109 protein-coding genes (2 of these 109 only partly in view) are annotated in these 113,198 nt (G+C 50.3%); 53 read left to right on the forward strand and 56 right to left on the reverse strand.

The annotated features are described in order from the left end of the window. The 5 genes from ACTJJJ_RS03840 to ACTJJJ_RS03860 all read left to right on the forward strand — a co-directional run. On the forward strand, window positions 1–396 hold the 3' portion of the coding sequence (locus ACTJJJ_RS03840) for a SusC/RagA family TonB-linked outer membrane protein (protein ID WP_440701491.1). 2,883 nt of this gene lie to the left of the window's left edge; the window shows 396 of its 3,279 coding nt (coding positions 2,884–3,279); the start codon falls outside the window, past its left edge; it ends in the stop codon at window positions 394–396. A 12-nt stretch (window positions 397–408) separates the two neighbouring features. Further along, entirely contained in the window at window positions 409–1,887 is a 1,479-nt protein-coding gene (locus ACTJJJ_RS03845) for a SusD/RagB family nutrient-binding outer membrane lipoprotein (RefSeq protein WP_440701492.1), read from the forward strand. A gap of 66 nt (window positions 1,888–1,953) precedes the next feature. Then, window positions 1,954–3,039 (forward strand): alkaline phosphatase family protein, encoded by a 1,086-nt coding sequence (locus ACTJJJ_RS03850; RefSeq protein WP_426294719.1) that lies wholly within the window; start codon window positions 1,954–1,956, stop codon window positions 3,037–3,039. Then, entirely contained in the window at window positions 3,039–4,022 is a 984-nt protein-coding gene (locus tag ACTJJJ_RS03855) for a metallophosphoesterase family protein (protein ID WP_440701493.1), read from the forward strand. The genes ACTJJJ_RS03850 and ACTJJJ_RS03855 overlap by 1 nt, the downstream gene beginning before the upstream one ends. A 133-nt stretch (window positions 4,023–4,155) precedes the next feature. Beyond that, window positions 4,156–5,346, forward strand: a complete 1,191-nt coding sequence (locus ACTJJJ_RS03860; protein ID WP_440701494.1) for a metallophosphoesterase family protein — start codon at window positions 4,156–4,158, stop codon at window positions 5,344–5,346. A gap of 2 nt (window positions 5,347–5,348) precedes the next feature. On the opposite strand, the gene ACTJJJ_RS03865 is transcribed toward ACTJJJ_RS03860, so the two are convergent. The 3 genes from ACTJJJ_RS03865 to ACTJJJ_RS03875 form a co-directional block, all read right to left on the reverse strand. Then, complete coding sequence (locus ACTJJJ_RS03865; protein ID WP_426294716.1) at window positions 5,349–6,134, reverse strand: LytR/AlgR family response regulator transcription factor; 786 nt, start codon at window positions 6,132–6,134, stop codon at window positions 5,349–5,351. Between the two features lie 4 nt (window positions 6,135–6,138). After that, on the reverse strand, window positions 6,139–7,248 hold the full coding sequence (locus ACTJJJ_RS03870; RefSeq protein WP_440701495.1) for a sensor histidine kinase: 1,110 nt from the start codon (window positions 7,246–7,248) through the stop codon (window positions 6,139–6,141). A 121-nt stretch (window positions 7,249–7,369) separates the two neighbouring features. Next, complete coding sequence (locus ACTJJJ_RS03875) at window positions 7,370–8,413, reverse strand: sensor histidine kinase (RefSeq protein ID WP_440701496.1); 1,044 nt, start codon at window positions 8,411–8,413, stop codon at window positions 7,370–7,372. Window positions 8,414–8,531: 118 nt separating this feature from the next. Here ACTJJJ_RS03875 and ACTJJJ_RS03880 point away from each other — a divergent pair, with 118 nt between their 5' ends. Both ACTJJJ_RS03880 and ACTJJJ_RS03885 read left to right on the forward strand, forming a co-directional pair. After that, window positions 8,532–9,008: an NUDIX domain-containing protein gene (locus ACTJJJ_RS03880; RefSeq protein ID WP_440701497.1), complete on the forward strand. Its 477-nt coding sequence runs from the start codon at window positions 8,532–8,534 to the stop codon at window positions 9,006–9,008. 80 nt (window positions 9,009–9,088) lie between these two features. Further along, on the forward strand, window positions 9,089–10,357 hold the full coding sequence (locus ACTJJJ_RS03885) for a PepSY-associated TM helix domain-containing protein (protein ID WP_440701498.1): 1,269 nt from the start codon (window positions 9,089–9,091) through the stop codon (window positions 10,355–10,357). On the opposite strand, the gene ACTJJJ_RS03890 is transcribed toward ACTJJJ_RS03885, so the two are convergent. From ACTJJJ_RS03890 to ACTJJJ_RS03900, 3 genes are all read right to left on the reverse strand, one after another. Then, window positions 10,328–11,056 carry a hypothetical protein gene (locus tag ACTJJJ_RS03890; RefSeq protein ID WP_229221602.1) on the reverse strand — a complete coding sequence of 243 codons (729 nt, stop codon included), beginning with the start codon at window positions 11,054–11,056 and terminating at the stop codon, window positions 10,328–10,330. The two genes, ACTJJJ_RS03885 and ACTJJJ_RS03890, sit on opposite strands and share 30 nt — an antisense overlap. Window positions 11,057–11,158: 102 nt before the next feature. After that, window positions 11,159–12,115, reverse strand: coding sequence for a hypothetical protein (locus ACTJJJ_RS03895; RefSeq protein WP_440701499.1), 957 nt, complete (start codon window positions 12,113–12,115; stop codon window positions 11,159–11,161). A 120-nt stretch (window positions 12,116–12,235) separates the two neighbouring features. Next, window positions 12,236–14,206 carry a glycoside hydrolase family 97 protein gene (locus ACTJJJ_RS03900; protein ID WP_440701500.1) on the reverse strand — a complete coding sequence of 657 codons (1,971 nt, stop codon included), beginning with the start codon at window positions 14,204–14,206 and terminating at the stop codon, window positions 12,236–12,238. An 802-nt stretch (window positions 14,207–15,008) separates the two neighbouring features. On the opposite strand from ACTJJJ_RS03900, the gene ACTJJJ_RS03905 reads away from it, so the two are divergent. After that, complete coding sequence (locus ACTJJJ_RS03905) at window positions 15,009–15,476, forward strand: hypothetical protein (protein WP_188930434.1); 468 nt, start codon at window positions 15,009–15,011, stop codon at window positions 15,474–15,476. A 67-nt stretch (window positions 15,477–15,543) separates the two neighbouring features. Here ACTJJJ_RS03905 and ACTJJJ_RS03910 read toward each other — a convergent pair whose 3' ends face one another. The 5 genes from ACTJJJ_RS03910 to ACTJJJ_RS03930 form a co-directional block, all read right to left on the reverse strand. Next, window positions 15,544–15,831: a transcriptional repressor gene (locus ACTJJJ_RS03910; protein ID WP_188930432.1), complete on the reverse strand. Its 288-nt coding sequence runs from the start codon at window positions 15,829–15,831 to the stop codon at window positions 15,544–15,546. A gap of 24 nt (window positions 15,832–15,855) precedes the next feature. Further along, window positions 15,856–16,572, reverse strand: a complete 717-nt coding sequence (locus ACTJJJ_RS03915) for a DUF4198 domain-containing protein (protein WP_440701501.1) — start codon at window positions 16,570–16,572, stop codon at window positions 15,856–15,858. A 170-nt stretch (window positions 16,573–16,742) separates the two neighbouring features. Further along, window positions 16,743–19,082 carry a GAF domain-containing protein gene (locus tag ACTJJJ_RS03920; RefSeq protein ID WP_440701502.1) on the reverse strand — a complete coding sequence of 780 codons (2,340 nt, stop codon included), beginning with the start codon at window positions 19,080–19,082 and terminating at the stop codon, window positions 16,743–16,745. A gap of 109 nt (window positions 19,083–19,191) precedes the next feature. Continuing rightward, window positions 19,192–19,530 carry a hypothetical protein gene (locus ACTJJJ_RS03925; protein WP_440701503.1) on the reverse strand — a complete coding sequence of 113 codons (339 nt, stop codon included), beginning with the start codon at window positions 19,528–19,530 and terminating at the stop codon, window positions 19,192–19,194. A gap of 93 nt (window positions 19,531–19,623) precedes the next feature. Further along, entirely contained in the window at window positions 19,624–20,397 is a 774-nt protein-coding gene (locus tag ACTJJJ_RS03930) for a helix-turn-helix domain-containing protein (protein ID WP_440701504.1), read from the reverse strand. Window positions 20,398–20,592: 195 nt separating this feature from the next. Here ACTJJJ_RS03930 and ACTJJJ_RS03935 point away from each other — a divergent pair, with 195 nt between their 5' ends. Together ACTJJJ_RS03935 and ACTJJJ_RS03940 are read left to right on the forward strand one after the other, a co-directional pair. Then, complete coding sequence (locus ACTJJJ_RS03935; protein WP_188930423.1) at window positions 20,593–21,426, forward strand: SDR family oxidoreductase; 834 nt, start codon at window positions 20,593–20,595, stop codon at window positions 21,424–21,426. A 150-nt stretch (window positions 21,427–21,576) separates the two neighbouring features. After that, window positions 21,577–22,494 (forward strand): helix-turn-helix domain-containing protein, encoded by a 918-nt coding sequence (locus ACTJJJ_RS03940; protein ID WP_440701505.1) that lies wholly within the window; start codon window positions 21,577–21,579, stop codon window positions 22,492–22,494. On the opposite strand, the gene ACTJJJ_RS03945 is transcribed toward ACTJJJ_RS03940, so the two are convergent. Beyond that, window positions 22,495–23,592 carry a toxin-antitoxin system YwqK family antitoxin gene (locus ACTJJJ_RS03945; RefSeq protein WP_440701506.1) on the reverse strand — a complete coding sequence of 366 codons (1,098 nt, stop codon included), beginning with the start codon at window positions 23,590–23,592 and terminating at the stop codon, window positions 22,495–22,497. Between the two features lie 191 nt (window positions 23,593–23,783). Here ACTJJJ_RS03945 and ACTJJJ_RS03950 point away from each other — a divergent pair, with 191 nt between their 5' ends. Beyond that, window positions 23,784–26,087, forward strand: coding sequence for a penicillin-binding protein 1A (locus ACTJJJ_RS03950; RefSeq protein WP_440701507.1), 2,304 nt, complete (start codon window positions 23,784–23,786; stop codon window positions 26,085–26,087). Window positions 26,088–26,168: 81 nt separating this feature from the next. On the opposite strand, the gene ACTJJJ_RS03955 is transcribed toward ACTJJJ_RS03950, so the two are convergent. Continuing rightward, complete coding sequence (locus ACTJJJ_RS03955) at window positions 26,169–27,539, reverse strand: FAD-binding oxidoreductase (protein WP_188930410.1); 1,371 nt, start codon at window positions 27,537–27,539, stop codon at window positions 26,169–26,171. Between the two features lie 223 nt (window positions 27,540–27,762). Here ACTJJJ_RS03955 and ACTJJJ_RS03960 point away from each other — a divergent pair, with 223 nt between their 5' ends. Both ACTJJJ_RS03960 and ACTJJJ_RS03965 read left to right on the forward strand, forming a co-directional pair. Continuing rightward, complete coding sequence (locus ACTJJJ_RS03960) at window positions 27,763–28,797, forward strand: sensor histidine kinase (protein ID WP_440701508.1); 1,035 nt, start codon at window positions 27,763–27,765, stop codon at window positions 28,795–28,797. Next, window positions 28,794–29,837 (forward strand): sensor histidine kinase, encoded by a 1,044-nt coding sequence (locus ACTJJJ_RS03965; RefSeq protein ID WP_440701509.1) that lies wholly within the window; start codon window positions 28,794–28,796, stop codon window positions 29,835–29,837. The genes ACTJJJ_RS03960 and ACTJJJ_RS03965 overlap by 4 nt, the downstream gene beginning before the upstream one ends. A gap of 3 nt (window positions 29,838–29,840) precedes the next feature. Here ACTJJJ_RS03965 and ACTJJJ_RS03970 read toward each other — a convergent pair whose 3' ends face one another. Further along, window positions 29,841–30,203, reverse strand: a complete 363-nt coding sequence (locus ACTJJJ_RS03970) for a hypothetical protein (protein ID WP_440701510.1) — start codon at window positions 30,201–30,203, stop codon at window positions 29,841–29,843. 302 nt (window positions 30,204–30,505) lie between these two features. Here ACTJJJ_RS03970 and ACTJJJ_RS03975 point away from each other — a divergent pair, with 302 nt between their 5' ends. The 5 genes from ACTJJJ_RS03975 to ACTJJJ_RS03995 all read left to right on the forward strand — a co-directional run bounded on the left by ACTJJJ_RS03975 (window position 30,506) and on the right by ACTJJJ_RS03995 (window position 34,744). Continuing rightward, entirely contained in the window at window positions 30,506–31,300 is a 795-nt protein-coding gene (locus ACTJJJ_RS03975) for a LytR/AlgR family response regulator transcription factor (RefSeq protein WP_426294695.1), read from the forward strand. A gap of 129 nt (window positions 31,301–31,429) precedes the next feature. After that, window positions 31,430–32,290 (forward strand): c-type cytochrome, encoded by an 861-nt coding sequence (locus ACTJJJ_RS03980; RefSeq protein WP_440701511.1) that lies wholly within the window; start codon window positions 31,430–31,432, stop codon window positions 32,288–32,290. A 137-nt stretch (window positions 32,291–32,427) separates the two neighbouring features. Further along, a complete protein-coding gene (locus tag ACTJJJ_RS03985) occupies window positions 32,428–33,171 on the forward strand; it encodes a LytR/AlgR family response regulator transcription factor (protein WP_188930401.1) in 744 nt (247 codons plus the stop codon). 78 nt (window positions 33,172–33,249) lie between these two features. Beyond that, a complete protein-coding gene (locus ACTJJJ_RS03990) occupies window positions 33,250–33,585 on the forward strand; it encodes a YegP family protein (protein ID WP_188930399.1) in 336 nt (111 codons plus the stop codon). A 118-nt stretch (window positions 33,586–33,703) separates the two neighbouring features. Further along, on the forward strand, window positions 33,704–34,744 hold the full coding sequence (locus ACTJJJ_RS03995) for an AI-2E family transporter (protein ID WP_188930397.1): 1,041 nt from the start codon (window positions 33,704–33,706) through the stop codon (window positions 34,742–34,744). Between the two features lie 6 nt (window positions 34,745–34,750). Here ACTJJJ_RS03995 and ACTJJJ_RS04000 read toward each other — a convergent pair whose 3' ends face one another. Further along, complete coding sequence (locus tag ACTJJJ_RS04000; RefSeq protein ID WP_440701512.1) at window positions 34,751–35,398, reverse strand: hypothetical protein; 648 nt, start codon at window positions 35,396–35,398, stop codon at window positions 34,751–34,753. Window positions 35,399–35,512: 114 nt separating this feature from the next. Between ACTJJJ_RS04000 and ACTJJJ_RS04005 the strand changes: the two genes are divergently transcribed. The 5 genes from ACTJJJ_RS04005 to ACTJJJ_RS04025 all read left to right on the forward strand — a co-directional run bounded on the left by ACTJJJ_RS04005 (window position 35,513) and on the right by ACTJJJ_RS04025 (window position 40,101). Beyond that, a complete protein-coding gene (locus tag ACTJJJ_RS04005) occupies window positions 35,513–36,301 on the forward strand; it encodes a mechanosensitive ion channel family protein (protein WP_440701513.1) in 789 nt (262 codons plus the stop codon). A gap of 103 nt (window positions 36,302–36,404) precedes the next feature. Then, window positions 36,405–37,142, forward strand: coding sequence for a hypothetical protein (locus ACTJJJ_RS04010; protein WP_440701514.1), 738 nt, complete (start codon window positions 36,405–36,407; stop codon window positions 37,140–37,142). Window positions 37,143–37,182: 40 nt separating this feature from the next. Further along, the gene (locus ACTJJJ_RS04015; protein ID WP_426294690.1) at window positions 37,183–38,118 is read left to right on the forward strand and encodes a hypothetical protein; all 936 of its coding nucleotides are present in this window, start codon (window positions 37,183–37,185) and stop codon (window positions 38,116–38,118) included. 44 nt (window positions 38,119–38,162) lie between these two features. Continuing rightward, window positions 38,163–38,747, forward strand: coding sequence for an RNA polymerase sigma factor (locus ACTJJJ_RS04020; protein WP_426294689.1), 585 nt, complete (start codon window positions 38,163–38,165; stop codon window positions 38,745–38,747). Beyond that, on the forward strand, window positions 38,734–40,101 hold the full coding sequence (locus ACTJJJ_RS04025) for a hypothetical protein (RefSeq protein ID WP_440701515.1): 1,368 nt from the start codon (window positions 38,734–38,736) through the stop codon (window positions 40,099–40,101). Before ACTJJJ_RS04020 ends, ACTJJJ_RS04025 begins: the two co-directional genes overlap by 14 nt. A gap of 39 nt (window positions 40,102–40,140) precedes the next feature. Here the strand turns inward: ACTJJJ_RS04025 and ACTJJJ_RS04030 are convergent, their stop codons facing one another. From ACTJJJ_RS04030 to ACTJJJ_RS04040, 3 genes are all read right to left on the reverse strand, one after another. Continuing rightward, window positions 40,141–42,963, reverse strand: coding sequence for a T9SS type A sorting domain-containing protein (locus tag ACTJJJ_RS04030; RefSeq protein ID WP_440701516.1), 2,823 nt, complete (start codon window positions 42,961–42,963; stop codon window positions 40,141–40,143). A gap of 147 nt (window positions 42,964–43,110) precedes the next feature. Further along, entirely contained in the window at window positions 43,111–44,775 is a 1,665-nt protein-coding gene (locus ACTJJJ_RS04035) for an ArnT family glycosyltransferase (protein ID WP_440701517.1), read from the reverse strand. A 108-nt stretch (window positions 44,776–44,883) separates the two neighbouring features. Further along, window positions 44,884–45,273 (reverse strand): winged helix-turn-helix transcriptional regulator, encoded by a 390-nt coding sequence (locus ACTJJJ_RS04040; protein WP_188930381.1) that lies wholly within the window; start codon window positions 45,271–45,273, stop codon window positions 44,884–44,886. Window positions 45,274–45,370: 97 nt separating this feature from the next. On the opposite strand from ACTJJJ_RS04040, the gene ACTJJJ_RS04045 reads away from it, so the two are divergent. The 3 genes from ACTJJJ_RS04045 to ACTJJJ_RS04055 all read left to right on the forward strand — a co-directional run bounded on the left by ACTJJJ_RS04045 (window position 45,371) and on the right by ACTJJJ_RS04055 (window position 48,008). Continuing rightward, window positions 45,371–46,111, forward strand: coding sequence for an SDR family NAD(P)-dependent oxidoreductase (locus tag ACTJJJ_RS04045; RefSeq protein WP_440701518.1), 741 nt, complete (start codon window positions 45,371–45,373; stop codon window positions 46,109–46,111). Between the two features lie 75 nt (window positions 46,112–46,186). Then, on the forward strand, window positions 46,187–46,804 hold the full coding sequence (locus ACTJJJ_RS04050) for a Crp/Fnr family transcriptional regulator (protein WP_229221581.1): 618 nt from the start codon (window positions 46,187–46,189) through the stop codon (window positions 46,802–46,804). Window positions 46,805–46,880: 76 nt separating this feature from the next. Continuing rightward, entirely contained in the window at window positions 46,881–48,008 is a 1,128-nt protein-coding gene (locus tag ACTJJJ_RS04055) for an oxidoreductase (RefSeq protein WP_440701519.1), read from the forward strand. A 13-nt stretch (window positions 48,009–48,021) separates the two neighbouring features. Here the strand turns inward: ACTJJJ_RS04055 and ACTJJJ_RS04060 are convergent, their stop codons facing one another. The 3 genes from ACTJJJ_RS04060 to ACTJJJ_RS04070 form a co-directional block, all read right to left on the reverse strand. Further along, a complete protein-coding gene (locus ACTJJJ_RS04060) occupies window positions 48,022–49,965 on the reverse strand; it encodes a M56 family metallopeptidase (protein ID WP_440701520.1) in 1,944 nt (647 codons plus the stop codon). Window positions 49,966–49,986: 21 nt separating this feature from the next. Further along, complete coding sequence (locus ACTJJJ_RS04065; RefSeq protein ID WP_188930373.1) at window positions 49,987–50,346, reverse strand: BlaI/MecI/CopY family transcriptional regulator; 360 nt, start codon at window positions 50,344–50,346, stop codon at window positions 49,987–49,989. 86 nt (window positions 50,347–50,432) lie between these two features. Beyond that, window positions 50,433–51,080 (reverse strand): response regulator, encoded by a 648-nt coding sequence (locus tag ACTJJJ_RS04070; RefSeq protein WP_188930371.1) that lies wholly within the window; start codon window positions 51,078–51,080, stop codon window positions 50,433–50,435. A 474-nt stretch (window positions 51,081–51,554) separates the two neighbouring features. On the opposite strand from ACTJJJ_RS04070, the gene ACTJJJ_RS04075 reads away from it, so the two are divergent. Together ACTJJJ_RS04075 and ACTJJJ_RS04080 are read left to right on the forward strand one after the other, a co-directional pair. After that, on the forward strand, window positions 51,555–52,184 hold the full coding sequence (locus tag ACTJJJ_RS04075) for a response regulator transcription factor (RefSeq protein WP_188930369.1): 630 nt from the start codon (window positions 51,555–51,557) through the stop codon (window positions 52,182–52,184). A gap of 121 nt (window positions 52,185–52,305) precedes the next feature. Continuing rightward, complete coding sequence (locus ACTJJJ_RS04080; RefSeq protein ID WP_440701521.1) at window positions 52,306–52,938, forward strand: response regulator; 633 nt, start codon at window positions 52,306–52,308, stop codon at window positions 52,936–52,938. A gap of 51 nt (window positions 52,939–52,989) precedes the next feature. Here ACTJJJ_RS04080 and ACTJJJ_RS04085 read toward each other — a convergent pair whose 3' ends face one another. Together ACTJJJ_RS04085 and ACTJJJ_RS04090 are read right to left on the reverse strand one after the other, a co-directional pair. Continuing rightward, window positions 52,990–53,706, reverse strand: coding sequence for an outer membrane lipoprotein-sorting protein (locus tag ACTJJJ_RS04085; RefSeq protein ID WP_188930365.1), 717 nt, complete (start codon window positions 53,704–53,706; stop codon window positions 52,990–52,992). Between the two features lie 70 nt (window positions 53,707–53,776). Then, a complete protein-coding gene (locus ACTJJJ_RS04090; protein WP_440701522.1) occupies window positions 53,777–56,338 on the reverse strand; it encodes a TonB-dependent receptor domain-containing protein in 2,562 nt (853 codons plus the stop codon). A 252-nt stretch (window positions 56,339–56,590) separates the two neighbouring features. On the opposite strand from ACTJJJ_RS04090, the gene ACTJJJ_RS04095 reads away from it, so the two are divergent. From ACTJJJ_RS04095 to ACTJJJ_RS04110, 4 genes are all read left to right on the forward strand, one after another. Further along, on the forward strand, window positions 56,591–59,596 hold the full coding sequence (locus ACTJJJ_RS04095; protein WP_440701523.1) for a histidine kinase: 3,006 nt from the start codon (window positions 56,591–56,593) through the stop codon (window positions 59,594–59,596). A 34-nt stretch (window positions 59,597–59,630) separates the two neighbouring features. Beyond that, entirely contained in the window at window positions 59,631–60,377 is a 747-nt protein-coding gene (locus ACTJJJ_RS04100; RefSeq protein WP_440701524.1) for a LytR/AlgR family response regulator transcription factor, read from the forward strand. Window positions 60,378–60,633: 256 nt separating this feature from the next. Beyond that, window positions 60,634–61,014, forward strand: a complete 381-nt coding sequence (locus tag ACTJJJ_RS04105; protein ID WP_426294677.1) for a hypothetical protein — start codon at window positions 60,634–60,636, stop codon at window positions 61,012–61,014. A 263-nt stretch (window positions 61,015–61,277) separates the two neighbouring features. Beyond that, window positions 61,278–62,168: a sensor histidine kinase gene (locus ACTJJJ_RS04110; RefSeq protein ID WP_440701525.1), complete on the forward strand. Its 891-nt coding sequence runs from the start codon at window positions 61,278–61,280 to the stop codon at window positions 62,166–62,168. On the opposite strand, the gene ACTJJJ_RS04115 is transcribed toward ACTJJJ_RS04110, so the two are convergent. The 4 genes from ACTJJJ_RS04115 to ACTJJJ_RS04130 all read right to left on the reverse strand — a co-directional run bounded on the left by ACTJJJ_RS04115 (window position 62,133) and on the right by ACTJJJ_RS04130 (window position 65,287). Then, window positions 62,133–62,762 carry a response regulator gene (locus ACTJJJ_RS04115; protein ID WP_188930347.1) on the reverse strand — a complete coding sequence of 210 codons (630 nt, stop codon included), beginning with the start codon at window positions 62,760–62,762 and terminating at the stop codon, window positions 62,133–62,135. The two genes, ACTJJJ_RS04110 and ACTJJJ_RS04115, sit on opposite strands and share 36 nt — an antisense overlap. 159 nt (window positions 62,763–62,921) lie before the next feature. Continuing rightward, complete coding sequence (locus ACTJJJ_RS04120) at window positions 62,922–63,923, reverse strand: bestrophin family protein (RefSeq protein WP_440701526.1); 1,002 nt, start codon at window positions 63,921–63,923, stop codon at window positions 62,922–62,924. Window positions 63,924–64,003: 80 nt separating this feature from the next. Beyond that, window positions 64,004–64,408, reverse strand: a complete 405-nt coding sequence (locus ACTJJJ_RS04125) for a VOC family protein (RefSeq protein ID WP_440701527.1) — start codon at window positions 64,406–64,408, stop codon at window positions 64,004–64,006. Between the two features lie 30 nt (window positions 64,409–64,438). Beyond that, window positions 64,439–65,287: a TraB/GumN family protein gene (locus tag ACTJJJ_RS04130; RefSeq protein ID WP_440701528.1), complete on the reverse strand. Its 849-nt coding sequence runs from the start codon at window positions 65,285–65,287 to the stop codon at window positions 64,439–64,441. A gap of 73 nt (window positions 65,288–65,360) precedes the next feature. Here ACTJJJ_RS04130 and ACTJJJ_RS04135 point away from each other — a divergent pair, with 73 nt between their 5' ends. From ACTJJJ_RS04135 to ACTJJJ_RS04160, 6 genes are all read left to right on the forward strand, one after another. Further along, window positions 65,361–65,849 carry a GtrA family protein gene (locus tag ACTJJJ_RS04135; protein WP_440701529.1) on the forward strand — a complete coding sequence of 163 codons (489 nt, stop codon included), beginning with the start codon at window positions 65,361–65,363 and terminating at the stop codon, window positions 65,847–65,849. Window positions 65,850–66,015: 166 nt separating this feature from the next. Then, window positions 66,016–67,074 (forward strand): LacI family DNA-binding transcriptional regulator, encoded by a 1,059-nt coding sequence (locus ACTJJJ_RS04140; protein WP_188930338.1) that lies wholly within the window; start codon window positions 66,016–66,018, stop codon window positions 67,072–67,074. Window positions 67,075–67,176: 102 nt separating this feature from the next. Beyond that, window positions 67,177–68,409 (forward strand): Nramp family divalent metal transporter, encoded by a 1,233-nt coding sequence (locus ACTJJJ_RS04145; RefSeq protein WP_440701530.1) that lies wholly within the window; start codon window positions 67,177–67,179, stop codon window positions 68,407–68,409. 1 nt (window position 68,410) lies between these two features. Then, window positions 68,411–69,427 carry an NAD-dependent epimerase/dehydratase family protein gene (locus ACTJJJ_RS04150; RefSeq protein WP_440701531.1) on the forward strand — a complete coding sequence of 339 codons (1,017 nt, stop codon included), beginning with the start codon at window positions 68,411–68,413 and terminating at the stop codon, window positions 69,425–69,427. A 76-nt stretch (window positions 69,428–69,503) separates the two neighbouring features. Beyond that, on the forward strand, window positions 69,504–70,565 hold the full coding sequence (locus tag ACTJJJ_RS04155; protein WP_440701532.1) for a dihydrodipicolinate synthase family protein: 1,062 nt from the start codon (window positions 69,504–69,506) through the stop codon (window positions 70,563–70,565). A 111-nt stretch (window positions 70,566–70,676) separates the two neighbouring features. Then, entirely contained in the window at window positions 70,677–72,083 is a 1,407-nt protein-coding gene (locus tag ACTJJJ_RS04160) for an enolase C-terminal domain-like protein (protein WP_440701533.1), read from the forward strand. A 25-nt stretch (window positions 72,084–72,108) separates the two neighbouring features. Here ACTJJJ_RS04160 and ACTJJJ_RS04165 read toward each other — a convergent pair whose 3' ends face one another. The 4 genes from ACTJJJ_RS04165 to ACTJJJ_RS04180 all read right to left on the reverse strand — a co-directional run bounded on the left by ACTJJJ_RS04165 (window position 72,109) and on the right by ACTJJJ_RS04180 (window position 74,054). Further along, window positions 72,109–72,594, reverse strand: coding sequence for a TlpA family protein disulfide reductase (locus tag ACTJJJ_RS04165; RefSeq protein ID WP_440701534.1), 486 nt, complete (start codon window positions 72,592–72,594; stop codon window positions 72,109–72,111). 44 nt (window positions 72,595–72,638) lie between these two features. Further along, window positions 72,639–73,208 (reverse strand): DinB family protein, encoded by a 570-nt coding sequence (locus ACTJJJ_RS04170; protein ID WP_440701535.1) that lies wholly within the window; start codon window positions 73,206–73,208, stop codon window positions 72,639–72,641. 67 nt (window positions 73,209–73,275) lie between these two features. Further along, window positions 73,276–73,656, reverse strand: a complete 381-nt coding sequence (locus ACTJJJ_RS04175; protein ID WP_188930325.1) for a DoxX family protein — start codon at window positions 73,654–73,656, stop codon at window positions 73,276–73,278. A gap of 131 nt (window positions 73,657–73,787) precedes the next feature. Continuing rightward, window positions 73,788–74,054: a hypothetical protein gene (locus ACTJJJ_RS04180; RefSeq protein ID WP_188930323.1), complete on the reverse strand. Its 267-nt coding sequence runs from the start codon at window positions 74,052–74,054 to the stop codon at window positions 73,788–73,790. Between the two features lie 299 nt (window positions 74,055–74,353). Here ACTJJJ_RS04180 and ACTJJJ_RS04185 point away from each other — a divergent pair, with 299 nt between their 5' ends. The 3 genes from ACTJJJ_RS04185 to ACTJJJ_RS04195 are packed head-to-tail and all read left to right on the forward strand — an operon-like array spanning window position 74,354 to window position 77,310. After that, entirely contained in the window at window positions 74,354–75,208 is an 855-nt protein-coding gene (locus ACTJJJ_RS04185; protein ID WP_440701536.1) for a hypothetical protein, read from the forward strand. Window positions 75,209–75,212: 4 nt separating this feature from the next. Continuing rightward, on the forward strand, window positions 75,213–76,142 hold the full coding sequence (locus ACTJJJ_RS04190) for a hypothetical protein (protein WP_426294665.1): 930 nt from the start codon (window positions 75,213–75,215) through the stop codon (window positions 76,140–76,142). 4 nt (window positions 76,143–76,146) lie between these two features. Next, window positions 76,147–77,310, forward strand: coding sequence for an adenylosuccinate synthetase (locus ACTJJJ_RS04195; RefSeq protein ID WP_440701537.1), 1,164 nt, complete (start codon window positions 76,147–76,149; stop codon window positions 77,308–77,310). Window positions 77,311–77,368: 58 nt separating this feature from the next. On the opposite strand, the gene ACTJJJ_RS04200 is transcribed toward ACTJJJ_RS04195, so the two are convergent. Both ACTJJJ_RS04200 and ACTJJJ_RS04205 read right to left on the reverse strand, forming a co-directional pair. Further along, complete coding sequence (locus tag ACTJJJ_RS04200) at window positions 77,369–77,566, reverse strand: hypothetical protein (protein WP_440701538.1); 198 nt, start codon at window positions 77,564–77,566, stop codon at window positions 77,369–77,371. A 34-nt stretch (window positions 77,567–77,600) separates the two neighbouring features. Beyond that, window positions 77,601–77,828 carry a hypothetical protein gene (locus ACTJJJ_RS04205; RefSeq protein WP_440701539.1) on the reverse strand — a complete coding sequence of 76 codons (228 nt, stop codon included), beginning with the start codon at window positions 77,826–77,828 and terminating at the stop codon, window positions 77,601–77,603. 174 nt (window positions 77,829–78,002) lie between these two features. Between ACTJJJ_RS04205 and ACTJJJ_RS04210 the strand changes: the two genes are divergently transcribed. Beyond that, complete coding sequence (locus ACTJJJ_RS04210; protein WP_440701540.1) at window positions 78,003–78,716, forward strand: LytR/AlgR family response regulator transcription factor; 714 nt, start codon at window positions 78,003–78,005, stop codon at window positions 78,714–78,716. A 4-nt stretch (window positions 78,717–78,720) separates the two neighbouring features. Continuing rightward, on the forward strand, window positions 78,721–80,748 hold the full coding sequence (locus tag ACTJJJ_RS04215; protein ID WP_440701541.1) for a tetratricopeptide repeat protein: 2,028 nt from the start codon (window positions 78,721–78,723) through the stop codon (window positions 80,746–80,748). Here the strand turns inward: ACTJJJ_RS04215 and ACTJJJ_RS04220 are convergent. The 4 genes from ACTJJJ_RS04220 to ACTJJJ_RS04235 are packed head-to-tail and all read right to left on the reverse strand — an operon-like array spanning window position 80,745 to window position 83,501. Continuing rightward, the gene (locus ACTJJJ_RS04220) at window positions 80,745–81,167 is read right to left on the reverse strand and encodes a secondary thiamine-phosphate synthase enzyme YjbQ (protein ID WP_188930307.1); all 423 of its coding nucleotides are present in this window, start codon (window positions 81,165–81,167) and stop codon (window positions 80,745–80,747) included. The two genes, ACTJJJ_RS04215 and ACTJJJ_RS04220, sit on opposite strands and share 4 nt — an antisense overlap. A gap of 50 nt (window positions 81,168–81,217) precedes the next feature. Continuing rightward, a complete protein-coding gene (locus ACTJJJ_RS04225) occupies window positions 81,218–81,712 on the reverse strand; it encodes a DinB family protein (RefSeq protein ID WP_440701542.1) in 495 nt (164 codons plus the stop codon). 20 nt (window positions 81,713–81,732) lie between these two features. Continuing rightward, window positions 81,733–82,122, reverse strand: a complete 390-nt coding sequence (locus tag ACTJJJ_RS04230) for a VOC family protein (RefSeq protein ID WP_188930303.1) — start codon at window positions 82,120–82,122, stop codon at window positions 81,733–81,735. 38 nt (window positions 82,123–82,160) lie between these two features. Beyond that, on the reverse strand, window positions 82,161–83,501 hold the full coding sequence (locus ACTJJJ_RS04235) for an MFS transporter (RefSeq protein ID WP_440701543.1): 1,341 nt from the start codon (window positions 83,499–83,501) through the stop codon (window positions 82,161–82,163). 1,228 nt (window positions 83,502–84,729) lie between these two features. On the opposite strand from ACTJJJ_RS04235, the gene ACTJJJ_RS04240 reads away from it, so the two are divergent. Next, window positions 84,730–85,119 (forward strand): hypothetical protein, encoded by a 390-nt coding sequence (locus tag ACTJJJ_RS04240; protein WP_188930299.1) that lies wholly within the window; start codon window positions 84,730–84,732, stop codon window positions 85,117–85,119. 246 nt (window positions 85,120–85,365) lie between these two features. On the opposite strand, the gene ACTJJJ_RS04245 is transcribed toward ACTJJJ_RS04240, so the two are convergent. From ACTJJJ_RS04245 to ACTJJJ_RS04260, 4 genes are all read right to left on the reverse strand, one after another. Next, window positions 85,366–86,451, reverse strand: a complete 1,086-nt coding sequence (locus tag ACTJJJ_RS04245; protein WP_188930297.1) for a T9SS type A sorting domain-containing protein — start codon at window positions 86,449–86,451, stop codon at window positions 85,366–85,368. Between the two features lie 573 nt (window positions 86,452–87,024). Beyond that, complete coding sequence (locus ACTJJJ_RS04250) at window positions 87,025–87,600, reverse strand: hypothetical protein (protein ID WP_440701544.1); 576 nt, start codon at window positions 87,598–87,600, stop codon at window positions 87,025–87,027. Between the two features lie 146 nt (window positions 87,601–87,746). Continuing rightward, a complete protein-coding gene (locus ACTJJJ_RS04255; protein ID WP_188930293.1) occupies window positions 87,747–88,265 on the reverse strand; it encodes a DinB family protein in 519 nt (172 codons plus the stop codon). Window positions 88,266–88,370: 105 nt separating this feature from the next. Continuing rightward, window positions 88,371–90,674, reverse strand: coding sequence for a glycoside hydrolase family 95 protein (locus tag ACTJJJ_RS04260; protein WP_440701545.1), 2,304 nt, complete (start codon window positions 90,672–90,674; stop codon window positions 88,371–88,373). A gap of 197 nt (window positions 90,675–90,871) precedes the next feature. Here ACTJJJ_RS04260 and ACTJJJ_RS04265 point away from each other — a divergent pair, with 197 nt between their 5' ends. Together ACTJJJ_RS04265 and ACTJJJ_RS04270 are read left to right on the forward strand one after the other, a co-directional pair. Next, a complete protein-coding gene (locus ACTJJJ_RS04265; protein ID WP_440701546.1) occupies window positions 90,872–91,618 on the forward strand; it encodes a GNAT family N-acetyltransferase in 747 nt (248 codons plus the stop codon). A 92-nt stretch (window positions 91,619–91,710) separates the two neighbouring features. Then, window positions 91,711–92,223 (forward strand): hypothetical protein, encoded by a 513-nt coding sequence (locus ACTJJJ_RS04270; protein WP_440701547.1) that lies wholly within the window; start codon window positions 91,711–91,713, stop codon window positions 92,221–92,223. 52 nt (window positions 92,224–92,275) lie between these two features. Here the strand turns inward: ACTJJJ_RS04270 and ACTJJJ_RS04275 are convergent, their stop codons facing one another. From ACTJJJ_RS04275 to ACTJJJ_RS04335, 13 genes are all read right to left on the reverse strand, one after another. Beyond that, window positions 92,276–93,220 (reverse strand): L-histidine N(alpha)-methyltransferase, encoded by a 945-nt coding sequence (locus ACTJJJ_RS04275; RefSeq protein ID WP_440701548.1) that lies wholly within the window; start codon window positions 93,218–93,220, stop codon window positions 92,276–92,278. A gap of 10 nt (window positions 93,221–93,230) precedes the next feature. Further along, window positions 93,231–94,388: an ergothioneine biosynthesis protein EgtB gene (gene egtB / locus ACTJJJ_RS04280; protein ID WP_440701715.1), complete on the reverse strand. Its 1,158-nt coding sequence runs from the start codon at window positions 94,386–94,388 to the stop codon at window positions 93,231–93,233. Further along, the gene (locus tag ACTJJJ_RS04285) at window positions 94,369–95,946 is read right to left on the reverse strand and encodes an ABC transporter permease/substrate-binding protein (protein ID WP_440701549.1); all 1,578 of its coding nucleotides are present in this window, start codon (window positions 95,944–95,946) and stop codon (window positions 94,369–94,371) included. Before ACTJJJ_RS04285 ends, egtB begins: the two co-directional genes overlap by 20 nt. After that, entirely contained in the window at window positions 95,946–96,707 is a 762-nt protein-coding gene (locus tag ACTJJJ_RS04290) for an ATP-binding cassette domain-containing protein (protein ID WP_440701550.1), read from the reverse strand. Before ACTJJJ_RS04290 ends, ACTJJJ_RS04285 begins: the two co-directional genes overlap by 1 nt. A gap of 111 nt (window positions 96,708–96,818) precedes the next feature. Then, a complete protein-coding gene (locus tag ACTJJJ_RS04295) occupies window positions 96,819–98,201 on the reverse strand; it encodes a mercuric reductase (protein ID WP_440701551.1) in 1,383 nt (460 codons plus the stop codon). Window positions 98,202–98,344: 143 nt separating this feature from the next. Next, window positions 98,345–99,271, reverse strand: a complete 927-nt coding sequence (locus ACTJJJ_RS04300; protein WP_426294643.1) for a bifunctional riboflavin kinase/FAD synthetase — start codon at window positions 99,269–99,271, stop codon at window positions 98,345–98,347. After that, complete coding sequence (truB, locus tag ACTJJJ_RS04305) at window positions 99,268–99,999, reverse strand: tRNA pseudouridine(55) synthase TruB (RefSeq protein ID WP_426294642.1); 732 nt, start codon at window positions 99,997–99,999, stop codon at window positions 99,268–99,270. Before truB ends, ACTJJJ_RS04300 begins: the two co-directional genes overlap by 4 nt. Next, window positions 99,989–100,765 carry an undecaprenyl-diphosphate phosphatase gene (locus tag ACTJJJ_RS04310; RefSeq protein ID WP_440701552.1) on the reverse strand — a complete coding sequence of 259 codons (777 nt, stop codon included), beginning with the start codon at window positions 100,763–100,765 and terminating at the stop codon, window positions 99,989–99,991. Before ACTJJJ_RS04310 ends, truB begins: the two co-directional genes overlap by 11 nt. Further along, window positions 100,762–100,977: a DUF3098 domain-containing protein gene (locus tag ACTJJJ_RS04315; RefSeq protein WP_188930275.1), complete on the reverse strand. Its 216-nt coding sequence runs from the start codon at window positions 100,975–100,977 to the stop codon at window positions 100,762–100,764. Before ACTJJJ_RS04315 ends, ACTJJJ_RS04310 begins: the two co-directional genes overlap by 4 nt. A gap of 23 nt (window positions 100,978–101,000) precedes the next feature. After that, on the reverse strand, window positions 101,001–101,879 hold the full coding sequence (locus ACTJJJ_RS04320; RefSeq protein ID WP_188930273.1) for a cell division protein FtsX: 879 nt from the start codon (window positions 101,877–101,879) through the stop codon (window positions 101,001–101,003). A gap of 129 nt (window positions 101,880–102,008) precedes the next feature. After that, window positions 102,009–102,602 (reverse strand): bifunctional nuclease family protein, encoded by a 594-nt coding sequence (locus ACTJJJ_RS04325; protein ID WP_188930271.1) that lies wholly within the window; start codon window positions 102,600–102,602, stop codon window positions 102,009–102,011. A 293-nt stretch (window positions 102,603–102,895) separates the two neighbouring features. Then, on the reverse strand, window positions 102,896–103,870 hold the full coding sequence (locus ACTJJJ_RS04330; protein ID WP_440701553.1) for an electron transfer flavoprotein subunit alpha/FixB family protein: 975 nt from the start codon (window positions 103,868–103,870) through the stop codon (window positions 102,896–102,898). A 37-nt stretch (window positions 103,871–103,907) separates the two neighbouring features. Next, complete coding sequence (locus tag ACTJJJ_RS04335) at window positions 103,908–104,645, reverse strand: electron transfer flavoprotein subunit beta/FixA family protein (RefSeq protein ID WP_440701554.1); 738 nt, start codon at window positions 104,643–104,645, stop codon at window positions 103,908–103,910. 94 nt (window positions 104,646–104,739) lie between these two features. Between ACTJJJ_RS04335 and ACTJJJ_RS04340 the strand changes: the two genes are divergently transcribed. Both ACTJJJ_RS04340 and ACTJJJ_RS04345 read left to right on the forward strand, forming a co-directional pair. Further along, window positions 104,740–105,066 carry a tetratricopeptide repeat protein gene (locus ACTJJJ_RS04340; protein ID WP_440701555.1) on the forward strand — a complete coding sequence of 109 codons (327 nt, stop codon included), beginning with the start codon at window positions 104,740–104,742 and terminating at the stop codon, window positions 105,064–105,066. Window positions 105,067–105,225: 159 nt separating this feature from the next. Continuing rightward, a complete protein-coding gene (locus tag ACTJJJ_RS04345) occupies window positions 105,226–105,582 on the forward strand; it encodes a hypothetical protein (RefSeq protein WP_188930263.1) in 357 nt (118 codons plus the stop codon). A 142-nt stretch (window positions 105,583–105,724) separates the two neighbouring features. On the opposite strand, the gene ACTJJJ_RS04350 is transcribed toward ACTJJJ_RS04345, so the two are convergent. Together ACTJJJ_RS04350 and ACTJJJ_RS04355 are read right to left on the reverse strand one after the other, a co-directional pair. Next, entirely contained in the window at window positions 105,725–107,029 is a 1,305-nt protein-coding gene (locus ACTJJJ_RS04350) for a Gfo/Idh/MocA family protein (RefSeq protein WP_440701556.1), read from the reverse strand. A 30-nt stretch (window positions 107,030–107,059) separates the two neighbouring features. Next, a complete protein-coding gene (locus ACTJJJ_RS04355) occupies window positions 107,060–108,358 on the reverse strand; it encodes an acetylxylan esterase (RefSeq protein WP_440701557.1) in 1,299 nt (432 codons plus the stop codon). A gap of 162 nt (window positions 108,359–108,520) precedes the next feature. On the opposite strand from ACTJJJ_RS04355, the gene rluF reads away from it, so the two are divergent. From rluF to pgi, 5 genes are all read left to right on the forward strand, one after another. Beyond that, a complete protein-coding gene (gene rluF / locus ACTJJJ_RS04360; protein WP_188930257.1) occupies window positions 108,521–109,270 on the forward strand; it encodes a 23S rRNA pseudouridine(2604) synthase RluF in 750 nt (249 codons plus the stop codon). Window positions 109,271–109,529: 259 nt separating this feature from the next. Then, a complete protein-coding gene (locus tag ACTJJJ_RS04365) occupies window positions 109,530–109,952 on the forward strand; it encodes a hypothetical protein (protein ID WP_440701558.1) in 423 nt (140 codons plus the stop codon). Window positions 109,953–110,198: 246 nt separating this feature from the next. Beyond that, window positions 110,199–111,398, forward strand: a complete 1,200-nt coding sequence (locus ACTJJJ_RS04370) for a heparan-alpha-glucosaminide N-acetyltransferase domain-containing protein (protein WP_440701559.1) — start codon at window positions 110,199–110,201, stop codon at window positions 111,396–111,398. 68 nt (window positions 111,399–111,466) lie between these two features. Continuing rightward, complete coding sequence (locus ACTJJJ_RS04375) at window positions 111,467–112,300, forward strand: sugar phosphate isomerase/epimerase family protein (RefSeq protein WP_440701560.1); 834 nt, start codon at window positions 111,467–111,469, stop codon at window positions 112,298–112,300. A gap of 81 nt (window positions 112,301–112,381) precedes the next feature. Further along, window positions 112,382–113,198 carry the 5' portion of a glucose-6-phosphate isomerase gene (pgi, locus tag ACTJJJ_RS04380; protein ID WP_426294635.1) on the forward strand. 833 nt of this gene lie beyond the right edge of the window, so the window shows 817 of its 1,650 coding nt (coding positions 1–817); its start codon is at window positions 112,382–112,384; its stop codon lies off the right edge, out of view.

Consider the following 113,198-nt stretch of genomic DNA (forward strand, 5'->3'; position numbering starts at 1 on the left):
GTCATGACCGACGGCAAGCGGATCGTGAAGGGTCAGTTGAACACAGATCAGGATGGAAATGTGATCACCGATACCCGCGAATTTGCGCCAAATACAGTGCCGGTATTATGGCAGGCATGGGCAACGAACTACTATCAGTCGAATTACATTGCGGCCAAGAACCGTACTTATGTAAAGCTGCGTGAAGTCGTGCTAACCTACAATTTCCCTGCGAAACTGCTTTCGAAAACACGCTTCGCATCAGCGGCCAGCCTGTCGCTCGTGGGGCGTAACCTGTTGTATTTTACAGGAAAATATACCAAAAACATCGACCTGGATCAGTTTACAGGCACCATTACCAGTTTCCAGACGCCATCTGTCAAAAGTTTTGGAGCAAACCTGAATGTGACTTTCTAACCGGAATTACCTATGAAAAATATTAAATACATGCTGTTGGCGCTGGGCCTTGGCCTGGGAAGCTGCCAGGATATCGACACGCTGCAAAAGGACCCCGGCGCGATCACCAACCCTTCGGCTGACCTCATACTCACCGGCATTCTCACTAATACCTGGGACTCGCCGTGGAGCACCGATCATCGTCATAACCAGTTTATGACGCAGAACGAGGCCTATTACGACGGTCAGGCTTATGGCTGGACCACCGGCTCCTACGACGTGTTCTATAACTCACTCCGTAACGTGAGCCGTATGGAGATCGAGGCAACTAAATCCGGCGACGTAGGCGCGCATTACCTCACGCTCGCGAAGTTTTTCAAGGCCTATTTTTACAGCCGCGCCACCGAAATGTTTGGCGACGTACCGATGTCGGAGGCGATCAAAGGCGTGAGCGACGAGAATTTCAAGCCCAAATACGACAGTCAGAAGGACATTTATATCCAGGTTCTGAAATGGTTGGAAGAGGCCAATGCCGAGATGCCCGCGCTGATCGCGAAAAAACCGGCAATTTCGGGCGATTACCTGTATGGCGGCGATCTCGTTAAATGGCAGAAGCTGATCAATTCGTATCGTTTGCGCGTGCTCATCAGCCTCAGTAAACGTGCAGACGATACCCCCGACCTGAACGTAAAGCAGCAGTTCGCGGCAATCGCGAACGATCCGGCGAAATACCCGCTCATTGTTGCTAATGCGGATAATTTCCAGGTTGTTTACAATACGATCAATACCTACCCGCTATGGCCAAGCAATGGCGTAGTGGTGAAAAACGACAAACGCAACACGCTGGGTGCCACTTTTGTTGACATTGCCAAAGCCACCCGCGACCCGCGCCTGCTCGTAGTGGCATTGCCTGCCGATGCTTTGAAAGGCAATCAGGATCCTTACCTGCGCTATGGCGGCGGCAAAACCGGCGATTTGCAATCGACATTGCTGGAAGAAGCCGGGAAGGGGTTGCTTTCGATGATCAATTTTGACTATTGGGAGGCATCGGCAGCCGGAGTGCCCGCGATCCAGCTGGGAGCCCATGAGGTGAATTTCAGCATTGCCGAGGCGATCAACCGCGGCTGGCTGGCTGGCAATGCCGCCGACTACTATCAAAAAGGTGTTACCGAATCGATGAAGTTTTATAATATTGCACAATCGGAAATAGACAGGTTCCTTGCTGCGAATCCTTATCCCGGCAATACCGAAAAAGGTTTGCAGAAGATCCTCGAACAGAAATACATGGCATTCTTCGAAAACTCGGGTCGCCAGGCATTCTATAACAACCGTCGCACAGGTATTCCCATATTCGACATCGGGCAGTCCAATTCGAATAACAATCAGATCCCCGTCCGCTGGGCTTACCCGACCTCGGAGTACACGACGAATGAGGTGAATGTGAAAGCCTCGCTCAAAACGCAGTTCAATGGTGCCGACACGCAGAATGGCGTGATGTGGCTTGTTAAATAACCTTTCCCCTTCCTCCGGACCTTGCATCCGGAGGAAGCTTTTACTTTCCGGACTCTTAAACTTAAAATGATGAAAACAACCCTGCTAACCTGCCTAATGGCCGCGCTGAGCATTGCGGCCATGGCTCAAACCAAAACGAAAAATGTTGTAATGATCTCCGTCGACGGCTGCCGCTGGCAGGAAATTTTCCGCGGCGCGGATTCTGTTTTGTTTTATACCAAAAAATACCGCCAGCAGGACTCGGCGGCGATGGTAGCTAAGTATTGGGGGAAAAACGTCGCTGAACGCCGCAACAAGCTAATGCCTTTCTTTTGGAATACTATTTCAAAACAAGGGCAGCTTTATGGCAACCGCGACCTGGGCAACCTCATGAACGTACGTAACAAATACTGGTTCTCCTATCCCGGCCGCAGCGAAACGCTTTGCGGGTATTACGACGAGAAGGTCAACAGCAACGACTACCCGAACAACCCGAACGAGAATGTGCTGGAATTCTTCAATAAGCAAAAAGGCATGGAGGGTAAAGTGGTTACGTTTGCTTCGTGGGACGCGCTTTCGCGCATTCTCAACCGCGACCGCAATGGCATGCTCGTCAACATTCCCGGCGAAAAAGTGAAAGGCAACAACCTTACCGGAGCCCAGAAATTGGCTAATGAATTGCAAAACTACCTGCCCGAATATTTCGGTAAATCCGTTCGCTTCGACGCCCACACCTACGCGCTCACACGCTCGTACATCGAAGCTAACCACCCACGCGTTGTCCATATCGACTTCGCAGATATGGACGAGTTTGGCCACCACGGCCAGTACGATTCCTTCCTCGATGGCGCGCATTATGTCGATGCAATGGTGGCGAGCCTCTGGAATTATATGCAGGCCGACCCGTTTTATAAGGACAAAACGACCATCATCGTTTATCCGGACCATGGCCGCGGCCTCGGCGACCGCTGGACCAGCCACGGCACCTCGGCACCAGGCTCCAATGAAACCTGGATGGCTGTCATTGGCCCCGATACGCCCGGCACCGGTGAAATGAAAAGCCAATCGCAGGTTTACCAGGACCAGTTTGCCCAAACGGTCGCGCAGTTGATGGGATTCAAGTTTACGGCCAACCACCCTGTTGGAGAGGTGGTTAAAACTGTTTTTAAATAATGCAACGGAGGGATTTTTTCAAAGGTATGGGAGTAGCGGCCGGGAGCGTCGCTATTTACCAGAATTCGTTTTCGATACCAGCTTTCGCCAGTGGTCCTGCGCAGACAATCCGTTTCGGGATGATTTCCGATCTGCACCATTTGCAATTCGGGCGGGAAGAGGTGACGCGGCTTAGCGGGTTTATGGATGATGTGGTTAAAACGAACCCGGATTTCATTATCCAGTGTGGTGACTTTTGCCGGCATACGCGCTCCGAAGGCATTATGGAGCAGTGGAACCGTTTCAAAGGCCCGAAATACCACGTGCTGGGCAACCACGATATGGACTATTGCGGCAAGGAGGCGATCATGCAGTTTTGGGGAATGCCAAAGCGGTATTATTCATTTGATCAGGGCGGCTTTCATTTCGTCATCATGGACCGCAACTTCCTGAAAGAAGACGATGGCCGCCTTACGCATTACGACAGTTCCAACTGGGGTAAGCTTCCGGCACCCAAACGCAGCTTCACCGACCAGGAACAGCTCGAATGGCTGCGCGCTGACCTGCTTCAAGCCAGATTTCCTGTGGTGGTATTCATGCACCAGCCCGTGTACCTAAGCGACTTTCCCCTGGAAATCGGTAATGCAGACGAGATTCTGAGTATTTTCGACGAAGTAAATTTCAAAGTAACGCAAAATGGGAGTCGGGCCGGGAGTCCTGCCGGAAGCCCGGCAAAAGTAGTGGCCGTATTCATGGGGCACGACCACGACGACCGTTACGGCCAGCGCAATGGCGTGCATTACTTTATGGTCAACAGCGCCACGTACGTCTACACCAAAGACGGCGCCTACTATTATAAAGACCCGCTGTATGCTTTCGTAACGCTCGACACCTCCGGCAAAATGACCATCGAAGGCCGCAGCACCATCTATACCCCCGCCGCACCCGAGCAGGTGGTTTCGAGATTTCCGACGAGGATTAGTGATCATCAAATCAAGTTATAATTGAGGTATTCTAAGTTTTGGTTTTAGCGGGAGGGATAATATGTGAAAAGGGATATTCTTAAACCAAAATTAATGCTATGTTTACACTGTCTGGCGGCGATTTTGTTAGCTTGGGCTGACCAAAATCGCCGCCATGGACATAGTCAGTATCCAAAAGGCTGATCACCAGCAGCCAGTCGTAATGAGATCCAGTTACCCGCAGAAATTCTCCAAACCCGTTTTCAAAAAAGACGTTCCCGACGATAGCTTCAAGTACCTGCCTGCACCCAAACCGTCCGGAAAATATCCTTATCATTTAGACCTTGAATCCATTGATCCGGTCCCGGACCAGAACAAATTAGCGTTCCATATGGTGGGTGATACGGGCAGTATCCGGACGCCGGATTTTCAGAAACTGGTGGTAGGGGAGATGGTGAAGCAGTTTGAAGCGGCCGAGAAAACAGGTTACGAACCGCAATTCCTGTTTCACCTCGGCGATGTCGTGTACAACCACGGTGAAGCAAGCCAGTATCAGCGACAGTTTTTTGAGCCTTATCAGAAGTATCCGGGCCCCATTTTTGCAATTCCGGGCAACCACGACAGCGATATCAATCCCGACAGCCCCGTTCGTTACAACAGTTTGGACGCATTCAAGGCGGTTTTTTGTGATACCGAACGACGGACAGTTTCTTTCAGCGGCAACGCAGCGCGCAAAAGCATGGTCCAACCCAACGTGTACTGGACGCTCCTTACACCGCTGGCGAATATCATCGGGATGTACAGTAACGTGACGAAATTCGGCGTGGTGACCGACGAGCAGCGCGATTGGCTGGTTCGCGAACTCAAAAGAGCCGACAGCGAACGCCCCGATAAAGCGGTGATACTCTGTCTGCACCATTCCCCGTATTCCGCAGACATTAACCACGGTTCGAGCATGCCGATGATCGAATTGCTGGAAGGGGTTTTTGAAGAAACCGGCATTTATCCCGACATCGTTTTCAGCGGCCACGTGCATAGTTATCAGCGTTTCAGCCGACATTACCCGGGCGGTGGCCACGGAAGCGGACGTGTACTGCCATTTATAGTAGCGGGAAGTGGAGGATACGACGAGCTGCATCCGGTTGCCTACACGAGCGATTACCGCTTCAAAAGCGACCTGCCGGAGTTTGAAGGCATCAATCTCGAAAGTAGCTGCGACACGAAGCACGGCTTCCTGAAAGTGCTCCTCGAAAGAACTACGGACGGCATTACCCTCACGGTTGAATTCTACACGCTCCCGCATGAGCGGCGCGTGGAAGTGGGTGTGCATGCAGCCCTGGAAGACCGGTTAGTGCTGAAAATCTAGTTCTATTTACCCATCCAAACCTTAAAATCCCCCACTTTTTCCCTGCTTACAAGCGCCTCCTTGTTATGCGCGGGGCGCAGGGTGAGCGCGAGGCGGTTACCAAAATAAGGGTCGATTTTATCGACCGAGCGGTGTGTGACCATCATTCCGCGGTTGATCCTGAAAAAACGGGCCGGATCGAGCGATTCTGCCAGCTCGTCGAGCGTGTAGTCGACGAGCATTTTCTGGTTGGAATCGGTCATGAAGAAACTGTAACGGTCGTCGGTGAAGAAATAGGCGATCTCACCAACTTCGATCGAAAGCATTTTTTGCCCCTGTTTTACAAGAAAACGCTGCCGGTACTCGACGGACGATGCTTTTTTGAAATCTTCCAACAACTTCCGGATGCCTGCCAGCGAATGATCGGCGGCAGGCTGGACTTTCATTTTTTCATATTTCTGCAATGCCCGTTGAAGATCGTCGCGGTGCACGGGTTTTAGGAGGTAATCGATGCTGTTGTGTTTGAATGCCTGCAATGCGTATTCGTCGTAAGAAGTAGTGAAAATGATCGCACTGGACACGTCGATCCGGTTGAATATCTCAAAGCTCTGGCCGTCGGACAGTTCGATATCCAGGAAAATCAGGTCCGGGTCGGCTTGTCCGGCAGCGCGGTTTTCAAGGATCCATTCCACGGTTTGTTCGATACTGTCCGTAACGCCTGCAATATCCAGCGAGGGCGCTACTTCGCCGATCATCTTTTTCAGGCGACGGACTGACAAATCTTCGTCTTCAACAATTAGCGCATTCATACTTTCAGGAAATCAGTGGTAAGGTTACGGTGAAAAACTCATGGTTGCTTTCGATTACAGGCTGGGATAATCCGGGCCGATACTCGCTCAGCAGCTGGTATTTCGTGATAATATTGACCAATCCGACGTGCGTTGACTCGATATTTTCCGCACCGGCAGTCAGGTTCTTCTTTTGCAGATTGTTACGCACCATCAACTGGCCTTCCACGGTGCTCAATATGAAAATAGTAAGCGGCCTGCTCACGCGGATTACATTGTGCTTCACCGCGTTTTCAACCAGTAATTGCAATGTTAATGGTGGAATGCGGTGGTCCAGAAAGCACTCCTCCACGTGAATATAAAGTTTCATGCCTTCGCCATAGCGGGTTTTCAGAAGGTGCCCGTACGATTCTATGAACGACAATTCTTTTTTTAACGTCGTTAACTGCCCGAAATCGCGCTGATCGACGGACGAATGGTTGGTTTGCAAAAGATAGCGGTAAACGCGCGCCATTTCGTCTACAAACTGCTCGGCCTTCTCCTGGTCTTCACCGATCAGCGCGGAAAGGGAATTTAATGTATTAAAAAGAAAATGCGGGCTGATCTGGGCTTTCAGGCTTTCGAGCTGGCCGTTGACATTCTCCTTCATAAGCCGTTCGGCATTGATCTCGTGCTGCCGCCACCGCCCGAGCGCGCCGAACGTTTCCCACAGGCCGGTAACCAGCACAATAGCCGCAAGATTTACGACATAAACAAGCACCAGTGTGTGAACGGTGAGGGTAGAGCTGAACAAATTCCTGTCGATGTACACCCAGGCCGTTAGCAGCACGAATGCGCCCGAGGCCACGGCGTGGGCGGAGATCGATAGTGCTACGCGCACGAGCGTTTGCTGCAAATCGCTGTAATGCGTGGTAATGTAGCCGGCCAGCCGGGATTGTATCCAGCAAGCCGCCGCCAGAAGGCCTGCGTTCAGTAAAGTGGCTTTCAGCAAGAGTAGCGGATCACGAAACACGTGAGCGCCTACGGTGATGTAGTTGAAAAGCAGCAGCAAGGCGACAGAGCCCAGGGCATAAAATGTGGTGCTTCCCGAAGGTGCTTTTTCCGGAAGTTTTTCAAACAATGCTTTTTTCTTCATGGTTAGGCATTCGCTCTGGCTGCTTCGCGACAGTTCCACTGCGGCAAGTTCAAAAATAGTGTAATGCGGGAAAACGCAAGCGCACAAGTTGCATCAACTGCATTTTTACCGGCTTGAATTGTCATTGAACCGCCACCGCGTCGGGCAGGAGCGGAATCGTCACTGAGAAAGTGTCGTTGGTTTCCTGAATCTCCAATTTTCGGAGCGTAAAAGTGAGCAGCTTCGCCGAAAGCCCACGCAGGCCGGTGCCTGTTGCGCCAAGCGTGCGATGGCGTATTTGAACATTATTGGCAACCCGGATGGCGCGGTCGCCGGTTAGGCTGATCGTCACCGTCAGCGGGCGGCTGGCCGATAGTACATTGTATTGAACTGCATTGTCGACCAGTATTTGCAATATCAGCGGCGGGATTGTCAGGTCGGGTGGGCAGCGGTCGGGGAGCTCCACCAGAAGCGCTTCGTGGTACCGTACTTTTAGCAAACGGACATACACTTCCAGAAAAGCGAGCTCGGATTGCAGTGGTACGAGGTCTGTCCGGCCACCTTGGAGCATGTAACGGTAAATACGGGCGAGATCTTCCACGAAATCCTCCGCCTGCACGGGGTCGGCACTGATGAGGGAGGACAGGGTATTGAGGCTGTTGAATAAAAAATGTGGGTTCACCTGGCCTTTCAACGCATCAAATTCTACTTCCAGCGATTCTCTGGCCAGTTTTTCGTCATCGGCCTTGTCGTTTTTCCATTGTTGCAATGCATAGAATAGTCCCAGCAATGCACAGATAAATGCATCGCATACCAGGCCCACCAACACCATCGGCCAAATCTCCGACCACGCGAATGCTACTTCAAGGGCCGGTACCAGACTGTAAATCCATATATCGAAAACCATCAGAACAAGCGTTGCGGCTGCCAGTTTCCAGAACATTTTCAGCATTTGTCCGAGTATCTGGCCCTGGGCCGGGCTGCCGGCGGTCTTACGGATAACAATCGTCAGGATCACCACCGAAAACCAGTACAGTACCAATGCAAGGGCCGAGGCGTTGAGGAAGGTGGGGAAATGCATGAAATATCGCTCGCCCAGCAAATAATAGTTCCCCAACGCAAAGCAGACAGGCATCATCGCGAGATGGTACCACCATTCATACTTCGAAAACAAAGCTGGCTTCATGGTTCGGGGACTGATAATTGGCTGAACAGCCTGCAAAATTAACAGAAATAGGAAAGCGGTTGGTAATAACGATATTGCCTGCTACTTTCCGGCAATTTAACGATTCACAACAAGCACGATGGTAGGGCGTAGCGCGGGAATTTTAATGTTTCGGAGGAAGGAGAGACTGGAAGTGCTGCTGGTACACCCCGGCGGGCCGTTCTTTATGCGGAAGGATCTCGGCGCTTGGTCGATCCCGAAAGGGGAATACGACGACTCGGAAGATCCGCTCACAGCGGCGCGGCGCGAATTTGCGGAAGAAACCGGGCAAGCCGTAGAGGGTGATTTCCTGCCGTTAACTGCGATTAAGCAGAAGGGAGGAAAGGAGGTGCTTGCCTGGGCTGTGGAAGGAGACATCGATGCTGCGAAAGTTTCAAGCAATACATTCGAACTGGAATGGCCCCCACGTACGGGCAAAATGCAGAAATTTCCCGAAATCGACCGAGCGGAATGGTTCGATCTCGACACAGCCCGGACCAAAATCAATGAACGCCAGGTAAGTTTGCTGGATGAAGTCGAAGCATTATTTGGAAATAATCAGCCTGGTCGTATTTAATAATTTGTAATTAAACTAAATACGATATTTCTTTGCTGCCGAGGCGCCTTCTCCTGTCGCTACCAATCCAAACTGCATTCATGTCTCAGAAAAAGACAGCCTTTGCCAAGCTTATCGGAACACTTCACCTCTGGTTGGGACTGGCGTCCGGGCTGGTGATCATCATGCTCGGGCTTACCGGCGCGATCTACGTCTTTACGGATGAAATCAAACCGCTGGTTTACAAAGACCGCCTCTTTATACAACCTGAAAACAAACCGAAGCTGCCGCTGAGCCATTTGCTGGCCGTAGCGCAAAAGGCGGTAGGTGAGACGCGGCCGGTGACGAGGGTCGAAATATCCGCTCAGCCCGACAGGACCTATATTTTCAGGGCATTGAAGGTTGATAAGGAAGGGTTTTCGCATTGGGATTACTACAAATATTACACACGGGCGTATGTGAACCCGTACAACGGCAAGGTTGTCAAGCTGGAAGATTCGAAAAACGAGTTTTTTACCATCATACTCTCGCTGCACATGCGGATGTTGTTCGGGGAAAAGATTGGGCATACCATTGTAAGCTATTCTGTACTAGCCTTTGTATTGATCCTGATTTCCGGACTGGTGTTGTGGTGGCCTGCCAGGTGGAATAAATCGGGTACCGATAAAAGTTTTAAAATCAAATGGAACGCCAAATGGAAGCGCGTCAACTACGACCTGCACAATGTGCTGGGCTTTTATGCCTGCATTATTCTTTTCGTGTGTGCCGTTACCGGTCTTGTTTGGGCATTTGACTGGGTCGAAAAAGGGGTGAAAACGGTCGCCGACGGCGGAAAGCTGGCGGAGGTGCCCGCCGTCTTTTCGGATACCACGCAAAACAAGGACGCGAACGCTGTCGACCGCGTATTTGCAGCATTGCAAAAGGGCCAATCCAGGGCCTACGGCTATCTGATCAACTTCCCTGCGAAAGGCAAGCTGCCCATTAATGCATCCACCTATTTAACCGCCGGCAACCGCTACGACCGCATTCAGGGACAGTACGATCAGTTTACCGGCGCACAACTGCGCTCGCGCTCATTCGACGAACTGAGCAATGGCGAGAAAGCCTACGCCATGAATTTCGATCTGCATGTAGGCGCGTGGGCGGGCTTGCCGAGCAAGATCCTTACCTTTTTTGCAGGTTTGATCTGCGCCAGCCTGCCGGTCACCGGGTTTGTGATCTGGTGGGGGCGGAGGAAGAAGGAGGGAAAAGGAGGAAGGGGAAGAAAGGGAGGAAGGAGAATGGTTGTGGCTCGGAAGACGAGCGTTGGTGGGATGGTTGAGCCTGGTTATGCACCAATGTCAGCCCGCTTGTCCGAGGAAGAAAAATAGGCCGATGACAGCGGTTGAAAATATCACCCAACCCCAGAATATTCTCGCGGGAGGCATTGTTCCCTGCGCCAGTATGCGTGCACCCAGCGGGAGGAATGCAATGCAGAGACAACCCGTAGCGATCACCGACATAACCGTCCCGCCTTTTAGTACCCCGATCATCAGCGCCGACATCATGGCCAGCGCCACGACCTGAAAAGGTCGTAATGCGCCCGAAATCCAGGCCCCAACCGCCAACACGGCCCAGCCAAAGAGGATTGCGCCTGAAAGTGTCGAAACAATGTGAAATGCGCCGTAGGAATGTGCCACCACTTCGGTGGCTCTGGGCAAGCTGAGGATATTCACCAGTTGGAACGCAAGGTGATTAATCCCCGAATGGAACGTCCTGGCAAATAACCCGAACAACACCAGACTGCCGCCCCAAACAGCCCATACCGGTTTCTCGCGCCCGATGAGATTGGCCAATGTAACAATAGCGGGCCAAAGGAGCATATTCCCCGCCAGAAACAAGCTGTAAGCCGTGAACATAAGCTTAGGATGGCTTTGATAAGCACGTAACTGTTCGGGAAAGAAGAAATCGAACCGTAGTTTCAGGATTTCCCCGACCAGCAGCAAAACGGGCGCCAGCACGAGCGAAATACCGCCCAGCCAGCGCCCGGGAAAGGGAAAATGATCGAAATTGTTTTCAAAAGTTTTCATGGCTAATAGTTTATACAAAACTATGCAATGATAGGTACTATGCATTGCATACTACACGACTGGTGCTTTCGTAGGTTGAATGGTTTGGGCTGAACAATGGGGTTAATTTTTTACCGTTTGTTGCCGTTGCATGACCCAGACATCATTGCTGTACTCAAATTGCGGGTGATCAATGTTCTGACCACCGTATTTCCCGCCTGTGATGTAAACCGCGCCTTTATGTACGCAGGCGGCGACGCCTCCGCGTGGGGACCAGGGCGCTTCGGCGGCGTACCAGCTGCGGCCATCCGAGCTGCTGAGGACTTTGCTTTCAAAACGTCCGCCACGGTTGCATCCGATCAGCCAGATGCGCCCGTCCATTACTACGGCATTGTAACCGAATATTACTTCGCCCTTCACAATTTCGGGGCATTCCCGCTGCCAGTGAATTCCGTCTGTGGACGACCAGACGTCGTGGTTAAGCAAATACAGCTTTCGATTCAAAAGCACTACCTGGCTGTGGCTTCGTGGTCCGAAAGGAGCGCTGTCGGCGACCTTTTTCCAGTGGATGCCGTCCGGCGAGTTCCAAATATCCCCGAATTTTGTCGACAGGTTTTCGCCGCCGATCATCCATATTCTGTTTTGAAATACAAATGGATGGTAGAAAAAGCGTTCGGGCAGGTTGCTTTTTTGCGGGCTAACCGTCCAGGTCCTCATATCGGTCGTGTTGTAAATAGTGTTTTGCCAGCGGTACATTTCGATGTTACCCTCGAAATGTCCTAATCCTGTGATGCCCCGGCCAAACGGTACATAATCGAGGAATGCCAGGTTGGAAATTGCATTGTACAATCCGGACTTCGACCATCGTACGCCATCGACGGAAAACCAGGTACCATCCGGATGAAACACCCACAGGGTATCACGCAGGCTGAAAAGCTGGAAGTTGTAACTTTTTGCCCAGGGTGCATTCGCGACGAGCCGTTTCCATTCATAATGTGGTTTGAACCGTAACTTTGGGGCTTCTTCAACAATATCCGCCCAGGGCAGAAAGGCAAGCAGGAGCAGGATGGGTGTTTTCATGGCAATCGCGTTTAGTATAGACGACATGGACCATCGATACAAAACAATGCGAGTGAATCGTCCCATTCAAATAATGTAGACCAACAGCCCGAATAATAGACCTGTCGCTGGCTACGCCATCTATTTCCTCAACCTCAGCAGATAACCCCCGCCCGGTGCCATGCGTATTTTTAAACTGTCCCGTGAATTCAATGTCGCCTCGGAAAGCCGGTAGTCGGCCGGATAGCGGTCGGCGTTGACGCCGTCCTCGCAAATAGTGGCGTTGTAGTTTCCGGGTGGGAGAAAACCGAGCGAAATGCTGAGTTCCCGCGCTGTCGAATCGTTTAAGGCGCCGATGTACCAATCGGAGCCCTTTTTTCGTGCGGTGACCACGTAATCGCCCAGGCGGGCGTCGAGGATGCGGGTAGTGTCCCAAACGGTGGGAATGCTGCCGAGCAGCTCCATGAATGCAGGCTCGTTCAAGCCTTGCGAAGGGTTTCCTGCAAAAAACTGGATGGGGCTTTCGTAGACGACGAACATCGCCAGCTGCTGGGTGCGGGTGGTGAGTGACATCACATTTTCGGGCATCGCATGGAAACCTTTTGCTGTTGCATTATTAAGCATTCCCGGCTCATAATCGAGCGGGCCGCCAAGCATACGGATGAATGCGAGGAGTACATTATGTTCGGGCGTCGCTTCGGCACTCCACATATTGTATTCCGAACCCAGCACTGCCTCGCGGGCGATCGCGTGCGGAAAGGTGCGGTTAAATCCGGCCGGTTTGAATGCCCCGTGAAACATCAGCATGATTTTATGCCGCGCGCAGGCCTCCGCCACTTTGTAAAAGAACTGCACGGCTTTCTGATCGTCGCGGTTGATGAAGTCGGTCATGATAAAGTCCACGCCCCATTTACTGAATTGTTCCAGGGCCGGTTCGAGCTGTTTGTCCAGCGTAAGCGCGAGCGTCCACATGCTGATCCCGATGCCCTTGCTTTTAGCATAGGCAACAATTTCCTCCATTTGAATGTCAGGATTGATCTTAAACAGATCATTGTTGTCGCTCCAACCGGCGTCCATCATAATGCGCTCGAAGCCAAAGCGTTTGGCAAAGTCGATGTAGTATTTGTAGGTAGCGGTATTGATCCCGCTTTTAAAAGGAACATTGAAAATATTGGAGGTAATGATCCATTCGTCTGTGGCCTTACCTGGTTTTATCCACGACACATCCTGTACACGTGACGGGCTTGCGAGCCTGTAAACCAGATCGTTACCGGGCAGGTCTTTGTCTTCCGGGGCGATAATCAGCACCCGCCAGGGAAACGCCCGTGTTCCTTTGGTTTTTGCCAGAAAATCGGCTCGTTTGGACACATAGCGCGTGGAATACAGTTCTTTGGTTTCGGTTTCTTCCGCCGGGTAGGGCGCAAACTGGCCCAGCAATGCCTTTTCAGCGCTTCCGGTGAGGAACATGCCGGGGTAATCTTCCAGGTCCGATTCGGTAATGCCTATTTTGGGCGAATCGCCCGGCGCGACGAGAACAGGCGAGAAAAACAGGCTTTTGGAAGAAATGCTTTCAAGCGGTTTGACGGTGTAGGGTTCCTCGAAACCGGTATGGTAAATATCCATGTTCGAAGGCGGGGCAACTTCCGGGAAGTAAACGGGATGATTGGCCGGGAACCGGAATGCGGCAGTTTCGGAACGGACCGTAATGTCACCGGGGAAAGAGGTGGCAATGCGGTAGGCGACGCCATCGTCGTACACCCTGAAAATAACGGCAAACGCATTACGCAGGGTGATTTTGAGCTCCTTGTAGCGATCGGGAATACGGATGCGTTTTTCAGGTACGGGCGAAATAATGGTTTCACTCACGTTCCTTTCCGAGAACTGCGGCTTGGCCAAACCGCCCGAGAGTTTCCTCCCGTCCGTCAGCACCAGGTCGATCTCCGATGGCGATACGATCAGCCGGCCCCTGAAATACACACTGTACCGTAGCTGATCGTGCACATAGGCTACGAGCCGTATGGTGCCGTTTGGGGAAGTGATCTCGCATGTGGCTTGTGCGTGCGCCCGTGTGAGGAAGAGTAGTAGAATGTTTAGGAGTAGCAGTTTTTTCATAGAGGAAATGGTTGCTTTCGTATAAATGCAATGTACGCGATTAATGTGCCTGACGAAAGTTTACAAAGGCTTAAAATCGCTGGCACGACATTTGATGTTGTAATAAATATTGCTACAAGTAACTGTTGTGCTACTCATTTTTGGCGCTGAATAAAATTGAAGAGCGCGAAAGTGGAAAGTCGTTCAATCCAGCTTTAATGATTGAGTGAGAGTTAGTTTTCATTTTTCGGCGCGAAAGCAGACAGGAGTTTTAGCAAAGCATATTAATATAACTTAGATCTTAGGTGAAAATATGTCAACCAAACTACTTCTACGGGTACAGATTCGATGCCCGGATATTTTTGCTTCAATTCAATATTAATTCCGAAAGAATGTCTTTTTTGTTGTCAATAAGAATGCCGTGTTTAACCACTGCGACCAGACTGGGATCGTAAAAGCTGAATTGCAATTTTGTAACCGTATGCGACTTATTAGTTAGCCTGCAACGCGATCCGTAAGCGCGCATCTGCTCGCACCTCAAATAGCGGACCGAAGTGAAGGAGAGGTTTTAAGTCTTTGGAAGTAAAACGGAAATTAACGGCAAATAAGCTGATGAGAATGGCCTCATCAGGAACCTCTATTTCAAATCGATTTTTTAATCGGCGGAGAAAAAACGTTTAATAAAAATGCGGCGGGTAAGAAATTTCGCTAATTTTTTTTTACGAGTATTGGTACATTATTTATCACAAAAAGTATTTTAATAAAATGTTAACTTGATTACTTTTGCGAAAGTAATAATCCACCAGCAACCCGTAATTTATTTATGAAAGCAAGAGCAATTAAATTCTTTTCTCCCGAGGATAATGTTTCCGTAACGAAAAAACCTCAGGAGAAACCAAAGCCAACCGGCTATGTTTCCTCCTCGGGCAAGCTTGTTCTTCCTCCTAAAACTTTGGAAGAATTAGGTATCGAACCAGAAACAGCTCGCTTTAAGATCGGAGCACAACAAGGAAAAAGAACCTTGAAGAACCTCTATCTGATACCGAGCTCGGATGAAAACGGAACATTCGTCCTTACCAGAAGCGGCCGCGGATATTCAATCCCGCTGGAACTGATTCTCCGTAAAGGTGGTGTGGATTTTGAAAGTACAAAGTATGTTTTTGAGGTAACTCTTTTTAATTATGAAGAAGGTGTTGTCGGTTACGAACTCACGTTAGGAACGGAAGAACCTAAGCCGGCTTACACCGGTAAGCCAAGAGGCCGTAAGCCGAAGAACGCGGTGGTTGCTTAACAGATATGAAAAAAAGGGTCCGGTTCAGGACCCTTTTTTGTTAAGTTCTGGTAAACAGCATTCTGCCTCATTTGTCCAATCCATTCCTGACAAGCTCAGGGATTCCAAAAAGATTTTTGCGGCTGTCGGTCGCGAAACGTCGCTCCGCAAACCCCGCACTTACCAGCCAGTTGAGCGATTCATATACGGTAGCGGGACTAATTTTAATCCCCTGGCTGCGCATGTCGCGCCACAATGTATCACCATCCGTAAATTCGTTGGCTACCAGTAAATGATCGGCCACCACGACCCGTTTTTCGGCCAGTCTTACTTTGTGACGGATGCAATAGGCACTGATTTGTTCGTACAGGGACATGCGAATGAATAGGGCTTTGAAAAACTATTTTCCAACTTCTACCAGCAAAGTGGCGCTGCGCCAGAATGCTTTGTATTCCTTTCCATTAAGGTTGCCGGTTTCTTTCCAGCTTTTGGACGCTTCGATAAAATAGGTCCCCGGCCAAAGCGGAATAAATTCAGCCAAACCTTTTTCATCCGTACTGATTTGCTTGCTCCATCCCGATGGCGAAGCGACAGTTATGTAAAGCTTTTCATTTCCATTATTCTTGAAAAGTCCGCGCAGGTTCAGCGGGTTGTTTACTTTATATGTTTTAGCAGGATCTGCAAAAACATTCAATTCGTTGGCATTTGCACCGGGGTTGTTGCCCGCATCGGACTTCCCAACGGTTACTAATGCACTGGCATTGAACTGGTAAACGGTGGTACCACCCAGATCTTTGGAGGTATGGCCTACCGATAGCGTGTATACGCCCTGTTGATCGGGCGTGAAGTCGGCTGTGAAATGATCGTCAGCGGCAACGGTCGCCAGTTTGGTTCGTTTCTGGTCGGGAGCGGTGAGCCAGAGCTCAAATTCCTTCACGTCGGAATACCAGTCGCCCAGCTTTTCAGGCTTATCGCCCGGCTCGGCGTAAATAATTTTGACAGACTGTTTCTGACCGGGTTTACCATTGGGGGCTGTCTGGATCCATAGGGCATGGGCGAGCAGCTGTGCCGTGCAGCAAAGCAGGAAGGCGGCAGTAAGGAGTTGTTTTTTTAACATGATTTGAAAAAATGAGTAGTAAAAAAGCGATGGGTAAAACCAGCACCCACTTCGCATGTAGAGCCGCAAATATAGTCTATTTGTAATAAGTCCAAATAGTATTTAAATTTAATTACATAAAAAAGCCCCCGGGGTAATTCCGGAGGCAGGATGGCTAAATCCGTTTGCAATCAATACACGATCCCCAAACGCAGCGCACGCAGGCCGCTCAGGCCTTGCAGATCTTCGAGTTCGAGCTCTTCGGTTGCACCTTCCAGAGCATTTGTTTCCTGCAAATACTGGATGAAGGGCAGATAATCTTCGATATCGCGCTGGTGCAGATAAATGAGAGCAATCTTGTCGGGCTGGGTGAGGCGTTCCTGTGAATGCTTGATCCGGACCTTGTCGATGCGCTTTTTGATCATCTGGTAGCGGATATTGTAAGCGCCTTCAACGTCAAACTTCCGTTCGTCGGCACGGAAGCTGATGTCTATCATGTGGTTATGGACAAAAATCAGTTGAGTGGTGTGCAGCTCCTTAGGCATCTCGCCCAGCAGCCCGCGGGTGAGTTTTGCCACTTCGATCATCGACGAAAGTTGCCATAGCCGCAGGTTTTTCAAATGAAAGTGGTTGAATGGCCTGTCGGGGGAAATCGACTGGCCGATGTAAATATCATATTCGATGCCGTCGGTTCTGAATTTCTCGAAATAGCATGGGTACGACAGTTGCAAGGCTTCTTTCTGATTTTCAAAATACCGGTTCACGGCCGTGTTGATCAGCTCCATGGATTGGTCCAGCTCCTGCCGGTGACGGTGCACTTCGCCCTGAGCCGGGTGGGTAATCCCAAGGTATTGGTCGATCAGCGGGGCCGTGCGGACGTCCTGCTGCGACAAATGAATGAGGTAATTCCTGGCCTCTTCATTCAAAAAGGTATTCAGGTTGTTCTCGGAAGTGCTGTTCAGTTCACCCTGGGCGAGGGCCTGCCGCCATCTGGTGCAATGAAAGCGCAGTTCCTGCATGAGCGACGACCGGTCGAGGCTTGCCAGGGCATCCAGCAATTCGTGGAGCAGATCAAGGTAATGCCCTAGGTCGGCGCGGATAGACGTATTTCGTTCATTGGTCGAATTGCGGATGTCTATCGCACCATACAGCGGGTAGACGTCGAAGAATGCGATATTTTCACTTACCTCTGGCAAACCCTTCTTCCGCCGATGCAGGTAATGCCAGGCCGATTCGTTGAACTTCCATTGCACCGCGGGCTGTATCGAGGTAAACTTTTCCTTGATAATGCTTTCCAGTTCCAGATCGAACTCTTCGATATAGGTGTTGAGCAACTGCGCCACCGGCGCGAACGCCATTTCGAGCGATGCCAGTTTTTTCTCGTCAAATCGCTCGTCGTCCCAGGTATGCATGCAAAGTACCCCTACCAGTTTCTGTTCCACAAAAAGCGGTACCAGCGCAAGGGAACGCACATTCAGATCTCGGAAAGGTGCTAACCAGCCGATCTGACGCTCGTCTTCCCCCTGAATGTCGGGCGAGAAGAACGAGTTCGGTTTGGCCGCATAACCTTCGGCTTGCCGCCGGAATTCTTCGGGTGTCAGCCGGTTTTCTCCCCAAATCTGAAAAAGTACCCCCGTGCCCGCCTGCCCGTACCCGTACACTGCTTGGCCGTTCACGCGCACGAAGGGAAAGAGATCGAACTCGATGCGGTTGCTCTGTACCAGGGTTTTCAACGATTGGACAATGCGTTGGTAACGGTTCGGGCTATCGCCGGGTATCCTGTTGAACTGGACTTTTTTGATGTTCTCGACAGCCATTTTAGCCGTTACATCCGACACCGTGATCACGGCAAAGCCCCGGAACCGGAACATGTCGAGCGGCAATACCCTTTGCAATTGCAGATGCCCGTCCTTCTCGCTGAAATGGGCATATATTTCAACGAAATTGAGCTCGGGTAAGTCCTGCGTGGCACTCACTTCCACAAACTCGGGGCTTACCAGCACTTCATAATACCGGTAAAGGCCGGTTTGAGTGTCCGTCCAGGCGTGGTACTGCTGTATTTTCACCGGAACCTGGAAATTGTACAACCTTTGCAGGATCAGCGTGTAAATCAGGTGCAGACGCTCGCGCTGGTAGTCTTCCGGGCTTTTTTGAAGTTCAAACTGCGTTTCGAGCGGCTTCATGTTCAGCATTTCGAAGAGCAGGTCGGTGCCGTAAAAAATGTGCGGGTACAACGGCATACACATGCCCCAGGCAAGCTTATGCTCCGATGCAAGTGGCGCCGAAAGACTGCTGTAAACGTACTCCAGGAAATCGCCGTACCGATGTACCTCGTCGAGCGGTATTTCTCCCTGTGGGATCTGGTGCTCGCGAAAATAGGTGAGAATATCTTTATAAAATGCCGATTTCAGCGTCTTCTCTTCCGCGACGCGCTGTTCGAGGAAGCGGATATACGGCATAAAGGAAATGGCCGAGTCGAGGTCGAGGGGGAGTGCCCTCATTCCGGAAACGTCGAGTACTTCGTTTTTCATGGTGTTATGGCTGGCAATGCGAGCCTAAATATACGACACACCAACCGAAAAAAGCGCGTCCCGGCATTGCAGCCGGAATGCGCCTAGTAGTACGCAACGCAAGGTCTGTTCAGGGCCGTGCGTGATCTTCCTGGAAGACGCCCGGCTCCATTTTAATATTCAGCTTTTTGAGCATTGCGGCGCGGTCGAAACCTTGTCTGTCGTTCTCGGCCTGCACTAGCTCCCTCGCATTGTTGAGGGCCTCGTCATTTGTCCAGGTGGCGATGGTAATGTATTCGGTATCACCGTTTTCGGTAATGCGTTCGTAGGCGTGGTCACGGACGAAGCCTGCGAGCGTGTGGATGTAGGCACGGGCGATGTTCTGCCGTTCGAGAAATGTTTCTTTGGACGCTGCCGGGATCAGGTATTTGCCGATGAATGCGATCTCTCCGTTTGATGTTGATTCCATGATTTTGAATTGAATGTGAATAGCCTTTCGTTTGTTTTTGTTGATACAAAATTCCAAAACGGCCGGCTGCCATTCTTGTAAAAAATCATTGATTTACCATGACACGGGCGATTTGAAGAACTCGGTAGGGGTAAGCCCGGTGAAGAGTTTGAAATCCTTATTAAAATGCGGCTGGTCGAAATAGCCGGCGTCGAGTGCTATCTGGGCTAATGTAAGGCCAGTGCGGCCCTTCTCCACTACCGACTTCATTTTAACAACATACGAGAACTGTTTCGCCGAAAGCCCTGCTACCCGCCTGAAACGTTTTTCGAATACATCCTGGCTTACGTGAAGGGAGTCAGCAAGTTCTCTGATCCGCAGTTGCCCACCCGCACGGTGGATTTTCCGGATCGCTGCCAATACCATTCCATCCGGCGTTTTACCAGTCAAGCGGCTTAGCAGAAAGCGCTCGATCAGCGTAATGCGCGCTTCATGCGAGGGTTGGCCGGCCAGTTGCTCTTCCAGCAAGCCGGCGTCTTTGAAACCGTCGAGGCAATGCATGGGAACGCTCGTATCGCTGAGCTCATGCAGCGGCTCTCGAACGAACGGCGCAATGCCGCCTTCCCGGAAAGTAACCAGCAGATTGACCGTGCCCGACTCATATTGCATTGCCCGCCCCGATTTCCGCAAGCCGGAGACGACGATGGGTTCCAGCACGTTGGACCCGCCCGGGTGGTTAACAGAAACCTGCCCGCTCAGCCTGAACACCATTATCGGCGAAGTTCCGGGCAGCACGTTATTGACCACGTCCGCCGGTGTTTCGATCACCTTGTAGGACTGGATAAATGGGCTAAGCTCCGGCGTCGGAAAATAGGTTTGGATATTCATTATTCCCGGAACCGGAATCCGGCTTTAACGGTTCCCGGCGGTTCTGAAACCTTGTAACCGGGGTTTCGTTAAACCGGTCTTTCGTTAAACCGGGCTTTCGTTAAAGTGTATCACATTTCCGGATTTTTGTATAAGTCGCCGGCGGAAGCGACCCGGTAAATTTGTAGCATCAAAACACAAAAACAATTGTCAATCATGTCAAAGACTATTTTTATTACCGGCGCTTCCAAAGGATTTGGCCGTATATGGGCAGAGGCTTTTTTGCAAAGAGGGGACAAAGTAGCGGCTACCGCACGCAATACAGAAGCGCTGAAAGATCTCGCGGCGCAATATCCTGATACCTTATTAACCATTCAGCTGGACGTGAACGACCGGGCAGCAAGTTTCGCCGCCATCGAGCAAACCAGCAAACACTTCGGCCGGGTGGACGTTGTGATCAACAATGCCGGTTACGGCTTGTTCGGAGCCATCGAGGAAACCAGCGAAAAAGAAGCCAGGGACCAGATCGAAACCAACGTGTTCGGTTTGCTTTGGGTGACACAAGCGGCCATTCCCGTCATGCGGGCACAAGGCGGCGGCCACATTATCCAGGTGTCCAGCGTGCTGGGCGTTGCCACATTACCGGTACTGGGCCTTTACAACGCTTCCAAATGGGCGGTTGAAGGACTCAGCGAAACCCTGGCTTCCGAGGTGAAAGATTTCGGTATCAAAGTGACGATCGTTGAACCCAACGGCTTCTCGACCGACTGGGGCGGCGCCTCCGCCTTCCATACCGAGCCGATCGCATTGTATGACGGTATTAAGGAAGCACTTTATGCAGGGTTAACCCCAGACACGATCGGTAATCCCGAAGCTACTCCCGACGCGATCCTGAAAGTGGTCGACGAAGAGAACCCGCCGTTGCGAATTTTCCTGGGCAAAGTTGGGTTCCCCTGGTTGAACCAGGTATATGCCGACCGCCTGGCGACCTGGGAAGAGTGGAAAGACGTAGCTGACGCCGCACATGGCGAGGTGGCCATCGGCCAGTAGATAGCTGCCTGATTTTAGGTAAATTTGATTAATTCATACTTTGTTGTCACGTTGAGCGTAGTCGAAACGTCGGTACTGTACCGGCCTTCGACTTCGCTCAACGTGACAACTTAATTGCGTTTGATTCAGCATTTTAACCGTTTCAAAACTATGGAACATTACAGGAGCGTCAGTGAATTGCATCGTGCCAACAATATGCCGACGCCAGAACACCCCATGATTAGCATGTTCACCTGCGATGAGCTGAGAAGTTGTACGCTCGGCCGACGGGAGTTCACGACGGATTTTTACATGATTGCATTCAAAAAGATCAAAGCCGGGCATATTCTTTACGGCCGCACGAAATACGACCACGAAAACGGGTCGATGCTTTTCTCGAAACCGCGGCAGCTGATCGAAATGAATAACATCGAACTGGAAGAGAAAGGCTTTATTCTTTATGTACACGAAGATTTTCTGAATGGTCACCCGCTGCATTCGGAAATCCGCAAATACGGCTTTTTCGATTATGAGGCCAACGAGGCATTGCACTTGTCACAACGCGAGGAGCAGATTATCTGGGATCTTTTCGGCCGCATTCAAAGTGAATATTTGAACAATACCGACGAATACAGCCGCGATATTATGCTCACGCATCTGGATTCGATGCTGAAATATTCACAGCGTTTTTACAAGCGCCAGTTCATCAACCGCACGCAGCTTTCGGGTACTACCGTTTCGCGTTTCAACGAAAGTCTCGCGACCTATTTTGAAAATGGTAATTTCCAGGAAAAAGGCTTGCCGTCCGTAAAGCTGATGGCCGACCTACTCAACACGTCGCCGCGTTACCTGAGTGATCTGCTCAAACAGGAGACGGGTAAAACCGCCATCGAACTGATCCACATCTTCCTCGTTTCCGAGGCCAAGAACATGCTGGTCAGCACCGACAAAACCGTAGCGGAAACGGCTTATTTGCTGGGTTTTGAAAACCCGCCCTATTTTTCGAGGCTATTTAAAAAAGAAACCGGTCTCAGTCCGAACGAATATAAAAAGCGGGTTGAGTTTTCCGGCCAGCCCGGCGCTGCGTAGTTATTTGGGAATGTGGAGGTTGATTTGCTTGCCGCTGGCGTCGTAATCCCCGCCATTGGTAGGATTGCCGTCCGGGTCGTATCCCTGATAGTGACCGTAAGGCTTGGTATAGTTTTTAAAATGATTTATAGAGCTCACCTGGCCGTTTGGATGGTAAAAGACGGAAGTGTAAGTGCTATCTTCATGATGATAAACATACTCCTGCTCGATCACGCCCCATCTGGAATATTGTCTTGAAGAAACAATCTGCCCATTATAATCATAAAGTGCTTCGAGCCAAACCTGAATACGGCTGTAAGTTTTGCGCAATGAGTCTTCCGTTTCGTAAAAGTCCCTGATCAGGAATTTCTTCATCCGTTCGGTAACGGTCGTGTCGTGATAAACCCTTGACATATTAATTAAAATACCTTTCCGGTAAAACTTCTGATCGTATAACTGCCCGGAAGGGTAGAACCACTCCGATTTTCCCTGCAGCGAATCGTTTACAAACATTTGCTTTCCCCATATTTTTCCGTTGTGGTGGTATACTGTCCGGATGCCATTTTTTAGTCCGTCATAGTAGGTTGATTCCACTTCCAATTTGCCGTCGGGATAATGTTGCCGCTCGATACCGTCGCGTTTCCGCTTTTCGCCGCGGTCATAAAGTTTCCGCAGATCTTCCAGTTCCTCAATACCTCTTTTGAAATGCCAATCACGCACGCCATTCTTGTCGCGGTAACGCACATTTCTGTTGCAAGCGGCTACTGAAACCTGTCCATCACGGACCATGGCGAACAGTAACCATTCGTCACCCACTTCAATTCCCATTTCACAGGACGATTGTATGTCAAATTCGGTCAATTCACGGATGTCTTTTCCTTTGAACTTTTCGATAATCTTAAAGCCCAGTTTTGCGGTACGGAACCTCGTCGTATCGGTAAACGGATTAACCGTTTCGGACGTCACTTTTACCAATGCGACGAATTCATATGTTTTCAGATCGTCCATCGACTTAATACGCTTAAAGTCAGTGAGGCACGAGCATGCTATCACGCTAATACGGGCACAGCCGAGCATCAGTATGGTTGTCATGCAGAACGTCTTCAGGGTTTTGGTCATGACCTTGATCAGAGTTGGGGGTAACAAACGAAGCCCAAAGTAACACTTTACGCCATTTTGGTATACTTTAATTAACTTAAATATTTTCACTTAAAAAATAGCAAATGCCTTCGCTGTGACGTTCTAATAGCTGATTTGTGGATCAAATTCACTTATTTGGTCGGTTTATTGTACGTTACTCTGGAAAATACATGATTCAACTGAAACCCGGGAAATACCGGCGTCGCATTCTTTTACTCTGGCGTACATTCGGCATCGGGCTGGCTTTGCTGATATTTTACATTGCTGCCGTTAACTACAATTTTTTCTGGCTTTTCGGCGGAATGCCGGATTTACAGGCGTTAGAAAACCCGAAAAGCGAGATCGCTTCCGAACTGATCTCGCAGGATGGCAAGTCGATCGGTAAATACCTGATTGAAAACCGGTCGCCGGTGGAAATCTCCGAAATTTCGCCCAATCTCATCAACGCATTGCTCGCGACGGAGGATACCCGCTTTATCAGTCACTCGGGCATCGATCCTCGGAGCCTTTTGCGGGTGGCGAAGGGCATCCTCACGGGTAATTCGAGCTCAGGCGGCGGTAGTACGCTCACACAGCAGGTCGCCAAAAACCTGTTCAATACGCGTTCCGAGGAATTTGAAGGGAGTTTGGGCAAAATACCCGTCGTACGCATCGTGATCGCGAAAACCAAGGAATGGATTCTTTCCATCATTCTTGAAAGGAAATATACCAAGCAGGAGGTCATGCAAATGTACCTGAACACGGTGTCGTTCGGGAACAATGCTTACGGGGTGAAGGTAGCGGCTAAAACGTATTTTGACACCGATGTGCGCGACCTGGATTTAACGCAATCGGCATTGCTGGTAGGCATGCTGCAAAACCCGACGATCTACAACCCGATGCGGTTCCCGCAGAATGCCATTAACCGCCGCAATACGGTACTGGCTCAAATGGCGAAGTACGACGACATTACCGAGGACGATTTCAACCAGCTGAAAGAAAAGCCGTTGGGCTTGCATTTTGCCATGGAAACGCACGCCAATGGTCCGGCGCCCTATTTCCAGGAATCGATGCGCGGATATATGAAGGCCTGGGTGAAGCTATACAACGAGGAAAACGGCACCGACCTGAACCTCTACACAAGCGGCCTGCGCATTTACACCACCATCGACTCGCGCATGCAGGAGTACATGGAAGACGCGCTAACCCGCCACATGAAAGAGCAGCAGAAGACTTTCAACGATCACTGGAAGGGCCGCAATCCCTGGATCGACGAAAATGGGAAGGAAATTCCTGGCTTTATCAATACAGCCGTTCGTCGCCTGCCGTATTTCAATGTGCTTAAAAACAAACTGGGAGAAGAGGAAGCGTGGAAAGTGATGCGGAAGCCTTATAAAATGAAGGTATTTTCCTGGGATGGGGAAAAGGAGGTTACGATGAGCCCCATCGATTCCATCAAATATTACAAGCATTTCCTGCGCGCAGGCATGATGGCCATGGACCCGCGTAATGGGCACGTGAAGGCGTGGGTAGGAGGGATCAATTTCAAATATTTCCAGTATGACCATGTGAAGCAAGGCAAAAGGCAGCCCGGATCGACTTTCAAGCCATTTGTTTATACGGCAGGTTTGGACAAAAACTTTATAAGCCCTTGTGAAAAGATCATGGACTCGCCCGTGACATTCCAAGCCGGGGTTGACGACGTTCAGGAAGATTATACGCCAAAAAATTCCAATGGCGTGTACTCGGAGCAGCCGCTGTCGCTCCGGCAGGCATTAGGGAAATCGGTGAATTCGGTGACTGCTAACATTATGAAAATGGTGAAAGCCAATACCGTGGTGGATTACGCCCACAAGCTGGGCATTACCAGCGATTTGCCCGCTACCCCTGCGCTTTGCCTTGGAACGGGCGATGTCTCCATCTACGAAATGGTATCGGCCTATTCCTCATTTGCCAACGGGGGGTACAAGGTGATGCCCATGACCATCCTGCGCATCGAAGACCGCCACGGCAAGCTCCTGGCCGAGTTTCATGAGCAGCAGAGCCAGGAACTCAGCGAAAATATGGCCTATAATATGCTGTACCTCATGCGCGGCGCAGTGGAAGACCCGGGCGGCACGGCAGGCCGCCTGCGGCAATGGGGTGTTACAGACGGCAATGAGATCGCGGCCAAAACCGGTACTTCGCAGAACCATTCCGACGGCTGGTTTATGGGCATGACGCACAATCTCGTGGCAGGTGTGTGGGTTGGGGGCGAGGACCGCAGCATTCACTACCGCAGCCTGGCGCTCGGGCAGGGTGGGCGCGTGGCCATGCCTGCATGGGGCGCATTCATGCAAAAGGTTTACAACGACCAGACGCTCATTCAATACCGCAAGGGCCCGTTCCCGCGCCCGGAAGGCTACACCGGCGAATGCGCGACCGACTCGACGCAGGTTTCCGAGGATGTTTACACGCCACCGGCGAAATCGGATGACGAAGGGGTGTTATTCTAAAAAAATGGCCGTTAACTGTCAGCCTGAGCGGCCAAAGGCGTCACGCAAGACGCCTTCGACTCCGCTCCTGGCTGACAGTTGTTATGCCGGTTTGATGTTCTGGTTGACCCTGAAAACATTATCGGGGTCATACTTGGCTTTAATGCGCGTCAGTTTTTCGTAGTTGCTTCCATAAGTCGCCTGCACACGGTCAGCACCTTCATCCATCATAAAATTGACATAAGCGCCGCCAGCGCCATGCGGATGCAGTTCCTGCCAGTAATCGCGCGCGAAACCGGTAACCAGATCCTTTTCGGCGTGATCGGGCGAAATGCCTACGATTACCATGGACCAGGTGGCATCGCGGTAGTTCCAGGCGGTAGCGTCGTTCCGTATCCGGCCGGCAGCGCCGTTGATCGGGTAGAGGTGCATGCCCGAGAAAAAATTGGGGATCTTGTGGGCGTGTTTGATATGCACATCCATTACTTCCGGGCTAAGGTGTTTCACAAAGTCGCCCTTCCAATACCAGTAGTATCCGGGCACAAAAAGGTCGTCGAACATGGTTTGCAGCGCCGGAACGGGTAGCGGCCCCACGGCGTCGATCAGCGGCTTGCGGAACTTGCGTACCAGATCGAAAACTTCCGCTGCCTCCTCCTCATCGATACAGCACCATACAATGCCGCACATCAGTTGAAGGTGGTATTGTTCGGGAAATATGGGTGCTGGGGGGATTTTGTGAAAATTGAAAAAGCCACTTACACTATCCGGTGCTTGCTTGATAAAATCCTGGTACCACTCCATCATCGCTTTGGCGTCGTTGATATCCCAGAACATCGGCCCGCCGTACACGGTATGCACCTCGTGTGCGCGGAAAAGAAACGAGGTTACCACACCGAAATTGCCGCCCCCGCCACGGAGAGCCCAGAACAGGTCCGGGTTTTCCGTAGGGGATGCCTTCACCCTCGTTCCGTTGGCCAGTACCACTTCTGCTTCGAGCAGGTTGTCGATCGTCAGTCCGCCGAAGCGTGTCAAATGTCCCAAACCTCCTCCGAGCGTAAGCCCTCCGATGCCCGTTGTCGCATTAATCCCCGTAGGCACGGCAAGCCCGTAAGGGTGACCCGCTTTGTCGAGATCGCCCAGCAGGCACCCGCCTTGTGCCCTGATGGTACGGGCAACCGGGTCGACGGTGACGTTGCGCATGGCCGAAAGATCAATGACTAACCCTTGGTCACATACGCCGAGGCCGGCGCCGTTGTGGCCGCCGCCGCGTACAGCCACCAGCAGGTCGTTTTCACGGGCAAACTGAACGGCTTTAATGACGTCCGTCTCGTCCGCGCAACGTATAATGAACTCGGGGCATTTGTCGACCATACCATTGTGGACTTTCCTGGCGGTATCGTAGTCGGCATCGGCAGAAGTGATGACCCTGCCCCTGAAATCGGGGATTGTTTTAAAGGAACTGTTTGCTTCCATCTGAGAAGGAGTTTAAATGAGGAACAAGAAAAGTCTTGCCGGCCCGGGGAGGCCGCATTCAGATGATTGTGGTGTTGCAAAACAAGTTAACGAGCAGTGGGCCGGAAATATATCGTTGAAGGCACGCGCCCAGGCATTATAAATATAGTAATTTTTAATATGAGGCTAAAAAAATATATTTGGAAGATTAATTGCTTCCTGGACCCAAATATCCCGGTATAACTTGAAAAATCCTTCGCAATGGAAATGGTTCCGTCCGCTGGTGATCCTCGTGTGGGCATTGCTGCTGAACCTTTTTCTTGTACAGAAATTTATCGGAAGTAATTGGAAAAGCCTCACCATCACCCTGGCGTGGCTCGGCTGCACGCTCATTACCTGGCAGCTCATGGCGCAATGGAGCGAAAAATGGCGTGTGCGATATCCCGATATTTCACAGACCCGGCAGCGGATCATCGTGACCTTCTCTGGCTACCTGGCTATCGAGGTACTCAGCCAGGGCTTCTTTTTCCTGCTCATGTATTTCGCGCGTTGGGATTGGGAGGTTTTTACATTAAAGGAATATGGCATTTACAACATCCTTTGTGTGGTGACGCTCTTCGCGGTGGGCGCTATATATGAGCTGATCTACTCGCTGAACCAGTACGGGGCCGCGTTGCAAGAGGAAGAGGCGATCAAGAAGAAAGCGTTGCAAAATCAGTTTGACAACCTTAAAAACCAGGTTAACCCGCACTTTTTATTCAATAGCCTCAATTCACTTTCCGCACTCGTGGAAGAAGACTGTGTGCAGGCGGGCGCATTTCTCGACGAACTTTCAAGCGTTTACCGCTATTTGCTCCATACGAGTGAAAATGGCCTGGCATCGCTCAAAAGCGAAAGTGATTTCATCAACTCCTACCTCTTTCTGACCAGTACCCGTTATGGCTCGGCGATAGAAGTGGAAATGGATATGGACGACAGCTGCGCCAATTGCATGGTGCCGATGCTTACATTGCAAACGCTGGTCGACAATGCGATACGGAATAATGTGGTCATGAAGCAAAAACCGCTGAAACTCTCGATTGCGACGCAGGGCCGCCAGCTCGAAGTCCGTAATTCTATTCAACCGAAGCATGTTAATGCAGCCCGTGAAGGACTGGAAACGCTCATTACCCGATTCCGTGACCTGAACCTGGAAGAGCCGGTACTTTTCGACGACGGGGAGACTTTCACTGTGAGAATACCGATTGGAACACCCCGTAATCAATTCGAAACGACGTGAAGCTGCTGGTAACATACACCAAACAGGATATCTGGATCGCCCTCGCTTTGCTGCCGGCGTATATTTTCCTGATGAATTACCTGCTGGTAGGGAATATTTATTTCTCGGACATTTCAGTATTTGCAAAGGCAACGCTCGTGTCTACCATCGTTTTCGGGCTTGCCTATCAGCTGGTACACACCCGTATCGGTCTTTGGTTCCGCAAGCAGTTTTCGCATTTTAAACAAACACCCAAACGGATGCTGCTCATGATCCCGGCGCATATCGTTTGCAACGTAGCGATTATCAGCGGGCTCTTTTTTGGTTATAAAGCGGCGCGTTTCCCGGGCTACGTATATGACCTTACGAGCTTCGAATGGGCGCTCGCGTTGGGCGCGCTCATGAACGTCGTGGTCACGTGCATACATGAGGGCGTGTACGCGTTCGAGCTTTGGCAGCAAAAACTGCTGGAGACCGAGAAGCTGCGCAAAGCGAACCTGCAAAGCCAGTTCGAGAGCCTGAAACAGCAGATCAATCCGCATTTCCTTTTCAATTGCCTTAACTCGCTCTCCTCGCTGATCGAAGAAGATGCCGAACTCGCCACGCAGTTTATCGATGAAATGAGCAATGTGTACCGGTACCTGCTGCGCAGCAACGAGTCGGAGCTTACCACGCTGGAATCCGAACTGAACTTCGCGAGTTCCTATTTTCACCTGCTCAGCACGCGTTACGGCAGCAATTTGCGGTTGGAAGAAGAAATCGACCCGGCATACCGCGGCCACATGCTGCCGCCGCTGACTTTGCAATTACTCATGGAAAACGTCGTGAAGCACAATGTGATCATGCCTCAGCAGCCATTGTATATCCGCCTCAATACCACGATCGACGGCAGGCTTGTGGTTTCTAATAATTTGCAGAGACGCTCCATCAAAGTCGCTTCCAGCCGCATTGGTCTCGCCAATATCGCGACCAAATATAGTTTGCTCGGCCAGGGAGAGATCAATATCGACGAAAACGCGCAAAGCTTTTCCGTCAGCCTGCCGCTGCTGGAATCGGCTTAACTATTACTTGTCAGGTAGTTGTAATAACTTCTCGCGGGAGCCGGTGGAAAGTTGCCCTGGATGTGCGACCTCGTACAGGACCGACTGCACAATAGCAGCAATGGCTGCCGGCGGCATGCCACTATCGTAATCAGACCGGCCGGCACATTTCTCATCCCAATGCGGGCCGTCGACAACTTTAATGCCTGACGGAAAGCTCAACGGCGGACCTGCCGGACGAAGTCGGGAGCTGCCGAAGCCGGGCGCCGAAGATTTCACTTCATCGGACACGGGAGCTGATTCGATGCAGCCCAAGGGTACTGTTGCCAGCACGAGATAGTACAGGAAAAGCACCCTCGTGCCGATAGGGAATTTTCTATTTTTCATGGCTAACAGATTCGCAATTGCTTGTGTCAAAATTAGGATGACAGGACTGCCTCGCCGCGGGCATTGTGCATCAAATGTGCCATACGGCAGGTGGAGCGTACAAGTTGGTGTATGGGACGTATGCAGGTGGGGATCGGACGTTTCAAGGTCATATTATGTCGGTGCCGGTGGCACGGTGACGTTTCATGGGCGGTAAATACCGTTTCATAGGACGTTTATGCGTTTCCGTTTCCCGCGGGTTTCGGGAATTGGTTATCTTGACTTAAATTTTCACCCTTAAACATGAACAACAAAACCGGCTTATGAAGGTATTATTGATTGAAGACGAGGACCTGGCGGTGAGAAAACTCTCCAAACTATTAACTGAAATTGATGGTAATATAGAAATTGTGGGTAAAGCCGCGAGCGTGCAGGAATCGGTGGAATTTCTGAAAGACAACGAAGTGCCCGATCTGATCCTGATGGACATCGAGCTCGCCGACGGCCAGAGCTTCGAAATATTCGACCAGGTGAAAGTGGAATCGCCGGTGATATTCACGACTTCCTATGATGAATATGCGCTCCGGGCATTCAAAGTGAATAGTATCGACTACCTGCTGAAACCGATTAAGCGCCAGGAGCTGGAAGCGAGCCTGGCAAAATACAACCGCCTTACCAAAGGTGCCGAGAGCGATCCTGCGAAACATGCCGCCAACCTCGACCGAGATGCGATCGACTCGCTCGTGAAGCAGCTGCGCCAGCAAATGCAGCCATCGGAATACCGCAAGCGCTTCCTCGTGAAGCATTTACAGCAATGGGTGCCGATAGAGGTGACCGATATTGCCTATTTTTATTCGGAAGAGGGGACGAGTCTTTTCAAATCAAAAAACAATCACAAATACCCGATCGATTACACGCTCGACGAGCTCGAAAAAATGCTCGACCCGGACTGCTTTTTCCGGGCAAACCGCCAGTTCATCATCAGCGTGCATTGTGTGCAGCAGATCAATCCTTATTTTAACAACAAGATCAAACTGGCGCTCACACCCGCGCCAGAGAGCGAGGTGATCATCAGCCGCGAAAAGGCTATGGACTTCAAGAAGTGGCTTGGTAAATAGGTTACTACAATTCATGCAGCTATTATGACGCTTCGACGGATTTGACAATGGAAAAGGCTGGGCGACAGGGCATTTTTGCAACGCCGGCCAGCGTCGGCAGTTTTTACAAACTGTTATTGTCAAAAAGCCATGTTAAAAAAAATCCTGAAATGGACCGGCCGTACGTTGCTGGTCATCATCCTGCTTGCCGTCGGTTACTACACCAAGGCCTACATTATGATCGGCAAGCGTCAGCACAAAGTTTATGCGGTGAAGCCCGTCAAACTGGACATTCCCAACGACTCTGCTACGCTCGCCATGGGCAGGCGCCTTGTGACTACCAAAGGCTGTACCGATTGCCACGACAAAGACCTCGGCGGAAAAGTACTCTTCGAACAAAAAGGGATCGGCCGGCTTACAGCCCGGAATCTCACCAAAGGAAAGGGCGGCGTGCCCAAAGATTTCGATACCGACGACTGGGTACGGGCGATCCGCCACGGCGTGCAGCGCGACGGTACGCCGCTGATTTACATGCCTTCGGCCGGGTTTAATCAGCTGAGCGAAACCGATTTGAAAGCTGTGATCGCCTATTGCGCACAGGTGCCGCCTGTAAACCGTGAGAATCCGCCGAGCGAGATAGGCGTGGGCGCTACCATCATGGCCGATCTGGGCGAACTGGAACTGTTTGAAGCCGAAAAAATAGACCATAAGGCGCCCGTTCCAATGGCCATTCGTGAAGGCGTTACCCCCGATTTCGGCAAATATGTGACCCAGATTTGCACGGGTTGCCACAAGCCCGACATGAAGGGAACGCCGGGAGAGGGCGGTACACCGGACATTTCATCTACAGGGAAAAGCGCCCGTTGGACCGACGAGCAGTTTTTCCAGACGCTCCGCACGGGTAAACGGCCGGATGGTACCGAGCTGAAAGCACCGATGCCATGGCAGATGACTGCTGCATTTTCGGATACCGAAATGCGGGCGCTGCGGATGTACCTGAAAAGTATCTGATGCTATTGCCGCAGACCCGCAGGGATGGCGTTGGAGTTTTCCCGAATTATTTGGAAATTGAGCGCCATCTACTCAGCTCGCTTCTTTTCATTACTTGACCGGTCAATTGAAATGTATCTTTTCACCGGATTACTTTTATGAGCAGAATTAAATGTTTGATCATCGACGACGAACCGTACACTGCGAGCGTTCTCGAATCCTACATCGGCGAGCTGGATTCGCTGGAACACGTGGGGACATTCTACCACGCGATCGACGGACTGATGTATCTTCAGCGGCACAAGATCGACCTTCTTTTCCTGGATGTGATGCTTCCGAAAGTTACCGGAGAGGCATTTCTGAAAATGTTACCCTGCCGCCCGAGGGTCATTTTCCTGTCGAACAAGAAAAAACAGTGGGCGCCTGGCGGCGACGACCACATCGTCGACTGCCTGGTGAAGCCCGTCGCTTTCGAGGAATTTCTCGATAGTATCGACCGCTATTACGCCACGATTCCACCGGTTGTAAAGCGAAGTTTCCAGCGGAAGCCCAGGAAGAGGAAGGTGATCCCGGATCAGGGGCCTTTTGTGTATCTGTTTTCGGGAAAGTCGGTAGTGAAGATATTTCTTCGGGAAGTGCTGTATATCGAAGGGGTCAAGAACTATGCGAAGATCAAAACCAGCGAGCGGGAGATTATCGTTTACCAGGGACTTGCCGCGATCGAATTGCGGCTGGCGGGAAAGGGCTTTATGAGGATACACCGCTCGTTGATCGTGTCGATCAGCAAAATAACGGCATTCAATGAGCAAATGATCGAAATCGATACGCATATCCTGCCCGTGAGCGCTCCCTATCGCGGGCGGGTGGCGCGGCTGATCCGGGCCGGCATCAAGAACGTATAGCGTTTTTTCGACAACGTATAGCATTGCATTGATAAAAGATAATCGTACTTTGAAAGCCTAATCCAATCTTTTCAAAACATGGGAAAATTTGTAATAACAAAAAGGGCCAACGGAGAATTTCAATTTAACCTGAAAGCCGGAAACGGTCAGGTAATCCTCGCCAGCGAAGGTTATACTACGAAGGCTGCTTGCGAGAATGGTGTTGAGTCCGTGAGAAAAAACGCGCAGGACGATGCGCGGTTCGAGCGCCTTACTTCCAAAAATGACAAATTCTACTTTCTTTTAAAAGCAACCAACGGCCAGTCGATCGGTAGCAGCGAAATGTATGAAAGTGCAGCCAGCCGCGACAACGGGATCGAGTCCGTTAAGAAAAATGCACCCGATGCAGAAGTAGACGATCAATCGGCGGCATAGCCATCCCGATATACAGAAAAACGCAGCATAACAGGTTATGCTGCGTTTTTCTTTTGCCTATTGCCGGAGCCACTGGTATAATAATTGCACTGCGTATATTGATAAAAATCAAACATTCATGGTCGCAGACTTTAATAACCGAATTCGGCAGGTAGCGTTTCTGCTGATTGTCACCGCGTTGGCAATACTCGTTTTCAAGGAACTTTATGTTTTCTTCCCCGGCTTCCTGGGTGCCCTCACGCTTTATATCCTTTGCCGGAAGTACTATTTTCACCTCACCGAACAGCGGAAGTGGAAGAAGGGCCTCACTGCGATCCTCTTTATGGTAGTGTTTATGGCCTGTATTGTGGTGCCGGTATATTTTGCAATCCAGATGATTTTTCAAAAGATCAATATGATCGTGGAAAATCCCGAACCCGTAAATCATGCGATTGACGCAATATCCTCACAACTCCGCGAATGGACCGGGCAGGACTTACTTACCAAAGAGGCTACGACGGACATCCGTAAAAAAGCGGCGAGCTTTATCCCCGGGATACTCAACAGCTCGGCTACCATGGTCGGAAATCTGCTGATGATCCTTTTCCTGGTCTTTTTTATGTTTAAAAACGGTCGGCTCATGGAAGATACGCTCGAACATTTTATTCCGCTCAAACACAAGAATATAGAATCGATCGCAGACGAGACTTGCGGCATGGTGCGTGCCAATGCACTAGGCATTCCGCTGATCTCACTGATCCAGGGACTGGTGGCGCTGGTGGGCTATTGGATTGTCGGCATCGAAGACTTCGTGCTGCTTGGGCTGATCACCGGTTTGTGTGCATTCTTCCCGGTGATCGGTACGGCGATGATATGGCTGCCGCTTGTGATATTCCTGTTTTCAAAAGGTGAAACCGGAAAAGCGATCGGTCTCGCCGCTTACAGCGCAGTCATTATCGGAAACATCGATTATGTGGCGCGCATCACCTTTTTGCAGAAAGTCGGGAATGTGCATCCGGTAATCACCATCCTGGGCCTGATCGCCGGGTTGAGGCTCTTCGGCTTCTGGGGTTTCATCTTCGGTCCGTTGCTGATCAGCTACCTGCTGCTGCTCATCAGGATTTATCGGAGTGAATTTGGGGCGACGGCCGTTAACCGACCGCCGTCAACCGACCACTGACCGCTATTAGATCTCCCCATCCGCCTTCGATCTGATCTCGTAATTGTGCACCCCATCAGGCGCTTCTGACCATTTGTATACCACTTTTTTAAACCGCAGGTCATTCACGATCCCGTAAATGTTCTTCATGAAATCTTCCTGAACCTGCTTCGGTTTGAACATTGTACCTTCAAAAGTCAGTACCTCCTGGTGACTGCCTGCTAATCCAATGACGACATGCTGCTCATTGAGCGCTTCCTTTTTGGATTCGACATACTCGGTGCGCAATTCGGGGAAGTCGCGCTCCTGGACTTGTACCATTTTCTTTTTCAGGACTTCACGCTGTTCAGCGACCTGCTTGTCGGAATTGGACTTAGCTTCGTTATACAAAGCAGTATTCGACTTGTGCCACGAAAGTCGCGTGGCCAAATCGGTGTCGCTATCGCCGTTTTTAAGTTTTAAATCGACATCGCTGATCTTGTTTTGCAAGAAGAGCGACATATTCTCGTTGGCTGCCTTGTCGACCGGCTTTGGGGCATAAAAGTAAAACCCAATACCCGCGGCGATCGCCGCCATGATCAGGTACACTGCATATCGGCCAATCGTGGCGCGGCCTATCGAGGCCCGGCCAGCGGTGACCCCGGATGATTTGGTTTGTTGATGATGGATTTCCATGTCTGTTGGGATTTTTCCTTAACTAATTGAAAGGCGAGGGTCAAAAAATATGCCAACGGGCATTGGAACGGATTTTTTTCGCGAGGCCGGTATCTAAATCAATGAAGTCAAATCATGAAAATTCAGCAATTCTATAACAAAGCTTACGCGTGGATATTGGAAACCGGGCCACCCGTTCTCTTGGGAATAGGCGTATTGATCGCCGGCTTCTGGCTCATCCGTCTGCTCTCGCGTTGGCTCAGCACACACATGTCCAAACGCAACATCGACCCGTCGCTCACACCCTTCCTCCTCAGCCTCGCGGTGACCTCTCTGCGGGTGCTGCTCGTAATCTCCGTGATGCAGATAGTAGGCATTCAAATGACGGTTTTTGCCGCTTTGATTGGCGCAATTGGTGTTGCGGCGGGCCTGGCTTTGTCGGGTACTTTACAAAATTTCACGAGTGGCGTACTGATCCTGATCCTCAAACCTTTTCATGTGGGCGACAACATCGTGGCACAGGGACAGGAGGGGACCGTCGAAGCGATTAGAATCTTTTATACGGTGGTGAAAACGTACGATAACCGCAAGGTAGTGATCCCTAACAGCAAGCTCTCGAATGAAGTGATCATCAACGTCAGCGGCTCGGGCAACAGGCGGCTCGATGTAGAGATGAAATTTAGCAACAGTATCGATTTCAGGGAGGTTAAAAACATCGTCAATAATGTCCTCGATCATGCCCAAAGTGCCCTTAAAGTCCCCGCAAGACGTATCGGGATATCCTCCATCGAGCCGGACGGTTACAAAGTGATGGTGAATGTGTGGCTGGACGCGCACGGTTTTGTGGACACTAAAATGGAAATCCAGGAGAAACTAATGGAGGCTCTGAAAGGCTCTGGTCTCAAACTTCCGGGAATGGCTTAAAGTTTTTTCCTGTTCCGTGCAGCGTTTTTTTGAAAGTGGGTGTCTTCCTGCATGTTCCGCCCCACGGGCGAACCTGCGGGAAGACTTTTTTACGATCTGACGAATGATAATAAAGCATGGAAAAGCCGGACGCGAACGGCAGACCTGGATATGCTTAGCAAACAGCCTTCTTTTTGTAATGCTGTCGTTGCTGGCATGCGACACGGAAACGAATGTAGGACCGAAATCAGGCCAGGGGCTTACAAAAGCCGAATTCCTGGGCAGGATGATCGTACAGGAAAGGTATTGGCGCATCGAGGAAATAGCCCTTCAGGAAGAAGATCAGATTGCAACGGTGAATGTAAGGGAGGTATCCCCGTTGCTGAACAGCCATTACCTGAACGAAGTGATCCCGATGGTAGCGGTACAGTTTGGGCGGGGCTATTTCGGGAAGGGCGTCGTCAGCGAAATGAAGATGTCGGGCGCTTACGGCAACGTCCCGTTTGGTGAATTTAAGTGTGTAATGATGCCCCGGACGGTGAAGGAAAGTGGGGAATGGGCCTGGGACAGTGAGCGTAAGGTAATGAAATTCCCACTGCCAGAAAGTATCCGGTCTCTTGCGGGGGCATTGTCGGGAAGCGACTGGCGGCCCGATTCGGGGTATGTTGCCAGCGAGCCTGCCCCATTGTTCCGGGGCGTGGAAGAAGCCCGAAGAGCGGCCAGTTCAGAGCGGATACGGATCGTGGTGGAAGAGCAAACGGAAGCTGGAAAAATAACTTATGCTTTTATAATGCGCGCAGCCTGGATGACGGACGTCGAATACCGGGATGCGGAGCACAAATTAGGAGTATCCATATATTAAATACACAATTGGCACCCCGGCGATCAACTTATTTGATGCTATGAATGAAAGAAGGTATACCGACAGATTATTTCTTTTAATTGTTTTAATCCTCGTTCTGGAAGGATGCAGCAATTATAAAGATCGACAGGTGATCCCGCCGGAAATATTGCCGGAAGCGATCATCAAGGTAATGTCCGATGCATATCCAGACGCTACGGATGCTACTTTTCAGGCAATAGAAAAGGAAAAACTCTATGAGGTTTATTACAAATTGAATGGCAATCCTTTTCACGCGGCTTTAAATACAAAAAAGATATTGAGCGTGTACCGGATGTATGGTGCGGTTCCCGATTCAATGCGACAGTCGTTACCCTCCCGGAGCGTGAGCGGCGGCGTGGCAGATGTTTACAAAGAGCCTGTGCCTCAGGTAAATGAAGATAAGGTTTTCCATTCCAAATATACCTGGAATAACAGTGAATACCTGCTCACATGGGTGCGATATAAGCCTGCCAATGCTATTAAATATGTGGTTCGGTTAGAGCCTTATGTCAAGTTTTCCTACATTATCGGAAAAGATGAGCTGCATACGCTGCCCGGTCCGGTAGTAAGCTTTCTGGAAAGAGAAAAGCTGAGGTTTTCAAATGCGCGGGTTTCTATTAATGCAAATAATGAAAAAGAATATGAGGTGAATGCATACACTGCATCGAGTACCAGTTATGAATTTTCTTTTAATGCTCCGGGCAAATTGATCAGTACCGTTTATCGTGCCGAAGCATTTTATTATCATATTGATGAATACCCTGAGAAAATACAGAACTTTGTAAAAGGCTCGGCATTTGCCTCTTTGAAAATACTCGAGGGATATAAGTTTTCGGACCCCATTGGGACAGGTTATGTGATCGTTTTGCAGGGGACAAACGAAAATTGCCAGTTCAATTTCGACCAGGATGGAAACTTTGTAAATATGTCGTATCAAACAACGATATACCGCTGAAAGAACAATAATTGTTTCAACGATACACTTCATAACCCCTCTGAATGACCTTTTTCCGCAGCAAGAAATACAGTTCGCTTGCCGATCTGGTACGGGCCTGTCAGGCTGGCGATACCAGGGCACAGACTGCATTCTATGAACGGTACAAATCCAGGCTGCTGGGGCTTTGCGTGCGCTATGCGAAAACGAAGGCCGAAGCGGAGGACATTTTTCAGGACGGGTTTATCAAAGTTTTTAAAAATATCAATGAATTGAGAAACGTGGAGGTGATCGATGCCTGGGTTAAATCGGTGGTGATCAGGACGGCGATCAATTACTATCACCGGACGACGAAGGAGCAGCAGCTGTACTCGAACCTGGACAATTACCAGCGGGAGCTCGATTCGGGAGATTATGGAAAGATTATCACTCAGATAGATATGAACGTACTGCTGAATGTGATCAACACGTTGCCGGACGGATACCGGATGATCATCAACCTGCATTTGATAGATGGTTACACGCATGGTGAGATCGCCGAAATGCTGGCTATTTCCGACAGCACGTCACGATCGCAATTTTTGCGGGGAAGAAATTTGCTAATGAAAAAGTTACAGGAAAAAGGAATTACGCAATATGAAATCTTCTGACGAGCCTATCGACGAGGAGTTGCGTAAAGCGCTCCGGGAACGATTCGACAATTTTGAAAGACTACCCGACCCGACCCTCCGGGAAAAGATATTCAAAGGGCTGGGTGGAGGAACGAGCATGGTCCAGACCGCCCTGATAGCCTCACTTTTGCTATTGATCGGTTTGACAGCGACCGTATACCTGGTATCGCTTTCTGTGCCGCAGATTGCCCACGAGTTTTCTAAGGCACCGACAACTACTCCCGGTCCGGCAATGCAGAAAGGCCAGCCAGAAGGGGGCAAGCTTGCTCCGGTGGCTGAAATCCGCACAGGCAATACGGATTTGGTTCAACACGAAACATCGGTCAAATCAGGGCCGGTGCCGGCTACGTGGGAAGTTGTGGGTGCGCGTGTCTCACGTGCAACCCGTACGGTCGCGAAACCATACAGGTTCAAGCGTGCGGATGTCGTAAAGTTTATCGACATGGTCAGGTCTAATCCATCGTTTGGTTCTATCTGGATTCGGGATAAGGATATTTCGTCAGAGGACAGGGCGTTCCTGGAATCAGAATTGGAGAAAATAGGTTTCGGAAGCCCGCTATCCAACAGCGACTCTATCAATCAAAGCAATATGAAGGAACTGGAAGGGCCTGCGTTGGCCGATCAAGACATCGGGGTGCTGGATCACAGGCCAATGGCCCTTCCACAATATAGCTGGCCACCCGACAGCCTCGTAACACCCGGGGAACCGCAAAAACGTTATGCATTTCAGGTCAAAGAACGCTGGGGCATCATTGTAGGCATAACGCCGCTGCGCACTTTCCAGATCCTGACCGTAAGGCCGGGAAATGGCGTCGTTTACCAGAACTTTGTTTTTCCGGCAAACATCTCCGCGGAAACGGTCGGATACAAGTTTTCGGCCGGAGTGGAGCGCAAAGGCTTCCAGCTGCTGCTCAACTACGGGCAGTTCAGGCAGTCGTACCGCTATGAGATCGCGACCAGCGAATTTACCGTCGGGCCGGATCTTACGGGCAATTATGAGGTTGTTCGAAAAGGCATTCCGCAGAAGGAACAGAGTACGGCGCGTCTGGTAGGTATATCCGCGAAAAAGCATGCGGTACGCCGGTCGCATTTCCTGCGCAACTATTTTGGGGACGTCGGGGCAGAATTTAGCCGCGACCTTACCTCGAAAAAGAATATGGTGTGGGTAAATGCAGGGTTCGGGAAGGAACTCTTTGCGGGCAAGCATGTTGCTATGACCGTCGGACCTTATTTTGAATACAGCCTGTCTAAATTGCGTAATCCCGACAATCCTTTTAAAATCCAGCCTTACCAGATCGGTCTTTCGGTGGGTTTGCGGTATGTCAAAAAATAAGCCGGGGCGTAGAATGCCCCGGCTTGAATTGGTCTGAATTCAGGGTTTTACGACCTTCCGCTCAACACCGTCGATCTTTACAATGTATGTTCCGGAGGGCCAGTTGGCAATATTCAGTTCAAAGTATGGCTTGCCGGGCGAGGATGAATGCATTTTACGTCCGGCAGCATTGACAATATCCACCTTTAAAATCCGTGTATCGGATTTTGCCGAAAGCACGCTGGCAGCCGGGTTTGGGTAGACTTTCACCGTCATGGGCGTCTTGATTTCCGCCGTTGCGATGCTGCTGTAACCGAAGGAGCCGTCGCCGTCGACCATTTTCAGGCGGTAATAGAAACGCCCCGCAGGCAGGTTGACATCTGCATGAATGTAATCCTGCCTCACATTGGAGTTTTGGTTTGAATTAACTGTTCCAATGGTCGCAAATGCCTTGGCATCGGTGCTCCGCTGTATTTCAAAATGCGAACTGTTGGTTTCCTGCGAGGTGCGCCAGCTCAGCAATGCATTGTTTTGCTCGGTTTGGGCGGCAAAGCTCACCAGCGTAACAGGTAGCGGCTGGCCCGCCGTGGTGCTAAGTGCATTGGGGTAGAGCGGAACAGAAAGGCTGTTCGTGGCCTTGCCCGCGAGCACCTTTTTGGTATAACTACCAATGGCCATATACCAGTCGGGCGTAAGATCGTAGCCGTCGGCATCGAGCGAGAGGAACCAGGTATCGCCGCCTTTCGGGGTATGGTCTGCGAATTTCTCCATTTTGAAAAAAGAGGTCGCTTCGTCCACTTCGTCAAACATTGCCAGGTATATCATGCTCGCCCCCTCGTTGATCACATTCTGCGACTGTTGCCACAAAAAGCTGCCCCCGTTGCGCGGGATCGCGTTTTTAATGGCTGCCGAAGGGTTATTCCGCACAGTTTGCAGGTTGAACCACGAAAACCCCGGAAAGATGACCGGCATATAATCGATGTTTTTGGGCTGCAAATAGGCCATGTCGGGCCTTACCGAGTTGATCGCGAATGCATTGGCGCCGCTTTCATTATTATATCGTCCCACCGACCACGGGCTGATCACGTCGAGTTGGTCGTACACCGCGAGCCACTCGGCGGCATGCGTACGCCAGTTGTCGTTAAGGCCGCCCATGACGGTTGCGCGGTATTTGGGATCGTCGGTCGGGTCGGTAGGATCGCCGTCGCGGAACCATTTGACGAGCTTATCGGAGCGGGCCGCAGTGGCTTCGGGGTTGGAAGCCAGGCCAAGCCCCCACAATGCGACCAGCGGGCGGCCTTTGTGCCACAGGTAGTTGCTCTCGGAAGTGACGCCCATTGCATCCACGAGCTGTTTCCAGTCGGCAATCACTGCTTCGGTCGAAGTGGCGTCCGCACCGGAAAGGTCGTACATGATCGCATAAACACGATCGTACTTCAAGCTGGCGGTTTGTACATTCTCGATCACCTTTTCAAAATGCCGGGGGACACGCGGATCGCCTGTCCGGAAGTTTTGTAGGAACCGCTGCTGGAAAACGCCGTCGACCTCGTGCTCGCGCATCCATTTGAAATGCTGGTCGACGGTATTGTAGTTGTAACTTGAAAACAGTTTTGCCGGCGCGCCGTTGCTGTACACCATATTGGTAGCCACAAGTTCATTGGACGGATAGTCGCCCAGGTACGGCCACATATCTACGGTAGCATTCGCGTGGTCGGGTGCACCGCCGAACCAGTGCAGCCACCAGTTGTGGACAGGATTGCCGTCGGTGGGGAGGCCAAACCAGCCCTGGTAGCCGAACATTACTTTTCCATTCAGCGTGTTGGCCGATGGAACGGGCGTGGTCGCCGGCGTAGGCTCATAAAACTCTATTTCATCGATCCGGGCGGTAATGGCTCCGCTAACCGGCTGGTTGATGTGAAAGTAATTGATCGCCGAGAGGTTTGGATTACCTGTTTTCGCTGCATCCGGCAAATGCAGAACTATATGGTTCCAGCCGTTCAGGACTTTCTGACTGGCCAGGTTCCAGCGGTATTCATCGGTTCCCGATTGGCCGGATGATGAGAATACGATGCTTCCGTTGCCATTCATTTTGGTGGCGTCGGAAACAAACAGCCAGAATTTCACTATGCCATTGGCCTCTGTCACGGTGGTATTGAACGGCGCGGGATTGTATGTAAACCAGTTGGGGCCTGAGCCGGTTTTGACGATGGATGCACTGCCGAGGATCTTGTTGCCCGTATCTATGCCCGGCGCATCGCCGCCCGACGGATCGCCGCTTGACCAGCCCGCCGTGTTATCAGCTGCGTTGAAAATATGCGCGCCCGTAAGCACACTGCCTTCATAGCCTTTGGTAAAACGGACATTATCGATCTTGATAATGATCGATTCCCCTGCATTAATGGGTTTGTAATACCTGAAAAAATTGATCGCCGCCAGGTTGGGGTTGCCCTGCTTACCTGCTGCACTCAGGCGCAGCACCACGTTATTCCAGCCGTTGCGCAAATTTACGCTGCCTGTACCCCAGTTGTATTCATCGGTATCAGGGTTGCCTGAGCTCGTAATTTCGAACTGCCCGCCCGACACGCTGAACTTCGTGACGTCCGACACGAAGAGCGAGAATTGGAGGTAAGCGATGTTCAGCTCGGTGAGGCCGATGCCGGTATTGATCGGCGTCGGGAATGTCCGGCGGAGGCGCTCGGTATTGCCGCCCTCGGACTTAATGGAATAAGTTCCCTGCACAGGCGCGTCGCTGTCGAGGCTTAGGGTGTTGCCGCCACCGCCCCAGCCGGTGAGCGATTCGCAATCGTCCACGGGCGTCACCTGCGCATACGAGGGCAGGGTCACTGTCAGCAACAGGAGCAACAGTAAACAGTTTGTTTTCATCAGGATTGATTTAAGGTGAAAGATTTGAGTAAATGCCCGGCGTGAGCCTTCCGGGCTGATCCAAATCTAGACGCGCACCTATAATATTGGCTTAACTAGGAATTAATAAAGAATAAATGGGAAAAAAATGTAGGCTAAACGTGTAATTTACAGTGTATGCACGTCGCGGATGTAGAGCAGGTAGCGGGGTTCTACCACGGCGCTCCGCTTTTTTTCATCCAGAAAACCATATTTCAATCGCGTCACATGAAAATGCTTCGGCGAAGCCTGAACTTCGGCGTCGACGCCGGAGCGGATCAGGCTGTCGGCGACGGCGGCAGTCGTGTAAAGGTAGCAGGGCGCGGTGTCGATGAAATCGTTGAGATACTTACCGTTTTTGATCAGTTTGACTTCACCCGGCGAATAGAACTCGAAACTATAAGAGAATGAACCATAGGCTGCAACAGGCAAATGGCTGTCTTTTTCAGGAATGACCCGCGCCGCCAGCATCCCGGATTGATATTGTAGTAAAAACGGGTAAAAGAATTGAAACAGAAAAATGTATAACATAGCGGCCATCGCGTAGCCTTTGAAAAGCAACTGCTGCATGGCATTGCGGTAATGGACGAGGCACGCCGTAACAACGATCACCAGCCCAATGACCGCGGCGGCAATGCCATGCTCAATGCGGGTGATGTAGAGCAGGCCGGAAATGAAAACGAGCGTCAGCACGAGCAGTACGGTCTGAATCGTGACAAGGTGTTTTAATTGAGAACGCTTTGCGAGCTCGGTGAAGAAGTAAGCGGTGATGATCGAGAAATAGGGGAATTCGATGACCAGATAATGCGGGAGCTGGAATTTGGACAATGAAAACAACAGGAAAGTTACCAGCGTGCTACCATAAATTACCCAACGGATCGCATCACGGTTTTTCTCGAACCTCAACAGGTAAACGATCCCGCCTACAAGTCCGAGAGACCACGGCAGGAATGCCCATAACGTAGTATGTACGAAGAACGTCACATCGCCTTTTCCTTTGATCGGGCCCGTATTGAAGAACCGGCCGAACTGGCTATCCCAAAAGAAAAAACGTACGCCTGAGACATTTGTACGTCCGAAAACCACTTTCTCAGGATGTAAATCAAACTGTACGTAGAGACTGTAAAGCTCCGGAACGATGAAAACGAAGCAAATCGCGAGCACCATCCACCAGCGGTAATTGATAAATTCGCGGAATTGCTTGGTTATGAGCCAGTAGATGGCCCAGCCGCCAGCAAGCGTAATCAGCACAAATACACCTTTGGTCATGATGGCGCAGGCGGCAAACAATGCGGCCCATACGATGTGCAGCCAATGGGCGCGGGCATTTACACGCAGCATATGCCAGGCCGCGCCGGTAATGCAGGCAGTGAGGTAAGGCTCAGCACGGACGTCGAAGTTGGCCAATGTGCTGTGCAGGGCCACCGTGTAGATAAGTACCGCTATCCTGGCAACGTCTTCATTATATAAATCCCTCGTTATGAGATAGGTATAGCGCAGGCTGAGGAGCCAGAAGAGGAATGCGGGCAGTTTGTACGCAAAACCCGTGATGCCGAAGACCTTGTAACTAATGGCCGCCATCCAGAACGGGAAATGAGGCTTGTCGAGCCAGTCGTGACCGTCGCCGTAGAGGTTCACCCAGTCGTTATGCAGCACAATGTGCTTGGCAATGGTGGCATAAAGTGCGCCGTCGGGTTCAATGATGTCGAGCCAGAGGCCGGGAATGTTGAGTAAGATGCCCGCCAGCAGCAGCCAGGGGAAATAACGGTGCAAAAACGGGTCACGGTTGTTCATAACGTTGCGTATTTCGGGGATACGGCCGCGTGTTTAAAATTACGCCTGCCCATGCCGATGTACGCACGAAGATTTGAACTTGTGCCGATTGTACGTGGAAAATGCGTGTTATTTAATTGTTAATACCGGGCACCGCACCTTTCTTTTTTCCGAGTTCGGGCGGTTTTCGCTGCCCCAGTCGGTCAATATGTTAATGACCGGTTCGAGGCTTTTGCCGAGATCGGTAAGCTGGTATTCCACACGGGGCGGGACTTCGGGGTATACTTTACGGCTGATGAGCCCGTCGGCCTCCATTTCGCGGAGTTGCAGGATAAGGATCCGCTCGGAGACGGCCGGGAGGCTGCGGCGGAGATCGCTGTACCGCAGGGCGCCATAGGCAAGCCGCCACAGGATCGATGGCTTCCACCGGCCACCGATCAGGTCCAAAGTGTAGGCCATATCACAATTTCCGTTGATCAGTATTTCGTTTTCAAGGTTCGTGGAGCTCTGTTTTCGCATAACTTACATTTGTGTTAGTACTTGATAAATATGTTAGTACCTGTAAAATTACGAGTAGCAGGGTAGTTTTGCAATGAATCAAAACCAATTCATCATCATGCAAAACTTGAAAGACAAGGTCGCGTTTGTAACAGGAGGATCGAGGGGCATCGGGGCCGCAATTGTAAAAAGGCTCGCTGCGGAAGGAGCAAAGGTGACTTTTACGTACGTCAACAGTAAAACCCAAGCCGAAGCACTCGTAAACGAACTGGCAGAGGACGGCCTCACCGCCATAGCCCTGCATTCCGACAATGCGAAGGAAGGGGCCGTGTCGGCTGCCATCGACCAGGCAATCGAACATTATGGCAAGCTGGATATCCTCGTTAACAGCGCCGGCGTGTATGTGGGCAAGACGTTCGAGGAGCACACCACGGAGGACTATGATTTTGTAATGAATGTGAATGTCAAATCCGTATTCGAGGCGTGCCTCACGGCTTCGCGCAAGATGGAGCAGGGCGGACGTATCGTTACCATCGGCAGCTGCATGGCCGACCGAGCGGCGGTACCGCAGGCGACGTTGTACGCGGCGAGCAAATCGGCGCTGTCGGGCTTTACACGGGGGCTTTCGCGGGACCTGGGACCGAAGGGCATTACTGTAAACCTGATTCAGCCGGGGCCGGTGGATACGGATATGAACCCGTCGACATCAGAATTCTCGGATTTTCAGCGGAGTATGATGTCGATCCCGAAATATGGCCGTCCCGAGCACATTGCCGATGCCGTAGCATTCCTGGCAAGCCCAACCAACAGCTACACCACCGGCTCGGTGATCACCATCGACGGCGGTACGCTCAGCTAGGCCTTCGGATCGTACAGATTGGATCGCAAAGATTAGTTTCCAATATTTGCCGTAAACACCAGGCTGCAAAATCCATTGGAAAAAGACCCCGCATTGCAAAGGATGATCATCGACCATGTTCTGCGCCGCATCGAGCTCACGGCGACCGAACAGGCCCATTTTGTTTCCATTCTGAAAGTCCGTAAGCTGCTTCCCCGGCAATACCTCGTTCAGCAGGGCGATGTATGCCAGTATGAAAGCTACGTCTGCAAAGGTTTTCTTCGTTCATTTTACGTGGACGAGAAGGGGAACGACCATACCCTGCATTTCGCGATGGAAGACTGGTGGATATCCGATTCCACCAGTTTCCATTTACAGGTCCCGGCCACCCGGAACATCGTGGCGCTGGAAGCCTCTGTTTTATTACAAATAGAAAAGAATGACCTCGAACAGCTTTACAAGGACATTCCCGCATTTGAACGCTTCTGGCGGATACTCGAACAGAAGGGAGGCATCGCACAGGACCAGCGTATCCTGAATGCCATTTCTATGACCGGCGCCGAACGTTACGAGGCGCTCGTTACCAAATACCCCACCCTCGAACAGCGCATGCCCCAACGGCACATTGCGTCTTACCTGGGCATTACGCCCGTATTTCTGAGCCAGATCCGCAAGCAGTTGTCGCGGCCAGGTTTATCCGGCGATATTAAATAAGTTTAAGGAGCTTTATTAAAATAGTTATACGCGTCCCCCCTGACCGGCCCGGTACTTTTGTAAGTAAAAACAAAGTATGGAAACGATCAGCAAAACGATATTTGACGCTACCGAAATACGTGGCAGAAAACTAGCTAACCGCCTCGTGGTGGCGCCCATGACGCGTGTAAGTGCAACGGACGCAGGCATCCCTACGCAGGAAATGGCGGACTATTATGAAGCATTTGCCGCAGGCGGTTTTGCTATGATCATAACCGAAGGCACCTTCACGGACGAACTATTCAGTAAAGCCAATCGCAACCAGCCGGGAATTACAAATGCGGCACATATTAATGGCTGGAAACGTGTGGTGACGGCTGTTCATAGCCATGGCGCGCTCATTATAAATCAATTGATGCACGGCGGTGCATTGTCCGAAAGCAGTGAGGAAACGATCGCCCCTTCGGCTGTTCTGCCGGCAGGCCTGCGTGCGACCGATAATACCGTGCCGCCAAGCCCGTTTCCAATGCCACGCGCCATGCAGGCGGAGGATTTTGAAACGGTGAAAACCGGCTATGTCAATGCCGCATTGCGGGCGTACGAAGCGGGGTTCGATGGGGTGGAGCTGCACGCCGCCAACGGCTACCTGTTCGACCAGTTTATTACACCGTATACCAACCTCCGCACCGACAAGTATGGAGGCAATGAACGGAACCGGCTACGGTTTTTAATAGAAGTGTATCAAGCGGTGAAAGCGGCCTTGCCACTCGGTTTCATCGTCGGCATCCGGGTTTCTGAAAGCAAGGTCAACGACCTCGCTTACCGCTGGCCGGGCGGTTCGGCAACGGCTCGGCGGATATTCGAGGTACTCGCCGAAATCGATCCGGATTATGTGCACATCGCAGCCGAGGGTGGCCGCTGGGAGCGCGAATGCGTTTATCCCGATGGAACTTCGTCCAATAGCATTGCCAAAAGCATTCTCCGATCGCCTGTGATCGCCAACGGCGGTATGCACGATGTTGCATTGGCCGAGACATTGCTGAACGGCAACGCGGCCGACCTGGTATCGATCGGCCGTGCTGCCATTGCTTCGCCTGATTGGCCCAAACTGATGGCTGCCGGAGAGCCGGTGGTGCCTTTTTTCAAAGAATTGATCAAACCCAGCCTCACGCTCGCGCATACACGATGCGTGCGGGAGCAATGCGATGAGTCGGCCTTGTGCTGATAACCGTGAACCGTTATTTGGAAGCGAAATCCGGCCGTTCGAAAACTTCATTGATTGGCCGGGTTTCGATCCACCATATTTCGTTGAGTGACGGATCATAATATTTCGCCAGTTGGCCTTTGAGCAGCATTATCCTTTTTACGTCCCGTTTTTCAGGGATCAAATTGCTGCTGGCGCCATAAACCTGCCGGAAGCCGTCGAGCAGGTAAGGTTCGTTTTTTAATCGGGCCGGATCGAAGGATTGGACGTTTTTTACTTCTACATTTCCTTTAACTAATTCAACCGGCGGGGCATCGCGGTAGAGCGGGAAGGTGAGGTAGGAGATTTCGGTGCAGAAATTGTTCTGTCCCCAGTTCCTCTTTTCCTGTCTTTCGTTGAGCAAGTACGGATAGTTTTTGAATGCGCTATTGATTTCACGGGGAGTCGCCTTCTTGCCGTCGAGGAAGAGTGTTATATCGCCTTCGAAGCCGACCAACTGCTTTTTCCGGTCGAAGTACCCGCCTTTGTAAAGCGTGATCACATCATTTGACCAGCGGTGGGTTTCAATGTAATCCACCCTCAGGTCCATTTCCTTCTGGTGAGGCGCCACGTTGGCGAACAGATAGGCTTTGAGTTCTTCCCGGGTCTTTGACGGGTCGTATCCGTCGTAAAATGGTTTCGAATCTATTGAATATGAGTGATTTCGCAATTCGGGCATTGTGCGCCTACGGATAAAGTAATAATTGAAACGTTCTCCAAAGTCGAATCCGCCGTGATATTGCTCGCCTGTGTGGAAACTCAGATAATGGTCGGGATCCTCAGTTCCAATGGAATAACTATGAGTAATACCTTTTTCAGGTTTGACGGGCAATTCAGCAAAGTAAAAACCGTCTTTATCTGTTTTGATAGTTTTGATGTAGACTTCGTCATGTTTGACTTCCAACGGCAAACCAGCAATCGGCTTCCCGGTTTCATCGAGCAGGAGCCCGGCCATATGCAACAGATTCTTCGGTTTCCTTTTACTAACCTCGACATTGCTTTTCCAGAAATTCTGCACTTTCCCTTTTCCCGGCACGTCCCATCTGAATGCAGCCAGCGTCACTGCGAGTAACGGGAGAATGAACAGGAAACAGGCTAATAATACCCGCGGACTTGCATTTTTATTCATCATCACGATCCTTTGCTTCAAGGAATGGTAACCAAACTGGTTCACGAGCGAAAACTCGGGGCCGACGGCTGCTTTCAGGAGCAAATATTGATAAGCTTTCGTGTCCGGGTGGTTTTCGAGCACTTTCTGATCCGCAATATATTCAAGGTTCTGGCGGATTGCGCTGCGGATCAGCCATGCGAACGGGTTGAACCAGTTGATAATGCAGAGGATTTCCGACCAGATCACATCGAGCGAATGCCACTGCTGCACGTGAATGTATTCATGCAGGATCATATCCTGCAACTCGTCGGGCTTGTGCAGGTGCGGGTTGTAAAAAATGGCTTTCCCGAATGAAAATGGGCTCATATCGAGGTCGAAATGGAAGATTTTTACGCCGTCGTTTGAAATCAACTCCGATTGTGACCTGATACGAAGATAGGAGCGGACGTGCGCGCCTAAGCGCAATGTCATGAATGCCACGCCGGCAAGCCATATGTAAAAAATCCAATCGGAAGCAGTAAGGATCTGTGGTTCGGCGGCGACCGTCAGCGCAGCCGGAAACCCCGGTGGAAAAGTCGCGGATTCAGGTGCGGCTATGCGGGTAAACGTAGGTACACTTTGCACGAACATACGCGCGGGCGTGGGCTCGGGCGCGATGAAATGGTTGATATTGATGAGCGGGATCACGAAGCAGAGATACGAATACAGCCACAGATAACGCCGGTTCGCATTGTAAAACGTAAGCTTGCGCAGTACCAGGTGGTAAAAAAGTGCGATCACACCAAGGCTGACCGACAATTTGAGCAGGTAATCCGGGAATGCCGACATAGCTGAAAAAGTTTGGATGAATTACTTCTTTCCTTCGATCAGGCCGATGATCTCTCTCAGTTCGTCGGCTGAAATCTTGTTCTTTTGCGCGAAAAAGCTCACGAGCTCCTTGTAGGAATTTTCGAAATAGTCTTTCACCACTCCTCCCATAAACTTTTGCTTGTAGGCCTCCTCACTGATGGCCGGGGCGTACAAATAGGCATTGCCGACCATCCGGCTAATGAGGTACCCCTTTTTTTCGAGGTTTTTGATGGTCGATGCGACCGTCGTATAGGGTGGGACGGGAGGCGTCATGGCCTCCATGAACAATTTTACGTTTCCTTCCCCGGTTTTCCAGATGGCGAGCATGGCATCCTGCTCCTGGATCGTTAGTTTTTCCATAGCTACGATTTTTTCGTAATTCTACGAATGTTTCGTAGTTATGCCAAATATTTCAACTAAAAAAATAATTGTTGATAGTTAAGTAATTAAATACCAGGATTCTGGCTTTTATAGAACTGGACTTTCTTGAACATTTCGATCAGTGTCGAAACTTTCAGCTTTTCGAAAATCCGTGCTTTGTAGGTGCTAACCGAGCTTTCGGTGAGGTTGAGCTTGATCGCTATTTCCTTTGTCCAATAGCCTTCAATTAGCATGTCCATTACTTCCAGCTCCCGTTGCGACAGATTTTCGAGCGGATTCTCGCCGTTCGGTTTGTTTTCGAGGGTATTGCGGAGCAGTTGCTGCTGAACGGCCACGCTAATGTAATTGCCGATTTCCAGCATGGACAATATTGCCTTTTTTATTTCTTCCTGTGAAGCATTTTTAGACAGGAAGCCGTTTGCGCCAGCTTTGATATAATGTAATGCATAAATCTCTTCTTCGAGGCTCGAAAAAATCATGACCAGGACTTTGGGCTGTATTTCCCGGATCTTGGGGATCATATTGAAGCCTTCGCCGTCGGGGATGTTGATATCGAGCATCACCAGATCGATCTGGTTGCTGTTTAGTTGCGCGAGTGTCTCACTGAAAGAGCCAGCTTCATGGACGACCACCGGGTTCAGTAAATCAAGAATCAAGAACCGGGTAGCGAGCCTAACAATCGCATGGTCTTCAACCAGTAAGATTTTTTTCATTTTGTTTAGGAGGACTTGTATTCAGTTTCCGGCCGTCTGTAACCTTTTAGGACTCAATGGTTATCAAATTAATGCAGTAAATATTGAGTAAAACTCCTAGTATCTGATGTAAAAGTTATTCAACGGTCTGTACAAGTTTACAGTTAATTACGCGGTTCGGCAAAAAAACTTTTACTCGCGGGTATAAAGTTTCTTTGCCAGGAATCGCCAAAGAAGGCAATTTAAGGCGTTTTAGAGGCTATTTGGATTGTTTCGCTACTTTCCACCACGTCCGCCAGCCGGAAGAATTTGCACCGGGTATGTTTGAGTTATCTTCGAGAAATTTCTACATTTACATGTAGGCGTAAATATGTAATATTTGTTCTTAAATTTACGACCAAAAAATACGAATTACTTCCACAATTTTATTAAGCAGAATTATGACAGTCGCGACAGGGCGAAATGCCCGGGTTCTGTCTGCCAATCAGCCAATTTATGAATATACTCATTATCGAGGACGAACCGCTAACAGTGCTGGGATTAAAACAGAAGATCCGCGAGATCAATCCCATAACAACGGTAGACGCGGCTTCGTCCGTCGACACGGCGTACGACCTTGCGGGCCGGAACGTTTATGAATTGGTCATCCTTGACGTTGATATCAAAGGGAAAGCCGGCGCGGGAGTAGTGGAACGCATGAAAGCGCTGTATCCGGGCACGGCTATTCTGGTGATTACGGATCTCGATGAAAGTATCTACGGCTTGCCGTATATGAAGGCAGGTGCGGACGGTTTTTTATCCAAACTGGCATCTTCGCCGCAGTTCGACGAAGCGATCAGGGCCATGATGGTGATGGGAAAGTATGCGAGCACCGCATTGCAGCAGCAGATCATCCAGGAAAGCCAGATAAACCGGTCGCTGCGGTATGTGAATCCGCTCATGAGCATTTCAGACAGGGAACGGCAGGTGATGGACCATCTGATCTCCGGCAAATCTACCGGTGAGATTGCGGCGATCCTGAATATCAACAAAACGACCGTCGGAACCCATAAAATGCGGATACTTAGAAAGATGCAGGTCAACAGCCTCATCAAACTGATCGAAAAAGTGACCATGTTGAGCTGACGATCAAAGAACGCGCAGCTCCGGCGTGTAGATATATTTCTATACCGAAAGGACACCTTTTGTTCATAATATCTTTATATTGTACAATAGTCAAACCCCATCTTTATCGGTCAGTACTTCTATGAAATTTTTATGTATTGAGGATCACCCGCTCATATTGCTGGGGTTAAAAATGGTATTTGCCGAATTTTATCCGAGGGCCAGCGTCAGTCAAGCCGAAACCTTTCAGGGCGCATTGTCGGTACTGGAACACGAGCGATTCGATTTGGCTGTGCTGGATATCGACATTCCAGGCGGAGAAAACGTGCGGATGATCAAACTCCTGCGTGAGAAGCAACCCGGGCTTCCGATTCTGATCCACTCCGCGTTCGACGAGAAGGTTTATGCGTTGCCCTACCTCCAGGCCGGTGCGGATGGTTTTATTTCCAAACAGGCACCGCAAGAAGAGTTTTTGACAGCAGTTCAGGCGATCCTCGATCACGGGCGCTACGTAAGCTACGACGTCCAGCAGATCTTCCTGTCCAGCTTTACCGATATAAGCGGTCGTACCACAGGCGGTAACCCGATCGTCACCCTGTCGCCCCGCGAACGGCGCGTGATGCAGCTGATGACGGAGGGTAAATGGACGAAGGAAATCGCGGCGATCATGAATCTCAAAGAAAACACGATCAGCACCTACAAACGGCGCATTTACGACAAAATGGAGGTGAAGGACCCGATCGAATTGTCAAAAAAAATAGCGTTGTTCAGATGACAACGCTATTGGGAAAGTATCGCTTTTTGACAGCTAGCGGCCGCCAATCCTCTATTTCGCCGGCTTCTTGAATATCGCCGGATCGACGGGGCTGTTGACAATTATTTTGCTCGTAATGAATGACATGGTACCCATTTGCGGGTTACTGATTTCCATCGTATTCGCGAACTTCACGCCGTCCACTTCTTTGTAGTCCGATAGGTCGATTTCGCCTTCGTTGCCGTTCATCGACACTTTTACTTTGGTCACCAGGTAGGTATTTGCATCGACAAACTCTTCGATTACCTGTCCATCGCTCGTGGTGAGTTTCAGGTGGAAAACGTCTTTTTTGTCCAGGGATTCTTTGCCTACGAGTTCTACTTTATTGCCTTTCTCCTTATAGTTCACCAGGCCGCCGAACGGGTCGAGCGAGCTCAATTGTTGTTTCAATTGGTCGGCGGGCATGTCTTCGGGTTCACCGGTACCGCCCATCATCGTCGGGCGGATCATCCAGCCCTGGCCGTTGTCTACCACCTGTACCATCGTATTGCCCATTACCGTCGACTCGTTGCGGACGGATTTGCCCACTACCAGCGTCGTTTTGTTCGGTATTTCCATGCCTTGGACCGCAAGCGAACGGTCGGTGATCACGGTGTTGACCCCCTTGATCTTGTCGAGCCCGCCGAGGGCGGCCACGTGTTTATCTACGATTTCATCCACAGTCTGCGCATAAGAAGCAGCGGAAACGAGCGCCACTGCCATTGTCCAAATTAGTTTGTTTGTGTTCATACCGAGGTTGTATTTGAGTTAAACTGGCTTGTGTAAGTTCATGAATTGTTGTGTGCCTAGCGGGGCGCGCCTAGCGGGGCGCGTTTCCGCCGCCGCCTTGTCCGCCACCACCTTGCTGCTGTCCGCCGCCTTCGCTCTTCACGTCGTCGTTGTTAACCGATTTTGCCTTTCTTTTAGGCGCGTCCATCGTCATTTTGCCGATTTTGTAGGTAAATGTAAGACGGAACCCTCGGTTGTAAAGATATATATCATTTACCTGGTTGAACTGCAAGGAAGTCAATTCAGTATGCATTTTATATCTTTTGCTCAGGAAGTTTTCGGCAGCAAGACCCAGGCTGGCCTTTTTGTTGGCGAATTCCTTCTTCACACCGATCGTATAGAAGCCGAAGCCGCCTTGCTTACCCTGTAACTGGATTTGCTGTCCCTGCATGAACCCGAATGCCTGCGCGCCCCAGCCGTTTCCGAACGTCGCCTGAGAGAAAATACCGCCACTCACATTCACGCCATCGTTATCGATCTCCTGAGAAAGACCGTTTTGCCCGAGGGTCTGACCGGTGAGTTTGGTGTAGAATACGTTGGCGAAGACCCCGAAGTTGATCTTGGACGTTGCCGCTATATTGGCGAAAATATTGGCGCCGTAGGCATGCTGTTTACCGATGTTCTCATAAGTGGTCACGATCGCGCCCGGAAGGGTATCCGAAGGCTGGCGCACCTGGGAGATCGCATTATTGGTAAAGCGTCCGAAGAACGTCGCATTCACGTATGTTTTCTTGATATTCTTGCTCAGCCCCAGTTCGTAATTGTTGGTGAGCTCGGGGCGAAGTTCGGGGTTACCGATCGTGATATTCTGAGGGTTGGCTGAGTTGAAGTTCGGGTTCAGCTGTTGCAGCCCCGGACGCTGAATGCGTCGGTTGTAACCCAGCTTCAGGGTCGTACCCTTAAATGTCTTTGAAGCATTGACGCTCGGTACCAGCACGCCATAATTACCTACACCCACCACGCCCTCGTTGGTACTGGCGTCGATGAACGTGTGTTCGTAACGCAAGCCGCCTTTAAATGTATAGCGCTTCTTAGTGGTGTAAGTATAAGAAGAATAGGCTGCCGCGATATTCTGGTGGTAAGTCAGGTCGCCGGCTGGTTGGTCGGTTTCCGGGCGGAAATCACCCATTGGCTCGGCAATCAGGAAGCTGTACTTGCTTTTTACCTCGCGGAAAATGCCCTTTCCGCCGAATTCCAGCATCTGGTTTTTCTTGATAGGCGTCTGATAATCCGATTGAAAGGTAAACTCCTGGTTGATGCTCTTGTTCAGGTTTCGCTGACGTGAGGTTAATTCTTTTTCTCTGAAAATGTCGGCGTCGAAGTCGTTGGTAAGGTCGTTGCGGCTGTACAGCGTCGATATGCTCCATTCTTGCTGGGGTTTGAACGTGTGCAAGTAGTCGACATTCACATCCACCGTTCCCGAAAGATTGTCGGCCGCCACGTTGCGTGCGGACAGGGCATCGGGAGAGCCGGTCTTCATCAGGCGGGTTACCAGGTCCTGTTGGTTGGAGAAGTTCCGCACACCGTATTTTACACCCGCAGTAAGGCTTTGGTTTTTGGCAATATCGTAGTCGAAGCCCAGGTTGTAGTTTCCAAAGAGGCCGTGACTCGAACCGTCGCCGGTCTGACGTGTGGTAGTGGCTACGTTTTCCACGGTGCTGGTTTGTTCGAGCGATGTTTTGGTAACCGTATTATACATGCCCCTTCCGAAACCGCCGATCGTGAAACCGGCTTTGCCTTTGCGGTAGCCGCCATTCAATGCGAGCATCGAACCACGGTTTCCTACACCCGCGTCGACGTTCAGATTGAGGCCTTGTAGCGAATTCTTTTTAGTAATAATATTGATAATCCCGCCCGAGCCTTCCGCATCATATTTCGCAGACGGGCTGGTAATTACCTCCACCGACTTGATCTGATCAGCCGGGATTTGCTTCAGGGCATCGGCTACGCTGTTGGCGATAATGGTACTGGGCTTGTTGTTGATCAGAACACGGATGTTTTGACTTCCGCGAAGTGAAACGTTGCCATCGAGGTCCACGGTAAGCAGCGGAACCTTGCGCAAAATGTCGGTTGCGTCACCGCCTTTGGCCGTAATGTCCTTTTCGGCATTGTAAACCAGCCTGTCCACCTTTTCTTCGATCAACGCGGCTTGCCCGGTAACTGTTACCTCGTTGAGGGTTTTGGTATTGGAGCTGAGGCTGATCGTTCCGAGGTCTGCTTCCTGGCCTTTGGAGAGCTTGATATTATCGATTGTTTTGTTGGCATAACCAATGAAGGAAATAAGCACTTTGTAGTCACCCGCAGCGAGCTTGTTGAGTGTGAACTTTCCTTTTTCATCGGCTACCGTTCCGTCTACGGCTTTGTTATTGGCCTTGTCATATAATGCAATGCTGACAAATTCGATCGCTTTCGAAGAAGCCGAATCTACAATGGAACCAGTTAGCTTGGCCGATCCTTTCGGACTTTGGTCGCCGGCGGTTCCCGGCAGGGCTTTGGGCTGGCTGCTTCCTGTGGCGGGGAACTGTGCGAATACCGGTGGCAGGAGTGAGCTGGCGAGGATGATTACAACGAGGAGAATTCTTAGCATTTTCATGGTTTTAGTAAATGACGCAACAAAAATGGTGGCGCGCACCCAGGCCTGAAAGGAAAATATGACAAAGGCCGGATTCTAGGGGATGGACGAATGGATCGGCGCGATGGGTGAAAAGTGTAACGGCTGCCCGAATCCCTCCGCTGACTAAGAAAACCAGCAACTTACTGAACGGTTTGGCCAGTCGTGTATTAAATTGTAAAACTTGCAATCCTTTCGAATTAACCTCTGTCCCGTTCGAATCAGGTGAATTTTTTGAAACGTCTCTGTGTAGGTCTCCTCATGCTGCTGTCGGCAGGGCTCGGGTGCTATGCGCAGCTGCCGGATTTCAATGTCCAGCTGCTCAACGACAAGAATGGCATCGGAACGGCCAATGCATCGAGGATCATCCGCGACCGCTATGGTTTCCTTTGGATTCTTTCGCCGAGGCACATCCAGCGATTCGACGGCCAGGATGTGCGAAGGATTGAAACGGGAGGGGAGAACCTGCTCGATATTGTTTCCGACAGCTCCGGCACGATCTGGACAACCTCCGACAAAGGCATTCACAGGTATCGCATGGGCTACCGGTCGCTCCGAAAGGTGCCGCTGGCCGGTCTCGGAACAGCGCCCCTTAACAAGCTTAACAAATTACAGGTCACCCCTGATAACCATATCTGGGCCAATGCGGGTCGCGGGCTGTATCGTTTCGACCCTCGCACCGATTCGTTCCGTTTCCTGGCATTGCCTGGTTTGAAGGACCATTATTATTACAGGCGCGTTTTCGGTCGGAGGGGCTATCAATTGTACCTGGCCGATATCAGGACCGTGTTTTGTTTCGATACGAAAAGCAGGTGCGTGCGGCAAGTGTCGTTTGATGGCGCGCGCTCGGTGGTCCCGGTAAGCGACGACGTTGCCTGGGCCAGCAACAATCTTTTGCAGATGTTCGAAATCAATTTCGCTACCGGATCGGTGACGCGCATTACACCCGTCGATACGCAACACCCCGCGGGTATCCCGCTGGCGGAGCTCATTAGCATTACGCCGCTCGGCAACGGTAAAAAGCTCGTGAATACAACCAAAGGCTGCTATCTCTATGACAACGGGAGCCGCACATTCACCCGCGCGGTCCTTTTCGACTCAGGCAAAGCGCTGCCCAACGGTGAAAATTACGCCGATTTTCACGACCACGACGGTACGCATTGGATACTCGGCCAGGACGGTATACTGTTTTTCCGGCCGTCGGCGCATACGATAGGGTGGCTCAATGGCTTTCCGGGTGCCGACCTGAACCTTAGCAATAATGTCAAGTCTATTGCCGAGGACGGTCAGGGGAATATTTGGCTCGGTACAGCGCGTGGCATTGCTGTACTAGATGTCCGAAGTGGTAAGGTAATGCCTGTAAGACCTGCGGGGCCGGAATGGGCGCATTCGGGAGAAATAAAGGGATTGGTTTTTGATGGAAAAAACCTGCTTATCGTGCCGAGTGGCGCTTTACCGCAAATGCTCGATCCCATTCGCAGGACATTTACCGGCCTGAGGTGCCCGGCCGGCGAAGCAGGAAAAAGGTTGCGTACGAAACTGATGAATGAGACGATCGGGACGCTCGCGCCGATGCCGGGAGGCGATTTCCTGATCACCGGGGAGTTGGGGTGTTATAAGGTGGAAGCCGGTTCGTACCACATTACCGAAATACTTGTGGAAGGGTTTGAAAAACTGATCCAGACCGTTGCACACGACAGACGCGGTAATTTCTGGATGGGTACTTACCGCGGATTGCTTGTCGCAGATTCGGCCTTCCGGAATACCGTTGCCGACAGCGATTTTAGTCCGGGAAAGCTGGTAAGCGCTGTTATTATGCGAAATGATTCCACGGCCTGGTGCGGATCGGTGGGCCTTTATGAGGTTGTGAAAAGTGGTAATGTGTTGAAAAAGAAAAAGATTTTTCCGGAGTTGACTAATCAACGGATTTCAATGCTCCATCGCGACAAGGGCGGCCGCGTCTGGATAGGAGCGGACGACGGCCTGTATCTTCTTAACCGGAACACCAGCAAACTGCAATGGTTTGATTTCAGGGATAATATCCAGAACAAACCTTTAAATATGAATGGACTGCTGGAAGCATCCGATGGCCGGATGTACGCCGGCGGGCAGAACGGACTGAACTATTTCGATCCCGGGCTGCTCAAATACCGCGAAGAAAAGCTGAATGTGCTCATCGCCGCCGTGAGGGTAAACCAGGACGATTCGTTGCTGACAGAAAACCAGCAGCCCCTTACATTGAGCTGGACGCGGAATTCTGTTGAAATCCAGTATCTGACGCCCTATTTCCGGAACCCGGAGAAGCTCATGTACCGCTATCGGCTCACGGGTCTGGACGATCATTGGGTGGATAATGCACGTAACAGCCGCGTAAGATTTTCTTCCCTCCCGCCAGGGCGATATACCTTTTCAGTAGCGGCGAGCCTCGATGGCATTACCTGGTCGGAAACGGTGGCACCGCTGGCCTTTGTGATCTTGCAGCCCTGGTGGAGCACCTGGTGGTTTGTGTCAGCGGTACTGGCACTGGTCGTGGCAGTGGCCTATTGGCTGTTCCGCCGGCGTATTAAAGTTATCAGGCGGCAAACTGCATTGCGTGAGCACATGGCAGAGCTCGAAATGCGTGCGCTGCGTGCCCAGATGAACCCGCACTTTATCTTCAATTGCCTTAATTCGATCAACCGGTACATCGTGAAAAGCGACAATGCGACCGCTTCGCTTTATCTGACGCGTTTTGCGAAGCTGATCCGTCTAATACTCGATAATTCCAATAGCAAGAAAGTGTTGCTTTCAAGTGAACTGGAAGCTTTGAAATTATACATTGAAATGGAGCGGATCCGCTTCGATAATAAGTTTGACCACCATATTATCGTCGAAGAAGGGGTCCATGCCGATTCGATTGGCGTGCCTTCGCTGATCATTCAGCCGTATGTTGAGAATGCGATCTGGCATGGTTTGCTGCATAAGGAAAGCAATGGCAGCCTCTGGGTGAAAGTAAGGATGCTGGATGAGAATACCCTGGAATGTGTGATAGAAGACAATGGGGTAGGGCGCGGAAAGGCTGCGGAATTCAGGAGTAAATCGGCCAGCGGAAAGAAATCGCTCGGCATGAAGCTCACCGAAGACCGGATCGCGGTATTGAATCAATATGCACAAACCAACGCGAGTGTGGAGATCGTGGACCTGGAAGATGCCAGTAGGATGGCGGTCGGGACCAGGGTGGTTGTCGTTATTCCGGTATGAGGCGTTTCAAGTAGAAATATGAAAAGCAAAAGATATGATCAAATGTGTAATCATCGATGACGAGAACAATTGTCTCGAAATGCTGGAATGGCTGCTGAAAACCTATGCCCCGTCGGTATATGTCGCTGCCATGTGCAGTTCAGCGGAAAAGGGGATCGAGGCGATCCGTGAGCACCGGCCAGAACTGGTTTTCCTGGACATCGAAATGCCCCGGATGAACGGCTTCGACATGCTGGAAAAGTTCGATAGGCTGCATTTCGACGTGGTATTCACGACCGCCTATGATCAGTTCGCAATCAAGGCGTTCAAATACAGTGCATTAAACTATCTGCTGAAACCGATTGATCCCGACGATCTCATCGAAACGGTCAGGCGGATCGACGAAAAGCGCAGCATTCCGTCCCGCGAGCAGGTCGACCTGCTTTTCCAGAGTATGCGGCAGGTAAAAAACACGCCGCAGCGGATCGCGCTGACAACCGGCGACGGGATGATATTCGTGCCCACGCAGGACATCCTGTATTGCGAGGCCGAGAGCAACTATACGAGTGTGATGCTCGCCAATGGTAAAAAAGTAGTAGTGTCCAAAGTATTGAAGGACATAGACGAAGCACTGAGCGGCCCCGACTTTTACCGCGTCCACAACTCCTACCTGATCAACCTGAACCGGATCAAGAAATTTGTACGCGGCGAAGGCGGGTATATTGTTATGGACAACGATGTGGCGATCAGCATTTCCCGTTCGAGACGGCAGGAATTCATGGAAATGTTCGCACGTTTTTGACCGGATAATCAGATGAATATTAGTTAACGGTTTTGATTATTCAATTAGTAATCAATGAGTTGTGATTCGTTTTTTGCGCAAAATGCCTTGCCATGTGCAAGGCATTTTTAGTTTATGTCGATCTGCTCAATATAAATGCAGGCTACTCAACATCGTGGCGATCCGACGGCTGCCAAATATAATTTTGTCGTGTCAGTTCAGCAAAGGGGCTGACAATGAAGCCAAATCAGTTACAAACATTTATCATTAATTAGTCATGAAAAATCTTTTGAACAACACCCGTTTAGGCAGTTATGTGTTTTTATCGCTCTTGCTGCTGGTCTTCTCCTGTAAGGACGACAAAATGCCGGTACCCGAGGGCAATTTGATATTCTACACCAACTACACCCCGGAGAAATACGACCGCATCGACATCATCGTCGATGGGAAGGTAATGGGCTCCATTTCTGAAACAGCGGCCGCACGGCCAGAGTGCAATGCGCCGGCGACAGCCTCCGTGGTGAGCCTGATGCTGCCGGTCGGTACGTACGCGGTGTCGGGCAAGCGCTACAAGGGAGGCGAGCAGGTGGGTAACTGGAAGGCCAGTTCCGCCAGCGTCACGGCGGAGGAATGCAAACGCATCCGATTTGTAGAATAGATGAGTGGAAAGGGCGGGCGTAAGCCCTGTAAATGAATGTAAAACAGTTCCGTAGCGCTGCCGCGGAACTGTTTACTTTTTTGCGTTATGCCTATGTTTTAGACAGGCATTATTTTTGATTTTTAGTGTTTTTGTAGAAACTATGGTAAATATTTTGGTGCTTTGTACCAATATTTACTACAAAAAGGATTTCTTTGCATAACAATAAAGCACCCATCACGATACCCCATTATTAAATTCCTGAAACTAATCCGGTAGCGGTTATGATCTTGCAATGGATCTGTGTGATGATTTTGGCTACGGCGTTGCCGCTGGGGCTTTTTCTATGGTTGCGAAACAGGTATTTCAGGCTCCACCTCGCCAAAATGGCACTCGAAAGACAGGTAGATGACCTGTCGCAGAAGCTTGAATACAGCAACGGCCTCAAACATAAGATTACGATGATGATCGCCCACGATCTTCAATCGCCTCTCCATTTTCTGAACGTCCTTTCGGACCACGTGTCACGTTTTGCCGCCAATAACCAGCTTTCCGAAGTGAGGGCAGGGACCGAGGAGATCAAAAAGGCGACAGGCAATATTCATGCATTTGTGAAGGAGGTTAATCTGTGGGCACGCTCGCAGCACGAAAATTTCCAGCCGGCGCAGTATTCGTTTTCATTCATCGAGCTGGCCCGAGAGTTGCAGCAATTTTTTGAAGATATGATCCTGCTCAACCGTAACACGCTGATAATAGATTCACCGGAAGATGTTTTCGTTTATACCAATCGTGAAATCCTGAAAGCGATTCTGCGGAACCTGATCGATAATGCCAACAAGCACACGCGTGGCGGAGTGGTGAAACTGATTTTCACCATTGACGAAAACGGTCCTTTGCTGACGGTTTCGGACAATGGAAGCGGGATACAGCCCGGAGAGCTGCAAAAGATCCGGCGACGGCTATCTAATCCGGTCGTCAATGCGCCGGTTGAGCCCAATAGCAGGCTGGGTTACCAGCTCATGGCCGATTTCGTGCACACGCTCGGTTATTCGATGTCCCTCGCAAGCAGCCCGGGCGCGGGAACCTCCGTGAGCATACGGGGATTGGTGTGCCACAGCCCGTTTCTCCCCACGCTGCACTCAACCGGGGTTATAAGCATCTGTCAGTCGGAGTAAGGCACTTTTGTTCTCAATATTAAGCTTCTTGAATATTCTGCGCTTGAATGTGTTGACCGATGTGTATTGCACCTGCAGTATTTCGCTGATTTGAGTCACTGAATAGTCTTTGGCCAGGTACATAGCCACTTGAAATTCCCTGGCGGTGAGCCGGTCGAAGGGATTGCCGGATTTGCCTGCAAGTGTTTCGTTGATCAGAATAGTGGACAATTTGGGACTTGCATAGCGTTTGCCGTTCATGAGGGTATTAATCGCCTTCACGAGTTCTTCCGGGGGAGAGTCCTTTTCAAGATAGCCATGCGCCCCTTGTTGCAGCGACCGCTTCCCGAAAATGCTTTCATCATTCATTGAAACCACGAGCACTTTGGTTTCGGGATGGAATTCTCTGATCCATTGCAGGAGAATGGTCGAATCTGTTTCGGGCATGTTCAGGTCAAGCAGCAACAGGTCGTAGCGGTGCAGCGCGAACTGCGCCTTGACCGATTCACCATCCCAACTTTCGTCGATATGGCTGTCCCTGAAATGGTTGTGAAGTGCCAATTTAAGCCCGTACCGTACCAGCGAATGGTCGTCGGCTATCAATATTTTCATCATTTTTTGAACGTCGAGAATCAAATCCACGGCAATATCGCAAGATTTCGGGCGGTTCTGCAAATCCTGTCACCAGCAATGAGGAAATTGACCTGGCCACGGGCAGAGCGTGAAAGCGGCATTAATAAAACCGATCGGAGCCTTAAAAACCGATTGGTTCGGCTAAAACAATGTCCCCGAGTAACTTGAAAGTTTTTGGGGCAGGTCGGTGTCGCCGAGCATTTCTTTCAGGTCTATTTCGATGTTGCGAATAATGGTACTGATCGGCGTATCGTTCAGCAGGCCTTCGAACGGGTTTTCGCTGATATCGCCCACATATTCCATAAACATAAAGACCCACGAGACGATCATGTTGAAAGGAATGAGCAAAAACATATACTTTTCGCCCAGATCGACAAACTGAGGCAGCAAGCCGAAAGGCAGCAAACTCATAAATATGAATATGAAGAGTGTCGAGGTAGTGGCATATTGACGTGGGAAAGGGGTGTTTTTGATCCTTTCACTCTTACCTTGCTCGTCATAAAGCTTCGAAATGAGGTCCTGTAATGCTACGTGCTGATAGGCGTCGAGCGAGCCGGCGCGCCGCAGGTCGCGGATATGTTGCGATTGCAGGTCGAGGATCTGCGTCGCCTGGTTCTTTTTGTCTTTAATAGATGCCAGTTCCGCTTCGGGCAGGTATTTCGCGATTTCGACATCACAGGGCACTTGAACACGCCTGAATGCTTTGCGCTGGCGTTCGCTCGCCCGGTCCTTATGTTCCCAGTTGGTGCGTTGGGCCATCGAATTCTTCAATGCGTAAAGCCAGGCGATGTGCCTGTAAATAATCGCGCGGTTCTCTTTGGCGGAGGAAACGCTGTCGGAGTCGGGGGAGCAAGTGGTAAAAGAACGCACCGCCGCACTGAACGAGCGGCTGTGATTGGTTATCGCACCCCACACTTTGCGGGCTTCCCAGCTACGGTCGTAGGACTGGTTGTTTTTGAAACCTACAAAAAATGCCGTAGCCGTACCAACCAGCGACACCGGAAGCCAGGGTATTGCCACCCACTTCCAATCCAGATACTCGTAGACCAGAATGGCCGTAGAGCCTGTAAAAATAGAAAACAGGACCATCCGCCAGGAATAGTAGTAGACAATAACAGGGGAAAGGTAGCGGTTGACGTACATAGGAAACTATTGAGTGATTGGAGTGAACGGTTTTCGGCTCCTAAAATGCAAACAAATCGCTTCCGAGGCAATCATTACTATTATAAGGTGTTAGGTCTTCCGAAATATAGCAGATAGCCATCCGCGTCCTTCACTTCAAATCCCCGCAAATTATCATCATTGTTCATAAGCGGCAGAAAAAACGTAACATTCCTGGACGCAAACTCGGCAGCGAGCGCGTCGGGATCGGGCACGTACATATAGGCGTCCCAGCGCATAATGCCCTGTTGTACATCCCGCGTATGGTTCGGCACCGGTTCTACCCCGACGGCTTTCATCATGATCATCGCCGCTCCACGCTCCACGATACCGAAGAAAATGTCGTCTTCGCTCGGCCCCTGGTATGTAATTTCAAACCCCAGGAAATCGCGGTAAAATGCCATTGCCGCCGGGACATTTCTTACGATGAAGCACGGGGCGATGCAATTGATGGTTGGTGCAGGCATTGGATTAACTTTTGGATGAATTTCCGCAATTCAAAGATTAACGGGGTTAAGCGTGTAGCCGTTGTTTTTTAATAACTGGATGAGGCCGGTTCGATATTGTAAGTGCCCAAGTCCTACGGCGATAAAGCAACTTCCATCCCTCACTTTCTTCTCAATTTTCGGAAGCCAATGCGAGTTTCGATCCACTGTACCGTACGCTATATTTTCAGAGGGGTATTCAATTAATTTCAGCGGATTACGCATTGATTGTGAATACGAAACCAAATCAATGTCCAGTTCTGAACTGACATTTTTTAGCGAGGTATTTCTGTTAACCAGGTAAACGAGGAATTTAGCCAGGCGCTGGTAGCCTAATGAATCCATTACATTTTTTACATCTTCGGGGACGTCTAAATGAAAAGTCGGCTTTTTGAGCTCCTGCATTCTCGCAAAAAGGAGGTCGTCGAACCGATCATACTGCGCTTTGTTTTCGATCATTGTCAGTGCTACCTGGACCATCGTCAGAATATCGGCGTCGTTGTTGTGCGACCGCATGCTGCCGTGTGGTGATGCGGTGAAAAAGCTGTCTACTTTCAGATATTCGTCCGGTGTAAATAGCGAATCCAGCGGCGGTTGGTGCAATTCCACTGGTTCCGGGATACCGTCGATTGGTGAGCCGCCGGTTTCAAAAATTGCGAAATCGGTGCTTTCTGAGATCCGTTTTAGTTGTGGAAAGCTATCGAGCAATGCAATAGAAGCAATATGAACCGTCCCGAACAGGTACGAAGGCTTTTTAAGCCCATTCCCACTGATTTCCCACAATACCGATTGATTTTCCTGCGCGGTTATCGCGGCGCTATGCAGGATCAGGAGTGAGGCAAAAAGTAATGCTTTTTTCATACCATTGGCTGGTTTTTTAGTTGAGATGCTGTTCGTTAATCTATTATATTGGCGATTTGGAAACCTTCTTTTTATGCCTGATCAACTCTTCAACCGCCGTGACCTAATTGCCTATTTTGTCGTCGCGGCGACCGGCGCCGGCACTAATCTGCTGGTTGCTACAATTTTACAGGAATGGCTGCCTATTTCCTATAAGTCGGCCCTGTTTGCGGGTTACTGGTGTTCATTTGTGGTCGGGTATTTCCTGACAAGGCTATTTGCATTCAATGCGAAAAACACGACGCAAAGCAAGCGGCAGATCGTCAAGTTTTCGATGGTTTCTATCCTGTCTTGCCTGATTACAGTTTATGGCTCGGCTATTTTGTATGACCTTTCCAATCAACGGCTTGGTGCATTCACTTTTCTGATCCCATTTTCGGTGAAGGAAGTTAATTTGAATAAACTGTTTTCGCAAGTGGTTGCGATGGGAGCCAGTTTTTTGAGTAATTATATTCTGCACAAACAATTTACATTTCGGGATACCGGGTTTTACGATCGGTTGAAACAATTGCTGGGCATTTAGTATGCATATATGACGTGCGTCACCGCTGCTCCCTTATGGTGTCGCGCTATCGGTAAATGAACATTAATAGTCGCTTTGTTGCTCAGGTGGAAAGTCATGCAGCGGGCCTTCCCTTGCAGGAATGCTGGTCTTACAACTATATTTACCTCTCGAAATGAATCCCTGAATGGAAAAAGAGAACGAATTGTTCGGCGTGAAGGAAATCGCCAGGCGTGCCAATGTCTCCACTGCAACGGTCGACCGCGTGCTGCATAACCGGACTGGTGTTTCGGAGAAAACCAAGGCGAAGATCAACGCGATCATCAAGGAAATGGATTACCAGCCCAATATCCTTGCAAGCCGGCTGGCCTCGAAAAAGATCATCAGCCTCGCGGCACTGATCCCCGATGTGTCGGAAGAAACGGATTTCTGGTCGGCGCCGCTCAACGGGATACGCCGTGCGGAAGGTGAAATGCGGCAATACGGCGTGCAGGTGCAGGTTTTTCTGTTTGACCTGAACGACAAGGATTCGTTTTCCGAACAGATCCGCCACGTTCTCGAAGGCGGTTTTCATGGGATACTCATTTCACCCTCTTTCATAGAGGAAACTAAAAAGTTCGCATCGGAATGTGCCCGGCGCAAGATCCCCTACCTTTTTATCGATTCCGACATTCCCGGCCTGCACAGCCTCGCGTACATAGGCCCGCACCTCCGCAAGAGCGGGTATGTAGGCGCGAAGTTGCTCACTTACCGACTCGAACCCGCGAAAAAAGTATTGATCATCAATATTTCAAAGGAGATCGACAATTTTAACTATCTGGAAATCGAGGACGGTTTCAGGGCCTATTTCAATGACAATAACCAGCCGAACGAGATCGTGCGAATCGATATCCGGGAAACGGACTACCAATCGGTAGCGCGGCACCTTACCTATGTATTCCATTTAAATAAGGACATCGGCGCGGCATTCGTCACGAACTCGCGCGTGCATACGGTCGCTTCTTTCCTGAAAAACAGTCATCGTACACATGTTTCGCTGATCGGCTACGATTTCGTGAAGGAAAACGTGGATTACCTCGAAGATAACGTGATCGACTTCCTGATCTGCCACCGCCCCGACGACCAGGGCTACCGTGGCATGATGACGCTCTACCAAACGCTCGTCATGAATGCGCCGGTAGCGAAGCAGAACTATATGCCAATCGACATAGTGACGAAGGAGAATTACGAGTTTTACCAGAATTAATTTTGATTAAAATGGAATATTCAAATTCTTTTTTACCTTTACGGGCACGTGCCCGTAATCCATCAATCATTCATATTTCACTCAAAGCCAAACCCTTTTACCTTGGAAAACTTTAAAGAGAAATTTCTCAAATGGCTCAGGTCGCTGGGACCCGGCATGATCACCGCCGCGCTGGTGTTCGGCCCGAGTAAAATGACCATTACCTCAAAAATGGGCGCTATCTACGGTTACTCATTGCTCTGGCTGGTTGTGGTAGCCATTTTCTTCATGGCTATTTTTACGGGTATGGCTACCCGCATTGGTCTCGCCACCGAGCAATCACTGCTGGCAACTGTGAGGCAGAAATGGGGCCGGCCGGCCGGCGTGGCGATGGGTATCGGAGTTTTTCTGGTGGCGTCGTCGTTTCAGGCAGGAAATTCGGTCGGGGTAGGTATTGCCGCAGGCGAATTATTCCATACGTCGCCGGTACCGTGGATTCTGTTTTTCAATGCATTTGCGATTTGTCTGCTGTTTTTCCGGAGTTTTTACTCGGTGCTTGAAAAAACGATGATCTTTCTGATCGTGCTGATGCTGCTATCATTTATCACTACATTATTTTGGGCCAAACCCAGCGTTCCTGAAATGGCCAGTGGATTGGTAACCCCTCAGGTGCCGGAAGGTTCGGTGGGACTCATTATCGCATTCACTGCCTCGTGTTTTTCGATTGTCGGGGCGTTATATCAGTCGTACCTGATCCAAGAGAGAATCCGGACCAATCCGGCAGCGCGGCAGGGCCGGAATGACAGCAACACAGGCATTATGCTGCTGGGCCTAATGTGCCTAATCGTCATCGTGTGCGCTGCTGCGATCCTGAAACCCAAAGGTATAGCGGTCAACTCCGCATCGGACATGGCCCGGGCCCTCGAACCGCTTTTCGGGAGCAATGCTTCTGCATTCTTTCTGATCGGGCTTTTTGGCGCAGCATTTTCGTCGGTGATAGGCAATGCGTCTGTCGGGGGAACGCTACTGGGCGATGCGCTGGGTCTGGGGAGCAATTTTTCCTCCAAACAGGTGCGTTACCTTGTTGCGCTCGTGATGGTGATCGGAGCATTTGTGGCGATCCGCTTTGGTAAACTGCCGCTCGAACTAATCGTTTTCGCGCAGAGCGTGACCATTTTTGTGGTACCGTTCATTGGCACGGTGATGTACCTGGTGGGCAACGATGCCAGTATCATGGGTAATAAGGTCAATAAGCCTTTTGTCAGGATTTTCGCGGGTCTGGGCCTGCTTGTCATTTTCGCCCTGGCACTGGTCAATATCAAAGAACTATTTTTTAATAATCCGCTATTTAAGTAAAATGAACGGCATACAATCTCTTGAAGAACAATGGCTTAGCCCCTCTGAGGCGCTGATTGAGGATATGAAGCGTATCGATGGCGATATTATGATCCTTGGCGCGGGAGGGAAAATTGGCCCGAGCATAGCCAGGCTCACCATGCAGGCCATCGAACGAGCTGGGCTTGACAAGCGTGTCATCGCTGTCTCGCGTTTCAGCGAGGAAGGGTTGGTGGAGCAACTCAATGCGGAAGGTATCCAAACGATTGTCGCTAATATTTTGGATGACACCCAGTTGCAGGACCTTCCTGAGGTAGAAAACATACTGTATCTGGCCGGTCAGAAATTCGGGACTTCCAGCAACGAACCCTACACCTGGGCGATGAACACCTACCTGCCCGGGCGCGTGGCCGAGAAGTTCCGGAAATCGCGGATTGTCGTGTATTCGACGGGTAATGTGTACCCGTTCACGCCGGTCGGCTCGGGCGGGGCCACGGAGGAAATGCGCACCGATCCGGTTGGTGAATATGGGCAGTCGTGCCTCGGCCGCGAGCGGATGTTCCAGTACTTTTCGTCGGTCTACGGCACGCCGATATTGCTCTACCGGCTGAATTACGCCATTGATTTCAAATATGGTGTACTGTTGGAAGTTGCAAAATCGGTATTGAACGGCAAACCGCTGGATGTGGCGATGGGGCATGTGAATGTGATCTGGCAGGGCGACGCGAACGAAATGGCGATCCGTTCGCTGCTGCATTGCGAGTCGCCGTCGAAGGTTCTGAACATTACCGGCCCGGAGACGGTTTCTCTGCGCTGGCTGGCGCAAGAATTCGGACGTATATTCAACACCGAACCACAATTTAAAGGGGAAGAACAGCCAACAGCCTTGCTCAGCAATGCTGCGGAATCGTTCCGTTTATTTGGCTACCCACGCACTACTTTGAAACAAATGATCGGAATTACGGCCCAATGGCTACTGGAAGGCGGGAAGACCATTAACAAACCCACGCATTTTCAGGAGCGGAAGGGGGAGTTTTAAAGGGGGCTGAGGGTGTTGTCGTGATTGCGTTGGGGTTTTGTGGTAATATGTTGATATTTAGATAGTTATTTTAAATATGTTGGAATCGAATATAAAAGAGCTGCTGTTTGACGGGACGGTAATTCCGGCGCATCCGCTGGCGTTGACAAGTGACTTGCAGCTGGACGAGCAGAGACAGCGTGGATTGACGCGCTATTATATGGCCAGCGGGGCAGGCGGAGTGGCGGTTGGAGTTCATACCACGCAGTTTGAAATCCGTGATCCGCAGATCAATTTGTTCGAAAAAGTGCTCGCTATTGCCGCCGGCGAGATTGACCGGGCTGCATTGAAGCGGCCGTTTATCAAGGTAGCGGGCATTTGCGGATTGACGGATCAGGCGCTGGCGGAGGCGGAAATCGCCAGGAGATACAAGTACGATCTTGGACTGGTCAGTATGGCGGCATTCACAACGCAGCCGGAATCGGAAATCATCGCGCATGTAAGGCGGGTGGCGGAAGTCATTCCAGTATTTGGATTTTACTTGCAGGCGGCCATCGGCGGGCGGGTTTACAGCTATAATTTCTGGCGCGAATTCAGCGAAATTCCCAATGTCTCAGCGATTAAAGTGGCTGCATTTAACCGCTATCAGACCCTGGACGTCGTGCGGGCGGTAGCGCATTCGGACCGCCGTGACGAAATTGCGCTCTATACCGGTAACGACGACAATATCGTGGCCGACCTACTCACGCCGTTTCGTTTTGAAATAGCGGGTAAAACTGTCGAAAAGCGTTTCGTAGGCGGTTTGCTCGGACATTGGGCAGTGTGGACTCAGAAGGCTGTCGAACTGCTTTCGGCTGTGAAGCGTACATTGGCAACAGGCCATAACGATGCGGCGTCGATGCTCGCCACCAATATAGCGGTAACCGACATGAATGCCGCGATATTCGACCCTGCCCATGCATTTCATGGCTGCATTACCGGTGTGCACGAGGTACTTCGTCGTCAGGGCCTGATGGAGGGTATCTGGACGCTGAACCCAAAGGAAACACTTTCGCCAGGTCAGTATGAAGAAATCACACGCGTTATCGCGGCTTACCCTAGCCTGGTGGATGACGCATTTGTGGCCCGTTTTCTGGAAAATGAAGTGAATTTGATCTGATGCAGGTTAGAATGGGCATCGTGGTTTATTAAAACTGGATAAAATTCAGATATTGGGTCAGGGTAGCAGCCAGTTATAGAGTCTGACCATTTGAAACATATTTCCTAAACCATGATTTCCGGAAAACCTGAACATTTCTCCCGACGTGAATTTGCCCGCCGTGCTGGCTTGCTGGCCGCCGCCGGCATATTTACGCCCGAAAATCCTATCCAGAACCCGTTTCCACAGCCAGCCGTGAAAAAAATCACCATTAAAAACGTGAGCTCCAACTTCGAAAGGGAGCCCTTGAATCCGTACCGTTTCAAGGGGAGCGCCATCACCGATAGCTGGCAGGCCGTTGCCATGCTGGAATCCGATTCGGGTGTCCGGAAGGTAGGCCTGGGTACGCAAGGAGTTCTTTGGTCGGACTCGAAAGTTTTCGCGGCGCATTCCGAAAGTGCGGGTAACGCATTGATGTATGCAATGAGCGAACGGGCATTGCAGATGATCAAGGGGACGTCATTCAGCGACCCGGTGCAGCTGCTCGACGACATTTTACCGGAAGTACTGGCTTATGGAAAGAAAATCACGGGCAATCAGGAATTGCGCAAAACGTTCGCATTGAATGCCCTGGTATGCGTGGACAATGCCGCCTGGCTATTGTATGCGCAGGAGAACGGTATGAAGCAGTTCGATGAAATGGTGCCTGCCGCTTACCGGCCCGGGCTTTCGTACCGGCACGAAAAAGTGGCGAGCATCCCGTCGTTTGCAGTTGGAACTTCGCCGGAACGCATCAAACAGGCTGCTGATGAAGGTTATTTTATATTGAAACTTAAAACCGGCGCCGCGGGGACACAGCAGGAAATGATCGAGAAGGACATTGCGTTCCTCACAGCCGTACACAAGGCAATAGGGCATTACGAAACGCCTTATACCCAAAATGGGAAGATTCCTTACTATTTCGATGCCAATGGCCGCTATGAAAAGAAGGAAACGCTGCTCCGTTTTCTCGACCACGCTAAAAAAATCGGCGCATTCGAGCAGATTGCGGTGATCGAGGAGCCGTTTGAGGAAAGTAATGAAGCTTTTGTAGGCGATCTGGGCGTGCGCGTAGCCGCCGACGAAAGCGCGCATACCGTGGAGGATGCCGCACATCGCATTGAGCTGGGCTATTCGGCGATTGCCGTAAAGGCCATTGCCAAAACGCTGAGCATGACCATGAAAATTACCCAGCTGGCGTACGAGAAAAAGGTCCCGTGTTTCTGTGCCGACCTCACGGTGAACCCGATCCTGGTCGACTGGAACAAGAATGTGGCCGCCCGTTTACAGCCTTTTCCCGGAATGTCGATCGGACTGCAGGAAACGAACGGCCATCAATACTATAAGAATTGGGATAAATTAATGGCCTTTCACCCCATGGCAAATGGTACCTGGACCAAAACACAAAAGGGCGTTTATCTGACCGACAAGTCGTTTTATTCAGAAAGCGGCGGCATTCTCGCCCCTTCGGCGCATTATGAGGCCATGTTCACAAGTTAAATGAAACGCAGGGAGGCTGTTGCCGTCAGATCTGTTTCAGGGCCTTGAAGATTTCGGCGTGCGGTTGTTCGCCTTCAAATGTCCTTACCAGGTTTCCTTTTTTATCATAAATGGCGATGTAAGGAAACGAGCGGATCTGATAATAGCGCTGAACAAGGTACGACGTGCCTTCGGTACCCACTTTAAAATTCGGGTAGCTGCCGAGACTGTACTGGCTCACAAAGGGTTTCAGCATATCCATCGCCTGGAACGTGACCATTACCACCTGCTTGTTGGCAACTACACTGGCATTTTTCAGCAGATCTTTGGTAAAGTTCTGGCAATGATCGCAATCGGGTGAAAAATAGATGAGCACTACCGGCCCCGCAGCGAGCTGCGACGATGTGTATTGCTGGCCATTGACTAGCCTGATCTGGAACGGGGCTATTTTTTTACTGCTGGCCGCCACCTGGGCAAAGGCATCCGACATGCCAACTAGCAATAATAACAGGAACGATAACTTACGGAACATAACACTTGGGTAATAAATGATTCCGCAAGTTATCAATCTTTGAGCTACAAGCTGCCGGTCTGACGACTAACTTTTTCGGAAATATTCCTGAGCTGCCGGGTATGCCTTTTCGAATGGCAAAGGACGAATTGGAGCCATTCCCAGCGTGTGAGGTTGGCAATTTGCGGGAATTCGAAATCGGTACAAGTGACGGCAAGGTCCTCATTAGCGGCGATCTCACGGATTGCGGCGCGTTCTGTTTTGAATGCTTCAAGCAATTGCTGCTGGTCGTGCGGGCCGGCCGACGGGATAATAAATTCCGGGGCCTGGTATTTGGCTGTGAAATCGAGAAAAATGGATTCGATCACCGGCACGTACTGCGCTATCGGACGGTCGGTTTCTTCAATGGTGCCGAGCAGAGTTTCGGGAACCCCGGATTCCGACATCAGGATGTGTTCCGCCACTTGTCCTGCCGACCAGCTGCCTTCGAACGGAACTACATTCACCTGCTCGGGTTGAAGCGACGCGAGGGCCGTGTAAAAATCCCGCTCGGTCTGGTCGAGGTCGTGCAAGAGCTGTTTTCTATCCACAGTTTCCGTTGTTTTTATTTCGGCGGACGATTGGTTGGTTGACATAGCTTATCTGGATTTATTTGTTGATGAATCAAATGAATGGGCGCTTATTTTCAATATGATGCGGACACTAAGCGACCGCGAAAGTTTCTCTTTGCAGCTTGTGGTGATAGATATATGAAACGGCAATCAACGCAAAGCCGATGATGAAACCTGCCCACATATCGGGACCGTCGCCAAACGCGATATGTGAATAGAAAGCGCCCAGCAAGTCGTAGAAGATGCCGGCATACGCCCATTCCTTTATTCGGGGGTAACCAGGAACGAGGATCGCAATGAGGCCCAGAATTTTGGCGAAGCCCAGAAAAGGAACAATGTAAGCCGGATAGCCAATGCGCGTCACATGTTCCACAGCTTCGGGAGCTGAAATGGCATCGTACACCGACCCAATGCCCAGCATGACCGCCAACAACCCCGTTACAACCCAGAAGATAATCTTTGTCTTTTTCATAGTTGATATAGTTTAATGATGTATTAAGTGAAATAGGATTTGCAAAATCTGAAATAGCGGTCCTGCTTATACGCGCTATTCGATATTATTTACCTCCCCGGCAAATTTTGATTACTGTACGCGTGGCTGGCTTAATATTCGGTCAACAGCGCGGCGCCGGCGTATGTATTTACGGAAATGCACTCTTCGAGAACGGTGCCCTGGTAGCCAAAGCTTTCCAGCAGCCCGATGATGCTGGCGTTGCATATGGCCGGGCCTTCACAGCTGACGCGCAATACCTTATCACAATCCTCAAGGTCGAAACTGGCACGGTAGCCGGTGAATGCAAGACAAATCAGGTCGACTAACAATGTTGCCTGGCTTTGTTTCTCTACGTCTGTTTTGAATACTTCTACCATTGTTTCCGATTGTTTTGACTGCGATTTTGGAACGCTTTGCCTAACGTTATTTGGATGTTACAAACTAAGCGGGTTCGGTTTACAAAAAGAGATGTGATTTGCGACATTATCAGGGGGGGATTGTGACAAAGGATGGGGAGACTAGTTGGGCGTAGCCTCAGACTACGCCCAACCTATGCAACGCCGATGGCTCATCCATACCGTTCATACGCTCAATGGCCTGAGTTTGGTGCCGTTGGTTCTGATACCTTGGCTTTCTCACAGCCATTTCGGGTATTCGTTAACGATAAGAGCTTTCCATGACAGACGACAGCCAAATGATCGATCAGGTGTTACAAGCCACCCATTTTAATGCTTTGGCCGAGGGCACGGCTTTGACTTTCCGGGAAATGATGAAGGCCATCCATCCCGATATATGCAAACATCCCCAGGCGGAGGAGGCCACCAACCGTTTGATCGAAATGTTTCGCCATTACACCAGCGGAACTACCCTAGCAGACGATTCCGGCGACTTCCTGACCAACGGCCACTGGGTACGCTATCAGGGCGACGGCCAGGTGATCGCGCACGCGAAGCGAAATCAGCAAGAAGTTGTGGCCGGTGCGACAGCCCATTTTAAACGGTATATGCCCTACGATTGGGACTCTGATTGTAGTTTTTCGCTTTTCGAACGTGCAATACCGCTGGTTAATTTGACATTGCCGCAGGAACATGTGACCTGGGTGGTATCGCGCTTGCTCGAATTCTGTATGCTGCTCCACGGGCACACGGGGCGTGCGCACCTGGGTCTCACCCCCGCACAGGTGCTGCTCGTGCCTGCAACGCACGGGATTGCCGTCGCGGGATTTTATCACGCGGCCGAACTGAACGGCCGGGTATCGACGATATCTGCCGCTTATCGGCATTGGTACCCCGACCAGTTACTGGCCGGCAAAAAAGCGAGCGAAACTGCCGATCTGGAAATGGTCAAACGCATCGGTGCTTACCTTCTGGGCGATCGCTCCGGGCTGGGTACTTCGCTGCGGAAAACGCACCATTCCGAGTTCGTAGATTTTTTGCTCAGCTCCGACGACGACTCACTGGAATGCTATGAAAAGTACCGTGAGATGCTCGACAGAAACTTTCCATCTCAATTCATACACTTAAATATCTAAATCAATGGGCTATTCATCGTGGAGCAGTGATGCTTATGACAGCGTTAGCCGGGTGCGCAAAACCCGGTCGATTGATGACAACTTCACGCAAAACAAGCTGGGCGTAATACACCCCGATCTTTCTCCCGACAATGTGGACCTCCGGGAATCAAGGGACTCGGCTTTGCATCCGCACTCGGTGCCGATCATTGTCGCGCTCGATGTTACGGGTTCTATGGGCTCCATTCCCGAAAACCTGATCAAAAACAAACTGGGCGCACTGATGAACACCTTGATCGACAATGGCATTCTCGATCCGCAAATCATGTTCATGGCCATTGGGGACCATATTTCGGACGATTATCCCTTGCAGGTGGGCCAGTTCGAATCCGGTACCATAGAGTTGGACGACTGCCTTTCAAAAATATTTATCGAGCGGGGCGGAGGCGGCCAAAACCGTGAAAGTTATCCGTTGGCCTGGTACTTTGCGGCCCGGCACACCTCGATCGATTCTTTTGAGAAAAGGCAAGAAAAAGGATTGCTCTTCACGATCGGCGACGAAGGCTTTCATGACCATATGGCCGCCGATTTGTTGCAGGCCAAATGCGGGTACAAGGGAAAGGAAAACCTCACTTCCTCGTCGCTGCTGAACGAAGCCTGCCGCTCATACTTCGTTTTTCATATTCATGCCAATGAAGCCAGCTATCACAACGATCATTTTGTGTTTTCGCAATGGAAGGGATTGCTGGGCGAACGTTTCCTTGTGCTCGAAGATCAGAACAACATTGCCGAGCTCATCGCGACTACCGTGGCGCTTGTAAAAGGGGTTAATGTCGACGTGGCGATGAGTAGCTTCGATGCGAGAACACGTCAATCGGTTTCAAATGCACTCGTTGCGGTCAAAGATTCACTAGTTCGCCGTGATCACGGTTCTTCCGGTATTATCGCATTGTAAATAAATGGGAGGTATCCATATTATAGTAGGAATGGGTTACGGCGATGAAGGAAAGGGTGTTTTTACAGACTACCTTTCCTCCAAGCTGGATCATCCGGTCGTTATCCGGTTCAACGGCGGGCACCAGTGCGGGCATACAGTCATGCATGCACAAGGCAGCTTTCACGTATTCTCGAACTTTGGCGCAGGCTCGTTCAGGAAGGTGCCCACTTTTTTTTCGCGGTTTTGCACGATAGACCCGACGGGTATGGCCAGGGAGTTTGACGCATTGAGCAGGCTGGGGGTAAGCCCGGTGCTGTTTGTGGACCCGCTGGCGATGGTTACTACGCCTTTTGATAAATTCTATAATATAAACGATCGCGCTAATCTGGCTCACGGCACAGTAGGAGTGGGCTTTGGCGCGACTGTCGAACGAAATCAGGGGCCGTACAAACTTTGCGCCCAGGACCTGTTCTTTCCCGGTATTTTGGAGCAAAAATTGGCAGCAGTACGCGATTATTATCGCATGAAATTCAAAGCCCGCGGGCTGGAAAGTTGTATTGAGGCGCTGGAACTGGAAATTATGCCTGTCGATCAGTTTATGCATGACGTGGCCGCCGCCTGTGGCATTATGCGCCTGCTTACTGAAAAGCAACTGTTCGCCATGGGTTTTGAAAACTACATTTTTGAGGGCGGACAGGGAATTTTACTAGACATGGATTTTGGACTATTCCCTCATGTCACCCGTTCCAGCACAACGAGCAAAAACGCATTTGAAATACTAAACAGAAATGTGCAGAGCTTCGATGCGACGGTTTATTACCTCACGCGGGCGTACCAGACCCGGCATGGAAATGGCTGGATGTCCGCAGAAAACTATCCGGTAATGCTCATGAACAACCGCCACGAGACGAACGGGTCGCACAGCCGTCAGGGTGAATTCCGGACGGGCATTCTGGATACCGATATGCTCAGGTATGCATTGCAATGCGATGCTAATTTCGCGGGTACGGCTGAGAAACAAATGGTCATATCCTGCATGGACCAATTGACCACCTACCAGTACCTTTCATCGGGAAATGTTCTCATAGCGCCGGATAGGGACTCGTTTTTGAGGCAAATCACGCTATGCGACAAAGTTCTGACGAACGACGGGCCCGGTTCCGCAGCCATACAGCAATGGCGGTGAGTGGTTCGCCTGGTGACTATTTTCCGGTATTGTAAATGCTCATTAAAAACGCTTTTGCTTATTTGGGTCGCCGCAGCTTCGCATAAATGCCTTGTCCTTCCGGTGCATCCACGCCCTGGCTTTTGCTTGCGTAAGATGCTGTGGAGCGGTATTCATCGCAAATCCGCCACACATTTCCCAGCTTGCAGGCGCTGTCGTTGGATTCTATCGCTTGCAGGCCGAATACGACGTCCTTTTCTGCCAATGTGGCTTTCATCCATGCGCCCATTTGCATTTTTGCCTCATTCCCCTCATCCCTCGTCGTGATGTAAACCAGCGGCGGGGTGATATGAACAAATCGCAAGCCTGGGATTTGTCTGCGAAGGTGTGTCCACCACGCCCGGCGTATCCTTCCCGGGGAGTGTTACGGTGGTTGGGGCCGGGTCCATATCTGTGCCTCCCGGTGCGGGAATGTCTTTGGAGGAATCAGAGCAGCCCGTTATGGCGCCGATCAGCAAGTAAATACATAACTTTTTCATGGGACTTGGTTTAAATTCGATACGCATCCAAAAGTATCAGATGGGGAGAGCGGCTGCTATGCGCGGTCGATGAACGACATTTTAAATAGACCAGTAACTAAAACCGGCTGTCGCAGGTCTGCTTTTCTGGCAAAGTCTTTTAAATTTGGTAAACAAACACTCTGCCTTCCTACTATGTCCGACCTTCCGGTTTATCGCTGTGTGATTGTTGATGATGACGAAATCGACCGGCTTACGACGCTCATGTATGCACGTAAATACCCTTTTCTGGACATCGTGGGTGTATTCGGCTCGGCTACGGAAGCTTCGGCGGCCTTGCGGCAAATGCAGGTGGATGTCTTGCTCAGCGATATCGACATGCCCGACGTGAGCGGCCTCGAATTTCGCGCGCGGATGATGCAGGTGCCCGTTTGTATTTTCGTCACGGCCTATCCAGACTACGCCGCTGAGAGTTTCGAGCTGGAAGCATTTGATTTTCTCGTTAAACCGATCAAGCCCGAGCGTTTTGCATATGCGATGCAACGCGTGCAGCATTATTTTGAAATGAAGCGCAAGGCCGAACTCTTCGAATATAGCCTGGGAAGCGAAAGCACGGTGTTTATCAAGGACGGTCACCAGCAGATCAAGCTGAACCTGCATGACATCGTATACCTGGAAGCGTTGAAAGACTACACCCGCATTGTGACCACCACACGCAAGTACAGCGTCTTGTCGTCCATTGGTAACCTGCTTCTCGAAAAGGCCTTCCAATCCTTCCTCCGCATTCACCGCAGCTATGCCGTGCAACGGCATTATATCGAACGAATCACCCCTCAGGAAGTGCATATTGGTAGCTACACGTTGCCGGTCGGCCGGAGTTTCAAGAACACACTGGCCAACCTGAAATAGCTCCATGCGCTGCGTAACCATCATCCTGGCTTTTTTCCTGCTACACCAGCCTGTAAACGGCCAGAAAGAAGGGCGTGCGCTGATCGACTCGCTGGTTTCGGAACTTCCCAATGCCAAAGACGACACGCTGAAAGGCCGGCTTTACAAACGCATTGCCGATGAATCCTTTTTTATCGATACCAGGCAGGCGCTCACCTATGCGCGGCTCGGGCTCGCACATGTGAGCGCCATGCGCTGGCAGCGCGGCATCGGAGTGTTCAATGTGGCTATGGCGCGGGCTTTCAGCGACATGGGAAATGTGGATTCGTGTATGTATTATAACAAGCGCGGACTGGAAGTATTTAGAAAAATGGGTGATACTTATAATATGGCTAATACTTTTAATAATATAGGGGTAATGCAGCAAAACCTTGCTTCCAATTATCCTGAGGCCATTCGTTATTATCTTTTGGCATTAAAGGAAGCTGAAAAACTGGGGGATAAGTACCTGATGTCAAATGCCTCCGATAATGTCGGATCGGTTTACCTCACACAGAAAAATTATAAAAAGGCCCTCTTTTATAGTTTAAAAGCCTTAAATCTTCGCGAAAAGCTGGAAAAAGGGGATAATTACAATATTGAACGTGAAGTAGGTAACTCGTTGAACACGCTTGGCAGCATTTACCTTCAAATGAAGGACACTACCGCAGCGCGGGGACATTTTAGCAAGGCGTTGGTCATGCAGGAGCGCGCAGGCAATACGGAAGGTTTGGCCAAAGCCTACGGCAGCCTCGCATTGCTTGAAAACCGCAACTATCCCAAACGGCTCAGTTATGCCCGAAAGTCAGAGCAGCTTTGGAATGAAGTGAATCCGGTGCATATCGAAGCGGCCAATAATGTTGGTAATATAGGTGCGGCGTACCTCGAAATGTACAAAATCGGGTCGCTCCCGGAAGGCATTACCAGCAAGGCGTTGTTGTTGAAAGAGGCGGAACAGTACTTACGAAAGGCGATCAGGATCAGCGAGCAGAACGGGGATATCGGGTACAAATCCCATTTTACGGGTATACTGGCCGAAGTGCAGGAGCAAATGGGCGATTTCAGGAATGCGTTCTACAATTTCAGGGCCTACAAAACGGTGGAAGATTCCCTGTTCTCGCAGGAAGAGAAAAACAAGATCGCAGGACTGGAAGGGGAGCGCGAGATTGCCTTGCGCGACAAGCAGATCCGGATTAATGCCCTCGAACTGGAAGCCCGCAAAAGGCAGCAGTGGCTGCTGACGGGCGGTTTGCTGTTGCTTACGGGAATAGGGGCACTGCTATACCGGCAGAACCGCATGCGTAAGCGCACCAACGTGCAGCTCCTGCATTTGAACAATGAGCTCGACGAGGCGAACCAGGTTAAGGCGCGTTTTTTTGCCATATTAAGCCACGACTTGCGAAGCCCGGTGGCCAATCTCGTCAATTTCCTGCATTTGCAAAAAGAAGCACCCGATTTGATGCGTGCCGAGGCAGCCGAAATCCATCAGAAACGGCTTACAGAGTCGGCCGAGTTGTTGCTTGAAGGGATGGAATCGATGCTGTTGTGGAGCAAAACGCAAATGCAGCAGTTCAAACCGCAGGCACGGCGCGTTGCTGTTGAAGATCTTTTCGAATACATCCGGAAGTTTTTTTCAGGAACGGAGCACATTAGATTTACTTTCGATAACCCCGGTTCCCTCACCGTTGTGACCGACGAAGATTACCTCCGTACGATCATGCAAAACCTTACCCATAATGCCGTCAAAGCATTAAAAAGAACACAACATGCCGAAATCCATTGGAAGGCGGAGGCAAAAGGCGGACGGATCGTTTTGTCGGTTGCCGATAATGGCCCCGGTACTTCTGATGAGCAGTTGAACGCCTTGTACGACGACCATGCGATGATCGGAATCAAGTCAGGTTTAGGATTGCATTTGATCCGGGACCTTGCCAGGGCAATTTCCTGCGAGGTTTCTGCCCGGCCTAATGCCGGAACCGGTATGCTGTTCAGCCTCGTGATCAAGGAGGCCTAATTGCCCCAGGCAGTGATCACGAGGTTTCTCGGACCACCATAATCCCGGTGTTCACACAAGTAAATGCCTTGCCAGGTCCCCAGCGCGAGACGACCATTCCGGACGGGGATCATCACCGAGCTTCCCAGCAACGAGGCTTTCAAATGCGCCGGCATATCGTCGGAGCCCTCGTAGTCGTGGCGATAGTCGGGGTCATTTTCGGGGACCGATTTGTTGAAATACATTTCGAAATCGATCCGTACCGTAGGGTCGGCATTTTCATTGATCGTCAGCGAAGCCGAGGTGTGCTGGATAAATACCTGGCACATCCCGGCCTTGATTTCGCTGATCGCAGGTAATGCGTAAAGGATTTCTCCGGTAATCAGGTGAAAACCGCGGCCTCTTGCTTTGAGCTGAATGCCCTGCTGAAACATTTTCATAGAATGCCTGGTCGATATTAGCCCGCAAGAAAGCACAATTCCGCCTATTTCTACATGTACCGCATGCCAGGGTAACCGAGTAGCCGCCGCCAGAGGGCGATTTGCCCGATGATATTCGCCTCGCGGTAGATCGAGAATGTGATCAGTTCGTACAGCGACATGGAGAATTCGGGACCCATATCGATCCGTCTTTCCAGCTCTTCGTCGCTCAGGTTACTCAACGAATCTTTAAGGATCGGCGTGATCTTGTTCCAATCCTCCTGATAGGACGCGATCGACGGATATTGCACGCCGTCCTGGATCCCTTTGAAGTCTTTGAACAGTTCGTTGGCCTGCTGATGCCCGTCGTAGCCCAGGTGGCGTGCGAGGTCGAAACGTTGCTCCACAAGCGCGCCCGCGAGCCAGCCAATGTGGTTGGCCTTGGTATCCAGACGCTTTTGCGTGTCTGCTTCATTGATATTCTCTGTTACAAACGAGAAAAAAGGCGTTTGCAAATTATACAGGCTGACAATGCCCTGCATTCTGGTGCTTTTAACATTTTCCATGTTTTAATTGAAGGTTAAGGTTAATTATTTTCACTTTCAATGACCGACAGAATATTGCCGGCAGGATCGGTGAACCAGGCGATGGTGGGACCATTTCCCCGCATGATATTGTCGGGGTCGGTCTTGAAACCCGGCCAATCGTAGCTCTCGAACGTCACGCCTTTGGATTTGAGCGTTTTGACCACCTCTTCGATATTTTTGACAGGAAAGTTGAGGACGGTGAAAGTCGCTGGTTCGTGGTTTGGTTTTTCATACAGGATCACTTGGTAACCCCCGTGAATATTCAGATGGAGGACAGGCATTTCCTGTTGCTGCGAAACCTCTATGCCTAGTATTTCTCCATAAAACTGTCGCGCTTTTTGCAGATCGTCTACCGAATACCCGCTGAATGCTTTGGTTTGTCCAAACATGGTTGTAGTGATTTGTTGTTGATTGAAAATTTAAAAGACTATCGGGCTTCTTCGCGGACAGGTACGTCGCTGGGATCAAAATCGGGCGCAGGTTTTTTGTAAACGAGCGACAATTTCCTGTACGCGGCCGATTGCATGGCGATCAGCGTCACAACGAGGCCCACAATGCCCGTCACGACAAATAAAAGTGCCAGACCGCGGGCAGTCCCGGTCCCGAACCAGGAGCCGATCAGGCGCACGCCTGCGCCCGTGGTCATAAAAGGAATGAAAACAAACTTGGCAATAGGCCCGATCATAAATGCAGTAATGGGGGAGGCCGCCTGTTCGATGCTCTGTGCAAAACCGAATACACGTCCCTGTCTCTCGGGAGGGATCACTTTTTGAAGGATCGTTTGCTCCGTCGCCTCTACAACCGGGATAAGGCATAGGTAAACAAACATGCCGATACCCAACAAGATAATAGACGACTGGATAGGGAAAACCATGCAAATCACCCACATCAGAATATTGGAGATAAACAGGGTTTTTAACGGCATTTTACCCAGGCCCCGCTTCGCTACCACAAGCCCGCCGACAATGAAACCCAGGCTGAGCACGCCCCAGAGGATGCCCCACGCCTGTACGGATACGAGCGAGAGGCCGTAAGCATCCATCAGCGACATGAACACGCCGCCGAGAAAGTTGTTAAAAGTATTGAAGAAAATCAATCCAAACAGTCCCGGTACCATGCCCACGGCAGCAATAGTGCCACGGATATCGACGCGCTGCGTGTGCGGTTCGCTTTGCACAACTTCTCTTTCGGGAATTGAAATTGTCAGCAAATGCAGGATCACCAGCACGCTCAGCCCGACGGCCAGCGCCATCATCCACAACACGCCCAGGTAACCGATTACAAGCCCGCTGAAAATAGATGCGATCAGAAAAGACACGCCGTTAGCGGTACCGACCATTCCATTGGCCTTGTCGCGCTTGTCTTCCTCTATCAGAATCGTAACCACCGTTGACAATGCGATCGTACGAATGTTCCCGGTAATAGCCCCGAAAAGGCAAAGTGTGATAAAAAGCCAGAGGTTAATGCTGGAATCGTTTTTAAAAACGGCTTCGGGTGTGGAAATGTAGATGATCAGGGCCAGCATGTAGAGTGCCAGGGTGACCGATGCCGACAGCATCATGGAGGTCTTCTTTCGGTAGCGGTCCACGATGGAACCCAGGAAGAAGCCGGAAATAGCCACCGTTGCCAGGTAAACTCCGGCCATTACCGAAGTAGCGAGCACCGATTTGGTTTCAAGATACACCCAGAATGTGACGGCAAACCAGACAAACGTGTTTGTAAGCGCGGCTGCAAGCGAGTTGGCGAGGACCGCATAAAAGGTTTTCATAACGATATGGATTAGTCACCGGATTGTCACCGGCTTGCGAAGTGTTGATACAAAAATACGGCCGGCCACGCACATTCCCGGGGTGAGTATGGGACAATTTGTGGGTGAAATGAGACAATAGTTAGAAAATGGGCCTTTATGAGTTTTCTAGGCTTATTTTGGGTGACTAGCCGAGGGGTGTCACCATGAGATTCACAATGAAGAATTCAGTTTGTAAAATTTACAACAAGCGGCCCGGTAGCCGGGTCTGGCATTTGTGTCATGAGGGGGTGCTACCAAGATCGATGGATGCCCCTTCTTTTTTGATAGCCATTAGGGATAAGGCATCCGTGACAAAAGGTGTATGGAAAGTTTCAAACGATTTTCATCGAACTTCTGACGTAGTAATGAGTTGGATACATCTGAAAACTAAAAATCCACTTGTATATCGAGCATACTGGGCGTTTTACGATGGCACAATAGAAGTCACAAAACTCACTGAGCATAAAATTAAAGAGGTTTTTTCTGGTACTGTACGAACAGATCCCAATAGTATTATTCCCTCACATGAAAGCTTCAAAGTAACTGACGGAGAGTTTTTCGTGAATCGAAATCCTGGCTATTCAATCGAATCCAGATTATAATCTGCCGCATGGTCCGACGCGGTTTCGATTTTGGGCATCAATTTGAATCATTGGTCAATGATTATTCCCCTTGCCGTGAATAACCCGTTTAGCCGAGCGGTTAGGGCATTCCGTTACAAAGTGCATCCCGCATGCCTTCTAAGCAGTAGATCTTTGCCGCGCCGCCAGGCGGTTCGAATTCAAACAGAGTCACTTTAATGTCAAGCACTTATGATTATTTCGCGAGTGCTTTTTTGTTGTTGATTGGGGTAGTTGCAATACATCTTGCAATAATGGCAATGCAATACTGGGCCGCGGATTTGTCGTAGTAGTAAAGCAGAGCACATCTCCGAGCAATGTCTCGTTTGTGTTGGCGGGCTCGCATAGCCGATAATTTCGGCATCCTCCGGATATCCGGGATCTAACTCACTTCCGGTTTTGATCTGGGATAAACTCAGCTGAGGAGCATACAGCCTTCGGGCATCACTCGTGGTTTTCGCATGTTGGTGGGGGTTTGACTTAGTTAAAGTGTTGATGCTTCAATATTTCTGCGCTATCTTGATCGCATGGTCAACTCATCCAGGAAAACTGCTTTTTAGTGATTTCGAAACATGAATACATGAATTATGAGATTTGCAGGAGTTTTTTACGCGGTGTTCATTTCGCTCACTTTGATAATTGCCTTATTAGCGGGCTCCGGTGAAATGTTTGCATATGCGATTTTTGCAAACCTGCTGTATGCGGTAATTGGTGGTATTGGATGGGTTGTATCTGATCGCTTCATAGGAATTGATACTCAGCTAAGGTCATTATGTAGTATTTTGTTGGGGATGATAATTCTAAATCTCATAGTCTACTTTGGCGGCGGTGGGGCACTTCTCACACCAGCATTGTTTGGAAGAATTGAATCTGCCAGTGCTTTCAGAATCAGTCTTTCCATACACATCATATTTCTTATCTCATTTTTTTCGGCGCAAGGTGACAAGCGACGGAATATGCTTCACACGGAAGAATAGCGCCTCTTGAAGGTGCGTGGAACGGGTGGCGTAAGGTGCTCTTTATAGCCATGGCCTTTATTAAGGATTTTACTATGTATTTGCAAAACTCTTCATCAGTCATCATCCACTGAAAGCATTCATCACTGTCATGATCAGTGAAGTTCGGAATCGACTTTTTAACGCTGAAAGCCTTGCTAGTCATTGCCCCAAATACCTCCTTCTAAGCCAATATTGACTTATGACAACAACGAAGACTTACCAACTTTATCGCCCGATAATAATTTTGTGATTCCTGATGGCACCATTATTTCCCGTGAGCTTCAATGCGTAAACGCCCGGGACAAAAGAACTGACATCGATATGGCCGGCATCCGTCCTCTTTTTCAGAACTATCCGGCCACTGCCGTCATACAATTCAACATTTTGAAGGAGACTCTCGCTCCCACGCCGGAAATAAACGACGTCCGACGCCGGATTCGGATAGACACCGGCAATATCAGCCAGGCGGACGTGATTGATCTTGCTGTAAGAAAAGGTCTCATCAGCATCGATCATCTTTAATCGGTAATAGTTATCTCCTGCTTCGGGACTCTGATGAATAAAGGCGTAATCCAATCGTTGCTTGCTTTCGCCCGATGCATCTACCGAGCCAACTTTTCGCCAGATTTTACTATCGGCACTATGCTGGATTTCAAAATTCCGGCTGTTTATTTCCTCGGCGGTGATCCAGGTTAGTTTAACTGCATGCTCCTCCTTCTTGGCTTTGAAATCAGCAAGCTGAACAGGTAGTGGAGCGGCCAAAAATGGGATTTCATAAAAGCTATACTCTGGTGCATTCGTCAGAAAGGAGCCGGCAATACCCGAACTATAAAATCTATCTACCGGGTCTGCCGCTTCTATTGTATTTACCTTAACCGACCATGGAAAACTGCGGTCGGTGCCCGCCCATAACGTCACAACGCCCGGGTTTGACGATCCAAAAGAATTATCAAGTTTGAAAGTAATTAAATCCAACGTAGCACCCGGTAACAGATTGACTGCCAAACTACCGGTCCAATCGAATTGATAATAATGATAACCAAAACTATCCTTCGTGGTATAGGAAACAGGATTTGACGAAAATGTATAATGCAGATCGCTGAGAAAATGGAAGTCAAATATTGCTCCCGATGAGACCACAATGCTAAAACTCGTAATATTACCGGTGTAGGAAGTTACACCGTTATTCTTCAGTGTAATAATTCCATTCCCGCTAGAACTACCGTATTTCAGTGTGCCCTGGATGCTCTGAGCGGAGGCAATTAACGAAGACAGTAGGAAAAGAGAGTAGATGAATAGCGTTTTTCTCATAGGGCTAATTTGAAGTAGATGTTAAATCAATTTTAAATTTGTTTAATGAATGTGTTTTGGAGACATAAAAAATCTGATAATCAAGATATGCTTAGTGTAATCTCTAAGTTACAAAATATTTTATTGAATTAGGCTAATAGCTAATTTGTAGGAGTGAACCTACTTCGTCCATCCCTAAATTCAGTTCCGGAAAAAACGAACCCGTTTTGATCATGGCTATATTGGCCCCATTTTTTGATAATATCAAGCGCTTCCGGCATTAACGACAGAACAGTTTCTTTTCCGGGATTTACCTTGCTTGTGCGAGTTTTCGTCTGACGAACGAAAATTGGTTGTTGACCAAGTCTATGTTCCGCTATCTCAGACGGGCTAGGTCCGCCATGTTCATTCCGCCACAGAAATACGAGAATTTTCAAATGTCCACGACATAGTTTCTTCTGCTAAACCTGCTCGAATACCCGAGCACCGCGGAAATGATGTCGGGCGCTTATCGAGGAAGATGGTAGCAGAGGTTTTTTTGCAGCGGGGTGAACACCGAAGAAATGAAAAACCCCGGAAGAACCGGGGTCCGAGCTATTTTGGATCTACCCGCTGAGCGGCGGTTTTCGGGGCGCCGGATGGTTGAGACGCCGTGGCTGGTGTGTTCACCTGTCCTTGCTGCGGCACGGTCTGGCCGGTGGTTACCGGTGCCGTCTGCGTAGCGGGTGCATATGTTCCCGCCGCGGGCGCCTGTTGCGTTTGTATTATTACCTGCCCTGACGCAGCGGCCGATGGCTGTTGGCTTACTTGTGGCTGGTAGCGCTCGGGCATCGTCAACGGGTCTTGCGTGGTATTTACCTTGGGCACCATTCCCTGCTGGGCGTCCGTCCGGGATTTGCCTTCGAATCCCAGGTCTTGTACCTCCGACACCCTCTGGGTCGGAGCCGGAGCCGGTTGCACGATGACACCCAGTCGCCCCGGCGTTTCCGGCGCTATCTGGCCGGTAGGTTTTGGTCTAAATGCGGCAGAAGACGATTGCGCCCCGGTGTAAGCCTTGGGAACCTGCCCCGTTGGCGCGGGTTGCCTCACCTGCGCATCCGCATGGTTCACGGCCAGCACCAGGCCGGTAGCTGCGGCTATTGTCAGTATTTTGGATTTGATGTGCGGCATAGTTCTCTTTTTCAAGTGTTCAGTCCTGCGAAGGTAAACACTAAAACCATTCCATAAAAATCAAAGCCCCGTTTCCCTCTGACCGCCCTGTGCATGAAGTCGCTGCGCAGGGTGGTCGAAGAGAAACGGGGCGAAGTTTACCGGAATCAGGAGCGGTCCCAGAAGAACGGCGGCTGAATGCCCAGCGCGCGCAGGTACACGAAGCCCTGTGCCCGGTGGTGGATCTCGTTGTCGATCAGATAAAGGATCGTATTGTAAATCGTGTTCTCGTACATGCCAAAGGCGGCTTCTACCTCATTGAAGCGTTGCGCCGGAATCTGAGGCCAGAGCGTATTGATGTATTCGGTAACAAGGTCCCAAAGGTTCAATACTTCGGCTTTGGTGGCCGGTGCGGGGGTCGAAGAATCGAGTACCGGTTCGCTGAACGTCCAGTCGCCGAATGCAATACCGCGGATACCAGGAGCCGCGAGCCCGATCATCTCCATGGTGAGCTGGGCGTAAGTACGCATGCCACCGATCGAAAAAGTATAAAACTGATCCTCAGGGAATGCCTCAATAACCTTCCGGCTGACCCTGCGGTGGCCTTGCCAATGTTCCAGAAGTGCCTCGGCAGTGATAATAGTTGTGGTGGCTGCCAATTCCTGTGCGGTGTTGTTAGTTTCCATGTCAAAGGTTTTTATAGTTTATTGTTTGATTACATTACAAACTAAACATCGCCCAGTGACAGCAGTATGTCAGCAGCATTTCCGCACCGCCGAAAAAAGTCGGATTTATTTTAAAATCGTCAGATCCGGCCCGAAAAGGTAGGTTTTACCCTTTGAGGTGGGTATCGATACCACCTTGCTGCCGTAGCGCAACTTGCAGATATTCCCGGCTTTCGAATGGATGGTCAGGCCGGTAAGTTTGCCTTTTGCCCAATTCATATCCATTTCAAAACCACCCCGCGCGCACAGCCCGCTGACGCGGCCGTCGGGCAATGCTTTCGGCAGGGCCGGAAGGATATTAATCTCTTCCAAATGACTTTGTACCAGTGTTTCGAGGATGCCCGCAGCACCGCCGAAGTTGCCATCGATCTGAAACGGCGGGTGCGCGTCGAAGAGGTTGGGGTATGAGCCACCACCGCTCATTTTCTGGCCTGCGTCGTACACCGGATTGAAAAGCTTGCGGATCATCGTGTAGGCATGTTCGCCATCGAGAAAACGCGCCCAGTAGTTGATTTTCCAGGCCAGGCTCCATCCTGTTCCGTCATCGCCACGGTAATTGAGCGATTTCATGGCTGCTTTTAGCAGGTCGGGCGTAGCCGTTGGCGTGATTTCTTCACCCGGGTACACGCCCCACAAATGCGAAACGTGGCGGTGATGGCTCGTGGTGTCGTCGATATCCGTCATCCATTCCTGTAACTGACCATAGCGTCCGACGTGGTTCGGGGCGATCTGTTTTGAGGTCTGCGCCAGTTGTTCGGCAAATGCTGCGTCCGTTTTCAGGATACCGGCCGTTTCAATACAAGCTTTAAACAATGCGCGGATGATCTGATGGTCCATCGTCGGTCCGGCTACGAGGCCACCGTTTTCGGGTGAATTGGAAGGCGAGCTGATCAGCATTCCTGTTTTCGGGTCTTTGACAAGGAAGTCGAGGAAAAATGCTGCCGCACCTTTCATAAGCGGGTAGGCCGTGTTTTGCAGGAATGCTTTGTCCTGCGTAAACCGGTAATGCTCCCATAAATGCAGGCTCAGCCAGGCGCCTCCCGTTACCCAGATTCCGTGGTTGGATGCATTAATAGGTGCAGCACCGCGCCAGACGTCGGTATTATGGTGCAGAACCCAGCCTTTGGCATTATAATGCTCCTTCGCTACTTCGGCTCCTGTTTGAGATACTTCCCGCACCATTTGAAACAGCGGTTCGTGGCATTCGCTGAGGTTGGTCATTTCAGCAGGCCAGTAGTTCATTTCGGTATTGATATTGACGGTGTATTTGCTATCCCAGGAAGGATTGAGCTTGTGGTTCCATTTGCCTTGCAAATTGGCAGGATGACTTCCCGCGCGGCTGCTTGCGATGAGCAGGTAGCGTGCAAATTTTACATATAATGCCAGCAATGCAGGGTCGTTGGGGTCGCCTTTGAAACGGCTCAACCGCTCGTCGGTAGGAAGTGCGGAGTGTTTGCTGTTGGAAAAAACTAAATTGAATCTGTTGTAAAGTTTTTGATAATCAGTTATATGTGCTGGACGGGCTGTTTCGAATGCGGGGGCTTTCCGTAAAATTCCTGCCGTTTTGGTAGCGGGATCGCCACTGACGGTTTTGTAATCAAGATAGTTGGTAGCCGCGGCAAGTACCAGCGTAGCGCGGGTTGCATTGGAAATTGTGAGTTTTCCCTCGACTTGTTTCAATTCTCCGTCGGTAATTACTTTCACGCGGGCAATGCCATTCAATGCGCCTTTGTCGACCTGAACGCTCAGCTCAATCTCGTTCCCGTTAATTTTTACTTCCTTTTTGGCATGAATGGCGTCCATGCGAACGGCAAAATTCAGTTTGCCCTTTTGTGAGCTCGTAATATGGTAGTAGATCGCTTTCGCGGGGTAACTCGCAAAAGCCTCCCGCGTATAGCGGACGCCGCCAGCCTCGAAAGTACTTTTTACGGTAGCTGTTTCAAGATCAAGTTCGCGGTGATAGGCGACGGGTGTTCCGTGCTCCGGAAAATCTAAATATACATCGCCAAAAGCCTGATAAGCCATTTGCCGCATGGGCTGGCTCATAAATTGCTCATTGGCCAGCGCTTCTGCCTCTTTTTGTTCACCCTCATTCAGAAGCCGCCGGATTTCGCCCAGATGCGCGGATGCGCCCTTGTGCGCGTAACTTCTTGGCTCACCGGTCCAAAGGGTTTCTTCGTTGAACTGGATCTGCTCGGTTTCAATACCTCCGAAAATCATGGCAGCCAATGCGCCATTTCCGATGGGTAGCGCCTCTTCCCATTGTTTTGCAGGCTTTTTATACCAAAGTTTTGAATTGATATTGCCTTGCGCGTGGCACTTGAAGATAATGAACGTGAGTAAGGTAACGGTCTGAATAAGAGGCTTCATGCCGGTTGAAGGTATAGTGAATAAATAGGACGGTGTAACAGAATGCACCGCTGCTGCCTTGCTGACGTGTTTTTAATAGGAATGCCCGTACAAAAAAACGTTTGAAAGCATGGTATTTCCTGTAACGCAGCTAGTTTTTTTCGCACCATTATACTACCTTATTACCCGATTCCCTTCCACGCTGTGCGTGCCACACTATGCGAATCAGTACTTCCAAAACCGGGCTGGATGAGATCAGGGATTTACGCACGATGTTCCTGTATGAAAATCACTTCCAGTTCGTCTGCAACAAGTGCCACGACTATGGCTGGGCCGATACCTGGTTGTTCAGGATCGATAATGTCCGCGTCGGTTATGGTTCCGTTTGGGGTACCGACCGCCGCCAGGACCGCGACACAATCTTCGAATTTTTTCTGCTACCGCCATACCGTAAGCATGCCAGTCTTGTTTTTGAGGCATTTCAAAAGGCCTGCAAGGCGATCTGGATCGAGAGCCAGAGCAATGATGTTTTTCTGACAACGATGTTGTACCGCTTCTGCGACAACGCTTTCGCGGAGGCTATCCTTTTCGAAGACCATTTCACGACTTCCTTTGAAATCCCAGGCGCAACCTTCCGCAAACGTTCAGAAAATGACCCGATGGACGGTGACGAGAGCGAATATGTGATCGATGTGGGTGGCGAAATCGTGGCCAGCGGCGGGTTAATGCTCAACTATAACATACCTTACGCGGACATTTACATGCAGACGCGGGAGGGGTATCGCGAGCAAGGTTATGCGACCTACATCGTGCAGGAGCTAAAACGCACTGCCTATAAAATGGGCCGCGTGCCTGCTGCCCGTTGCAATATCGCCAACCGTATTTCCCAGGCAACATTGGAGAAGACAGGGTTCCGCGTTTGTGGTTTCAGATTGAAAGGAGTGATCCGGGCTTTGGAAGGTTGAGGTTATAATTCCACTGCGGCAGTTCCACTGAGGCAGTTCCACTGCGGCACGCTTTTTGAAGTTGTTGGGTTTCAAATCAAACAACTGAAACCATGGCTACTACAACAAAGGGCAATACCAGGGAAGCCACTTCTAAAATAAAGCAGCATGCCGCAACAGGGGCGTCTGCCAAAAGCATGGCCGCCAAGGCAGCAACCAAAAGCACTACAAAAACAACTGCATCGAAAACCACCGCATCGAAACCTGCTGCCTCAAAAGCGGCTTCGAAAGCGGCGACTTCGAAAACAACCAAGGCGGCCGGTACGAAAAAGTCGACCGGCAGTTCTAAATCCGACACTTCGACGCGTGATCAGGAAACGATCCGGGCCTGGGCGGAGAAGCGTGGCGGTGTGCCTTCGATGGTGAAGGGAACCGCCACGAAAAAAGATGGCGGCGGCATCCTACGCATCGATTTTCCCGGTTACAGCGGTGAAGATTCTTTGCAGGAAATCAGCTGGGATGAGTTTTTCCAAAAGTTCGACGAAAGCAAACTCGAATTCCTGTACCAGGAAAAAACAGCCGATGGCAAGGAAAGCCGCTTCAACAAGTTCGTATCGAGTAACTAGTGCAACATGTTATTGATGAAAGCGGCCGGGACAACAAATAGCCCGGCCGCTTTTATAATGTCCAAAGGCTGTCGGTGAAATAGGCCTTGCAGTCCTGAAAATGCTCCACGACCCTAAAACCGTTAACCTTAGCCACTTCTTCAATTTCAGCTAACGTATATTTCTTGGAAAGTTCGGTCCAAATGAGCTCGTTCCGGTCGAAGTCATAGCATTTGTCGGTGTGCCGCACATGTACTTTTTGCGGTACAAGGCTCACGAGATAGCTCCTTACCTCGCCATTGACCGGATTATAATGCGAGTAAAAATCGAACTGGTTAGTCTTGAAACTACCCCCTAATTCCCGGTTAATGCGGTGTAATAGATTGATATTGAAAGATTTGGTAATGCCTCGCGGGTCATCGTAAGCGCAACGGACAGTGGCCGGGTTCTTTTGCAGGTCGAAGCCGGTAAGCAGGTAATCGCCCGGATTCATGCACTTTCGGAAATCGGCAAGCAGGCCGTTGACCTCGTGCGCTTCGTAATTCCCGATATTGCCGCCGAGGAAAAGCAGCAGACTCGGAACGCCGGACGCAGCGAGTTCCTCCATCATCGAAAAGTAGTTGCCGACCATCGGGCTGATCTTCAAACCGGGCAAATGACTGAGCATATTAGTCGTCAGTTCTTCGATGGCCCTGGACGAAATGTCGATCGGCACGTAGGTAAAATCGACCTGCCGCTCGACGAGCTTTTTTAGCAGCTGTCGCGTTTTGATGCCATCCCCCGCTCCGAATTCGACAATCTGGAACGGGCCTTTGAATTCCAGTTTTTGAATAATATTCTCTCCTTGCAGCGACAAAATTTCAAATTCACAGGGGGTAGGGTAATATTCTGGCATTTTCATGATGTCCTGAAATATCCCGCTGCCGATGTCGTCGTAAAAGTATTTGCTCGAAATGTGTTTTTGCGGTGCGGACAATCCCTTGTGGATGTCTCTGGCAAAAGTCTGTAAGTCTGTCATAACTATCAAATTATCGCGCTAGCCGGATGCCGGTATATTGCCAGCGCTCGTGTGTGTGAAAGAAATTACGATAGGTTTTGCGTGCATGCCCTGGCGAGGTTGCCACGGAGGCTCCACGCAGTACCATCTGGTTGACCATAAATTTACCATTGTACTCGCCAACGGCCCCCGGCGCCTTGGAAAATCCGGGATAGGGCAGGTAGGCACTGTTGGTCCATTCCCAGCGCCGTCCCCAGTCGAGGTTGGTGGACGCGACTTCCCATTCAAATTCGGTAGGCAGCCGCATGCCTTTCCATTGCGCAAATGCAGAGGCTTCAAAAAAACTGATATGGCTCAGAATGGCTTCGGAATCAACCTTTTGCAAGCCGTCCAGTGTGAAATAATGCCATCCGCCGTCGATGAAATGCCAGTACATTGGGGCTGAAATGCGGTTTTCATTTACCCACGACCAGCCCTCATCCAGCCAAAGGTTGAAATCCTGGTAGCCGCCTGCATGCATGAATTCAATATACTCGCCATTGGTAACCAGCCCTTTGGCTATTTCAAACTCGTGCAGAAACACTTTATGCCTGCCTAATTCATTATCAAAACAAAACCCTTTGCCATGGTGTCCGATGTCGTAAATGCCCTCGGGTATGGTAATAAAGCCGGTTTCGGTGTTCCTTGCATTGACCATATTCTGTCCTTTACGGTAAACCGGAAAAAGCGGGTTATGGCCCAGAATGTATTTAATGTCCGTAATAAGCAGCTCCTGATGCTGCTGTTCATGATGCAGGCCAAGCTCAACCAGCGCCTCGACCTCCGGGTCGGTCAGTTCTTCGAGGAATGCGTCCATATGCCCGTCTACGTACTTTCGGTAGGCGTACACGGCTGCCGTCGTCGGGCGGGTGACATTCCCGCGGTCCGTGCGTAGGGTGCGCTCGCCTACATTGTTGTAGTAGCTGTTGAACAAATAGTTGAAATCGGGATCGTAAACACGATAATCCGGCACATTGGGTTTGAGGATGAATGTTTCAAAAAACCAGGTCGAGTGTGCGAGGTGCCACTTGGGCGGGCTTACGAATGCGACGGGCTGGGGTACGTAATCTTCGGCTTCCAGCGGTTCGCAAATGTATTCCGAATGCTTTCTGACATGGTGAAATGCTTCCCTAATGCCGGTGGTTTCCATTAGTTGCATAGTTTTTCAGATCGGTGATGGATTGGATATTCAAGGATTGTGCCCGCGTGCGACGCATCATCAGCGCATAGGCATTGTTGAAGCCGATAGGCCTGAGCCATTGCAGCTTGTATCGTTTTAAAAACTCATTTTTGACATATTCATAAACCTTCTCCCGGTCGCCGCCGAGCTTTTTAAGCTGCATGTGGCTGGGTTTGAGGATCGCCAGCAGGCCTGTTCCGGTATATTCCGGATACATATCGATTTCTCCATTGCTCAATGCATCGAAACAGATTTTGGTACCTCCCAAACCGGTTTTGGTGATGACTTTGAGGTCTGTATTGCCCTCGATCAGCTCCTTGTACATTTGAATGAGGATATACTGCTCGGCAAAAATCTTCGAACCCAGGCGTATTGTTCCCTCATTGCCGTTGCGGGGCGAGAGGAAGAGTTTTTTGGACACTAGAAAGTCATGTGCTACACGGTCCGGCGCCTGTTTCAAATAATCGACCCGGTAGTTCAGTTCCGTCATGACTGAATCATTGATATAACCCGAAAGTTTTTCGAAAACAGTCTGTAATTCAGGATATTGCCGGAGTACTTCACTCCGTACGACCGGCGCGGCATAGTACGGCGGGAAAATATGCTGATCGTCGTTCAGCGTCACGAGGTCGAACGCTTTGAGCCTGCCATCAGTACTGTACCCGCTGATAACGTCCAGTTTTTTCTCAAATGCAGCTTTGTACATCACCGCGTCGCTGATCACGACGGTCGGAATATCGAGCCCGTATTTCGATTTCAAGCCCAGGTAACCATCTTCCCGTCCCATAAATTCAGGAGTGAAACCGGCCAGTAGCGCGCCTTTGGTATAAGGTATTAAGTAAAAAGAAGAGAGCAAAAGCAGCAGAACGGGCAAGACGACGGAGATCTTACGCATTCTGCTCAAACCCGTCTTTTGAAGTAATGATAACAGAAAGTCGAGCAGAATGGCCAGCAATGCAGCCGGAATAGCCCCGGCGAGGATCATCTGGGTGTTATTCAAAGCAATTCCTCCAAAAATAAATTCTCCGAGGCCGCCCGCGGCGATGTAGGCGGCCAGTGTAGCAACGCCCACATTAATGACCGTCGCGGTACGGATTCCCGCCAGGATCACCGGCATCGCCAGTGGCAGTTCTACGCTCGTCAGTATCTGCCGTGAGCTCATGCCCATCCCCCGTGCCGACTCGGTAATGGCCGGGTCGACGCCCGTAATGCCGGTGTAGGTGTTCCTGATAATGGGTAACAATGCGTACAGAAACAGCGCGGTAATGGCCGGCAACGCCCCAATACCAAGTAGCGGAATCATAAAACCGAGCAATGCGATGCTGGGGATGGTTTGCAGCACACCGGCGATGCCCAGTACCAGCCACGCTGCCTTTTTCCGCCGCGCGATCCAGATTCCCAGGGGCACCCCGACGGCGATCGCGATGAGCAGCGAAATGCAGGTCAGGCCGATATGGGCCACAGTCTGGCTCCACAGCTTGTCTGATTGCTGCGTCATAAATGCCCATAGTGACTGTTGTTCTTCCATTATGCCTGTGCTCTGATGCGTTCGTAAATGCGGGAAATGTCTTCGAGTTGCTGGCCCAAAAAGGCATGCACGAACTCGTTCACGGGCCTTAGCAACAGGTCGCCGGGCTTGCCTTGCTGCACAATGCGGCCCTGGTCCATCAGGCAAATCTGGTCACCCAATTGGAGCGCCTCCTGCACATCGTGCGTTACGAGAACGGTGGTTTTTTGTTTCAATGCCGGCAGTTCGGTGAAATCCCTGCGTACACTTGCCCGCGTAACGGGATCGAGCGCGCCGAAAGGCTCGTCGAGCAGCAATACCGGTGGGTCGGCGATTAATGCACGTGCAATGGCGACACGTTGCTGCTGGCCGCCGCTGAGCTCGTCCGGGTATTTATCTTTGAAATTGGCAGGGAGTTTGAGCTGTTCGAGCAGGCGGTCGGTATGCCGGCCAATGTCGTTTGCGGGCCAGTTCAACAGTTTCGGCACCACGGCAATGTTTTCGGCAACTGTGTAATGCGGGAAAAGCCCGTTGTTTTGAGACACATAGCCGATCGATCGCCGGAGTATTTCCGGTTTCTCTTTGCTTATGTCTTTTCCGAGAATTTCGATCCGGCCGGAAGTTGCTTCGATCAGCCGGTTGAGCATTTTGAGCGTGGTGGTTTTGCCGCAGCCGCTTGTGCCCAGCAATACGATTGTTTCGCCTTCGCTAACCTGGAAGGAAACATCTTTAACTGCCTCAATACCATTAAAATGCTTGCTGATGCGGTCGGCAATGATCATGATGTTTGCGAACAGGTACGTGGTTCAGGTTTGCAAAAGGATTTGCATATTCTTTTTCTACGTAAATCAGTCAGAAAACGATCCATTTTTCTGGAAAAAAGCAAAAGCAGGTTACGATTCGAGCGTCATGAAAAGGTTATTCAGCGACTCGGCGTAGGTTGGGTGCGCAAAAACGCCGTTCAATATCTGGTCATAGGTAACACCGCCGATCATGGCCATTTGCAGGATCGTAACAATCTCACCACCTTGCTCGGCCAACACCGCCGCGCCCAGGATTTTGCCCGTTTGGGCATCCACAACGGCTTTCATCATGCCACGTTCGTCGCCGGTTTCAATGGAACGCGCCACGCTATCGTTTTCCAGAACTGCTACTTTAATATCAAGCCCTTTTTCCCGCGCTTCCTGCTCGGTAATGCCCACACGGCCAAGCTGTGGGTCGATGAACATGCAATATGGGATGAGGCGGTTCTCAATGCTGATTTGCTTTTTCTTAATGACATGCTGAACGATCAGCCGGTAATCGTCGAAGGAAACGTGCGTAAACGCCGGGCCGCCTTTAATATCCCCCAATGCGTAAATGCCTTCTGCCGAGGTTTCAAGTTGTGCATTCACTTTGATATAACCTTTTTGATCTAGCTCAATACCTGCGGCTTCAAATCCAAATTCGCTGAGTTGCGGCTTGCGCCCCGCGGCTACAAGCACGTGTGTGCACGAGCGCTGACTTTTAATTCCTTCCGTTTCAAGGCTTACGGCAATAATATGCCCGTTTTGGGAGAATCCGACCGCCCTTGTGCCGGTGAGTATTTCAATATCTTCCTTAGCGAGGATTTTCACGATCGCTTCGGCAATATCCTTGTCCTCTCGTTTGAGAATTCTTTCCGAAGGCTCAATCAATGTAACCTTGCTGCCAAACCGAGCGAACATTTGACCAAATTCCAGTGCAATATACCCGCTGCCGAGAATTACCAGATGCTCCGGAATCTCCGACAGCTCCATGATGGTGGTGGAGGTGAGATAAGGAATCGTGTGAATTCCCTCAATGTCGGGAATTACGGGCTGTAAGCCGGCATTGATGAAGAACTTGTCGGCCGTGAATGTTTCCGTGCCGCCGTCCGTTAACGAAACCATGATCTCCTTTCGACCGCTGAACCGCGCGGTACCGTAAATCAGGTCCAGGCCTGCGGTGTTGAGGATGCGCTTTTCAGAATTGCCGCGCATGGTGTGCACAATGCTGTTTTTCCGGTCGAGGATTTCATCGAAATCGACGGTAATGCCGCCCACGTGCACGCCGAGGGTTTCATTATGCCGCACCGACCATGCCGCTTTTGCGGAGGCTATCATGGCCTTGGTAGGGGAGCAGCCGTCGTTGACGCAAGTCCCGCCTACCCATCTCTTCTCAATTAATGCAGTTTTCAGGCCCGATTCGGCCAATTTGCGGCAAAGCGGCGTGCCTGCCTGGCCCGCACCGATCACAATAGCATCGTAGTGTTTCATAAAGCAAAGGGATTGGGAGTAGGAATCCGTTAGTAAAGCGGATTCGGCCCGGATTTTACGTATAGGCATAATAAAAGCGTGCCGGGTAGGCACGCTTTTCGCAAAAGCAAACTGTATGAGTAGGTAAAAAGAGTTCTGGGTAGTCAGGCGAACCAGGCTAGGGTATTTTCCTTGTCGATTCCGATCTGTTTGACGAGCATATCCAGCCCGTTGAATTTCTGTTCGGGACGAAGATAATGAAGCAATTCTAATTGGAGGTCTTCGCCGTAAATTTCTTTATCAAAGCCGAATAGGTTCGCTTCGATCGTCCTGATGGTGCCGTCCACTGTGGGGCGCACTCCGATATTGAGCATTCCCCGAAACACCTGATCCTGGTAAACCGCATTGATCACATACACGCCGTTCATCGGGATCAGCTTATATGGTTCATGCACGTATAGGTTGGCCGTGGGAAAGCCGATCGTGCGGCCCAGTTGTTTCCCTTTTACCACGGTTCCCGAAAGTGAATATGCGCGCCCGAGCAACTCGTTAGCCTCATGGATGTGCCCGGTAATGAGTGACTTACGAATACGTGTCGAGCTGATGGCCGTGTGCTCGATATCCTCCCTGGGAATTTCTTCCACTTCGAAACCATACTCGGAGCAGTTCTTTTGTAAAAATTCAAAACTGCCCTCGCGGTTACGGCCAAAACGGTGGTCGTAGCCTATCACCAGCTTTTTAGTACCGATTTTCTCTACCAGAATCTGTTTGATAAACTCGTCGGAAGTGAGCTCGGAAAAGGACCTTGTGAATGGGATGATCGCAAGATGCTGGATGCCCAGCTTCGAAAACAGCTCTATTTTCTCTTCGATCGTGGAAAGCAGTTGCAGGTCCTGGCTGTCCTCGGAGACCACGGTACGCGGATGCGGCCAGAATGTGAGGACCACCGATTCGCCACCCGATTGCTCGGTGATCTCTTTAAGACGGGTCAGTATTTTTTGATGTCCCAGATGCACCCCGTCGAAAGTACCGCTGGTTACGACGCCATATTCCAGTTTTTGAAAGGAATCCAGGCTATGATAAATGTTCATTCGTCAACCTCCAAATTCAAAGCCACTCGTTTCTGATGGATGAAAGCGGTCAGCTCCCACGCATCTTTCAGGTCGAACTCACCGATCCTGGTCCTGCACAGCTTGCTCATGTAAGCGCCGCTGCCGGCCAGTTCGCCGAAATCACGAACCATACTGCGAATATAAGTACCTTTTGAACAAATGATCCTAAAATCGATGGAAGGAAACTGGGCAGCGTCTATTTCAAATAGCTTGATCTCTACCGCTCGCTTCTTGATCTCGGCTTCCTCGCCTCGTCGCGCGAGCTTGTATGCGCGTTCGCCGTCGATTTTAATAGCGGAATAAAGCGGCGGGATTTGCTCGATATGCCCGGTGAGCTGTTTGCGCGCATTTTCGAGCACTTCCGGGGTAATGTGGTCGGTGGGGTAATCGGCGTTGAAATCGGTTTCGAGATCGATGGAGGGCGTTGTTTTACCCAACACCAATGTGCCGGTATACTCCTTTTCCTGCGCCTGGAAGTGGTCGATCTGCTTTGTTTTTTTACCGGTACAGAGGATGAGCAAGCCGGTGGCAAGCGGGTCTAATGTACCGGCATGGCCTATTTTCTTGAATTTACAAGCTCTTTTAAGCTTGTTGGCCACGTCAAATGAAGTCCACGTCAAAGGCTTATCGATCAGGATAACTTCGCCTTCGTCGGGTATGTTTTCTTCTTGTTTCAAATTAGGGGGATCAAGGGGGCTAAACAACATCCAGCTTGTAGCCCGACGCCAGCAAGCCGAGCAGGATCAGGCCGAGGATAATACGGTAGTAGCCGAAAACTTTAAAACCGTATTTGGTCAGGAAGCTGATAAAGAATTTGATAGCCAGCATCGCCACGACGAACGCGACGGCATTACCGATCAGCAGCGTCTGAATATCTTCTTTCTGAATGGTATCGTACGTTTTCAAAAGTTTGTAACCTCCCGCGGCAGCCATTGTGGGTACGGCAAGGAAGAACGAAAATTCAGCTGCCTGTTTTCTCGAAAGGCCGTTGAGCATACCGCCGATAATGGTCGACGCCGAACGCGAAACGCCCGGGATCATGGCGATACACTGAAAAAAGCCGATTTTCAATGCGGTGGGGAAAGTAATTACCTTTTCGCGGGTATCGTTCGCAATGCGGTCGATAAAGATGAGTACGAAGCCTCCCAGGAGTAGGGAAACTGCTACTACCCACACGTTTTCGAGCAATGCATCGATGAAATCGTTCAGCAGGAAACCGATTACGGCTGCCGGCAGAAATGCCACGAAAAGTTTGAAATAAAAATCGGTAGTCTGGAAAAAACGCTTCCAGTAAAGAACGAGTACGGAAAGTATAGCCCCGAACTGGATATTGACCGTGAACATTTTGGTGAATTCCAGATGGCTGATCCCCATGAACGAGGAGGCTATGATCATGTGCCCGGTGGAAGAGATGGGCAAAAACTCGGTAATTCCTTCAACAATCGCTAAAATGATGGCCTGCCAGATACTCATGAATTAGCGGGTTTACGGAGGATCGCCCAGAACTCGATGATGAAGCCCGTAATGGTAACAAGAGGGCCAAGGGTTAGGCCAAGAAAGCCGAAACCGAACTCTTCGCCGTCGAATGTCATGATCAGGAAGCCTGCGAGGATCACCGCGATGCCGACCAGCATCATCACATAGTTGGATGATGAAAATGGAAGTTCATTTTTTGAAGTACTCATAACGTTTATTTTCCGGTTACTGTTCAATATAAATCATCCAATGCCATGCGCAGGTAACGCGCCAGCGACTGGTAGGTGCTTGCAACGCCGATTGCAACGCCAAGGCCGAGCACGGAAAGGACGAGGATCACGATCTTGTCATATTCCTGCAATAGCGCCAGCCCTTCCACATTACGGACTGCCAGTTGTTGAAGGCCGATCAGCAGGAGAGCCGCCACGATGCCGCCAACGAGGCCCTGAATTGCCCCGCGCAGCACGTAAGGTTTTTGGATAAAGCCGTTGGTTGCGCCTACGAGCTGCATACTGCGGATCAGGAAGCGCTGTGAATAGATCGCGAGCTTGATCGTATTATTAACCAGCAAGACAATGATGATCAGCATAACCAGGGCAAAGCTTGCCAGGACTATGTAGATTTTGGTCACATTGCGGTTGATATTGTCGGCCAGATCTTCCTGATACACCACTTCATACACACCTTTCACCTGATCCAGCTCTTTCTTGATCTGTTGCAGCTTCGCTTCTTCGAAATAATCTTCCTGGATTTTCACGCGGTAGCTGTCGCGCAATGGGTTTTCGCCGAGAAACGTGGCGAAATCTTCCTTGGTACCTTCAATAAATTCCTTGGCTGCTTCCTCTTTTGAAACAAATGTAATGGCTTTTGTTTCTCCGGAATTCAGTACAAAAGGTTTTGCCTGAATGATACGAAGTATCGAATCCTGGCCCGCCTTGGAAACTTCTTTATTGATGAACACCCGTACTTCGATGTTCTGACGGATAATGGAAACCAGCTTTTTAGATTGGATCACCAGTAGCCCGCAAAAGCCGATCAGAAACAATGCAGCCGTAAGGCTCATGACGATCATTGCGTTGGGATAACTCCCGATCTTCTTTTTTTTAGGCATAACAGCGTAGGATTTCGCTCGTCGTTGGTTCGGTTTTCTGGAAAACGACTCGGGCAAAAATAAGGATTAAAATTTCAAAACAGCCCTTTTGGGGACAATCCTTAACTATTTTTAACTATAATGGTGCTTTCAGTTCCTTCTTCCCATCTCGTCGCGGATCTTCGCGGCTTTCTCGTAATCTTCTTTCGAAAGGGCGTCGTCGAGCATGCGTTGCAGCTCGTCAAATGTAAGATCACGGAGCGAATCCTTTGAGCCGGAGGGGCGGATCGTCTCGCGAACGGCGTCCTCGTCCTCATCTTCTTCTTCGGTCATCGAGCTGGAAACGATGCCCGCTTCGGACAAAATGGTTTCGTAAGTATAAATAGGAATGTCGAAACGCAGGCCGATCGCGATGGCGTCGGATGGGCGGGCGTCGATCTCTACTTCGCGAAGGTTGTCGGTACAGACGATTTTGGCGTAGAAAATGCCTTCTTTGAGGTCAGAAATGACGATTTCCTTCAATGTATAATTCATGCCGTCGGCGAACGACTTGAACAGGTCGTGCGTCATCGGGCGGTTGGGTACTATGTTTTCAATCTGGACGGCAATGGCCTGGGCTTCGAATACGCCGATAATGATGGGCAGCCTGCGGTTGCCGAGTTCTTCCCCCAGTACCAATGCAAACGAGCCGGCTTGGGATTGGCTTGGTGAAAGCCCCAGAATTTCTAACTTGATTTTTTTCACGTTTGAATTAAATGCGCAAATGGTTAACAGTCGTGGTGAATGGTCTTCGGGCTGATTCTTGATTTTCAACGAATTAACAAGTAAACCCGTTAAAGTGTTCCTGTTTGAAAAGCGCCATTGGCGGATCAAAGGTGCAAAAATAAATAACCCTTACTGCATAAAAAAATGCTGTAAGGGTTAAGATTGGGCGGCTATTGCCAGGGTTAAAACTAAATCAGGTTAATCACCTGATTTTAAGCTATTTTTTCTGAACTTGTTCTTTTAACTAATTTGAAAAAATAGCCCTGGAAACACTATTTAAGGCTTTTTGCAGCTTCGGTCAGTTTAGGCAATATTTCGAAAACATCGCCGACGATACCATAGTCGGCGGCTTTGAAAAACGGCGCTTCCGGATCTTTGTTGATCACCACAATGCATTTGGAACCGTTCACGCCTGCTAGGTGCTGGATCGCGCCTGAAATGCCGCAGGCGATGTACAGGCTCGGTGCGACTTTAATGCCCGTCTGCCCGATATGCTCGTGGTGGGGGCGCCAGTCGAGGTCGGAAACGGGTTTTGAGCAACCGGTTGCCGCGCCCAGCGCTTTGGCAAGGTCGATCAGCGGCTGCCAGTGCTCCGGCCCTTTCATTCCGCGGCCGCCGGAAACAATGATCTCCGCTTCGGTTAAGGACAATTCCGAGTCCGCTTTTTCAACGCTCACAACACTGGCCGTGAAATCGCTGTCGCGTAATGTTGGCTGGAATGCTTCTACGGCTGCATTGCGGCCTGTGAGGCCCGCCTCATCTAGTTCGATTGCATTCTTGCGGACAACAAGTACCTTAATATCCGACCGGATCTCGGTCGTTGCGAATGCCTTGCCCGTAAAGATGCTTCGTGTGACTTTGAAACCACCATCCGTCTCAGGCAATGCGGTCACCCCGGAGACGATTCCTGCTTTCAATTTCGCTGCCGCGCGTGCCGCCATGGCGTCGCCCAGGCCCGATTTGGAAAGGATAATGATTTTACTGCCTTCCTGCGTAGCCGCCTGCACGAGCGCGTTCGCGTAGGCGAGGCTGTTTTCGTGTTCCAGTTCGGCTGCAGCGGCGTGGAGTACTTTCGCTGCACCATATTGTCCGGCTATTTCAAGGGCTGTATGTTCTGCTTTGCCCAATGCCAGCACCACAGCCTGGCCGCCGGTTTTTTCTGCCACTTTCGCGCCGTAAGCCACTGCTTCCAGCGAGGTTTTCTTGATTGAACCGTTATCGAGTTCTACATATATAAGGACTGACATGATCGTTTTCATTTGAATGGGAAAAAATACACCGGAGTTACAGCACCTTGGCCTCCGTTTGCAGCAGTTTGATGAGCGTTTCGGCTTCGCTCGCCGGGATCATCCTGCAAGCGCCTTTCGGTGCGGGCAGTTTGTAAGTCTGCGGGGCGGTCATGTCATCCACAGAAACCGGCTCCACCACATTCAGGGGCTTGGTGCGCGCCGTCATAATGCCGCGCATGTTCGGGATTTTCCATTCGGCAATAGGCTCCTGGCATCCCAGCACCAATGGGAGCGGCGCTTTTAATACTTCCTTGCCGCCGTCGATCTCCCGGGTAATGGTGGCATTGTTGCCGTCAATATCCAGTTTCATGACCGGCGAGTAGGAGGGGATGCCCAGCATTTCACCCACGAGCCCGTGCACTACGCCGCTGTTGTAATCGATGGACTCGCGGCCCATCAGGATGAGATCATAGGTGCCCTGGCTGGCAATATGGGCAATTTGTGCTGCTGCAAAATAGGAATCCTGCGGCTCCGCATTTACACGGATAGCGTCGTCGGCACCGATGGCGAGTGCTTTGCGGATCTGCGGCTCGGCATCGGCTTCGCCAATGTGAAGCACCGTCAGGCTGCCGCCATATTGCTCTTTCAACTCTACACCCCGGGCCAGCGCATAGTCGTCATAAGGGCCGATGATGAACTGAACACCGTTTTTGTTTAACTTGGTGTCGTTGTCGGTGAAGCTTATTCTAGCGGTTGTATCGGGGACATTAGTTATACAAACGAGTATTTTCATGATGGTATGGTTACTTATCTTTGCGTTTGATGAGAATAACTTTGCCCGGGCAAATTAAGGGAAAAGTAAATAGTATGCAAGCATAATAATATCGATGAATAACTCCTTACTCGCCAATTTACTCGCTTTTTACGAAGAGGACCCAGCCGACCCGTTCAATGTCTACGCGCTCGCAATCGAATATTCCAAATCGGATCTCAGAGAGGCCGGGCGTTTTTTCGACATTCTCCTCGAAAAACATCCGGATTATCTTCCGACCTATTACCACGCTGGCGCATTTTTTGCTGCGATGGAAAAAATAGAAAAGGCTGAGGAAATTTATCGAAAAGGCGTGGAACTGGCACAGATTCAGAATAATGCCAGAGCGCACCGCGAGTTACTTGCGGCCTTTAACAATTTCAAGGATGAACTTGAAGATTGACCTCGCGGGCCGCTAATTTGCGGTTTTGCGGAAAATGGGCTACCTTTAACGAAAGATCCTGCACAATCGGGAATATCGCTTCTGTCGTATGCCCTCTGCTCAGTCAAGATTTGTATTGTAGAAACTGCCGGAAAAAAGCAGAAAATTATTCGTGATATTATGGAAAAGGAAGCATTTATCCCGCTTGTCGTTAAGTGGGCACAGTCGCACGGGTTCAAGGACATTCAGGCCAATATGGAAGGGTACGAAACACCCAAGTCCTACGAAAGGGCGGCCGATAATATTCGTTTTACGCCAGATGTGACAGGCGTTAATATGTTCAACCGTCATTACCTCGAAGTTTGCATGAAAACTGACCAGATGCGTGGTCACATTTCAAAGTGGAAACTATTGAGCGAATTGGCAGGAATGAAGGGTGCTAAGTTATATCTGATGGCCCCACGCGGGCACGTGCGCTTTGCACGCGAAGCGGTAGATCATTACAATATCCCTGCGGAAGTAGTTAAGATTGACTGACGGCCGTCAAAGGTCGGAAGTAGTCAGTAATAGTCAGGTGTGGTCAGAGGTAGTTATTGTAATTTTTTGCAAGTAACAACTCCTGACTACACCTGACTTTTTTCTGACCACTCTTGCCTAAGTCTGTCAATTCCTGACTACTTTACACCTGCGGATACTTCCACTCCCCGCGATAGTTGCGGCTTAGCAACTTGTTCGCCTCGTCGTCCCCGGGAATAATTTCTTTCTCTCCATCCCATACAATGCTTCTTCCCAGTTTGTAGGAAAGCATCCCCAATAATGCCACATTCGTGGAACGCTGTCCCACTTCTATTTCACAGATCGGCGGCTTATTGCTCTTGATAGATTCCAGGAAATTGGCCCAGAGCTGCTGGATATTCTGGTCGTCGGGCTTGTTGAGCTGCGCGTCTTGGTGGATCACGGGTTTGTTCGGATTCGTAGGGTAGAACGTCCAGCCGTCAAGCCATCCCATGTGGAAGGTGCCCTCGGTACCATAGAAATATACGCCGACCGCCTGGTTGGGGTGCGTTTTTTCGGCATTGTTTGCTGCGAAATTGCGGTGCTCCCATTCCAGGGTAAAACCGTCGAAGTCGTATACTGCTACCTGATGGTCGGGGGCGTCGGTGTTGTCCTGCCGGATCGCCCGCCCGCCGGTAGAGTATATCTTTTTCGGGTATTTTTGTTCCGACCACCACAGCACCTGGTCGAGCCAGTGGATGCCCCAATCGCCCAAAGTACCGTTGGCAAAATTGAGATAATTCCTGAAACCTTTCGGGTGGATAGTTTTATTGTAAGGGACCAAAGGCGCTGGTCCGCAATAGAAGTCCCAATCGAGACCCTGCGGCGGTTCGGCGTCCGGTGTTTTTTGGCCCGGGCCGCCTCCGTAATGCACGAATGCCCGCGCCATTCCGATTTTTCCCGCCTTACCCGATTTCAGGAATTCCATACCCGACACATTATGCGGTGACACGCGCCTGTGCGTACCCACCTGTACGATTCGTCCGTGCTTGCGCGTGGCATTCACCATCGCGCGACCTTCCTTAATGGTATGAGAAATGGGTTTTTCGACATAAACATGTGCACCGGACTCAATGGCCGCAATGCAGCACAACGCATGCCAGTGGTCGGGCGTCGCTACGATCACAATCTCCGGCTTCTCTTTGGCCAGCATTTCGCGGTAGTCCTGATAGAGCTTCGGCTTGTCCGGGGTAAGTTTGGAAAAAACTTCGGAGCAGATTTTGAGCTGGTTCTGGTCGACGTCGCACAACGCCACCAGCTTGGACTCTCCCGCCTGAACAGCGCACCGGAGGATATTTGTACCCCACCAGCCAGCGCCGATCAGTGCCGTGCGGTAGGGTGCGGCACGTTTCAATGCAGACAGCAGCGGGAGCGATGAGAATGCAGCACCCGCTAGCGCCGACTTTTCAATAAATGATCTGCGATCCATAAGAATTCGTTTCGGTTTGCTTGGTTTGTATTACTTTCCTTTGAGTTTCTCGACCAGCCAGTTGTTCATTAGGTCGCGTTCATCGGAATACGTCCAATGGCCGGTGTCGAGGTAGAGTTTCAGCTCTTTCGGGGCGGTGGTGACATTATAGGCGGCGTACATGGAAGTAGGCGGGCAGGTCTCGTCATTAAAACCCCATATATATAGTCCCGGCGCCTTCACACGGCGCGCGAAGTTGACCACATCATAGTAGGAAACCGTGTTCAGTTTTTCCTTCGTATTGTTTGTTTTCACCCCGTTTTTATCAAAATAATGCGGCCATCCGCCCGCGCGGCCGTGCAGGTAACCCGTCACATCGCTCAATGCCGGATAGAATGCGCCCAGCCATTTGACACGCGGATCGAGGCCGGCTGTGACGATGGATAACGCACCGCCCTGGCTTCCGCCGGTGACGGCCAGGTTTTTGCCGTCGTATTGCGGCAGGCTCGTCAGAAAGTCGTTAGCGCGTACGCAGCCGAGGTATACGCGTTTGTAATAAAATTTGTCCTTATCATCCAGATTATAAGCCGGATAGCCATTCAGTACGCCCTGGCCCATATCGAGGTAAACCGACGGATCCATGATTACGGGAATACCGTGGATGCCGATCTCGAGCGTGATGATGTCCTTGTCGGCAGTGGCTACATCGCCGTAGTAGGCGCGGACGCCGGCACCCGGCACGCGGAGTAGCGCAGGATACTTCCCTTCCTTTTTTGGAATACTCAAAATACCGTAGACGCGTACGCCCTGCCGGTTATTTTGGAGATTTAGATGGTAAACGTTCGTTTTTTCGGTGCAGCGGTCTGGGAGCAAAGTCATTTTCGCATCCATTGGCACGGCTGCCAGTTCTTTCTTTGCATTGTCCCAGAATGTGTCAAAATCCTCTGGGTTCGCAACAGTGGGCTGTATTTTCAACGGATCGAAACCGGCCGTTGCCAGACCGCGAAACTCCACGCCGTCGACAGTCGCCCAGGCGATGCAGCGCAGGAAGCCGGGGGTTTTGAGTGTCCCGCCGTCGATGGTTAGCGTACCGTTAGCGGCAGTTTTGGTTTCCTTGATAGTCGGGTCAAGTTTTTCCAACCCTATTTCATAACGCACATGAGCATTTTTGACAGGATTTCCATTGCGCAGCACGCTGACGATGAATTGCACTTTATCCCCGGGTTTGTAAGTCCAGTCGTCGCGGTCGGTCGTGACGATCACCTCGACGGGCCTCCGCGCCGGTTGCGCGTGCAGGGAAAGAATGGTTATCCAAATGAAGAGTTGACTTAGTAAAAAGCGATTTTTCATAGACCGGCAATTTGTTCTATTTTGTGATCTGATATATTGAGCATTGAAGAGGTAAAGGGCAAAAACGCCTGAATCTTTATATGTAACCACATTTTTTTTGTGATTTGAATTAATTTGCCGTCCGATATGCCAAATACAGCATTGGAAAAAGTATAGAAATCAGTGGAGCCAGTCAGGATCAATAAGTTTATCAGTGAAACCGGGTTTTGTTCGCGCCGTGAAGCCGACAAACTCGTAGAGCAGGGCCGGGTGACGCTTAACGGCCGGAAAGTAGTTTTGGGCGACAAAGCGGCAGAAGGCGACGACGTGCGCGTGGACGGCAAGCCGCTTAAAGCGAAAAAGCCGGCCATCTATATTGCGTTCAATAAACCGGTGGGCATTACCTGCACTACCGAGCGCCACATTAAGGGAAATATTATCGACTACATTCGTCACAAGGAACGCATTTTTCCGATCGGGCGGCTCGATAAGCCGTCGGAAGGTTTGATATTTCTTACAAGCGACGGAGATATCGTAAATAAAATTCTCCGTGCCGGAAACAATCACGAAAAAGAATATGTGGTGACTGTCAATAAACCGATTACGCCCGATTTTATTCAGAAAATGTCCTCCGGCGTGCCTGTTTTGGGGGTTGTTACTAAAAAATGCTTTGTTCGGAAAGAGAGCAGTTTTGTATTCACTATCATTTTAACACAAGGGCTCAACAGGCAAATCCGTCGCATGTGCGAATACCTCGGTTATAATGTAAACAAGTTGAAACGCGTTCGCATTATGAATGTAACGCTTCAAAACTTACCCGTCGGCAAATGGCGGGACCTGACTCCATCAGAAATGAAGGAGATCAACGAGGCGGTGGCGTCCTCGGTAAAAACGGAAGAGGCGTCTTCGTTGGATGATGATTGGGATGAATAGCGTAAGTGAATCCCGAATCCACGCTGCCCTAGCGAAACTTCTTATTGATTGCAGTTGAATAAACGAGACTAGCCAGTAGTTCATCAACACTGCGAATCGATAGTCTTATAACACTTCTTCCGATCAGCAGTCAAAGTTTTCCGATTAATAATTCATCGATTGCCGTTAGTTCATTGCACCCGCGGGACATGATGGGATTATTGTGCAACAGCATTTAATTGCGTCAAAATGCTGAGAAATCAATAAAACAAAACTCGTCATGAAACAATTATCTCTTCGACTCTGCGGACTTTTCGCGTTTATCTTTTTATGCTGTGTTGGTTGTACGGATCATGAACCGCGACCAGTCGTATTGCCACGGTTAACTACGCTTGATATCAATAATTATCCGTTTAGTAGCCAACTGCCTCCGGGGGCCACCATGCTTGGAATCTCCATTGAAGACCTTGGAAATGTCCCGATTGTGGAATACGGTGTGGCGTGGCGAGTATTTGCGACTGATACACCGCAGACATTCCCCACAGTCAACGATAGTAAAACGATATTTCCCGGAGCAGCAAGCCTCGGAGCTCATTGGCAGGAAAAGGGAAATCCGTTAAATGGAGAGATTCATTATAGAGGCTACGTGATTTTGAATAACGGCACGGTTGTATATGCCAACAATGCTCTTAATTTCGACTAGAAAAGGGAATGCCCTAGGAACTAAGGTCGAAGGTAAAGCGATCGATATTTGAATTACGTTAAATAGATAAAGCCGGGGCTTACCTCAAATCAGGGTAAGTTCCCGGTTTTTGTTTTGTAGATCCTATGAAGCCAGTCGTAGGCAAAAGCAGCTGACTTGGCTGTACTACTCAATTCCTGAATCCACACTTGGCCTCACAAAGACAGAAAACCGCTATATTAGGCTTTCCTAAATCCTGTCTTCCTGATGAACAAAGTTACCTCATCCTCGCTCCGCCTGGATTCGATCGACGTTTTTCGTGCGGTCACCATGTTTTTGATGATTTTTGTGAACGACCTGTGGTCGCTCGAAAACGTTCCCAAATGGCTTGAACATAGCAAAGCAAGTGAAGATGCCATGGGACTTTCGGACGTCGTATTCCCCGGCTTTTTGTTTATAGTAGGCCTTTCCATTCCTTTCGCCATTTCGAACCGTAAGAAAAAAGGAGATTCAAATGTATTGATTATCAGGCATATTGCTGAGCGAACCTTTGCTTTATTGCTCATGGGAATATTCATCGTCAACTACGAGAATATTGCAGAGGAAGCGATGGTAGTCAGTAAATATGTATGGGAAATCGGAATGGTTATCGCCTTTTTCCTGATCTGGAATGTCTACCCACCCAATCCGGAAAGAAAGGGATTTTATACCGCATTGAAAGTAGCTGGTTATCTGCTGCTTGTGGGTTTGGCATTGATTTACAAAGGAGGAGATCCTGAGAATCCGTCTTGGATGGAAACCCATTGGTATGGTATACTGGGACTTATCGGGTGGTCGTACCTGCTTGGCACGCTCACGTATGTGCTCACGGGCGACCGCCTCGCGTGGGCAATCGCCGGATGGCTGTTTTTTGTGCTTTTCAACCTGGCCAGTTTTGCCGGTACGCTGGATTTCCTTGATCCCGTCAGGAAGCACGTGTGGGTCGTAGGCAGTGGCTCGATGCCCGCTTTTGTAATGGGCGGTGTGGTAGCTTCGGTGATTTACCGAACCGGCCGGAATGCGGCAAGCAACACTTTTCTGGTAATCCTGATCGTCTTTGGCGTTATCTGCCTCGCCTACGGTTTTGGTACGCGTCCATTTTGGGGCATTTCAAAAATCAGGGCCACTCCGGCCTGGGTAGGCATTTGCACGGGCATCAGCCTTTTTGCATTTGCGTTTCTATTCTGGCTTGTTGACTTGCGTAAGCTGAGAAACTGGGCTAACGTGCTCAACCCGGCCGGTACCGCTACGCTGACCTGCTATCTGATTCCTTATATATGGTATGCTGTCATTACGTTGGCGGGGATCAGCTTGCCGTTGTATTTGCGTACCGGACTGGTAGGTCTTGTGAAATCGGCCTGCTTTTCACTGCTGGTCATTCTGCTCACTGGCGCGATTAACCGGATTGGGATAAAACTTAAGATTTGAGTTGATAGGTGGTAAATCTGTAACTCTTCGTCTTTTACGTATACAGCAATTAATTTAATCTGAACAGAATGAATTCGAGAAGAATATTTGTCAAGAAAGGCATCGCCGGGCTCATGGTCGGCAGTATCATTTCACTCCCGGACCAAAGCAATGCGGCCCCGGCTAAAAAAGAGGATACATTCAAGCTCGGTATGGCCGGTTATAGTTTTGTGCATTTCAAGCTGGACGAAGCGCTCGAAATGATGAAGAAGACAGATGTTCATTATTTGTGTATCAAGGATTTTCATTTGCCTTATAATAGTACTGCCGAACAAATCGCCGCATTTCACCAGAAGCTGAAAGACGCGGGCGTTACGGGGTATGCCGTCGGGCCAATTTATACCAAAACCCATCAGGAGATCGACAATGCCTTCGACTATGCCAAGCGGGTGGGCGTCGACCTGATCGTGGGTATTCCTAACCATGACGACCTGAAATATGTAGAGCAGAAGGTCAAGGAATACAACATTCGATATGCGATCCATAACCATGGGCCGGAGGATAAATTGTACCCGAACGCGGCATCCGTGTACAACCTCGTGAAAGACCTTGACCCGCGGGTTGGGCTTTGTTTCGATATGGGACACAACCGACGCGACAATCAGGATTCGGTGGCAGATCTTGGAAAGTACAGCAAGCGCATTTTTGACATTCACCTCAAAAACGTCACGGCAGCCACCAAGGACGGTAAAACCTGTGAATTGGGACGAGGAATTATTGATATTCCCGCATTTGTGAAAATGTTGCGGAAAGTGAAATACCCGGGTTCGTGCAGCCTTGAATATGAGAAAGATATGAAAGAGCCCCTGGCCGGAATCGCCGAATCGGTGGGGTATTTTCGTGGAGTTTGCCAGGCGAGTTAATCGGGAAAACACGTATTAACCGCCGTAAAACCCTATTTTTGCACAACCAAGGTTTGATTTTTTACCATAACGCCAGAAACAATGCTTTCAAACGTCCCCTTTGATCAGTTGGCGGCTTATAAAAAGCTGAAAACGCATCACAAAACCATTTCACAAAAGCATTTAAAGACTCTTTTCGAGGAAGACACCGATCGCCATAAAAAGTTCTCCATCCGTTTCGGGGACATATTACTGGATTATTCCAAAAACCGAATTAGCACGCGCACGCGCTCATACCTGGTCCAGCTCGCCGAAGAGGCTGGTCTGGCGGAAGCGATCGAGGCGATGTTTACCGGTGCGAAAATCAACGTGACCGAAGGGCGTGCCGTTTTGCATACTGCATTGCGGAACCGTTCCAATGAACCGGTGCTCGTGGATGGGCAGGATGTAATGCCGGATGTAAACGAAGTACTTGCGAAAATGAAGGAGTTTTCGACGCGGGTAAGATCGGGTGCATGGAAGGGTTATACTGGAAAGGAAATTACCGACATCGTGAATATCGGCATCGGAGGCAGCGACCTGGGCCCGGTAATGGTGACCGAGGCATTGAAAGCCTACGCGAAAAATGGATTGAATGTACATTTTGTATCCAACGTCGACGGTACCCATATCGCCGAAACCGTGAAGTTGCTGAATCCGGAAACGACACTGTTCATGATCGCTTCCAAAACTTTTACCACCCAGGAAACGATGGCGAATGCGCACAGCGCGCGGAGCTGGTTCCTGGAAAAGGCGTCGGATGAGGAACATGTGAAGAAACATTTCGTTGCAATCTCGACCAACCGCTCAGAAGTAGAAAAATTCGGGATCGATCCTGAAAACATGTTTGGTTTCTGGGATTGGGTAGGAGGCCGCTACT

The sequence above is a fragment of the Dyadobacter sp. 22481 genome (assembly GCF_052044875.1).
Taxonomy (GTDB): domain Bacteria; phylum Bacteroidota; class Bacteroidia; order Cytophagales; family Spirosomataceae; genus Dyadobacter; species Dyadobacter endophyticus.

What these genes read in the sequence shown, in the direction of transcription:
- ACTJJJ_RS03845 (WP_440701492.1), top strand. Translation starts at nt 409, where the DNA reads ATGAAAAATATTAAATACATGCTGTTGGCGCTGGGCCTTGGCCTGGGA.
- ACTJJJ_RS03850 (WP_426294719.1), top strand. Translation starts at nt 1,954, where the DNA reads ATGATGAAAACAACCCTGCTAACCTGCCTAATGGCCGCGCTGAGCATT.
- ACTJJJ_RS03855 (WP_440701493.1), top strand. Translation starts at nt 3,039, where the DNA reads ATGCAACGGAGGGATTTTTTCAAAGGTATGGGAGTAGCGGCCGGGAGC.
- ACTJJJ_RS03860 (WP_440701494.1), top strand. Translation starts at nt 4,156, where the DNA reads ATGGACATAGTCAGTATCCAAAAGGCTGATCACCAGCAGCCAGTCGTA.
- ACTJJJ_RS03865 (WP_426294716.1), bottom strand. Translation starts at nt 6,134, where the DNA reads ATGAATGCGCTAATTGTTGAAGACGAAGATTTGTCAGTCCGTCGCCTG.
- ACTJJJ_RS03870 (WP_440701495.1), bottom strand. Translation starts at nt 7,248, where the DNA reads ATGAAGAAAAAAGCATTGTTTGAAAAACTTCCGGAAAAAGCACCTTCG.
- ACTJJJ_RS03875 (WP_440701496.1), bottom strand. Translation starts at nt 8,413, where the DNA reads ATGAAGCCAGCTTTGTTTTCGAAGTATGAATGGTGGTACCATCTCGCG.
- ACTJJJ_RS03880 (WP_440701497.1), top strand. Translation starts at nt 8,532, where the DNA reads ATGGTAGGGCGTAGCGCGGGAATTTTAATGTTTCGGAGGAAGGAGAGA.
- ACTJJJ_RS03885 (WP_440701498.1), top strand. Translation starts at nt 9,089, where the DNA reads ATGTCTCAGAAAAAGACAGCCTTTGCCAAGCTTATCGGAACACTTCAC.
- ACTJJJ_RS03890 (WP_229221602.1), bottom strand. Translation starts at nt 11,056, where the DNA reads ATGAAAACTTTTGAAAACAATTTCGATCATTTTCCCTTTCCCGGGCGC.
- ACTJJJ_RS03895 (WP_440701499.1), bottom strand. Translation starts at nt 12,115, where the DNA reads ATGAAAACACCCATCCTGCTCCTGCTTGCCTTTCTGCCCTGGGCGGAT.
- ACTJJJ_RS03900 (WP_440701500.1), bottom strand. Translation starts at nt 14,206, where the DNA reads ATGAAAAAACTGCTACTCCTAAACATTCTACTACTCTTCCTCACACGG.
- ACTJJJ_RS03905 (WP_188930434.1), top strand. Translation starts at nt 15,009, where the DNA reads ATGAAAGCAAGAGCAATTAAATTCTTTTCTCCCGAGGATAATGTTTCC.
- ACTJJJ_RS03910 (WP_188930432.1), bottom strand. Translation starts at nt 15,831, where the DNA reads ATGTCCCTGTACGAACAAATCAGTGCCTATTGCATCCGTCACAAAGTA.
- ACTJJJ_RS03915 (WP_440701501.1), bottom strand. Translation starts at nt 16,572, where the DNA reads ATGTTAAAAAAACAACTCCTTACTGCCGCCTTCCTGCTTTGCTGCACG.
- ACTJJJ_RS03920 (WP_440701502.1), bottom strand. Translation starts at nt 19,082, where the DNA reads ATGAAAAACGAAGTACTCGACGTTTCCGGAATGAGGGCACTCCCCCTC.
- ACTJJJ_RS03925 (WP_440701503.1), bottom strand. Translation starts at nt 19,530, where the DNA reads ATGGAATCAACATCAAACGGAGAGATCGCATTCATCGGCAAATACCTG.
- ACTJJJ_RS03930 (WP_440701504.1), bottom strand. Translation starts at nt 20,397, where the DNA reads ATGAATATCCAAACCTATTTTCCGACGCCGGAGCTTAGCCCATTTATC.
- ACTJJJ_RS03935 (WP_188930423.1), top strand. Translation starts at nt 20,593, where the DNA reads ATGTCAAAGACTATTTTTATTACCGGCGCTTCCAAAGGATTTGGCCGT.
- ACTJJJ_RS03940 (WP_440701505.1), top strand. Translation starts at nt 21,577, where the DNA reads ATGGAACATTACAGGAGCGTCAGTGAATTGCATCGTGCCAACAATATG.
- ACTJJJ_RS03945 (WP_440701506.1), bottom strand. Translation starts at nt 23,592, where the DNA reads ATGACCAAAACCCTGAAGACGTTCTGCATGACAACCATACTGATGCTC.
- ACTJJJ_RS03950 (WP_440701507.1), top strand. Translation starts at nt 23,784, where the DNA reads ATGATTCAACTGAAACCCGGGAAATACCGGCGTCGCATTCTTTTACTC.
- ACTJJJ_RS03955 (WP_188930410.1), bottom strand. Translation starts at nt 27,539, where the DNA reads ATGGAAGCAAACAGTTCCTTTAAAACAATCCCCGATTTCAGGGGCAGG.
- ACTJJJ_RS03970 (WP_440701510.1), bottom strand. Translation starts at nt 30,203, where the DNA reads ATGAAAAATAGAAAATTCCCTATCGGCACGAGGGTGCTTTTCCTGTAC.
- ACTJJJ_RS03975 (WP_426294695.1), top strand. Translation starts at nt 30,506, where the DNA reads ATGAAGGTATTATTGATTGAAGACGAGGACCTGGCGGTGAGAAAACTC.
- ACTJJJ_RS03980 (WP_440701511.1), top strand. Translation starts at nt 31,430, where the DNA reads ATGTTAAAAAAAATCCTGAAATGGACCGGCCGTACGTTGCTGGTCATC.
- ACTJJJ_RS03985 (WP_188930401.1), top strand. Translation starts at nt 32,428, where the DNA reads ATGAGCAGAATTAAATGTTTGATCATCGACGACGAACCGTACACTGCG.
- ACTJJJ_RS03990 (WP_188930399.1), top strand. Translation starts at nt 33,250, where the DNA reads ATGGGAAAATTTGTAATAACAAAAAGGGCCAACGGAGAATTTCAATTT.
- ACTJJJ_RS03995 (WP_188930397.1), top strand. Translation starts at nt 33,704, where the DNA reads ATGGTCGCAGACTTTAATAACCGAATTCGGCAGGTAGCGTTTCTGCTG.
- ACTJJJ_RS04000 (WP_440701512.1), bottom strand. Translation starts at nt 35,398, where the DNA reads ATGGAAATCCATCATCAACAAACCAAATCATCCGGGGTCACCGCTGGC.
- ACTJJJ_RS04005 (WP_440701513.1), top strand. Translation starts at nt 35,513, where the DNA reads ATGAAAATTCAGCAATTCTATAACAAAGCTTACGCGTGGATATTGGAA.
- ACTJJJ_RS04010 (WP_440701514.1), top strand. Translation starts at nt 36,405, where the DNA reads ATGATAATAAAGCATGGAAAAGCCGGACGCGAACGGCAGACCTGGATA.
- ACTJJJ_RS04015 (WP_426294690.1), top strand. Translation starts at nt 37,183, where the DNA reads ATGAATGAAAGAAGGTATACCGACAGATTATTTCTTTTAATTGTTTTA.
- ACTJJJ_RS04020 (WP_426294689.1), top strand. Translation starts at nt 38,163, where the DNA reads ATGACCTTTTTCCGCAGCAAGAAATACAGTTCGCTTGCCGATCTGGTA.
- ACTJJJ_RS04025 (WP_440701515.1), top strand. Translation starts at nt 38,734, where the DNA reads ATGAAATCTTCTGACGAGCCTATCGACGAGGAGTTGCGTAAAGCGCTC.
- ACTJJJ_RS04030 (WP_440701516.1), bottom strand. Translation starts at nt 42,963, where the DNA reads ATGAAAACAAACTGTTTACTGTTGCTCCTGTTGCTGACAGTGACCCTG.
- ACTJJJ_RS04035 (WP_440701517.1), bottom strand. Translation starts at nt 44,775, where the DNA reads ATGAACAACCGTGACCCGTTTTTGCACCGTTATTTCCCCTGGCTGCTG.
- ACTJJJ_RS04040 (WP_188930381.1), bottom strand. Translation starts at nt 45,273, where the DNA reads ATGCGAAAACAGAGCTCCACGAACCTTGAAAACGAAATACTGATCAAC.
- ACTJJJ_RS04045 (WP_440701518.1), top strand. Translation starts at nt 45,371, where the DNA reads ATGCAAAACTTGAAAGACAAGGTCGCGTTTGTAACAGGAGGATCGAGG.
- ACTJJJ_RS04055 (WP_440701519.1), top strand. Translation starts at nt 46,881, where the DNA reads ATGGAAACGATCAGCAAAACGATATTTGACGCTACCGAAATACGTGGC.
- ACTJJJ_RS04060 (WP_440701520.1), bottom strand. Translation starts at nt 49,965, where the DNA reads ATGTCGGCATTCCCGGATTACCTGCTCAAATTGTCGGTCAGCCTTGGT.
- ACTJJJ_RS04065 (WP_188930373.1), bottom strand. Translation starts at nt 50,346, where the DNA reads ATGGAAAAACTAACGATCCAGGAGCAGGATGCCATGCTCGCCATCTGG.
- ACTJJJ_RS04070 (WP_188930371.1), bottom strand. Translation starts at nt 51,080, where the DNA reads ATGAAAAAAATCTTACTGGTTGAAGACCATGCGATTGTTAGGCTCGCT.
- ACTJJJ_RS04075 (WP_188930369.1), top strand. Translation starts at nt 51,555, where the DNA reads ATGAATATACTCATTATCGAGGACGAACCGCTAACAGTGCTGGGATTA.
- ACTJJJ_RS04080 (WP_440701521.1), top strand. Translation starts at nt 52,306, where the DNA reads ATGAAATTTTTATGTATTGAGGATCACCCGCTCATATTGCTGGGGTTA.
- ACTJJJ_RS04085 (WP_188930365.1), bottom strand. Translation starts at nt 53,706, where the DNA reads ATGAACACAAACAAACTAATTTGGACAATGGCAGTGGCGCTCGTTTCC.
- ACTJJJ_RS04090 (WP_440701522.1), bottom strand. Translation starts at nt 56,338, where the DNA reads ATGAAAATGCTAAGAATTCTCCTCGTTGTAATCATCCTCGCCAGCTCA.
- ACTJJJ_RS04100 (WP_440701524.1), top strand. Translation starts at nt 59,631, where the DNA reads ATGATCAAATGTGTAATCATCGATGACGAGAACAATTGTCTCGAAATG.
- ACTJJJ_RS04105 (WP_426294677.1), top strand. Translation starts at nt 60,634, where the DNA reads ATGAAAAATCTTTTGAACAACACCCGTTTAGGCAGTTATGTGTTTTTA.
- ACTJJJ_RS04110 (WP_440701525.1), top strand. Translation starts at nt 61,278, where the DNA reads ATGATCTTGCAATGGATCTGTGTGATGATTTTGGCTACGGCGTTGCCG.
- ACTJJJ_RS04115 (WP_188930347.1), bottom strand. Translation starts at nt 62,762, where the DNA reads ATGATGAAAATATTGATAGCCGACGACCATTCGCTGGTACGGTACGGG.
- ACTJJJ_RS04120 (WP_440701526.1), bottom strand. Translation starts at nt 63,923, where the DNA reads ATGTACGTCAACCGCTACCTTTCCCCTGTTATTGTCTACTACTATTCC.
- ACTJJJ_RS04125 (WP_440701527.1), bottom strand. Translation starts at nt 64,408, where the DNA reads ATGCCTGCACCAACCATCAATTGCATCGCCCCGTGCTTCATCGTAAGA.
- ACTJJJ_RS04130 (WP_440701528.1), bottom strand. Translation starts at nt 65,287, where the DNA reads ATGAAAAAAGCATTACTTTTTGCCTCACTCCTGATCCTGCATAGCGCC.
- ACTJJJ_RS04135 (WP_440701529.1), top strand. Translation starts at nt 65,361, where the DNA reads ATGCCTGATCAACTCTTCAACCGCCGTGACCTAATTGCCTATTTTGTC.
- ACTJJJ_RS04140 (WP_188930338.1), top strand. Translation starts at nt 66,016, where the DNA reads ATGGAAAAAGAGAACGAATTGTTCGGCGTGAAGGAAATCGCCAGGCGT.
- ACTJJJ_RS04150 (WP_440701531.1), top strand. Translation starts at nt 68,411, where the DNA reads ATGAACGGCATACAATCTCTTGAAGAACAATGGCTTAGCCCCTCTGAG.
- ACTJJJ_RS04155 (WP_440701532.1), top strand. Translation starts at nt 69,504, where the DNA reads ATGTTGGAATCGAATATAAAAGAGCTGCTGTTTGACGGGACGGTAATT.
- ACTJJJ_RS04160 (WP_440701533.1), top strand. Translation starts at nt 70,677, where the DNA reads ATGATTTCCGGAAAACCTGAACATTTCTCCCGACGTGAATTTGCCCGC.
- ACTJJJ_RS04165 (WP_440701534.1), bottom strand. Translation starts at nt 72,594, where the DNA reads ATGTTCCGTAAGTTATCGTTCCTGTTATTATTGCTAGTTGGCATGTCG.
- ACTJJJ_RS04170 (WP_440701535.1), bottom strand. Translation starts at nt 73,208, where the DNA reads ATGTCAACCAACCAATCGTCCGCCGAAATAAAAACAACGGAAACTGTG.
- ACTJJJ_RS04175 (WP_188930325.1), bottom strand. Translation starts at nt 73,656, where the DNA reads ATGAAAAAGACAAAGATTATCTTCTGGGTTGTAACGGGGTTGTTGGCG.
- ACTJJJ_RS04180 (WP_188930323.1), bottom strand. Translation starts at nt 74,054, where the DNA reads ATGGTAGAAGTATTCAAAACAGACGTAGAGAAACAAAGCCAGGCAACA.
- ACTJJJ_RS04185 (WP_440701536.1), top strand. Translation starts at nt 74,354, where the DNA reads ATGACAGACGACAGCCAAATGATCGATCAGGTGTTACAAGCCACCCAT.
- ACTJJJ_RS04190 (WP_426294665.1), top strand. Translation starts at nt 75,213, where the DNA reads ATGGGCTATTCATCGTGGAGCAGTGATGCTTATGACAGCGTTAGCCGG.
- ACTJJJ_RS04195 (WP_440701537.1), top strand. Translation starts at nt 76,147, where the DNA reads ATGGGAGGTATCCATATTATAGTAGGAATGGGTTACGGCGATGAAGGA.
- ACTJJJ_RS04200 (WP_440701538.1), bottom strand. Translation starts at nt 77,566, where the DNA reads ATGAAAGCCACATTGGCAGAAAAGGACGTCGTATTCGGCCTGCAAGCG.
- ACTJJJ_RS04205 (WP_440701539.1), bottom strand. Translation starts at nt 77,828, where the DNA reads ATGAAAAAGTTATGTATTTACTTGCTGATCGGCGCCATAACGGGCTGC.
- ACTJJJ_RS04210 (WP_440701540.1), top strand. Translation starts at nt 78,003, where the DNA reads ATGTCCGACCTTCCGGTTTATCGCTGTGTGATTGTTGATGATGACGAA.
- ACTJJJ_RS04215 (WP_440701541.1), top strand. Translation starts at nt 78,721, where the DNA reads ATGCGCTGCGTAACCATCATCCTGGCTTTTTTCCTGCTACACCAGCCT.
- ACTJJJ_RS04220 (WP_188930307.1), bottom strand. Translation starts at nt 81,167, where the DNA reads ATGAAAATGTTTCAGCAGGGCATTCAGCTCAAAGCAAGAGGCCGCGGT.
- ACTJJJ_RS04225 (WP_440701542.1), bottom strand. Translation starts at nt 81,712, where the DNA reads ATGGAAAATGTTAAAAGCACCAGAATGCAGGGCATTGTCAGCCTGTAT.
- ACTJJJ_RS04230 (WP_188930303.1), bottom strand. Translation starts at nt 82,122, where the DNA reads ATGTTTGGACAAACCAAAGCATTCAGCGGGTATTCGGTAGACGATCTG.
- ACTJJJ_RS04235 (WP_440701543.1), bottom strand. Translation starts at nt 83,501, where the DNA reads ATGAAAACCTTTTATGCGGTCCTCGCCAACTCGCTTGCAGCCGCGCTT.
- ACTJJJ_RS04240 (WP_188930299.1), top strand. Translation starts at nt 84,730, where the DNA reads ATGAGATTTGCAGGAGTTTTTTACGCGGTGTTCATTTCGCTCACTTTG.
- ACTJJJ_RS04245 (WP_188930297.1), bottom strand. Translation starts at nt 86,451, where the DNA reads ATGAGAAAAACGCTATTCATCTACTCTCTTTTCCTACTGTCTTCGTTA.
- ACTJJJ_RS04250 (WP_440701544.1), bottom strand. Translation starts at nt 87,600, where the DNA reads ATGCCGCACATCAAATCCAAAATACTGACAATAGCCGCAGCTACCGGC.
- ACTJJJ_RS04255 (WP_188930293.1), bottom strand. Translation starts at nt 88,265, where the DNA reads ATGGAAACTAACAACACCGCACAGGAATTGGCAGCCACCACAACTATT.
- ACTJJJ_RS04260 (WP_440701545.1), bottom strand. Translation starts at nt 90,674, where the DNA reads ATGAAGCCTCTTATTCAGACCGTTACCTTACTCACGTTCATTATCTTC.
- ACTJJJ_RS04265 (WP_440701546.1), top strand. Translation starts at nt 90,872, where the DNA reads ATGCGAATCAGTACTTCCAAAACCGGGCTGGATGAGATCAGGGATTTA.
- ACTJJJ_RS04270 (WP_440701547.1), top strand. Translation starts at nt 91,711, where the DNA reads ATGGCTACTACAACAAAGGGCAATACCAGGGAAGCCACTTCTAAAATA.
- ACTJJJ_RS04275 (WP_440701548.1), bottom strand. Translation starts at nt 93,220, where the DNA reads ATGACAGACTTACAGACTTTTGCCAGAGACATCCACAAGGGATTGTCC.
- egtB (WP_440701715.1), bottom strand. Translation starts at nt 94,388, where the DNA reads ATGGAAACCACCGGCATTAGGGAAGCATTTCACCATGTCAGAAAGCAT.
- ACTJJJ_RS04285 (WP_440701549.1), bottom strand. Translation starts at nt 95,946, where the DNA reads ATGGAAGAACAACAGTCACTATGGGCATTTATGACGCAGCAATCAGAC.
- ACTJJJ_RS04290 (WP_440701550.1), bottom strand. Translation starts at nt 96,707, where the DNA reads ATGATCATTGCCGACCGCATCAGCAAGCATTTTAATGGTATTGAGGCA.
- ACTJJJ_RS04295 (WP_440701551.1), bottom strand. Translation starts at nt 98,201, where the DNA reads ATGAAACACTACGATGCTATTGTGATCGGTGCGGGCCAGGCAGGCACG.
- ACTJJJ_RS04300 (WP_426294643.1), bottom strand. Translation starts at nt 99,271, where the DNA reads ATGAACATTTATCATAGCCTGGATTCCTTTCAAAAACTGGAATATGGC.
- truB (WP_426294642.1), bottom strand. Translation starts at nt 99,999, where the DNA reads ATGTTGTTTAGCCCCCTTGATCCCCCTAATTTGAAACAAGAAGAAAAC.
- ACTJJJ_RS04310 (WP_440701552.1), bottom strand. Translation starts at nt 100,765, where the DNA reads ATGAGTATCTGGCAGGCCATCATTTTAGCGATTGTTGAAGGAATTACC.
- ACTJJJ_RS04315 (WP_188930275.1), bottom strand. Translation starts at nt 100,977, where the DNA reads ATGAGTACTTCAAAAAATGAACTTCCATTTTCATCATCCAACTATGTG.
- ACTJJJ_RS04320 (WP_188930273.1), bottom strand. Translation starts at nt 101,879, where the DNA reads ATGCCTAAAAAAAAGAAGATCGGGAGTTATCCCAACGCAATGATCGTC.
- ACTJJJ_RS04330 (WP_440701553.1), bottom strand. Translation starts at nt 103,870, where the DNA reads ATGTCAGTCCTTATATATGTAGAACTCGATAACGGTTCAATCAAGAAA.
- ACTJJJ_RS04335 (WP_440701554.1), bottom strand. Translation starts at nt 104,645, where the DNA reads ATGAAAATACTCGTTTGTATAACTAATGTCCCCGATACAACCGCTAGA.
- ACTJJJ_RS04340 (WP_440701555.1), top strand. Translation starts at nt 104,740, where the DNA reads ATGAATAACTCCTTACTCGCCAATTTACTCGCTTTTTACGAAGAGGAC.
- ACTJJJ_RS04345 (WP_188930263.1), top strand. Translation starts at nt 105,226, where the DNA reads ATGGAAAAGGAAGCATTTATCCCGCTTGTCGTTAAGTGGGCACAGTCG.
- ACTJJJ_RS04350 (WP_440701556.1), bottom strand. Translation starts at nt 107,029, where the DNA reads ATGGATCGCAGATCATTTATTGAAAAGTCGGCGCTAGCGGGTGCTGCA.
- ACTJJJ_RS04355 (WP_440701557.1), bottom strand. Translation starts at nt 108,358, where the DNA reads ATGAAAAATCGCTTTTTACTAAGTCAACTCTTCATTTGGATAACCATT.
- ACTJJJ_RS04365 (WP_440701558.1), top strand. Translation starts at nt 109,530, where the DNA reads ATGAAACAATTATCTCTTCGACTCTGCGGACTTTTCGCGTTTATCTTT.
- ACTJJJ_RS04370 (WP_440701559.1), top strand. Translation starts at nt 110,199, where the DNA reads ATGAACAAAGTTACCTCATCCTCGCTCCGCCTGGATTCGATCGACGTT.
- ACTJJJ_RS04375 (WP_440701560.1), top strand. Translation starts at nt 111,467, where the DNA reads ATGAATTCGAGAAGAATATTTGTCAAGAAAGGCATCGCCGGGCTCATG.